Raw genomic sequence first — 114851 nt, 5'->3', positions numbered from 1 at the left:
CGACTGGGAGTGGACCTACCGGACCGACACCGAAGACGTGGTCCACGTACGCCAGCGCAACGTCGTCACGGGGAAGCAGCAGGGCTACACGATCTTCTGGGCCACGCCTGAATCCGGTTGGCAGGAGAGCGAGTCGGCGTTCCAGCGCATCGTCACCGGCTTCCGGCCCGCGCCGACGTCCACCCCGAGCGGTACACCGGAGAGCGCCAAGCCGAGGGTCGATCCGTCGGTCAAGCCGAGCCCCACGCCCAACCTGCCGCGCTACCAACTCATCGGGGTCGCGAGCAACCGGTGCCTCGACATCAGCAATCCCGTCTCGGTCAGCCCGGTTCGGCTGCGGATCTGGGACTGTGGCGCCCGCGGCGACCAGAACCAGAGCTGGAGCTTCCCCTCCGACGGCACGGTCAGGTTGCTGGACAGGTGCATGGAGGTCGCGAACGGTTCCCTGGAGAACGCGGCCGCGATCCAGTGGGCCACCTGCACCGGCAAACCGGCCCAGCTATTCGTCATGAACGCTCAGCAACAGTTGATAAACATCGGCAGCGGCAAGTGCCTCGACGTACAGGACATGGTCAACGACAACGGGGGCGTACTCCAGCAGTTCGCCTGCAACAACGGGGCACTGCACCAGAAGTGGAAGCGGGTCTGACCGAGGCGACGGGTGCCCCTCACGGTGGGGGAGGACCTCCCTCGGCGGGCGTACGTCAGCCGCGCGACCTGTTGCCCCGGGCCCGGTGCGCGGCCACGTTCACCCGGTTGCCGCAGGTCTCGTAGGAGTCCCAGCGTTGCGTCCGGCTTCGCGTCGTGTCGTAGAACACGTGGCGGCACTGTTCGTTGGCGCAGGCACGGATGCGAGACCAGATGTTGTCGCGGACGAGTTCCGCGACGTCGAGAGCGATCCGGCCGATGACCTGGTCGCCGGCCACCTGCTCCAGCCGGGCCTCGCCCCGCGTGGAGAAGACCTGCCGGAAGGTGGCACCGGAGGCATCCGCGGTGAGGTTTGTCCAACCCCGCTCCGCGTGCTCCGGGTCGGCCGCGTCGACGACCGCCATGAGGTCGGCGCGTACCGCGCGGACCTGGTCGAGTTGGCCGGGCGTCAGCGGCACTCCGGCCGGCTGACCGAAGGGCGCGAGCACCTCGGCCGCTGTGGTCGGGTCGTCCAGGGTGTCCGGCAGCGTCGGCGTGGCGTGCGGTCGCGTGTTGAGCAGAGCCACGATCCCCGCAGCGCGGGCAGGCACCTTCGGCTCCTTCTCTCCTGGTGACTCGTGCGTACCCATGGGGCCCAGCGTACGCAGAAATGGTCTAAGTCCCAAAGACCTTTACAGGGGCGGCCACGCCTGCTACAACCGTAAGCGGCAAACTCAAGTAGTCGCTTACAGCGGCCATTCGGCAAGGAGAACGACCCATGAGCCACCTCTTCCTCACCGCCGTCGGCGGCGACCCGACTGAGACCGTGCAGCTCGACCAGAACTCGAACCTGACCGTCGGCGCCCAGGATGTCCTCGTCGCGGTCGACGCCGCCCCGATCAACCCCGCCGACCTGCTCTTCACGCTCGGCTGGTTCGGGGTCTACCCACAGGTCCCGAACGCGCTCGGCGCCGAGGGAACCGGCCGGGTGCTACAGGCTGGCACCGCCGCCGACCCGAACCTGGTCGGGCGTCGGGTGATCATCCTGCCGACCTTCGTCCAGGGCACCTGGGCGGACAAGGTGGTCGTACCGGCGCAGAACGTCGTTGCGGTGACGGAAAAGGCTGATCCTGTGCAACTCGCCATGCTTCCGGTCAACCCGGCCACGGCGTACGCCCTGCTCAACGACTACGCCGACCTGAAGCCCGGCGACTGGATCGGGCTGAACCTGGCCAACTCCGGTGTCGGCCAGTACGTCATCACCCTCGCCAAGCGGCGCGGCATCAAGACCCTCGCCGTCGTCCGTCGCGAGGGGGCCGCCAAGCGGGTACGCGAACTCGGCGCCGACCTCGTCGTCATCGAGGGAGCGGACCTCGGCGACCGGGTGGCCACGGCCCTCGGCGACAACAAGCTCCGCCTGCTGTTCGAGGGCGCGGGCGGCCCGGAGCAGGTCGGTGAACTGATCCGTTCGGTCGAGGCCGGCGGCAGCGTGGTCACCTTCTCCGCGGTCACCGGCCAGTCCCCGGTCGTGCCGCTCGGTGATCTGATCTACCGGGGGATCTCGGTCCGCGCCTTCTTCATCCTCAACTGGATCCGGGACACCCCCCGCCCCGAACTGGAACGGATCTACACCGAGTTGGCCGACCTGGTCGCGGAGGGTGCGATCAGCGCCACGGTGGAGGCGACCTACCCGCTGGACCGGTACCGCGAGGCCCTCGCCCACGCCGGGCAGCAGGAGCGCTCCGGCAAGATCCTCTTCACCCCCGACCGGCAGACCGCCTGACATCACCCACGCCAGCAGACCCGTCCGATCGGATCGACGCCGACGGGCGGGTCTACTGGCGTTCAGCGTTCGAGGACGGCCACGACACCCTGGCCACCGGAGGCGCAGATGGAGATGAGGCCACGGCGGGGGCGCGCAGCCCTGCCACCGGCCGACTCGCGGGCGTCCTCCGCGAGCAGTTTCGCCAGGGTGGCGACGATCCGCCCGCCGGTCGCGGCGAACGGGTGCCCGGTGGCGAGCGAGGAGCCGTTCACGTTCAGCTTCGACCGGTCGATCGTGCCGAGCGGGCCGTCGAGCCCCAACCGCTCCTTGCAGAACTCGGCCGACTCCCAGGCCGCCAGGGTCGCGAGCACCTGCGACGCGAACGCCTCGTGGATCTCGTAGTAGTCGAAGTCGGTCAGGCTCAGCCCGGCGCGGGCGAGCATCCGGGGGACCGCGTACACCGGGGCCATCAGCAGCCCCTCGTCGCCGTGCACGAAGTCGACCGCGGCGACCTCCGAGAAGGTGAGGTATGCCAGCACCGGAAGATGGTGGTCGGCGGCCCACTCCTCGGAGGCGAGCAGCACGGTCGAGGCGCCGTCGGTGAGCGGCGAGGAGTTGCCGGCGGTCATGGTGGCTTCCGCCTGGTCCGCTCCCCGCGTACCGAAGACCGGTCGCAACGCGGCGAGCTTCTCCATCGACGTGTCCGGCCGCAGGTTCTGGTCCCGGGTCAGCCCGAGGTACGGGGTGACCAGGTCGTCGAAGAAGCCACGTTCGTACGCGGCGGCAAGCCGCTGGTGCGAGGCGAGTGCCAGCGCATCCTGGGCGTACCGGTCGATGCCCCACTGGCGGGCGGTGATCGCGGCGTGCTCCCCCATCGACAGTCCGGTGCGCGGTTCGGCGTTACGCGGCGTCTCCGGCAGGAACGGCTGGTGCGGCCGGAGCCGGGCCGCGGCCCGCAGCCGGGCGGTCAGCGTACGGGAGGCATTGATCCTCAACAGGGTGCGGCGGAACTCCTCGTTGACCGCGAGCGGCGCATCCGAGGTGGTGTCCACTCCACCGGCGACACCGGCGTCGATCTGCCCCAGTGCGATCTTGTTGGCGACCAGGATCGCCGCCTCCAGCCCGGTGCCACAGGCTTGCTGGACGTCGTACGCGGGAGTGCGGGGGTCGAGCCGGGAGCCGAGCACCACCTCCCGGGTCAGGTTGAAGTCCCGGGGATGCTTCAGCACCGCCCCGGCGACCACCTCGCCGAGCCGCTTGCCGGCGAGCCCGAATCGGGCCACCAGTCCATTGAGCGCGGTGGTGAGCATGTCCTGGTTGGAGGCATCGGCGTACCGGCCGTTGGAACGGGCGAACGGGATCCGATTGCCCCCGACCACCGCGACGCGACGTACGGTCTCCACGGTCCCGCCTCCTCCTTCAGGGCTTGCGCCTAACCTACTCGCCAGTAGGCTACGCCTATGAGTGACAGGTACGCGAGCTTCGCGAACTCCGGCGCAGGCCGCGCCCTCGTCAAGCGACTCGGCCTGCCCGATCCGCCCCGACTGCGCCGGTACCGCCCCGGCGATCCTCTCCTACCCGGGCCAGTGCTGCTCGACGCGGCCCCGGGTGGACGGCTGCACGAGCCCGTCGCGAAGCTGCTCGCCGCCGCCGGTGTCGCACTCGCCGACCCGACGACGGTGTCTGTGACGGAGCCCTCGACAGGGGCAGGAGCAGCGGCGGGATCCCGCGTACGACCAGCGGCACTGATCTACGACGCCTCCGGGGTCACCGACTCCACCGGACTCCGACCGCTCTACGACTTCTTCCACGCGTACGCCCGCTCCGTCCGCGCCTCGGGGCGGGTGATCGTCCTTGGTACTCCCCCGGAGGCATGCGACGCTCCGCGTGAGGCCACCGCCCAGCGGGCGTTGGAAGGACTGACCCGCAGCATCGGCAAGGAGTTCCGGCGCGGCATCACCGCCCAACTCGTCTACGTGCACCGGGGCGCCGAAACGGCGACCGAATCCACCCTGCGGTTCCTCCTCTCCGGCCGGTCCGCGTACGTCTCCGGACAGGTGATCCGGATCGCCGACCCGGGTCCCGGCGACCACGGCCACCAGGAGCGGATCGACTGGGACCGGCCACTCGCCGGCAAGGTCGCGCTCGTCACCGGTGCCGCCCGGGGAATCGGTACGGCCGTCGCCCAGGTGCTCGCCCGGGACGGCGCGCACGTCGTCGCACTGGACGTACCCGCCGTCGGGGACCTGCTCGCGGACGTGGCGAACGACATCCGGGGCAGCGCCGTACAACTCGACCTGACCGCGCCCGACGCGCCGACCCGCCTCGCCGACCAGCTCGGCGACCGCTATGGCAGGGTCGACATCGTGGTCCACAACGCCGGCATCACCCGCGACCGGACCATCGCCCGGATGGACGCCGCCGGCTGGGACTCGGTGCTCGCGGTGAACCTGTCGAGTCAGGAACGGATCAACGACCTTCTGCTCTACCGTGACCTGATCCCGGCCGGCGGCCGGTTGATCACTGTCTCCTCGATCGCGGGAATCGCCGGCAACCGGGGACAGACCAACTACGCCACGGCGAAGGCCGGCGTGATCGGGCTGGTGCAGTCGATGACCCCGGTCCTCGCCGAGCGCGGCATCACCGTCAACGCGGTCGCGCCCGGTTTCATCGAGACCCGACTGACGGAGCGGATGCCGATCGGGCTGCGTGAGGCCGGCCGCCGGCTGAACAGCTTGGCGCAGGGCGGGCTCCCGGTCGACGTGGCCGAGACCATCGCCTGGTTCGCCGCCCCCACCTCCGCCGGAGTCACCGGCAACATCGTCCGCGTCTGCGGCCAGAGCCTGCTGGGAGCATGATGTCCAACTCCGATGGCTCCGCCACCGGCCGACGGGCCGAGGACGACACGGTCCGGATCCCCGTCCCCACCCCGGACCACAACGCTCGAAGCACCGACCCGGACGAAACAGTCCGACTCACCCTCCCCCCGGCGGACCACAACGCTCGAAACACCGACCCCGACGAAACAGTCCGACTCACCCTCCCCCCGGCGGACGACACCCCCTGGTGGGCCGGGGCGGTCGACGACGCCACGGTCGAGGTGGCCAGCCCGGCGGTGACGGGTGGCGTGGTCGAGCTGAGCCGGGTGCCGGCCACCGGCGCGCTCTACCGGCGGGCGATCGTCGCACTGCTGCCCGGTCGCCGCCGGTCGAGCAAGCCCACTCCGCCCGGGACGACGCCGGCACCGTCCCAGGGGACGCCGACCCTGCCCGCGACGGAGTTACGGCTGCACGGCCTGACCGTCGACCGGGGACACCTGGCCGCGTACGACCGGGTGTGCGGGTTCCGGCTCGCCGACACGCTGCCGGGGACGTACCCGCACGTGCTCGCCTTCCCACTGGCGATGCGGCTGATGACCTCGGCGGAGTTCCCGTTCCCGCTGCTCGGGCTGGTGCACATCGCCAACCGGATCACCCTGCACCGGCCGGTCGACGCGAGCGAACCGTTGGACCTGTCGGTGCGTACCGCCGACCTACGGCCGCACCGACGCGGGCAGCAGTTCGAGGTGCTGGCCACCGCCTCGGTCGGTGGCGAGCCGGTCTGGAGCGGTGTGTCGACGTACCTGCGCAGGGAGCCGGAACCGACGGAGGGTGAGCGGCGCGAGCCGGGTGACCGGCCGGAACCGCCGGCCGCCACCGGCCGCTGGCGGGTCACCCCACGCGTGGGTACGACCTACGCCCGTGTCTCCGGCGACCGGAACCCGATCCACACCTCCCGGATCGGGGCGCGGCTGCTCGGCTACCCGCGCCCGATCGCGCACGGGATGTGGAGCAAGGCCCGTTGCCTGGCAGCACTTGAGGGGCGGCTGCCGGAGGCGTACACCGTGGAGGTGGCGTTCAAGCTGCCGATCCCGTTGCCCGGCACGCTCGCCTTCAGCGCGAGCCCGGCCTGGGACTTCGCGCTGCACGACGTCGACTCCGGTCGCCCGCACCTGACCGGCACCCTCCGCTGACCCACCCACGCCCTACGGGCGTTAGGAAGGGCCCCTTGTTATACAAAAAGCGATAACAAGGGGCCCTTCCTTACGCGGTGGGAGGGTGCCAGGGCCAGGTGGCGTTCATCAGACGGGCGGCGAGCCGTTCGGGATCCTCCGAGGGGTGGTCACTGAGCCAGTCGGCGAGCGATTCGGTGGCACCGACCAGGGCGTACGCCATGACCTCCAGGTCTGTCTCGCGTACCTCGCGGGTGCCCTCGGACGGCACGGGTAGGTTGCGACGCAGGAGTGCGGTGACCACCTCGACCACCCGGGCCCGCATCTCGGCCAGTTCACCGGCGAACGGCTGCTCTCCCCGCGCCTGCCGGTAGAGGACGGTCCAGCCGTCTCGGTGTGCCCCGACGAATCCGAAGAAGGCCCGCAGCCCGCGCCGGAGTTGCTCGTCCGGGGGGAGTTCCGCGTTGACCGCCCCCACGATCGCCTCCATCATCCGGGTGCCCTCGCGGTGCAGGCAGGCGATGAAGAGCGTCTCCTTGGTGCCGAGGTAGGCGTAGACCATCGGCTTCGAGATTCCCGCGTCCTCGGCGATCTCGTCCATGCTGGCGGCGTGGTAGCCACGCTGGGAGAAGACCTTGACGGCCGCGTCGAGCATCTGCTGCTCGCGTACGGCCCGAGGCAGTCGCTTGAAGGTGGGGGTGCTGGCCATCCTTGCGAGCATACCTACTCGTGCGTAAGGTTACGCCCCAGTAACCGCAGTCTCCCTCGGAAGGTGCAACCCATGACCGATTTCGACCCGGCCAAGTTCACGTCCCTGGAACCGAAGCAGTTCGCCCAGCTCGTCAAGTCCACTCCGGACGCCGAGATCGCCGCGCTCATGAAGAGCGACCAGCGGGGCATGATCCTGGACGAGATCTTCAACCGGATGCCGACGCTGTTCCGGGCCGACCGCGCCGGTGCGACGAACACGGTCATCCACTGGAACATCTCCGACCGGGCCGACGGGGGCGTCGACACGTACGAGGTGGTCATCGCCGACGGTGCCTGCACGGTCAACGGCTCCCCCGCCCAGGACCCGAAGCTCGCCCTCACCCTCGGCCCGGTCGAGTTCCTCAAGGTGGTCACCGGTGGCGCCAACCCGGTGATGATGTTCATGACCGGCAAGCTGAAGGCAAAGGGCGACCTGGCCCTGGCATCCAAGATCGCTGACCTGTTCAACATTCCCAAGGCCTGACCAGGATGTCGGGACGGGATCGGGTGCTGGCATGACCGAGTTCTCGCTCGACCTGAACGAGGAACAGCGCGATCTACGCGACTGGGTGCACGGCTTCGCCGAAGAGGTCGTGCGCCCGGCCGCGGCCGAGTGGGACACCCGCGAGGAAACCCCGTGGCCGGTCATCCAGGAAGCGGCCAAGGTCGGGCTCTACGGCTACGAGTTCGTCGCCAACTGCTGGGCCGATCCGACCGGACTGAGCCTGCCGATCGCCAGCGAGGAACTCTTCTGGGGCGACGCCGGCATCGGCCTCGGCATCTTCGGCACCTCCCTCGCCGTCGCCGCCATCTACGGCACCGGCACCCCCGAGCAACTCGTCGAATGGGTGCCCCAGTGTTACGGCTCGGTCGACGTACCCGCGGTCGCCGCGTTCTGCAGCACCGAACCCGAGGCCGGCTCGGACGTCGCCGCGATCCGCACCCGGGCCCGCTACGACGAGGCCACCGACGAGTGGGTCCTGACCGGTCAGAAGGCGTACGCGACCAACGGTGGAATCGCCGGCGTGCACGTGGTGACGGCAACGGTCGAGCCGAGTCTCGGCTCCCGTGGGCAGGCCGCCTTCGTCGTACCGCCGGGAACCGTCGGGCTGCACGCGACCCGCAAGCTACGCAAGCTCGGGCTACGCGCGTCACACACCGCCGACGTCTTCCTCGACGACGTACGGGTGCCCGGCCGCTGTCTGCTCGGCGGTCGGGAACGACTGCGGGAACGACTCGACCGCGCCCGGACCGGTCTACGGTCGAGCGGGCAGGCGGCGATGCGTACCTTCGAGTTGTCCCGGCCGACGGTCGGCGCGCAGGCACTCGGCATCGCCCGCGCCGCGTACGAGTACGCCCTCGACTATGCCCGGGAACGGGTGCAGTTCGGCCGCCCGATCGTGGAACACCAGGCGGTCGCCTTTGCCCTGGCCGACATGCGGATGGAGATCGACGCCGCCCGGCTGCTGGTCTGGCGTGCCGCGTGGATGGGCCGGAACGGCCGCCCCTTCGTGGCCGGCGAGGGCTCGATGGCAAAACTCAAGGCCGGCGAGGTGGCCGTGTCGGTCACCGAAAAGGCGGTGCAGATTCTCGGCGGCGCCGGATTCCTCCGCGATCATCCGGTGGAACGGTGGTATCGCGACGCCAAGATCTACACAATTTTCGAGGGAACGTCGGAGATACAGCGTATGGTCATCGCCCGGGCCATCTCCGGATCGTCGATCCGCTGACCGCCCTCAAATTCCCCAGACTCGTTAGAACGAGGACAGCTAGATGAGCGTCGATCAGCTCCAGGGTCAACAACGGTTCTACGTCCGGCAGCGGCTACGCATGATGGTGAACCAGTACGAGGTGCGCGCGATCGCGCCGGACGGCACCGAAGGCGCACTGCTCGCCTTCGCCCAGCAGAAGCGGATGGCCTTCAAGGAGCAGGTCACCCTCTACACCGACGACACCAAGCAGCAGCCGGTGCTCGGCTTCAAGGCACGGCAGGCGATCGACCTCGGCGCGACGTACGACGTCACCGACGCCACCGGCAACGGCATCGGCCTGTTCCGTAAGGACTTCAAGGCGTCGCTGCTCCGGTCGACCTGGATCGTCGAGCAGCCCGGTCTCGGGCCGGCCCGGGGCCAGGAGCGGAGTCTGCCGGTGGCGCTGCTGCGCCGCTTCGTCGACTCGCTGAGCTGGTTGCCGTACCACTTCGACTTCCTGATCGGCGATCAGCCGGCGTTCTCCGTGGTCAAGAAGTGGGGCCTGCGCGACAAGTACGTGATCGAGGTGCAGAACCCACAGCTCGACCGCCGCCTGGTGGTCGCGATGGCAGTCGGCCTGGACGCGTTGCAGAGCCGCTGACCGCTCAACTTGGCAGAGGCCCGTCCACCCCTTGTTGTGGACGGGCCTCTTGCTCGCCCGTAGGGCGACAGCTCCGGGTAAGCCGAGGGTCGCGACCCCGGATGCCGCAGGGCTCACCCGCCGAGAGGGTGAATCGCATGAGATTCACCAAGAGCCAGACCGTGACCCTCGCGCTCCTGCTCGGTACGACCCTTGCCGTCGGCGGGTCGCCCCCCGCATTCGCGTCCGCTGCGGGGACCGCCGGACATCCGCACGCGACCTGTCCGGCTGGCACCCTCGACGGGTCAGGACTCGAACAGGCGATCGCCGACCACGACCCCGCCGAGGCGACCAGCGCCCAGGTCCGGCTGAGCACACCGGCCGGCTGCTGGACCGGCGCCGCCGGAGTAGCGGACCTCCGCACCGGGGCGCCCGTACCGGCCGACGCCCGGTTCCGGATCGGCAGCGTGACCAAGGTCTTCACGGCGACCGTCGTACTCCAACTCGCCGCCGAGCACCGGGTGGACCTGGACGCACCGGTACGCCGCTACCTGCCCGGCCTGCTGACCGCCGACTACCACCGGCTGACCGTACGTCAGCTTCTGAACCACACCAGCGGACTGCCGAGTCCAACCCTGCCCGACGACATCGAGTGGGCTCTCGACCACCGATACGACCGGTGGACGCCGGAGCAGATCGTCCGGCAGGCGCTACGCAACGAGCCGGTGTTCACCCCGCCGGGCTCGAAGCAGCAGTACACGAACATGGGCTACATCGTGGCCGGCATGTTGATCGAGAAGGTCACCGGAGACTCGTACGCACGGCAGATCCGGGAACGGATCACCAGGCCGCTCGGGTTGCGGGACACCTACGTGCCCGGGAACGACCCGACCATCCGCGGCCCGCACGCCCACGGATACCAGACCGTCACCCGCGACGGGCAGACCACACTCGTCGACGTGACGAACTGGAACCAGTCGATCACCCCGGCCTCCGGCGACATGATCTCCACACTCGCCGACCTGGACCGCTTCACCGGGGCACTGTTCGGCGGGCGTCTGCTCCCGGCCGCCCAACTCGACGAGATGTTCGCCGTGCCCCGGGTGCACGACCTCGACGGCAAGCCGGCGGCGTACAGCGTCGGCCTGACCGCGTTCACGCTCCCCACCGGCGAGGTGCTCTGGGTCAAGAGCGGTTCCCGGTACGGCTACTCCAGCGCGATCGCCAGCAGCCGGGACGGCGCGTTCCGGCTGGCCTTCTCGATCACCTCGACCGACGCCAAGGGTGACGCCCCCACCTCGGTCAGCGAGGCCGTCATCGCCGCCGCCCTCGCCCTGCGCTGAGCCGCCACCGATGTTAGGAAGGGCCCCTTGTTATACAAAAACCGATAACAAGGGGCCCTTCCTTACCGCTGGGCGTGGGTGGCGCGGGTGATGGCGGACTCGATGGCGGCAATGCGGTCGGCAAGCAGGCCGAGGGCGCCGACCGCGCGGCCGACCGCATCGTCGGAGTCACCACCGAGTGCCCGCTCCCGCAGGTACGCGGCCTTCACCTCGGCCCAACGGTGGGACTGCTCGGCGCTGAGTCGGCCCCGCAGTTCGGCGAGTTTGAGCAGGTTCGCCTCGGCCCCGGCGGCCAGGGTCTGCGCCTCGCCGAGGTAGTGGTCGTCGAGGACCCGTTCCAACTCCTCGTCGTTCATCACCGGCACGATCCGCTCGGTCAGCTTGTTCATGTTCCGGTACGAGCCCTGGAGCAGGAACGGCGGCTCGGTACGGGACGCGTCCGCCTGAGCCGCCGAGTTGATGTACGCCCGGTTGTTCGCCAGCACCACCTGCTGCACCCGGATCAGCTTGCGCAGCACGGAGAGGATCTGGTCCAGTTCGACCGCCGCGTACGGGTGGGTGAGCTGGTCCGCCCGTACCGTCTCGTCGCCCCGGGCCAACCGGACCAGCAACTCCAGGTCGCTCCGGTCCCGGCCGGCGAGCGGCGCCAGCACCGGGTTCGACGTGACCGCGTTCTCCAGGTAACTGAGGGCGAAAACCTCGTCCCGCCCGGAGAGCACGTCACCGAGGTTCCACACGTCGGCCCGGTTCGCCAGCATGTCCGGCACCCGGAACCGCCGCCCCGACTCGGTGTACGGGTTGCCGGCCATGCAGACCGCGAACCGCTTGCCGCGCAGGTCGTAGCTGCGGGTACGGCCGTCCCAGACTCCCTCCATCCGGCGCTGCCCGTCGCAGAGGGAGATGAACTTCTGCAAGAACTCGGGTGAGGTGTGCTGGATGTCGTCGAGGTAGAGCAGGACGTTGTTCCCCAGCTCCAGCGCGAACGAGATCTTCTCCACCTCCTGCCGGGCGGTGGCGTTCGGCGCCTCGGCCGGGTCGACCGAGGTGACCGCCGAACCGAGAGCCGGCCCGTTCACCTTGACGAAGACCAGGCCGAGGCGGCTGGCGACGTACTCCATCAGGGTGGTCTTGCCATACCCCGGAGGGGAGATCAGCAGCAGCAGGCCCATCTGGTCAATCCGCTTGGTGTCACCGGTCGCACCGATCTGCCGGGCCAGGTTGTCCCCGATCAGTGGCAGGTAGACCTCGTCCAGCAGCCGGTTGCGGACGAACGAGCTGAGCACCTTCGGCTGGTGCTCGGCGAGTCGCAGCCGGCTCCGCTCGCTCGCCACCAACTCGTTGCGGCGACGCTGGTAGTCCCGGTACGCCGGCACCCGCACCCGACGGAACCGCCCGGTCCGGGCCAGCAGTTCGTCGATCCGCAGCGACAGCCGCCCGTCGACGATCCGGGGATGGGTGGCGAGTAGCCCCGACACCTCGACCGAGAGGGCCGCCGAGGACTCGTGCCGGGGCAGCCCGACACCGCAGAGTTCGATCGCCACCGCCTCCGGCAGGTCGTACGCGTCCAACGGTTGCCCGGTGGCGGCGGACGCCTCCGCCGTACGCAGGAACGAGGCGAGCCAGGCTTCGACGAGCTGGTGCCGGGCGGCGAGGTTGTCGCCGAGTGCCCGCAGGTCGTCGTCGAAATCCTGCACCGATTTCGACTGCGGCCCGCCGAGGGTGCGTCGGAACCGGTCGAGCAGGGCGCGGGCTCCGGAGCCGGTGACAAAACCGAACGGCGCCCGGGACAGCTCCTCGAAGAGGTACTCGGCGGCGAGCGGGGCGACCTCGGCCTGTTCCGACAGGCCGGCGGCGCGCAGGTAGCTGCCGGCCGCGTCGGCCAGCTCCGCCCGGAGTTCCTCGATCGCCGCCGAGGCACCGAACACGGTTCGGGCCCGGGCGAGTGAACCGGCACGTGTGGACCAGCCGGTCCGGGTCGGCTCGTCGACGCCGAAGTTCCAGAAGAGCTGGGCGGCGGCGCGGGCGGCCGGTGCGTAACGGAGCAGGCCGGCGCTGTCGTAGAGGCGCAGCAACGGGTCCAGGATCGCCGCCGCGTCGTGGTCGTGGATGCCGCGTTCGTAACCTTCGTCGTACCGCCCCTCGGCGAAGCGACGGACCAGGTCCGGCAGTTCCGCCCCGCTGACCGCCGCCCGGTGCAGTTCCTCCATGTCGGGTGTGGGGAGACCGGTGCCCGGGTCCGGATCTGCCCTCCGACCGGCTTCGGCGGCGGTGAGGATCGAGCTGGCGAGGTATTCCGCCCGGCTCACCTCGGCGGACTCGGAGACCAGCGACTGCTCCCAGAACGGCTGGGTCTGCTGGAACGTCTCGTCCCGGATCGGCGCCCGGTAGTCGGTGCCGGTGACCGCGACCGCCAACCGGCCGTCCTGCGGCACCAGCGTAACGTCGACCTCCTGTGTGTTGACCGAGAAGCTGTGCCGGCCGAGCCGGATCGTCGCTCCGCCGTCGGTGTAGAGATCCTGCTGGTCACGCAGGGCACGGCCGGCCTCCTGCCGGGCGGCCTTGATCCGTCCGGACAGTTCCTCTGCCCGGACCGGGTCGCCCAACGTACGCAGTTCGTCAACGACCCCGCGCAGTTTCGCCACCATCGGGTCGGAGGCGAAGTACGTGTTGATTTCGTCGAGTGAGCGCAGCCCGGTGAGTCGCCGGTGCACGCTGGTCAAGATCCGTTCTGCGGAGCCGACCAGCCGGTCGGAACGGCGGGCCCGCTCGTCCAGCAGCGCCTGCTTCCGGGCCGAGAACGCCTCGTAGATGTCGGTACGGCGGGTGCCCAGTTCGGCGAGGAAGTCGTCGAACTCGCCGAATCGCGACTCCAGGTTTTCCACCTGTAGAAGCAGCCGGCCCAGTTGTTCGTCGCAGCGTTCGGTCGTGTCAGCGACCGCGAGCGCACCGGTGACCGCCTGCCCGAGCAGGGCGAACTCGGCCGCGAAACCGGCCCGCCCCTCGGCGGTGAGGAGGGCCCCACGCCGGCCGTCCAGGGTGGCCCGGGCCCGGTTGACCGCACCGAGCACCTCACCGATCCGGGCCAGGATCCCGGTCCGTACGGTCGCGTCAGCGATCTCCAGCGAGCCGACCACCTCGGTCACCACCTGGAGTCCCTCGGCCTGCTCGGCGAGGCGGTCGCGCAACGGTGTGGCCTCGGCAACGGTGCCGATCGCGGCGGCGGTGGCCCGCAACCGCTCCACCTCGGCCTGGTAGTCGCCGAACGCGTCGTCGCGTCGCAGGAAGGCGACCACCCGTTGACCGGTGGTGGTGAGTTCGGTCGCGAGTTCGGCGCTGAGCTGGTCGATCCGGGCCAGGTCCACGTAACGCAGGTCGCGGAGGGTGACCAGGTGCCCCTCGGCCTGACGAAGCCCGGCGAGCTGGCGCACCCATTCGTCGGCGGTACGCGGAGCCTCACCGCGTACCTGCCGGACCAGGGCGGCGTTGCGCTGCGCCGCCTCGTCCACCGTGGCGGTGGCGTGCGCGGTCAGCGACTGCACCTTCTCGAACTCGTCCAGCACCTGCTTACCGGTGGCGCGTACCTCGCTCAGCGGCGTGCGCAGGTCACCGAGGTCGGCCTCACCGAGCCAGTGGTAGTGGTCGAAGACCCGGGCGCAGGCGGTGATCAGCGCCTCGAACACGGCGAGGGTCGGCGTCATCTCGTTGACCATGCGGGACACCGACAGGGCGTCCGAGATGCCGCGTACCAGGTCGGCGTTGCCGACCCGCTCCAGCGGGCCGGTGCCGACCGGTTGCCCTGCGGCGTAGCTGTCGGAGAGGTACGGCGTCTGCCAGACCTGCATCGGGTGGACCCGGGTCGGCTCGTCCGAGGTGGCCCGGAAGACGACCAGCGTGCCGTCGTCGAAGAGCGAGTAGCCGTGACACGGGATGGGGGTGGCGACCTCCTTCCGGATCACGTTGTACGGCAACAGCAGGGTCCGGCCGGCGCCTCGGGCATGGAAGACGTAGAGCACGTCCTCGCCGTTGGTCGACCGGATGGTCCGTTCGAACTCCAGTCCGGTGACGTCGGTGTCGAAGGTGCGGCTGATTCCGGTGGCGAGGTAGTAACCGCCGGGGAAGATGATGCCGTGGTCCTCGGGCAGCCGTTGGCATGCCTGCCCGATGCCGTCGAGCCGGACCACCTCCTTGGTCCTGGTGTTGAAGACCAGGTGCCGCCACTGGGTCTCCTTGTACGGCCGCATCCGCAGCAGGATCAGCGGGCCGATCCGGGCGTGCTGGATGTCGGCGTCGGCGAGGCTCTGCAACGGCTCGTCGACCGGTTCCTCGTAGATTCCCTCGCCGGTCTCGGTGTTGTTCTCCACCTTGACGGTGAGCGTGCCGCCGACCGTTTCGACGAAGACCTCGTCGTTGATGGAGATGTGCGGGTGCCGGCCGAGGATGTGGTCGTCCCGGGTGGTTTCGATCCACTCGAAGTCGTGCGAGGGCGGAAAGACGTTGTCCCGCTCGCCCCGGTTGTCCAGGTAGCCGACGGTGCCGTCGGTGCCGACCTGCCAGCGCAGCACCCGGATGTCCTCGGTACGCGGCCCGGTCTGGAAGACCGCCAGCAGCCGGCCGTCGAGCCGCCGGAGCTGCGTCAACCGGGTCTCCCGGTAGTAGCGGTACAACTCGCCGAAGTCCCGCTCGAACTGCGGGTCACGTAGCAGGCCGGCGAGCCGACCCGGGTCGACGTCGTCGAACCGGAACGCGTCGGAGTCCCCCGGGTCCCCGTCGCCGGTGGACTCCACCGCGGCCCTTCCTCGGGCGAAGTGGTGCAGGGAGAAGACGTCGTCGACCGTGGTCTCGGGCTTGAGGCCGATGAAGACGTTGTAACCGAAGAGCATCAGCCCGCCGACCGACACGATGTCCCGGGGCACGCAGTTGTTCCGGGTCCGGATCCGTTCGGTGCCGATCAGCCGCAGTTCGGTGCCGCCGAAGACCTCCAGCCGGCGGGCGTTGAGCCATTCGGCGCGGCGGGCGAGTTCGGCGGCGCGCTCGGCGAGCCGGGCCCGCAGCACCTCGTACGTCCCCGCGTCAACGCCCTGCCGGTCGCCTCCGGTGCCGGTGTCGACGGGGGCAGGGGCGTCGGCGGAACTGGCCGGGGCGGCTGCCGTCGACCCGGTCGGGCCGGCGACGGTCGCCCCGGTCGACGGCTCACTCACCCGTACCCCGTTGCCTGGGGCCGTTCAGCGCGGCGAGCGGTGCGTCGGCCAGTCCGGCCTTCTGCGCCGCCTTGAGCAGGTCCCGCAGCTTGTCCGCATGGGACCCGCCGGCCTGGATCTGCTGCAACAACCAGGCCGAGACGGTGAGGTTCTGTACGTCACCGGTGTTCAGCGAGCCGACCATCCGGGTCAGGTCCTCGGGAAAGCTCGCCTCCCCGTCGAGCCATGGCTTGGCGAGGCTCTGCGCGACCTCCGAGTGTTGGACGAATCCGTCGACGCTCTTGCCGAGGGTGATCGAGTTGACCAACCGGTCGAAGAACATGCTGTCCCCGCCGACGATGTCGATGTTCGCCTGCTCCAGCCCGGCCGCGAGCACCATCGCCTGGGACTCGGCCACCTGGTGCTGGGCCTTGATGCCGGCGAGGCGGAGTTCCTTCTCCGCCTCCAGTCGCAGCCGGAACTCCTCGTGTCCCCGGCTCGCCTCGTCCAGCGCGGCCATCGCCGCCGCCTTCTCGGTGAGACCCTCCGCCTCGCCCTTGAGCTTCTCGCGTACCGCGTCGGCGAGGACCAGGGCCTTTTCGCGTTCGACCAGCGCCTCTGCCCGACCGACCTTCTCGATCACCTCGGCGCCGCGCTCGCGTACCTGGACCTCGGCCAGACCGGCCGCAGCCGCTTCGGCCTGCGCCCCCTCGGCCAACCGGATCTTGGCTCGGGTCTCCAGTTCGGCGGCCTGCTGTCGGGCCTCGGCCAGGACCAGGTTCTCCCGGGCCTTGTGCTTGGCGGCCTGCTCCGAAGCCTCGGCCGCCTTGATGTCCTTGACCAGGGCCTCCTGCGCCTCGGCCTCGGCCTGGATCACCACCGCCTGACGGGTCCGTTCGGCCTCCTCGACCACCCGCAGGCGCTTGATGTTCTCCTCCTGCTCGGCCACGGTCTTGTCCACCGCGATCCGTTCGCGGATGACCTCGGCGATGGCCCGCCGCTCCACCTCGACCTCTTTGTCCTTGGAGATGGTGGAGAGTTCGGTTTCCCGCTGCCGGCCGATCACCTCCAGCATGCGGTCCTTCTCGATCCGCTCGGACTCGATCGCGATGACCCGTTCCCGGTTCTTCTCCGCCACCGCGATCTCGCGGGCCTTGTTCTCCTGCTGGATGCCCAACTGCTCGTCGGTACGGATGTGCGCCGTCTCGGCCCGGAGCCGTTCCTCAGCCCGTACCCGGGAGATTTCCGCGTCCTCCCGCGCCCGGAGCGTCTCGATCTCGCGGTGCTGCTTGAGTTCGGCGTCGGCCTGCCGCCGTTCGAGTTCGAGGATCGCCTCCCGGGCGTCGACGTTCTGCCGGGTGATTTCCTTCTGCTCGTTGCGCTGGAACTCGTTGGTCCGGATGTGCTCGATCGCGGTCAGCTCGGTGATCTTCCGAATGCCCTGGGCGTCAAGGATGTTCGCGGCATCCAGTTTGGACAGCGGCGTCTGCTCCAGGAAGTCGATCGCCGCGTCCTCCAGGCTGTAGCCGTTGAGGTCGGTGCCGATGACCCGGATGATCTGGTCCCGGAACTCGTTTCGCTTCGTGTAGAGGTCCACGAAGTCGAGCTGCTTACCGACCGTCTTGAGCGCCTCGGAGAACTTCGCGTTGAACAGTTCCTGAAGCGTTTCCCGGTCACTGGCGCGTGCCGTACCGATCGCCTGCGCAACCTTGATCACATCTTCGGTGGTCTTGTTGACCCGGACGAAGAACGTGATCCGGATGTCGGCCCGGATGTTGTCCCGGCAGATCAGTCCCTCCTGGCCGGTCCGCTCGATGTCGATCGTCTTGACCGAGATGTCCATGATCTCGGACTTGTGCAGCACCGGGAGCACAACCGCACCGGTGAAGGTCACGTCGACCCGCCGGACCTTCGAAATAATCAGCGCCTTGCCCTGTTCGACCTTCCGGAACAGGCGGCTGACCAGGAAGACGACGCCGATCGCGACGAGAAGCAGGACGGCCAGGAGTACGCCGACCCCGGTGGTGATCACATCCATCAGTGGTCCTTCGGTCCGTGGGGGTGGTAGTCGGGATCTCCGGTGGCGCCGACCGGCAGCACCCAGAAGAACTCACGGTCGGCGTCGTAGTCGTAGATGAGTGCGAGGCTGCCCGCGCCGAGCGCGTCGGCACTGGCCTGCCGGACCTGGATGACGGCCGACGAGCCGTCCGCGGCGGTGACCTCCGCCTGTCCGAAGTCGACACTCACCAGGCCGGTACGGATCACGCAGACCTGACCGACGAAGGCGTTACGGGAGACCGGCGGTTCGGCCTGGAAGAAGTGCCGCAACGGGCGGGCGAGCAGACGGGTGGCGATCCAGGCGGCGCCCAGCGCGACCAGCAGCAGCGCGATCGGGAGCAACACGGCGAGCGCCCCGGACCAACCCGTTCGGTCCAGCAGCACGCTCCCGACCAGGCTGACGAACCAGGCCACCACGATCAGCACCGAGAGCGCCACGGTCGACGGAAGCCCGCCGAGCCCGATCCCGCTCAGGAAACCGGCCCCGTCCCCCGCTTCGGTTTCCGCGTTCTCGTCGATGCCGACCGCCCCGAAGAGCACCAGCGCCCAGTAACCGATGACCACCACCAGCAGAAAACTGAAGAGCGCGGTCGGAAAGCCGAGCGCCACGTCCAGGAACTCACCCATCGAACTCTGCCGACCCCCCTGCACAGCCAACAGCCAACAGCCAACAGCCAACGGCCGACGCGTCACCGCCCCAGAAGGGAGCCAGACATCGATCGGATTCGGTACGACAGGCTGATCATGGCACGGGTTGTCAACGAGGAACGTCCGGTCGTCGCGCCGAACAGGTGGTCCAGACAGGATGATCGGCTAGCTTCGCCCGGCTCGTTCACACCCCGGCGACGTCGTAGACGGTCGCGGTCGCGGTGACGGTCCGGGTATCGACGTACGTCCCGTGCTTCGCGGTGAGCCGGTAGGTGTGGCTCTCGACGCTGCCGGGGACACCCCCACAGGAGAACGTGAAGCTCTCCGTACCGTTCGCGGGGTAGGAGCCGTAGCGACCGGGCCCGTCCACCGCCAGTTCCACCGTCTCCGTCCCGGAGACCTTCCACTCCAGTACCAGCGGCACGGCCTCGACCGGGAACTCCGAGGCACCCTGTGGGCAACTCGGCTTCTGCTTCACCCGGAAGGTCGTGATCCTCACCGGCGAGGCGGCGTCACCGGGGGCAGTGTCACCGGGGGCGGCGGAGGTGGTGCCGGGGCCCCCGGGCGCGTTGCCGGGTTGACCAGCGGGGGTGCCAGTCGGCCCCGGACCCGGCCCGGTCTGGCCGGCCGATGCGGTCGGGACCGGGCCGGTGGCACCGGGGTCGACCGACGCGCTGGTGGAGGGCCCTGCCTGGCCGCTGAGGGCCGACCGGCGGTCCTGTGCGGAACAACCCATCGCAGTCAGCGCCAACACACCCACCAGAGACGGAGCGACAAACCGGGCGACACCACGGCCTACCAGCACTGTGGCTGCTCCGCCGCCGCGCTGCCCGACGTACCAGCCGGCCACGATCCTGTTCATCGGCGCTCCCTGCGGGAATTCGCCCCGGCCGAGCGTCGGCCGGGTGTCGGATCCCAAGGTAAGGAGCGGGCCGGCACGAGCGAATCCCGCTTTCGTGCCGACCCCGACGATCAATCGAAATCCTGGTACGGGGGTGACTACCGGGGCGGCGCGATCCGCCCCTCGATCGCCGCCAACGCGATGTCCCGCCGGTGCTGGGAGCCGTCCAGCTCGATTCCCTCGATCAGGGCGTACGCCGCGTCCCGCGCGACCTCCAGATCGGGGCCGATCGCCGTACCCGCGAGAACCCGGCCTCCGGCGGAGAGCAGGGCACCGTCGCTCTCCCGGCGCGCGGTGCCGGCGTGGATGATGCCGGGCCGGTCGGCGCCGGTGATGACGTCACCGGTGCGCGCCGCCTCCGGGTAGCCGGCCGAGGCCACCACCACCGCTACCCCGGCACCGGCCCGCCAGCGCAGCGGCGGATGCGCGGCGAGCGTGCCGGTGGCAGCCGCGTTCAGCAGCCCGGCCAGCGGCGTCTCCAGCAGCGCGAGTACGACCTGCGTCTCCGGATCACCGAACCGTGCGTTGAACTCGATCACCTTCGGACCCCGACTGGTGATCGCCAGGCCGACGTAGAGCAGGCCGGAGAAGGGTGTACCACGGCGGCGCATCTCGGCCAGGGTGGGCTGAACCACCCGGGCCATCACGTCCTCGACCAGGTCCGGCGACGCCCACGGCAGTGGCGCGTACGCTCCCATGCCGCCGGTGTTCGGACCGGTGTCGCCGTCGCCGACCCGCTTGAAGTCCTGGGCCGGCAGGAGCGGCAGCGCGGCCTCCCCGTCAGTGACCACGAAGAGGGAGACCTCGGGTCCGGCCAGGTATTCCTCGACCACCACCTGCCCGCAGGCGGCGGCGTGTTCGAGGGCGTGTGCCCGGTCCTCGGTCACCACGACGCCCTTGCCGGCGGCCAGCCCGTCGTCCTTCACCACGTACGGCGCACCGAACTCGTCCAGCGCGCGGGCCACCTCACCCGCATCGGTGCAGGTGTACGCCCGCGCGGTGGGTACCGCAGCCGCCATCATGATCTCCTTGGCGAAGGTCTTCGAGCCCTCGATGCGGGCCGCCGCCCCGGAGGGGCCGAAGACCGCGATGCCCTTGGCTCGGACAGCGTCGGCGACCCCGGCGACCAGCGGTGCTTCTGGACCGATCACGACCAGGTCCGCGCCGACCTCCACCGCGAGCGCGGCAACGGCGGCCGGGTCGACCGCGTCGACCTGCCGTAGTTCCGCCACGCTGGCCATGCCCGGGTTGCCCGGGGCGGCGATGAGCTGCTCGACCGAGGGATCAGCGGCCAGCCCGAGCGCGAGCGCATGCTCCCGCCCACCACTGCCGATAAGAAGTACGCGCACGACGTCCGATCCTACGCGCTCCCCCACCTCGCAATGTTGATCATGAAGTTGACGCAGGTTCCACCCGGGTCTCTCGCTTGCCGCCCTGCGACCAACACCCATCCCGCAGCAAGTTGTCCACAGGGAAGGCCAGGGTTATCCACAGGAGGCGGAAGGGTGGCACCGGCACCAGAATGATGCCACCCTGAGCCAGATTGAGCCAAGCTGGGTTGTCCATGGCACCACTGTGTGCCATAGTGGTGCCATGGACCTGAACCCGTATGTCGCCTCTCTCGGCCGTGAACTGTTGACGGCCGTGGAGACCGGCGGTGACAAGGACACCGCGTTGATCGAGCGATTGACCGTGTCGATGGAGTCGGCGGTCCGGCTCGCCATGCTCGAAGCACTGTCGGCCGCCGCCGACGAGATCACCAGGGAACTGGCTCCCGGTTCGGTCCAGGTTCGCCTGCGTGGCCGTGACCCGGAATTCGTCGTGACAGCTCACCAGGTCGAGCAGCCACAGGAAGACACCACCGACCGGGCTGCCGTGCCGGCCGACGATCCCGCGACGGGCTTCGAGGACGGTGCCACGGCGCGCATCAACGTCCGCCTCCCGGAACAGCTCAAGGCCGCGGTCGAGGAAGCGGCCGGCAAGGAGGGCCGGTCGGTCAACGCGTGGCTGGTGCGGGCCGCCTCGAACGCGCTGCGAACCCCGGAGCGCGACCACGGCGCCGACCGGTGCGGCAAGCCCAGTGCACAGCGCTACACCGGCTGGGTGCGTTAGCCGAACCCGGCCCCACTTTCCTTTCACGTCCCCTACCAGCGGGGATGTGCTTCCGACTCATCCTGAGGGGACAACCATGCCTGTTTTCGCCACCCCGGAATCGATCTCCGTCACGATCGACCTCTCCGTCGGCAACGTTCGGCTCATCGCGAGCGACCGCACCGACACCGTGGTCGAGGTACGGCCGAGCGACGAATCCGACGACTCCGACGTGAAGGCCGCGCAGCAGACCCGCGTCGAGTACGCCAACGGCGCGTTGACCGTACGCGGGCCGAAGGCTCGTGCGTTCGACTTCTCCAAGAAGACCAGGTCGGTCGCCGTGGTCGTCGAACTTCCCACCGGCTCGGCGGTGCACGGTGACCTGGCGGTCGGGGACTTCCACAGCACCGGCGTACTGGGCGAGTGCCGGCTCAAGACGTCCGTCGGGCACTTCCGACTCGACCGGACCGGCCCGCTTCACCTGGACGTCTCCGCTGGCCACATCACGGTCGACACGGTCGTCGGCAACGCCGAGGTCGCCACCGGCACTGGTCGTGTCGACATCGGCGACATCGCCGGAACCGCGGTCGTCAAGAACTCCAACGGCAACACCAACCTCGGCACCGTCACCGGCGAACTGCGCGCACGTGCGGCCAACGGCGACATCTCCGTCGACCGGGCCGGCGCCGGGGTGGACGCCAAGACCTCCAACGGAACCATTCGTATCGGCGAGGTCGCGCGTGACTCGGTCGCCCTGCACACCGCGGCGGGTGACCTGGAGATCGGTATCGCCACGGGCACCGCCGCCTGGCTCGACCTGAAAACCGGGCACGGGCGAGTGCACAACGGGCTGGAGGACATCGGTCAAGGACCGGAGAAGTCCGAGGAGACCGTCGAAGTCCGCGCACACACCTCCTTCGGCGACATCACCGTCCGCCGTTCCTGACCCGACCTCTCGAAGGGGCCTCCCATGACCATGCCATCCTCATCGGCGATCACGGCGACCGGACTGCGCAGGTCGTTCGGCGACCACGTCGTGCTCGACGGAATCGACCTGAACGTCCCACGGGGCACCGTCTTCTCGCTGCTCGGCGCGAACGGCGCGGGCAAGACCACCACGGTCAAGATCTTGTCCACACTGATCCGCGCCGACGGGGGCAGCGCGCGAATCGCGGGCCACGACCTGGCTACCGAGCCCGAAGCGGTCCGCGCGGCGATCGGCGTCACCGGCCAGTTCTCCGCAGTCGACAATCTGCTGACCGGCCAGGAGAACCTGGCCCTGATGGCCGATCTGCACCACCTGGGCCGGGCGGCGGGCAGGCGCAGGGTGGCCGAACTGCTCGACCAGTTCGACCTGGTCGAGGCGGCCAGGAAACCGGCCGCGACTTATTCCGGCGGGATGCGCAGGCGGCTCGACCTCGCGATGACCCTGGTCGGCACCCCCCAGGTGATCTTCCTAGACGAGCCGACCACCGGGCTCGACCCGCGCAGCCGCCGTGGCATGTGGCAGATCGTGCGGGAGCTGGTCGCGGGTGGCGTGACCATCTTCCTCACCACGCAGTACCTGGAGGAGGCCGACGAGCTGGCCGACCGGATCGCGGTGCTGGACCACGGCAGGATCGTCGCCGAAGGCACCGCGGACGAGCTCAAGCGCCGCATCCCCGGCGGCCACATCCTGCTGCGGTTCGCCGGGCTCCACGACATCGAGTCCGCCGAGCGCGCCGTTGGCCAGGCATCGCGCGACAGCGACGCGCTCGCCCTGCGGGTGCCGCACGACGGCAGCCTCCGGGCGCTGAAAGCCCTGCTCGACCGGCTCGACGAGAACGCGATCGAGGTCGAATCGCTGAGCATGCACACCCCTGACCTCGACGACGTCTTCCTCGCCCTCACCGGCAACCCCAAGAACGAGAAGGTGGCCACGCGATGAGCACTGTGTCGTACGCACTGACCGACTCGGCGACGATGCTGCGCCGCAACCTGAAACGGATGGTGCGCTATCCGTCCATGACGGTGGCACTCATCGGCATGCCGATCGTCTTCCTGCTGCTGTTCGTCTACGTCTTCGGCGGCACACTCGGCGCCGGGCTCGGCGGCCCCTCCGGCGGACGGGCGGAGTACGTCAACTACGTCACCCCCGCGATCATCCTGATGACGATCACGGCCGCGGTTCAGGGGACCACCATCTCGGTCGCCATGGACATGACGGAGGGCATCGTCGACCGGTTCCGCACGATGGCCATCGCCCGCGTCTCCGTACTCACGGGACACGTCATCGGCAGTCTCGTCCAGACGATGCTCAGCATCACGGTGGTCATCGGTGTGGCACTGCTCATCGGCTTCCGGCCGACGGCAGGTCTCGGCGAGTGGCTCGCCCTCACCGGCGTCCTGGTGATGATGGCCTTCGCCTTCATCTGGCTGTCGGTCGCGTTCGGTCTGGCCAGCAAGACCGTCGAGGCGTCGAGCAACGTCGGCATGCCGCTGATCCTGCTGCCGTTCCTCGGCAGCGGGTTCGTCCCGACCGACTCGATGCCCACCGCGCTGCGCTGGTTCGCCGAGTACCAGCCGTTCACCCCGCTCATCGAAACCATCCGAGGTCTCCTGATGGGCACCCCGATCGGGAACAGCGCTGCCATCGCCGTCGGCTGGTGCGTCGTCATCGCCCTCGGCGGCTACCTCTGGTCGAAGAAGCTCTTCAGCCGCGAGTCCGCCCGATAGATCGGGCGATCCCTGAGCCGAGAAGGGCCGGGGCGACAGAGACGAACAGTGAGATTTACGGTCGACCGACCCGTTGATCATGAAGTTGGCGCACAGGGCTCAGGCCCCGGTCGACAACCAACTTCATGATCAACAAATAAGTCGTCCCGGAAGAACATCTCAGAGCAGCGGGTGGCGGACCACGTTCTCCTCACGGCCAGGGCCGACGCCAACGACGCTGACCCGGGTGCCGCAGAGTTCCTCGATCCGCGCGATGTAGCGGCGCGCGTTCTCCGGCAGCTCAGCCTCCGTACGGGCCTTGGTGATGTCCTCCCACCAGCCGTCGTGCTCCTCGTAGATCGGCTTGGCGTGGTGGAACCCCGTCTGCGTCATCGGCATGTCGTCGAACCGCTCGCCGTCGATCTCGTAACCGACGCAGATCGGCACCTTCGCCAGACCGGTCAGCACGTCGAGCTTGGTGACGACCAGGTCGGTGATGCCGTTGAGCCGGGTCGCGTACCGGGCGACCACCGCGTCGAACCAGCCGGTCCGCCGCTCCCGGCCGGTCGTGGTGCCGTACTCGACACCGACCTTGCGCAGGTGCATGCCGTTCTCGTCGTGCAGCTCGGTCGGGAACGGACCCGACCCCACCCGGGTGGTGTACGCCTTGGTCACACCGATGACCTTCGAGATCGCGGTCGGCGGGATGCCCGCCCCCACGCAGGCCCCACCCGCGGTCGGGTTCGACGAGGTCACGAACGGGTAGGTGCCGTGGTCCATGTCGAGCATGGTCGCCTGGGCGCCTTCCAGCAGCACCGTCTCGCCCCGGTCCAGCGCGTCCCAGAGGATCGACCGGGTCTCCGCGATGTACGGGCGCAGCCGCTTCGCGTACTCCAGGTACTCCTCGGTCACCGCGTCCACGTCCAGCGCCTTGCGGTTGTAGACCTTGAACAGCATCTGGTTCTTCTCGCGCAGCGCGAGTTCCAGCTTCTTGCGCAGAATGCCCGGATCGAGCAGGTCCTGGAGCCGGATCCCCATCCGGGCGACCTTGTCGCCGTACGCCGGGCCGATGCCCCGACCGGTGGTGCCGATCCGGGCCGAGCCGAGGTAGCGCTCGACCACCCGGTCCAGTGCACGGTGATGCGGCATGATCAGGTGCGCGTCGCCGGAGATCCGCAGCCGGGAGACGTCGACGCCCCGCTCGGCCAGACCGTCGATCTCCTCCAGCAGCACCTTGGGGTCCACCACCACCCCGTTACCGATCACGATCATCGCGTTCGGAGAAAGGGCACCGGACGGCATCAGGTGCAACGCGTACTTCTGCCCGTCCGGGGTGATCACGGTGTGCCCGGCGTTGTTACCGCCGGAGTAACGGACGACGTAGTCGACCTGCTCGCCGAGCAGGTCGGTAACCTTTCCTTTGCCCTCGTCGCCCCACTGCGCCCCGATGAGCACGATCGCTGGCATCTCAACCCGCCTTCGAGGGGCTCGGGTGCCAGGTGGCGACCGCGTGGCGAGCCCGAGGTGTCAGATTAACAAGAAGTGACAGCCCCGCCGGTAGTGGCCGGGGAGACAGGCAGGAGGCCACCGCCCGTGTACGACGTGGTGCTACTGACCCTCGGGTCGGGCCGGGACGGTTCCGCCGGCTGCGGCAACGGCGACGGCTGCTGCGGCTCGACCGCCGGCAGTGCCGACGAAAGCTGCACCGACACCCCCCGCGTACCCGTGTTGACCTGTGCGGATGCACTTACCGCCCGGGGCGCCCGGGTGGAGATGATCACCGCCCACTCGGACACGGAGATCGACGAGGTGCTCTCCCGACTGGACGCGTCCGCCCGCCCGGACGGCCTCACCTGGCCGGAACAGGACAGCAAGACCCGCCTGATCATCGCGACGGCGAGTGACGGACAGTTACGCGCAGTGATGCGCAGGATGGTCCGCAGGTACGCCCCACCGCCGAGCAAGCGGCCGGCCGACCTCGCCGGCAACCGGACCGTGCCCGACCTGCCCCCGATCGGCCTGCTCCCGCTCGACCCGACCGGCGCCGGACACGACGGGGCGCCGTCGGACCTGGTCGGGCAGCTCGGACTGCCCCGCGACCCGGCCGAGGTCGCCGCCACGGTCCTCGACGGCCCCGTCCGCCGCCTCGATCTGCTCCGCAACGACGGCGGCTCGGTCACCCTGGACGGGGTGCTGCTCGCACACGCCGACGACGACGGCCGCACGGTCCCGTGGCGGGGCCGGGTCGAGGTGGACGACACGGTGCTGACCAACGGGGACGATCCCGTACTCGCGTGCGCGGTCGGCAACGGTCGCGGATTCGCCCAGCTCGCCACCCTCCCGTTGCTGACCGAGGCCGACCTGGGCAACGGCGTGGTCGAGGTCGCGGTGGCCGTCCCGGTGCTCGCCGGTCCCCGCTGGGGCCGCAAGAAGGTACGCATCGAGGTGCGCCGGGCCCGGGGACGCGCGGTCTCGGTCGTGCCCCGCGACGGCGACCTGCCCTACGTGGACGACGGCGTCAGCGGCAAGCTGGGACGCAAGCGCTCCTGGTGGATCGAGCCCGGCGCGTGGGCGGTCTACGGTCGTTGACCTGGTATGTCGGCCGGCGGCCGGGCTCGGTGCCCGGCCGGAGCCGCCCTACGGGCATATCCTCGGGCGGAGCAGGGGGGAGTGTGCCGTGATGGACGACCAGCCGAACCAGCACTACCGGCCGGGCCCCGGGGCGGCGCCCCGGGACGGCGAGCCGTTCTGGCCGCCGGACGCGATCGTCGCCGATCCGCAGCAGACCGGGTCGGCGGATGGGCACAAGCCTCCGACCGGGCCGGACGACGCCGTGCCAGGGCCCGGTTCGGCGGCGACGCTCGGAGTCGGCTCGGACGTGGCCTGGGGAGGCGTCTCGTTCCCCTCACCCGCCCCGCCTGCGGCACCATCACCGGCACCGGTGACGCCAGCACCGCCGTCAGCACCGGCGGACGCTGACCCGTGGGCCCCTTCCGACATCCCCACCCGGGGTACGGCGAGCGGGCCCGCCAGCCCGCCGGTGCACCTGGACGCCCCCTTCACGCTGGGTCTGTTGGACGACGGCACCGACGGCGGCACGGGAACCACCGCCCCGACCGGGCCCGTCCCCCGGGAGGTACGCGCCACCCCGCCGGAGTCACCCTGGGCGCAGCCACCACAGCGCCCGGCCGCCGAGCACCCGGCCACGACCAGCCATCCGGCCGGTCCGCCGCACCCGACGAACCCCCCTCAGCCCTTCCCTCAGCAGCAGGGGCACCCACACCACCAGGAACAGCCGCGGAGCCAGGGACAGCCACACCCGGGGTACCCGCACCACCAGGGACAGCCGGTGGGGCCGACACCGGGCACCTACGGGCCCTCAACCCAGACGCCCGGCGGAGCGGGATACCCGCCGGCCGCAGGATATGCGCCTGGCGCGGGTCATCCGCCAGCGGTCGACGTACCCGGATATCCACCCGCCCCGCGAATGACGCCGCACCCGCCGGTCGGCCCCCACCAGCCCCGGACCGAGGTCCACCCCGGGGTCGCCCAGGTGCCCCAGCAGCCCTACGGGGAAGCCCCCGGAGTGACCTGGATGCCACCCCCGGGCACCGCTTACCCGGAACCGGCCTGGACGCCCGACGACTCGACACCGACCGCCGAGGAGTTCGCGCGTCGGCGAGCCACCCGGCCCGCGGACCCGATCGCCACCATGGGGGTACGGGCGGCGGTCAACCGGAGCACGCTCGGCCTGGTCCGGCTCTCCCCGAGCCGACACGAACAGGAGATCCGCCAGGACGTCGAGATGGTCCGCCGGAACTTCGGCGGGCTGCGCCAGGTCACGGTGGTCAACCCCAAGGGCGGGGCGGGCAAGACGGTAGCCATCCTGCTGCTCGCGATGACCTTCGGACAGAAGCGCGGCGGATACGTCCTGGCCTGGGACAACAACGAGACCCAGGGCACCCTGGGTATGCGGGCCCAACAGGACTTCCACTCCCGTACCGTCCGGGACATGCTGCGTGACCTGGGGCAGTTCCAGGTCTCCCACGGCCGGGTCGGCGACCTGTCGCAGTACGTCCGCTCCCAGGGGGAGGGCATGTTCGACGTGCTCGCCTCGGACGAGTCGGCCACCGGCGGCGAGATGCTCACCGCGACCGCCTTCGCCGAGATCCGCGAGGTGGTCAGCCGCTTCTACAAGCTGATCTTCGTGGACACCGGAAACAACGTACGGGCCCAGAACTGGCAGGCCGCGATCGACGCCACCGACCAGCTCCTGATCACCATGTCGGCCCGGAACGACTCCGCCGAGACCGCCGCGCGGATGCTCGACCACCTCGAACAGAGCGGCCGGCAGCGGTTGGTACGGCAGGCCGTGACAGTCGTCTCCATGCCGCCGTCACGCAAGGAGATCGACCTACCGGCGATCCAGCGACACTTCGCCGCCCGGACCAGGGCGGTACTGCTGGCCCCGTACGAGCGGTTGATCGACACCGGCGAACCGATCCGGTACGGCCAGCTCTCCGGCGCGAGCCGGGACGCCTGGCTGAAGATCGCGGCAGCGGTCGCCGAAGGGCTGTGACGGTCTCCTCCCCGTTCCGCTCAAAACCGGAACGGGGAGGAGACCGGTCGCACAGGGGGCCGATCAGCTACCGGCGAGGGCGTCGCCCGCCTCGGGGTCACAGTCACGCAGGAACTGGGCACAGCGCGCCGCCTCGTCCGACTCGCCGATCTCGCCGGCCGCCCGGGACAGCACGTGCAGGCAGCGCAGGAAACCCTGGTTCGGGCCGTGCGACCAGGGCACCGGGCCGTGCCCCTTCCAGCCGCTACGGCGCAGCTGGTCCAACCCGCGGTGGTAGCCGGTACGCGCGTACGCGTACGCGGTGACGACCTGGCCCTCGGCGAGGGCCCGGGAAGCCAGGGCCCCCCAGGCCGCGCTGGAGGTCGGGAAACGCGCGGCGACCGAGGCGTACGCCTCGTCGGTGTTGGCCTCGACAGCCTCGGCGAGAGCGGCCTCGGCCGCGTCGTCGCCGGGAAGGAGGGTGGCCGGCGGTTCCGGCAACAGACTCTGCATCGCCCCATTGAACCTGCTGGACCTGGGCAACGGCGAGGCGGGATACCCATCGGGCTGGCTGAAAGGCTGAGGCTTTGCTCACGCGTGCGGCCGGTGCGGGGGATGGCCGACTCGACTACAAATAGAGGTCCGGAGCCTCCCCAGGACCCGGTAACAGAGAGTCCGGTGGCCTCGGCCACCGGACTCTCGCCATACCGGCCTCCGGACGGCGGGTGTGACCGCCGGGCGCGAGAGAGGATGGCGTACGTGCCCACGCCACCCCCGACCCACCTGCTCGGACCGGACGACACCACCGAGCACGAGATCGAGTCCCGCGCCGAACTCGACCGCCACCTGCACACCGGCAGCCTCGCCGGGCTGACCGTGCAGGGACTGCGACTGGATCTCGACCCACCGCCCGACCTCACCACCGTGGAACTGACCAACACGCTCTTCATCGGCTGCCGGTTCGCCTCCCGTCAGGTCGAGGTGGATCTCATCAGCCGCGGCGCCCACCTCCTGCCGCCCTTCGCCGACCTGCCGTACTCGACCCAGCCGCCCCGGCTCTACACCCCGGAGGAACTGGTCGACGGATTCGCCACGGGCGGCTTCGCCGGCATGTTCGACACCCGGGTGTACGAGCACTTCACCGCGCACGGCGGGGCGCTGCCGCCGGTACGCGAGGCACTCGCCCAACGGATGCACGACCACGGCATGGACAACGCGCTCGCCGACGCCACCCGGAGCTGGTTGGCGGTCCACGGCCCCGGCTCGGTGATCGGGGTGATGGGCGGGCACGCCGTACCGCGTGGCAGTGTGCCGTACCGGCTCGCCGCCACGCTCGGCTGGGAGCTGGCGCGGGCGGACCGGCTGGTGGTGACCGGTGGCGGTCCCGGCGTGATGGAGGCGGCGAACCTCGGCGCGTACCTCTCCGCCCGGTCCCCGGAGGAACTGGCCGCCGCCGTCGACCTGCTCGCCGACGCGCCCGACTTCACCGAACACGACCGCTACACCTCGGCGGCGGTACGGGTCCGGACCGAGTTCGGGCCGACACCGGACGGGCCGGGGTCGACCACCCGGCTCGGTGCGTCATCGGACGGTGCCGGTGTCGCGCCGACGCAGCGGGCCGGCGACGGGGCCGTCGTGGCCGACACCGTCGGTTGGGCCCGGCGCGGCGGGCTCTCCATCCCGACCTGGCTCTACGGTCACGAACCGGCGAACCTCTTCGCCGGTCGGATCGCCAAGTACTTCTCGAACGCGATCCGGGAGGACACCCTGCTGCGACTCGCCCGGGGCGGCATCGTCTTCGCCGCCGGTCGGGCCGGCACGGTGCAGGAGGTGTTCCAGGCCGCGACCAAGACCTTCTACGGCACCGACGGGGCCAGCGGAGCGTACGTCTTCCTCGACCGCGCCTTCTGGACCGAGACGCTGCCGGTCGAGTCGCTGCTCCGCCCGCTCTTCACCCTCACCCCGTTCGGTGACCTCACCGGCTCGATCCACGTGACCGACGACGTGCACGAGGCGGTACGGCTGCTCACCGCCGCCTGACGGAAGCCTGACGACTGGCAGACGGGAGACGGCCGGTCCCCGCACAGGGGGACCGGCCGTCGCGCCTGCTGAACGGTGACTACTTGCCGGCGAGGGTGGTGCCGGTGGAGCGGAGGTGCTCGCACGCCTCGACGACGCGCTGGGCGAGGCCGGCCTCGGCCTGCTTGCCCCAGACCCGCGGGTCGTACATCTTCTTGTTGCCGACCTCGCCGTCCACCTTGAGGACTCCGTCGTAGTTGCGGAACATGTGGTCGGCGACCGGACGGCTGAAGGCGTACTGGGTGTCGGTGTCGATGTTCATCTTCACCACGCCGTAGTCGAGCGCCTCCCGGATCTCCTCCAGCAGCGAGCCGGAGCCGCCGTGGAAGACCAGGCTGAGCGGCTTGTCCTTGCCGTACTTCGCGCCGACGGCCTGCTGGATCTCGTTGAGGATCTCCGGGCGCAGCTTCACGTTGCCGGGCTTGTAGACGCCGTGCACGTTGCCGAAGGTCAGCGCCGCCATGTAGCGGCCCTTCTCACCCAGGCCGAGCGCCTCGACCATCTGGAGGCCGTCCGAGACGGTGGTGTAGAGCTTGTCGTCGATCGCGCCCTCGACCCCGTCCTCCTCGCCGCCGACCACACCGACCTCGATCTCCAGTACGACGTGCGCGGCGGCCGCGTCGTCCAGCAGCCCGGAGGCGATCTCCAGGTTCTCCGCGACCGGTACGGCGGAACCGTCCCACATGTGCGACTGGAAGAGCGGGGCCTCGCCACGCGCCACCCGCTCCTTGGAGAGCGCCATCAGCGGGCGGACGAACCCGTCGAGCTTGTTCTTCGGGCAGTGGTCGGTGTGCAGCGCGATGTTGACGCCGTACTTCTTGGCCACCTCGGTGGCGAAGAGGGCGAAGGCGACCGATCCGGTGACCATGTCCTTGATCGACGGACCCGAAAGATATTCGGCGCCACCGGTGGAGACCTGGATGATCCCGTCGCTCTCCGCGTCGGCGAATCCGCGCAGCGCGGCATTGAGGGTCTGCGAGGAGGTCACGTTGATGGCGGGGTAAGCGAACCTGCCCGCCTTGGCGCGGTCCAGCATCTCCGCGTAGACCTCGGGGGAAGCAATGGGCATGGCGAACGCTCCTCACTAACCACTTCGGCCGCTACGGCCGCTGTCTCACGTGTACGCGCCGGACCGCGCTGTCCTTCGCGGGCAGTATCCCGCAGAACACCCCACCGGACACAACCGACCCGGATCGACACCCGTGTGATTCGAGACAGCGCGCTCGGGCCAGTCTGGTACGCCTCACCGGCGGTCAAGTCGATCGGGTACGACCAGGCTGATCAACCAACTGACCACCGCGACCACGATGCCTCCCCAGAAGGCCGCCCCGAAGCCGTTCACGTGGAACGGGAGGTCGAACTCGCCGGCGATCCAGTCGGTGAGCAGGAAGAGCAACGCGTTCACGACCAGCGCGAACAGTCCCAGGGTGAGTATGTAGAACACGCAACCGACCACGTGGATGATCGGCTTCAGCACCATGTTGACGACGCCGAAGATCACCGCCACGACCAGCAGCGTCAGCGCGTTCTCCCCGGCCGACCGACCGGCGACGTCGATCCCCGGCACCAGAAGCGTGGTGACCCAGAGCGCGACCGCCGTGATCACCAACCGGATCAGGTAGCCCACCGGCCCATGGTGTCACCGTCACCGGCCGTCGGGGCACCAAACCGGTCGACTGGGGTCGGTCGGCGCCACCTGCCCGCCGGGTGGGTGGCGGGTCCGCCGGCGGACGGGGGGGGTGTCGGCGTTCTGTTTGCCGGCACGTACCCGGCGGACCGGCGGGCCAACCCGTACGGTGGGAAGCGCACCGCGGACCGGAGGAGGCGACGATGACCCAGCCCGACGATGATTTTGTCCTCGGCGAGGAGTTCGCCCCCGGCGACCATCTCGACCCGGAGGAGCGCGATCCGGAGGCGTCCGCCGAGGACGCCGTCGAGCAGTCGGCGACCGCTGATCCGACCGACGCGGGCGCCGCTTCGGCGACCGACGCCGGGGAACTGCCCCGGGGGCTCGAGGTGGGTGAGTGGGACGCGTTGGAGCAGGCCCGGATCATCGGTCCGGAGGACGACTACCGGTAGCCGCCCGTGCCGCGACGACGCGCGCCCGGTTCAGCCGTTCTTCGGCGCGACCATTTCGGGGTGGGCGACCACGAAGCTCGGCAGTTCTCCGTCGCGGGCCGCGTGCAGCATGTCCAGTGACTCCTCGGTCAACCGCTGGTACGAAACACCGTTGATCTTGACTTCGGCGAAATTGCCCTGGTTCGTCTTGAGTACGACCATGTCGTTCGCGGCGACGCCCTTGAGAGTGAAGAGGAAGTCCACGATCGGCACCCCCTGGGTGTCGAGGATGAACGCCTTGCCGGCGGCGGCGACAACCCGGTTGACCTTGCCGAGGTCGGTGACCACGCCGGCACTCGTCGCCTTGGTGACGATCGCACGGATGAGTTGCTGCTGGTGGCGCTGGCGGTCGTAGTCGGTCTTCGGCAGGCCGTACCGGATCCGGGCGTAGTCAAGCGCGAGTTCCGCCGACATCGACCGGCAGCCGAGTTCGTGCACGACGACCTTTCCGCCCGGTGGCACGTCGAAGACCCGGTGGCTGGCTTCGTCGAACTTGATCGGCACGATCTTGCCGTCACGGTCGTAGGCCAGGTGGATCGAGGACGCACGCTGGTCGACGCACATGTCGACACCGCCCAGCTCTCGAATGACCGACTGGAAGCCCTGGAAGTCGATCAGCGCGGCCCCGTTGAAGGTGAGACCGGTCTGGGCGTGCAGGGTCTTGGCGAGCAATTTGAAACCCCGCGCCCGCTTCTCGAGTTCCGTGCCCTCGCCCCGGTAACCGAATTCGAACGCAGCGTTGATCTTGTCGGTGCCACCCGGATAGTCCGTCTCGGGATTGGCCGGAATCGGCACCCGCCAGTCCCGTGGAATCGAGATCAGATACGCCTGGTCGTGCGTTGCCGGTATATGCACGATCATGATCGTGTCGGCCCGGGCGCCGGCATCCCACCCCGGCCGGACATCGATGCCAGCCAGCAGCAGGTTGAGCGCCCCGTCGATCTTCTTGCCACTGGGCGCGCTGGTCCTTCTCGGCGCACGGGCGTCGTCCGCGAGCAGGGTGGTCTGGGTGATGTTCGAGGTCGCCTTGTCGATCGCCACCCGGGTAACCGCGTAGGCGCCCCCGCTCGTCACGATGAGCAGGCTCCCGGCGACGACCATCAGCTTGGTCCAGAGAGGAGCACGACGCCGACCAGCGCGACCCCGGCGCTTACTCTTCGTGACCGCATCCTCCGTTCCCGATACGCCACCCACACCCGAGTCGCCGCGTTTGTCGCTGCGAGACCGCATCGTCACCGTCCGAATCCCTGTCGCATTGCCTGCAATAGTAAAGACGACCCAGCCCCGGGAAAGGGATGCAGATTTCCGGCAACTTCGTGGATAAGTACGAGAAGACTCTAGTGATCATCCGTTCGGTCAGAAAACCGCGCGCGGGTGGTACGGCCACAAGTGCACGCCACACTCGTCCGCCGCAGTGGCGGTAAGGCGGCCACCGGGGCCGAGCGCCGACGGGCGTACGTATTCGCGGGACGACCCGTGCAACAGTTCGGCACCCGTCAACGTCCCTGGCCAGAGGAGGTGGGCATGGAGAGTACGGATGGTCATGGCTTCGAGGAGTTCGTACGGGCCCGGTCGACGGCCTTGATGCGCTACGGGTACGTACTGACCGGCAACCGGCACGACGCCGCGGACCTGACCCAGGAGGCGTTGGCCCGGCTCGGCTCGTCCTGGTCCCGGCTACGCCGGAAGGACGACCCCGAGGGGTACGTACGCACCACCATGGCCCGGCTGCACATCAGTTGGTGGCGGCTGCGGCGGCGCGAGCGACTCGCCGGTGACGTGCCGGACCAGGCGCACACCGAGCCGGGATTCGCGCACGTCGACGGTGACGGTGGGCTGTGGCAGGCGTTGGCCGCGTTGCCACGGCGCCAACGGGCCGTCCTGGTCCTGCGCTACTACGAGCACCGTACCGACGAGGAAATCGCCGAACGGCTCGGCGTGACCCGGGGAACGGTGCGCAGTCAAGCCCTGCGTGGGCTGGCCAAGTTACGGATGAACTGGCAACCGGAAGGCGCGGCGCGGCAGGAGACGACGGCGGGGAGCGGACGATGACCGACCAACTGGAGAATCACCTCGCTCGTGTCCTGGAAACCGCCGCGCTGACCACGGCACCAACCGAGACGGACTTCGTACCCGAGATCCGACGGCGCCAGCGGCGACGCCGGCAGCGGAGGGCTGTTGTCGCCTCGGCCTGCGCGGTGGCCCTGATCGTGGTCGGCGGCCTGACCACGGTCCGTCTCACCGACGCCGGCCCCCGGCCAGAGCCGGACGACCCGATCACCGTGGCCACCACCTGGTCGGGCGAGCTGCCGGACTTCGCCACGCTCAAGTCACCGGAGCAGGTCTGGCCCCGGGCGGTCCGCAAGCTGCCCGGCAAGTTGCCCAACGGCGACCAGTACACCGTGCTGGCGATCCTGGACCGGGATCGCTACCTGGTGGACACCACGCAATACGCCGCAATCTTAGGCCAATCCGACGTCGTCGCCCAGATCCGCGCCGCGACCAGCCCCGCCGTCTTCGACGTACGGGCCGGCACCGTACGCGGACTCGGCTATCCGTCAACGGCCACCGGTCCGGTCACCTTTCACTCCCTCAGCGGGGTATTCGTGGTCGGAGACGACGCGGTATGGCTGGCCAGCCGAAACCTGTCGCACGAACTCTGGGCGGCGCAGCTCGACGGCGTAACCCCGCCGCGCCTACTGCATGTCCTCAGCAACGCCACCCCGCATATCGACCTGGCTGACGAGAGCATCTACTGGCGGCAGAGTCCGGCCGGCAGCACTCCGGGCGGCATCTACCGAATCCCGGTCGCGGGTGGTGAGGCGGCCCTGGTTCCCGGATCCGAGGCGTTCTACCTGAGTGGACTCTCAACCTGGGTGGACACCCACACCCGGCAGACCCCGGTCAACGGCGAGCCTCCCACGGGTGAGCTCTGGAACCTGGTCACCGGGGAACGCCGGACCTGGGCAAAGAGCCCGACCTTCGACTCCGTCCAGTGTGACCCAGTGCTCTGTCTGGGGAACAAGGCTGGGCAGGGCAGCGCGGTGCAGCGGCTCGACGGAGGTGGCATCCGAACCCTCGGGGACCAGGGCAACCATCCTGGCAGCATCGGAGGATCGATGTCGCCAGCCCTCGACGGTCGTTTCGCGACGGGTACGGTCGCGATCGGTGGACTCAGGTTGCCATACATCTGGGACCGGTTCAGTGGAAAGGCCGCGACCGTCAGGACCACCATCGAATACCCGCCGCAGGACCCGTCTGGACCGAGCCCGAGTCCGAAGGCCGCCTCGTTCCGGTCCCTGCCGTACGCCAAGGGCGGGGTGGTGCAGTGGTCCGACGGGAAGGGTGGCACCTACCTGCTCGACCTGAAGGCCATCCGGTAGGCGATCGACGCCTGGCCGGTCAAGGTGCTCACCTGGGCCGGCCAGGCGGAAATCGGGCGACGCGACACTACTCCGGCTGAGATCCTTTCCACGTGCTACTCACCGTCACCACCACCCACCGGCCCGCCACCGACCTGGGCTACCTGCTGGTCAAGCACCCCGACCGGCAGCACTCGTTCGACGTACCGACGGGCACGGCACACGTCTTCTATCCACAGGCCGACGAGACCCGCTGCACCGCCGTACTGCTGCTCGACGTCGACCCGCTGCGGCTGACCGCCGGGCGGGGCAGGGGCCGTGGCCGGGGTGCCGGCGCCACCCCCGACGGATTCACCCTCGGGCAGTACGTCAACGACCGCCCGTACGCCGCTTCGAGTCTGCTCTCCTCCGCCCTTGCCAAGGTCTTCGGGTCCGCGCTGCGCGGCAGTTCGAAGGACCGTCCCGAGTTGGCGGCGACGGCGATCCCGCTGGAGATCAGTGTGCCGGTGTTGCGTTGCCGGGGCGGTGCCGCGCTGGCCGAGCAGCTTTTCGCCCCGCTGGGCTGGGCGGTGACCGCCGCCGCGATCCCGCTCGACGAGACCCGGCCCGATTGGGGCGACAGCCGGTACGTCGCCCTCACCCTGCGCGGCACGCTCCGCCTGGCGGACGCGCTCAACCACCTTTACGTCCTGCTTCCCGTCCTCGACGACGCCAAGCACTACTGGGTGGCGCCGGACGAGATCGACAAGTTGCTCCGGGCCGGTGAGGGCTGGCTCGGTCAGCATCCGGAGCGGGGGCTGATCACTCGCCGCTACCTGGCCCATCGGCGGGCACTGGCCGGTGCCGCCCTGGCCCGGCTGGCCGAGATCCGGCTGGCCGACGACGCGGCCGAACCGGACACTGTCGACACGACCGGGGAACAGGGCGCGGACGAGGAGGCGCATCTGCCGGTCGGTGCCCGACGCCAGTCCCTGGCGGTACGGCGCCGCGCGGCCGTACTGGCGGCGCTCGCCGAGACCGGCGCGACCCGGGTCCTCGACCTGGGCTGCGGTGCCGGCGCCCTGTTGTCGGACCTGATCCGGGACCGGCGGTACACCGAGATCGTCGGAACCGACGTGTCGCACCGGGCACTGGAGATGGCGCAGCGGCGGCTCCGGTTGGACCGCCTGCCAGAGCGCCAGCGGAACCGGATCAAGCTGTGGCAGTCCGCGCTGACGTACCGCGACGACCGGCTGCGCGGGTACGACGCCGCGGTGCTGATGGAGGTGGTCGAGCATCTCGACCCGCCGCGTCTGCCGGCGCTGGAGGAGGCGGTCTTCGGTCACGCCCAGCCGGCGACAGTGCTGGTGACGACGCCGAACGCGGAGTACAACGTCCGCTACGAGGGGTTGGGGGCCGGTGCGATGCGGCACCACGACCACCGGTTCGAGTGGTCCCGGGGCGAGTTCGCCGACTGGGTCGAGCGGGTCGCGTCCGGGTACGGCTACACCGCGGCGATCAGCGGCGTCGGCGACGACGATCCCGAGGTCGGTGCCCCCACCCAGCTCGCCGTCTTCACCCGCCCCGTCCCCGCCCTCTAGCGCCTCCCATTCGTTAGGAAGGGCCCCTTCCTATACCGAAAGCGATAACAAGGGGCCCTTCCTTACACCGAAGGAAAAACGTGTGAGCACCATCGACATCCCCGAACTGGCGCTGGTCGCGCTGGTCGGCATCTCCGGATCAGGCAAGTCAACGTTCGCCCGCCGGCACTTCGCGCCGACCCAGGTGCTCTCCTCGGACGCGTTCCGGGCGATGGTGGCCGACGACGAGAACGACCAGTCCGCCTCCGCCGAGGCGTTCGACGTACTGCACTACGTGGCGGGCAAGCGACTGCGGGCCGGCCGGTTGACCGTGGTGGACGCGACGAACCTCCAGTCGCACGCCCGCGCCGGGCTGGTCCGGGTGGCCCGCGAACACGACGTGCTGCCGGTCGCGGTCGTGCTCGACGCACCCGAACCCCTCTGCTGGGAACGTACCCAGGCACGGGCCGATCGGACGTTCGGGCGGCAGGTGCTCGGCCGGATGCACCGGGACCTGCGCCGCTCGGTGGGACAGTTGGCCCGGGAGGGGTTCCGGAAGGTGCACGTCCTGCGCGGGGTCGAGGAGATCGACGCCGCGACGATCCGGTACGAGCGGCTCTTCAACGACCGCAAGGAGCTGACCGGACCGTTCGACATCGTCGGCGACGTACACGGGTGCCGGGCCGAACTTGAGGCGCTGCTGACCCGGCTCGGCTGGACGCTGCACCGGGACCCGGACGGGCGACCGGTCGACGCCACGCACCCGGACGGGCGTACCGCTGTCTTCGTCGGTGACCTGGTGGACCGTGGCCCGGACAGTCCCGGTGTGCTCCGCCTGGTGATGGGCATGGTCGCCGCCGGTCACGCGATCTGTGTGCCGGGCAACCACGAGCAGAAGCTGCTGCGCAAGCTGCGCGGGCGCAACGTGCAGGTCACCCACGGGTTGGCCGAGACACTGGCCCAGCTCGAACAGGAGGATGCGGCGTTCGTCGCCGAGGCGTCCACCTTCATCGACGGCCTGGTCAGCCACTACGTGCTCGACGGTGGTCGGCTGGTGGTCGCCCACGCCGGTCTGAAGGAGGAGTACCAGGGCCGCGCGTCGGGGCGGGTACGCGCGTTCGCGCTATTCGGCGAGACCACCGGCGAGACCGACGAGTACGGCCTCCCGGTGCGCTACCCGTGGGCCCGCGACTACCGGGGCTCGGCCATGGTGGTCTACGGGCACACGCCGACCCCCACCCCCGAGTGGATCAACAACACGATCTGCATCGACACCGGTTGCGTCTTCGGTGGCACCCTGACCGCACTGCGCTACCCGGAGCGGGACCTCGTCTCCGTACCAGCGGCGAAGGAGTACTACGCCCCGGCCCGCCCTCTGGTCCCCGTCGGCGCCGACGGACCCGAGCGCCCCGGTGAGGCGCTCGACCTGGGTGACGTCACCGGACGTCGGCACCTCGACTACGGGTACGGCACCCTGACCGTGGACGCCGAGCAGGCTGCCGCCGCGCTGGAGGTGATGAGCCGGTTCGCGGTCGACCCCCGGGCCCTGCCCTGGCTGCCGCCGACCATGGCGCCCTGCTCGACGTCGACGGTCGACGGTTTCCTGGAGCACCCGACGCAGGCGTTCGCCGATTTCCGGTCCGCCGGTGTCGACCGGGTGGTCTGCGAGGAGAAGCACATGGGCTCCCGCGCGGTGGTGCTCGTCTGTGAACGTGCCGAGGACGACCGCTTCGGCCCCGTCGGCGGGGCGGTGTACACCCGTACCGGTCGGCCCTTCTTCGGTGCGCCGTTGGACGCGGCCCTGCTGGCCCGGGTACGGGCGGCAGCCACCCGCGCCGGCCTCTGGGCGGAACTCGGGACCGACTGGCTGCTTCTCGACACCGAACTGCTGCCCTGGTCGGCGAAGGCGAGCGGCCTGATCCGCGAGCAGTACGCCAGCGTCGGCGCGGCAGGTCGGGCGGCCCTGCCTGCGGTGCTCTCCGCGCTGGACCAGGCCGCCGGTCGGGGGGTGCCGGTGGACGAGTTGCGCACCCGGATCGCCCGGCGTCAGGGGGACCTGGACCGGTACACCGACGCCTACCGGGCCTACGTACGCCCGTCGGACGGGCTCGACGGGGTGACGCTCGCCCCGTTCGTGCTGCTTGCCAGCGCGGGTACGACCCACACCGGCCGGGACCACGGTTGGCACCTGGCGTTGGCCGACCGGCTGCACGACGCCGACCCGGAGTTCTTCACCCGGACCCGGCACCGGGTGGTCGACCTGGCGGACGAGGCGGCGGTCGCGGAGGCGACCGACTGGTGGCTGGCGCTGACCTCGGACGGTGGCGAGGGCATGGTGGTGAAGCCGTACGCCGGGCCGGCGGCGACCGACGGGCGGAGGCGGCTGCTCCAGCCCGGGATCAAGTGCCGGGGTCGGGAGTACCTGCGCATCATCTACGGCCCGGAGTACACCGAGCCGGAGCAGTTGGCGCAGCTCCGAAACCGGTCACTCGGGCGGAAGCGGGGCCTGGCGCTGCGTGAACACGGTCTGGGGCTGGCTGCGTTGGACCGGTTGGCGGAGGGTGCCCCGCTGTGGCGGCGGCATGAGCTGGTTTTCGCCATCCTGGCCTGCGAATCCGAGCCGGTGGACCCGCGGCTCTGACAGCGGCCGTACGGTGGTCGGCCCATCTGCGCCGCCAGCGACGTCGGCGGGCGGGGGCCGACCGCCGCCGCCTAGACTGCGGGGGTGCCCGTCACCGGCGGTGGAGGGGTCGTACTCTGCTCGGAATGTCCGCCGCCGTGCGGTAAGTCGCTGCCAGACCGGCAACCTTCGGAGGTCACCCCGTGCCGACGCCCACCACCACGCTGGCCATGGGCCCCGAGTTCCTCGACCCGGAGTGGCTGATTTCCACCTTCGGGTTGCTGGGCATCCTGGCCATCGTCTTCGCCGAGTCCGGGCTTCTGATCGGGTTCTTCCTGCCGGGTGACTCGCTGCTGTTCACCACCGGCCTGCTCACCTCGGACGGGCAGTACATCACCTACCCGATCTGGCTGGTCTGCCTGCTGATCACGATCGCGGCGATCGTGGGTGACCAGGTGGGCTACCTCTTCGGGAGGCGGGTCGGGCCGGCGCTGTTCCGCCGCCCGAACTCCCGGCTGTTCAAGCAGGAGAACCTGCTCAAGGCACACGAGTTCTTCGACAAGTACGGTGCCCGTTCGATCGTGCTGGCTCGGTTTGTGCCGATCGTGCGGACCTTCACCCCGATCGTCGCCGGGGTGAGCAAGATGAACTACCGCACCTTCGTGATCTACAACGTGATCGGCGGCACGCTCTGGGGAACCGGAGTGACCCTGCTCGGCTTCTTCCTCGGCCAGATCGACTTCGTCAAGGCGAACATCGAGATCATTCTGATCGCGATCGTGGTGCTCTCGGTGGTGCCGATCGCGATCGAACTGCTGCGGGCGCGGATGGCGGCCCGCCGGGGCACGACGCCGGCCGAGCAGGCGGCGTTGGACGAGGCCGCCCGGGAGAGCCAGCAGCACCGGCCGTACTGAGATAGCCGGTTACCAATCTGGACTGATTCTCCATTTACGAACGCGTACCGAATGGCTCGTTACACACCTCCGGCCGGCCCCATGAAACATGGGTGCCGGCCGAGGTAGGTAAGTAACCCAGCACGAATCACCGCCCGGTGGTCATAGCGAGTGGTTGCCATTGAAGCCCGCCATGGGCTTCGGGCACACCACATGACGGCCGGTCCGGGTGAGTCGCGTACGCGCTCACTCGAAAAGGCCGTCATCCACCGACGCGGATCCGTCCTGTCGATCCCCACACGAAACAGCCGTCGGACCGCCTGGCGCCACCCGGACGAGGGCGGGCACCAGACGGGCCACTCGCTGAATCAGCGAGCCTTCTTGGTGGCTCGCTTACGGGGCGGAGTCAACAGGTCGGCGATCGTCGCGATCGCCGACGGCACCAGCCGGTAGTACGCCCACACGCCGCGCTTCTCCCGCTCCAGCAAGCCGGCCTCGGTGAGGATACGCAGGTGGTGACTGACCGTCGGCTGGGAGAGACCGAGGGGTGCGGTGAGGTCACACACGCACGCCTCGCCCTCCGGCGCCGACTGGATCAGGCTGAGCAGCCGAAGCCGGGCGGGGTCGGCGAGGGCCTTGAGGACCCCCGCAAGTCGCTCGGCGTCGGCACGTTCGATCGGCTCGCCGGCAAGCGGCGAGATCTGAGGCATAGTCATTTCAGCCAACGCAGTTCCCACGTTTTCCATCCTTCCACCAGCAGCATCGACCCGCCTGCATATCAGCAGATCCGAATCGTCAAACTTTTAGGCCACTAGGCCGAGGTCAGGCAACGTATAGGCCGCTCGGTATGGCAGTCCGGCCGCTCGAACGGCGTCGCCTGCGCCTCGATCAACAATAACCGCAACGCCTACAACCTCGGCCCCAGCCTCTTGCAACGCCTCGACCGCGGTCAGCACGCTGCCGCCCGTCGTCGAAGTATCCTCCACCGCCAGCACCCGACGACCAGCCACCTCTGGGCCCTCGATTCGACGCTGCAGACCATGTGTCTTCTCGGCCTTGCGCACCACAAAGGCGTCCAACCGACGCCCCGCCGCCGAGGCGGCGTGCAGCATCGACACGGCAACCGGGTCGGCACCCAGGGTCAGGCCGCCGACCGCGTCGAAGTCCCAGTCCGCAGTCAGGTCGAGCATTACCCGACCCACCAACGGTGCCGCCGCGTGATGGAGTGTCACGCGACGCAGGTCCACGTACCAGTCCGCCTCGCGACCCGATGACAGCACGACCCGGCCGTGTACTACGGCCAGGTCAGAAATGGATTTACGCAGGTCGTCGTGGTCCCCCATGGCGCCCAAGGGTACTGCTCAAGTCTGAGGGCTGTTGGGTGGACCCGACCAGTCAAAGGTTTCCGGTCGGTAATGATCGTCAAGAATGACGGTGCTCGACTACGCTGCGTATTCGGCCTTGAGCGGGGGCATCCGACACCCCGATGACAGTGGCCGTACCACCGACGGGACCGGGTCCCATCAACAAGATCAACGTTCGTCTCGACCGATTCGGCCGCGGGTGTCGCCGGCGACGGTATGCAGCAGTCCGCGCGGTGCGTGCCGTAAACCGAAGACGGCCGCCTTGTATTTCCAGTCCGGAACGGAGACGAGCTTGCCTTTTCGCAGGTCACGCAAGCCTTCCGCGACCACATCATCGGCCGAGAGCCAGAGCCAGTCGGGCATCTTCGAGGTGTTGATGCCGGCTCGTTGGTGGAACTCGGTCCGGACGTAGCCGGGGCAGAGCACCATCACGCGAACACCGAAGCGACGGGTCGCCTGTCCCACCGACTCACTGAAATTGGTCACCCACGCCTTGCTCGCCGAGTAGGTCGAGCCCGGCATTACCGCTCCGAAGCCGGCAACGGAAGAGACATTTATCACTGCCCCCCTCCGGCGTTCGGTCATCCCCGGCAGTACCGCTTGGGTCAACCGCATCACAGCGTGGACATTCAGCCGTAACAAACGGGCCTCGTCCTCCACCGTCGACTTCAGGAACGACCGGGCCAGGCTGATGCCGGCATTGTTCACCAAAAATTCAATCGGTTCGACCACATCGGCGAGTCGCCGCTCCACAACCTCGCAGCCGGCATCGGTGCTGAGGTCGGCCGGAACCGTGCGTACCGAGACTCCGTGCCGCTCAACGAGTTCAGCCGCGGTCTCGGTCAGCCGCCGCGCATCCCGGGCAACCAACACCAGGTGCTGTCCGTCGGCCGCGAGCCGCCGGGCGAAGGCGGCACCGATGCCCGCGGTCGCCCCCGTCACCAGGGCCCACCCCGGACCGGTACGAGGCTGGGCGGGCACGGCTGGCACTGGCGGGTCCTTACCAGTTCGGCGGCGGGGGTACCGGCGACTGCCCCGTAACCGACGTCCGCCCACGGAAATAGGCGTTCGCCGCGGGAAGCACCAGCAGCGTTGCTACTACAAAGTAACCCACTGCCTGGGTGATCGAAAGCCCCACCGTCAACGGAACCCACCACGACGGGTACGCGTCACCGAGCGCCCCAGCCACCGCCGCCGAAAGTTGCCCGTCCCCGCCGGTGCTCAACGGCACGGACCACTGTGCGACCTGGACCGCCAGCACACAACAGCCGGCGAGCAGCCCCAGCCCACAGACCACCCAGGTGGCGATCCGGACCCCGTTCGCGCCGCGCAGGTTGCCCACGGCCAACCCACCCAGTACGGCCGCCGCCACGACGGCCACCGCCGTACCGATCCCCGCACCGATCCGCACCAGCGAGATCAGCGTGTCCACCTCCGACCGGTCACCGCCGACCTGCGCCGTGGCGGTCCGGAACCGGTCCACGGTTCCGCCGACCGTGGCCAACCCGACCAACGCGTGCACCAGGCCACCGACCGCCATCAGAACGAGCAGCGCGGCGGCGAGCACGACCGCGACCGGGCGACGGGCCGGCGGCACGGGAGCGATCGGCGCGGGCCAACCAGCCGACGGCGGAACCACACCAGCGGGCCACATGTGCACAGGGTCCGACACGAAGATCCCCCCGAGTAGGCGTCGGAATGCAACCTACTCGGGGGGATCCAGGAAAAGCGCCATCGACGGTCGGACGATTCGACGATTCGCCGGCCGGATCGATCGGTCAGCTCGTCGGCGGACCGGAGCGCGGTGGCGAGGACGATCCCGGCTCGTCGTCCGGGTTACCGCTCGGCGGTGCCGGCGGCGGCGGTGTCGCCTCACCCGGCGGCGGGCCGTACTGCTGGGCGGGGTCACCCGGCGTCGGGTACGTCGGCGGCGGACCGTACTGCTGTGGCGGACCGGACTGCGGGTAACCCGCCTGCGGGTACGCCGGGTACGCGGCGCCGGGCACGGGCGGCTCCCAGACCGGCTGCTGCTTCCGGAAGAACTCGTTCGACGGCGGCAGGGCCAGCAGGATCAGCGCCGTCAGCAGGGCGAGGATCGTGATCACGCTCAGCGTCAGGGTCAGCGGGTTGTACCAACCGGGTAGGCGCTCGTCGAGCAGGCGCTGGATCTCGGCCTGGTCCGGGGCGTTGGTGTCGGTCGACGACGGAGCGAGCGCGTTACCGGCCGCGGTCAGCCCGAGGCCGGCGACGGAGCAGCAGAAGAAGAGCCCGCCGAGCACCCAGGTCACGATCCGGGCCGGATTCTTGCCCCGGTTGTTCAGCAACGCGAGCACGACCAGACCGGCGGCGACGACCAGACCCACCACCGCGCCACCGATCAGGCCGGCCGTGCCGGCCGCCGCCCCCGCGTCCGCCATGTCGGTGCCCGCGTACGCCTCGTCGAAGACGTCGTTGAAGGTGTCCAACACCGACAACGACAGCACCAACTGGACCACTTGCAAACCGGCGACCAGGTAGAGCAGGTAACCGGCGATGGTGACAGTGCTCGGACGCGGCCGAGCCACCGGCGCGGCCGATGGATTCAGATCAGACACGGCGCTCCTTCCTTCAGATCGAGGCTCACGGTATCCGTACCCTGCCAGCCCTGCCGACCAAACCGGCGTGTCGCCGCCGCCACGCGCAGGTGGCGGCCCGCTTCGACGACAGACGGGACGTGTACGGCGTTCAGTAGCTGCGCCACTCCGCGCGGGCGTACTCCAGCACCCGGGGGTGGAGCAGCGTGGAGGGCGGCAGCTCCTGTCGGCGCCGGTCGCGGGGGAAGTTCGCGGCCAACCGCAGGGTCTCCGCGTCGAGGAACCGCAACGGCGGCACGTCGGCCGCCAGCCCCAGCCTCGGCGCGACCGGGCCTGCCGACGCGAGGACAAAACCCCAGTCGCCGAAGGAGGGGACGTCCACGTGGTACGGCGTGGTGGCGAACCCGGCGGCCCGGATCGACGCCTCGATACACCAGTACGACTTCGGCGCGAAGTAGGGCGAGCCCGCCTGCACCACCACCCGACCGTCGTCGGCCAGCACGGCGCGCACCAGCGCGTAGAACTCGATCGAGTAGAGCTTCGCGGTCGCGGTCTCGTCCGGGTCGGGCAGGTCGACGACGATCGCGTCGAACCGCTCCCGCTCCGTACGCAACCACTGGAACGCGTCGGTGTTGACCATCCGTACCCGTGGGTCGTCGAACGAGTCGTGGTTGAGCGTACGGAGCTGCGGCTCGGTCCGGGCCAGCCGGATCACCGCCGGATCGAGTTCGACCACGGTCACCGACCCGACGTCGGGATAACGGAGCAGTTCCCGTACGGCCAGCCCGTCACCACCACCGAGGACCAGCACCGAGCGACGGGCACCGCTCAGCACCGGGTGCACCAGCGCCTCGTGATAGCGGTACTCGTCGACCGAGCTGAACTGGAGGTCACCGTTGAGATAGAGCCGCAGGTCGGTGACGCCCTGCGAGACGAGCGGAACCGACCGGGTGAGCACGATCTCCTGGTACGCGCTGCGTTCGGCGTGCACCACCGGGTCCCGGAAGAGCTGTTGCCGGGCGGTCACCTCGAAGTCGTACGCGGTCAGGTACGCGTACCCGAGGATGAGCCCGACCACCACGGACCCGGCGGTGAGCCCTACCCGGGCCCGACGACTCAACTCGCGCCGGAAGACGGTGAAGACCAGCGCGAGCCCGGCAAGCGCGTTCACCACCCCGACCACGAGCACTCCCCGGAGCTGACCGAAGACCGGCATCAGCAGGAACGGGAAGGCCAGACCACCGAGGAGCGCACCGACGTAGTCGGCGGCGAAGAGGTCCGCCACCGCACTCCCGGCCGCCTGCGCCCGAATCCGTTGCAGCAGCACCATCAGCAGCGGAATCTCCGCCCCGATCAGCAGTCCGAGTAGGAGGGCGGTGGCGACCAGGGCCGGGGCGTAGAGGTCGAGCCAGGCGAACGCCGCGTAGAGGCCGAGCACCGAGAGCCCACCGAAGAGGGCGAGGGCCAGTTCGACGGCGGCGAACGCCACGGCGGCCCGGGACTGCAACGGCTTCGCGGCGAGCGCGCCGACCCCCATGGCGAAGACCATCACGCCGAGCACGATCGACGCCTGCCCGACCGTGTCGCCGATCAGGTAACTGCCGAACGCCACCAGCGCCAGCTCGTAGACCAGGCCGCAGGCGGCGCAGACGAAGACCGCCGCGAGCACCGCCGTACGAGCGGCCCGCCACCGGGTCGGCGACGCCGTCGCGGCGGCGGTGGCTTCGGTCGTGCCTTCGCCGGTCGTGCCTACGGTGCCGGTCATGGCCTCGGCGCCGGTCATGGCTTCGGCACCGATCGTCGCTCGGCGCGGGCAGCGGCGGCGCGGGCCGCCGGCACCTGGTGCCGGCGTTCGAACCAGCCGACGGTCAGCAGGATCACGGTGATCCCGAAGAGGCCACCGGCACCGATGAGGTATCCCCAGCGGTCACGCCAGAAGTCGTTGCCCGGATCGGGGAGCGGCGTCAGTGCCGGCGCCGCTGTCGGCTCCGTCCGCGCCGGTACGGCCGGTGCCGCTCCCGCCTCCGCGACCAGCAGCGGGAGGAAGACGGCGGCCCGACAGACGGCCCAACCGGGGTCGTCGACGAAGGTGTCGGGCGACAGCCCCAGGTGGGTCAGCCCGGTCTCGAAGTCGATGCCCGGAAAGTCGCCCGAACTGGTCACCCAGAAGGAGGCGTGGTCGTTGCTCTCGCTGCTCTCCGAGGTGTAGGTGACGTCGGCGACGACCTTCACCCAGCGCCGGCAACGCGCCGGATCGCTCTCCACGTCGACGCCGTCGCCGAGGCTCGAACCCACGCTCACTCTCGGCAGCAGTCCACCCTGGAGGTCCCAGCCGTAGCAGACCCCCTGTGCCCGGTAGGCGTCGTCGAGCAGCACGACGGTGTCCGCCCGCTCGGCCGCTTCGGGCGGGGGTACGGCCGTACCCCCGCCACCGTCGCCACCGGGCCATGTCGCGACAACGAAGACGATCACGATGGCGCTGACCAGTAACCCCACCGCCCAGAAGGCGACGACCTTGGCCCGACGGGCGGCCTGTCTGTCCCGGGCGAGGCGACCGGTGCCGCCCCCGCGTCGGTCGACGCCCCGTTTCGCCGTCGTGCCCGTGCGCCCTTCGGGCGACTGATCCGGGCCCGGCCCTGACTCGACCGCCATCAGCTGATCGCGGCGGCGATAACGGCCCCCGTGGCGACGTGCACCACTGCGGAGACCCAGACCGCCGGGTGGGGTTCCGGGTCGACCAGGATCTCCCCCAGCCGCCCCGGGGTGACCAGGTCGAGCAGGAGGAACGCGCCGGCCATGATGACCAACCCGACCAGGCCGTACGCGGCGCTGCCGACCAGCCCGGCGACGAGATCGTCGTCGCTGGCGACGATGGCCGTCGTCACGATGATGCCGACCCCGGCCAGGTTCGAGGTGAGCAGCAGCGCCGCGTTGCGGTTGCGGTCGGCCCAGATCAGCTCGTGCAGCCGGCCGGGCGTGGCCATGTCCACCAGGAGGTAACCGATGCCCATCAGCACCACACCGACGACGCCGTAGGCGAGGGTGGCCACCAGATCGGTGGCGAGGGTCGTCAACATGAGGCTCCCAAGGGGTGAGGAGAGATCTGGTACGCGGGTCTACTTGCCGGCACCCGGGCCACCGCCGCGTACGGTCACGCCCCGCCCCCAGCCCCAGGCGTTGCCGACGGTGCCGTGGTAGCGCGGGTAGGCGGTCCGGAGCCCTTCGAGCAGGATCAGCGAGCCGCCGGCCAGCGGCAGGATCACCACCGAGTCGTCGTCGTAGCGCAGGTAGACCCCGCTGCCGTCGACGTACTGGTCAGCCGGCTTCCAGGCGCTGGTGACCTCCTCGGCCACCTCACTCGGTGGCTTGTCGGAGCGGTACGCCGTGGCCTGCGACGCGATGTCACGGGCCGCCGTACGGGAGTAGTGGTCCTCGACGTAGCCACGCGGAGAGAAGCTGCCGTAGAACATCGCGAAACCGGCGAGCACCGCGCCGAGCAGCGCGAACGCCGTTCCGACGAAGAACCATCTGCGGTACGTCATGCCGCCCCCACCACCGTCTCGGTCTCGACCAGTTCGCCGCTCTGCGGGTACGCGTGCCAGGTGCGCCAACCGATCTCGCCCGGTCCGGTCGGGCGCCCCGTGGGGATACCGGAGCGGTGCAGCCGCAACGCGGTGATCGCCTCCGGTCCGCCGGGGAAGACCCCGATCAGCGCGTACGGGTCCTCGGCGAGTTCCCGCCGCAGCGCGGCCGTACGGGCCGACATCATCGCCGGGTCGAGTCGCAGCACCCGGGCGGTGAACCGGTAACCGGTCGCCGGGTCGGCCAGCACCGCCGGCAGTTCGGGGCGCCGACCGGGCAGGCAGGCAACCGTCTCGACGAGCGTCGGTGTCACCGCGTCCCCGTCGCACCGGAGCACCACCTGGTGCGAGGCGCCGAGCAGGCGCAGCAGCAGCCGTACGCCGGCGCGGTCCGGGTGGGCCAGGTCGAGCACGTGCAGCGCCGGCAACTCCGGTGAACCCAGTGCGAGGCTCAACTCGGCGGCGGTGGTGTCCGCGTAGGGGGTGTCGAGGGTGACGAGCATGCTCAGCCGGCCCGCCCGGTCGGCTTCCCATCGGGCCCGGCCGGCGCCTGCCGGTAGATCAGCACCTCGGCGCGGGTGAGCAACTCGCCCCGGGACATCTCCCAGTCCGCGTCGCCGCCGTAGGCGCTGAACGAGAGGCGGACACCGCCACCGTCCAGGTAGTCGTGATACAGCACCGTGCCGCTGGGCTTGAGTCCGGTGGTGCCGACGGCGGTGTAGCTGGCCTCGCCCGACTCGTCGAGGGTGTAGTGCTGGCCGTCGTACTCGATCCGGGTCGTGCCCGGCAGCAACTGCTCGTCCGGGTTCGGAAGCGTCGTCCAGAAGACCAGTTCCAGGTCGGGGTCCTCCTCGACCGAGAGCCAGAGCTTCGCACCGCGCGCGTCGTCGAGCAGGTGCTCGCTCCAGCCCCAGCTCCCCTCTGTGAAGCGCAGGGTCCCACGTACGCCGTACGACGTGCCCCTGATCTCCACCACGTCGCCCGGCCGCAGTTGGCGGGGGTCGCCGCGCAGCGCGTCGGCGTCGTCGTCGGCCACACGGAACGGATCACGCTCGGCAGGGTGGGCGGCCTGTTTCCGTCGGGACCGCAGGGCGAGCACCGCCACCACCACGCCGGCCACCGCGATCACGCACCCGATCGCCGCCACCAGGTACGCCGTCGCCCCGTTCACCGAACCCGCCTCTCTCGAACTGCTGCGGGCGCCGACGGTAACAACCGCGCGCACGCGCCATAGCTCGGTCGAGCCGACCAGCAGCCGTTCATCGTGATCTCACCCGGTACTCACCCGGCTGCCGGTGTGGGCGGGTCGCCCGGTGACCCGTCCGTCCTCTCCGGTGTGGAAGAAGCCCCGGGCGGCGGGTAACCCGGCGGCGGAAACCCTGCCGGCACATGTCCCAAGCCCGGTGTCGGGTAGCCCGGCATCCCGTATCCCATCGGCGCGTAGCCCACGGGTGGCGGATAGCCGTAGCCGGGCCAGTACGTCGGAAAGTGCTGGCGGGCGGAGAAGTAACGGTTCGCCGATGGCAGCAACAGCAGCACCGCCGCGCCGACGGCCAGCGCCACGGCGAGCAGAACCAGCACCGGGGAGACGAGCGCAATCGTGTCCCAGATCGGATCCTGGTCGCTGTAGAGCTGGTCGTAGAACTCGGATTCGCCAAAGTCCGGGCCAGCCGGAGAGTCCGGGTCAGCCGGAAAATCGGGGTCAGCCGGAAAGTCCGGGTCTGCGGGTGGCACGCCGAACATCGGATCCGCCAGTCCACCGAAGAGGAACAGCGGGAGAATCGCCGCCACCGCACCCTGGCCGGAACAGCAGAGCAGCATCAGGCCGACCGGGATCAGGGCGAAGATCCGGGCCACGTTCCGTCCCCGCAGCAACGGTGGTACGCAGACCGCCAGCCAGACCACCAGCAGCAGCACCACCGCACAGGGGATCAGCGTCGTCACGAGGTTGCCCATCCGCTCGCCGGTCACCTCCTCCGGTACGGCGTCGGTCAGCGCGGCGATCCGCTCGATCCGGTTGTCGTACGAGATCGCGTACCCCACCTGGAGCGCGATGTCGACCAGCAGCGCCGCACCGGCCGCCAGGAGCAGCCAGCCCGCGACGGTCACCCCGGACGGGCGTCCGGCCAAGGGGACGGCGGGGAACGGAAGGAAACCCGGCGGTGGCGGTCCGGCAGGCGGGCACGTCGATGCGTCGCTCACCGCCGTGAGGTTAGTGATCAGGAGCAACCGGCGACAGTACGCGATCAGCCAGTCGGTGCCGCCGTACGGATCGACGCGTAAGGATCAGGGGTGGTGGAGCTGTGCGGTGGCGTATTCGCCAAGGGTGGTCCGGTTCATCAGGCAGCCGGTGCAGGTGGTGAACTCGGCCGACTCCTCGGTGAGCGACTCCCAGGCGGCACGGGCCGCGGCCGGGTCGAAGCGGTTGAGCAGGCTCGCCGCGTACACCTTGCCGGCGGCCGAACCGTTCGCGAGCAGCCAGGAGATCTGCGAGCGCACCTCGTCCACCTTGCTGGGCAGCGCCACCTCCAGAGCGTGGTACGCCTCCGTCGGGGGCAGGACCTGGCCGGCGAATCCCACCCCGCCGAAGGCCACCACCTCGGCGACGCGGAGTTCGTGCACCGCCTCGGCGATGGCGTCGCTGGGTTCCGTCGACTGGGCCATGTTCCGATTGTGCCCCAATCGGGGCCTTACGAACCCGAATCCCGGTGGTTGCCCACCGCCCTGTGCGACGGTGCAACCACCGGGATCCTGGCTGGTCAGCCTGCGGAGACCGCCAACGCGTCCTTGCTCTCGGCCAGGTCGACCCGGACCACGTCGCCGTCGCGGATGTCGCCGGCGAGCAGGGACCGGGCGAGCCGGTCGCCGATCGCCGACTGGACGAGTCGACGCAGCGGGCGGGCGCCGTAGATCGGGTCGTACCCGTGGTCGGCCAGCCAGTCGCGGGCCGGGTCGCTGACGACCAGGGCGAGCCGCCGGTCGGCCAGCCGCCGACGCAGCCGGTCGAGCTGAATATCCACGATGGACCTCAGGTCGGCGCCGGTCAGGGCCGCGAAGACCACGATGTCGTCGAGCCGGTTGAGGAATTCCGGCTTGAAATGGGTACGGACCATCGCGAGCACCGCGTCGCGACGCTGCTCCTCGGAGAGGGTCAGGTCGGTGATCTGCCCCGAGCCGAGGTTGGAGGTGAGGATCAGGATCGCGTTGCGGAAGTCGACCGTACGCCCCTGCCCGTCGGTGAGGCGGCCGTCGTCGAGCACCTGGAGCAGCACGTCGAAGACGTCCGGGTGGGCCTTCTCCACCTCGTCCAGCAACACCACCGAGTACGGCCGGCGGCGCACCGCCTCGGTGAGCTGACCGCCCTCCTCGTACCCGACGTAGCCGGGCGGGGCACCGACCAACCGGGCCACCGAGTGCTTCTCGGCGTACTCGCTCATGTCGATGCGTACCATGGCCCGCTCGTCGTCGAAGAGGAACTCGGCCAGGGCCTTGCCCAACTCCGTCTTGCCGACCCCGGTGGGGCCGAGGAAGAGGAAGCTGCCGGTGGGCCGGTCTGGGTCGGCGACGCCGGCGCGGGCCCGACGGACCGCGTCGGCGACGGCGGCGACCGCTTGGGGCTGTCCGACCACCCGGGCACCGAGTGAGTCCTCCATCCGCAGCAGCTTGGCCGTCTCGCCTTCGAGGAGCCGCCCGGCCGGAATGCCGGTCCAGGAAGCGACCACGGCGGCGATGTCGTCGGCGCCGACCTCCTCCTTGAGCATCGCCCCGGTGGCCTGGACGACGGCGAGTTCGGCCTCCGCCTTGGCCAGTTCGCCCTGCATGGTGGGGATGCGGCCGTACCGCAGCTCGGCGGCGCGCTCCAACTCACCGTCGCGTTCGGCCCGTTCGGCCTCGCCACCGAGTCGTTCCAGTTCCTCCTTCGCGGTGGAGAGGCGGGTGATGTGCTCCTTCTCCTGCCGCCACCGGTCGCTGAGCGCGGTGAGCTGCTCGCGCTTGTCGGCCAGTTCCTTGCGCAGCCGCGTCAGGCGCTCGGCCGAGGCGGCGTCCGGCTCCTTGGCCAGCGCCATCTCCTCGATCTCCAGCCGCCGTACCGCCCGCTCGATCTCGTCCACCTCGACCGGACGGGAGTCGATCTCCATCCGGAGCCGGGAGGCGGACTCGTCGACCAGATCGATCGCCTTGTCCGGCAGAAAGCGTTCGGTGATGTACCGGTCGGAGAGGGTGGCGGCGGCGACCAGTGCGGCGTCGGTGATCCGTACGCCGTGGTGCACCTCGTAGCGCTCCTTGAGCCCACGGAGGATGCCGATGGTGTCCTCGACGGTCGGCTCGCCGACCAGCACCGGCTGGAACCGCCGCTCCAGTGCCGGGTCCTTCTCGATGTGCTCGCGGTATTCGTCCAGGGTGGTGGCGCCGACCATGCGCAGTTCGCCCCGGGCGAGCATCGGCTTGAGCATGTTGCCCGCGTCCATCGAGCCCTCGCCCTTACCGGCGCCGACCACGGTGTGCAGCTCGTCGAGGAAGGTGATCACCTGGCCGTCGGAGCCCTTGATCTCCTCCAGCACCGACTTGAGGCGTTCCTCGAACTGCCCCCGGTACTGCGCCCCGGCGACCATCGCGCCCAGGTCGAGCGAGACCAGCTTCTTGTTCCGCAACGACTCCGGTACGTCACCGGCGACGATGCGCTGGGCCAGTCCCTCGACGATCGCGGTCTTGCCGACCCCGGGTTCACCGATCAGGACCGGGTTGTTCTTGGTACGCCGGGAGAGCACCTGGATCACCCGACGGATCTCCGAGTCGCGCCCGATCACCGGGTCGATCTTGCCGGCGCGGGCGCTGGCGGTCAGGTCGACGCCGTACTTCTCCAGGGCCTGGTAGGTCTGCTCCGGGTCGGCGCTGGTCACCCGGCGGTCGCCGCCGCGTACGGCGGGGAAGGCCGCGACCAGGTCCTCCTCGGTGGCACCGGCGGTCTTGAGGGCCTGTGCCACCACCCCACCCACCCGGGCCAGGCCGGCGAGCAGGTGTTCGGTGGAGGTGTATTCGTCGCCCAGGGGTCGGGCGATCTGCTCGGCCGCACCGATCGCGTTGGCGAACTCGCGGGAGAGACTGGGTTCGGCGACGCTGGCACCGCGCGCGGCGGGCAGGTTCTCCACCGCCCGGGCTGCCGCCCGGCGGATCTCCACCGCGTTGGCGCCGACGGCGCGCAGCAGGCCACCGGCGGTGGAACCACCGGTGTCCAGCAGTGACAACAGCAGGTGCCACGGTTCGACGGTTGCGTGTCCGCGCTGGTTGGCGATGGCCACCGCTCCGGTGATGACTTCGCGGCTCTTCGTGGTGAGGCGTTCGGCGTTCATGGGCTCCCCTGATCGGCGTGTCCACTGGTGACGACACAACCAGAGTTGAGTCTATTCCGCTCAACTCTACGCTGTGACGCCGATCACTTCTCATGCCGTACCACCGGACCGACACCGCCCCTGATCAGCACGCCGATGCTCCTCGGGCAGCGTGAGCCGGCACACGGTACCGTTGCGCCCGTGCGAGTACGCGTAGAACAGACCGCCCTCCCCGGGATCGGCGTGCGTCACGACATGGTGACCACGTCCGGCCGCCGGTTAGGTGTGGTCACCCACCGCAATGGCCGACGTGACCTGGTCTTCTACGACCGGGACGACCCCGATGCCTGCACCGCGGACATCCCGCTGACCGACGACGAGGCGGAGGCACTGGCCGACATCCTCGGCGCCTCGCTGATGCTGGGTCAGCTCTCCGGACTGCGGCAGCAGGCCGCCGGCCTGCTCACCGAGCAAATCTCCATTCCGGCGGGGTCACCGTTTGTCGGGCGTCGACTGGGCGACACCAAGGCTCGCACCCGGACCAGCGCCTCGATCGTGGCAGTGCTGCGCGAGCGTGAGGTCATCGCCTCCCCGGACCCCTCGTTCCGCTTCGAAGCCGGCGACGTGGTGGTCGTGGTCGGGACCCGCAAGGGCCTCGACGGCGTCACCGCGATCCTCGCCGACGGCGATCCGGACGGCTGAGCGAATGCACGATCAGACCGTCCTGCTCATCGAAGTCGGCGCACTGCTGCTCGGGCTCGGCCTGCTCGGTCGACTCAGCCGGCGGATCGGTCTCTCTCCGATTCCGCTCTACCTCCTGGCCGGCCTGGCCTTCGGCCACGGCGGCATCGTGCCCCTCTCGGCCAGCGAGGAGTTCTTCGCCGTCGGCGCCGAGATCGGCGTGATCCTGCTGCTGGTCATGCTGGGGTTGGAATACACCGCCAGCGAACTCGTCGGCAACCTGCGTGCCGCCGCTCCAGCCGGACTGATCGACGGGCTGCTCAACGCGCTGCCCGGGGCGGCCTTCGCGCTCCTGCTCGGTTGGGGCTGGCTCGCCGCCGTGGTGCTCGCCGGCATCACCTGGGTCTCCTCGTCCGGCGTGATCGCCAAGGTCCTGGCCGACCTCGGCCGGCTCGGTAACCGGGAAACCCCGGTGATCCTGTCGATCCTGGTGATCGAAGACCTCGCGATGGCGCTCTACCTGCCGCTGGTCACCGCGCTGCTGGCCGGGATCGGGCTGCTCGGCGGCGCCCAGGCGCTGGTTATCGCGGTCGCCACCGTCGTCGTGGTGCTGGTGGTGGCAATCCGGTACGGGCACATCATCTCGCGCATGTTCGCGCCCCAGGATCCGGAGGCGCTGCTGCTCGGCGTACTCGGGTTGACCCTGCTGGTGGCCGGACTCGCGGCCGGGCTGAAGGTTTCGGCGGCAGTCGGCGCGTTCCTCGTCGGCATCGCGCTCTCCGGGCCGGTGGCCCACCACGCGACCCAACTGCTCTCACCGCTGCGGGACCTCTTCGCCGCCGTCTTCTTCGTCTTCTTCGGACTCGCCACCGATCCGGCCGACATGCCACCGGTGCTGCTCCCGGCCCTGGGCCTGGCGATCGTGACGATGGGCACCAAGGTGCTCACCGGCTACCTGGCCGCCCGCCGGGTCGGGATCGCCCTACCGGGTCGCTGGCGTACGGGGCTCGCACTGGTGCCACGCGGCGAGTTCTCGATCGTCATCGCCGGACTGGCGGTCACCTCGGCCGGTGTGGCGATCGAACCGCAGTTGGCCCCGCTCGCGACGGCGTACGTCCTGATCACCGTGGTCACCGGACCGATGCTGGCCCGGTTGCCGGACATGCGCTGGTTCAAGGACTGGCTGCGCCGCAAGGCACAGTCGGCGGCGATGAATCCGGCACCCGTTACGGACTGAATCATCCCAGCACGGGGGACTCTGCGTACTTTCGACGTAACGGCTTGATGAAATGGCACGTCAGGGTTCTTCCCCAGATCGGCGGCGGCACGCTACCGTGTCGCCGCAGCAGGTTGGTGGTGTGCACGGGATGCTGCGGATGTCCCGTGCTCGCGAGCGGAAGGTCGCCGGGTGAGCGTGCAAGAGACCGCGTTCCAAGGCTTCTCCAACCCGGTCGACCCGACTCCGGCCGAGTTGCGCGCCTGGGCCTACCAACCGGACTCGGTGCCGCTGCAATCCATGCCACAGGACTGGGACCTGCTGGTCTCCGGTGACCGGCTCATCACCACCCTCTTCGAGCTGGCGATGGACCGTTCCTGCCCGGCCCGCCGGTTCGCGCTGCACTGCCTCTACATCTACGCCGCCGACGGCATCCGGACCAAGTTCCGGGCCCACCCGAAGCGGCGACTGCGCAAGCTCGTCGAACAGGCCGAGCAGAACGGCGACGAACCGATGCAGGTGTGGGCGCACAACAGTCGCGTGCTGCTGGCCAGGCCGGAACTCTTCAACTACCACGAGTGGTGCGAGGGTGGCCTGGTCCGCCAGGGCCGCCGCCTCGGCTGAGAGCAGCACACACGACAACGCCCGCACCAATCTCGGTCGACTTCCGCCACCGGGCGCCGGTCACATCCATCGATCCCGAGCTGGGTGCCCCACCGGACTCCCGCGTCCTCTGCGAACGGTTCCTCGGCTGGGTGCCCGTACGACGCCACGGGTAGCGAGCGTCAGCTTGGACGTACCACGACCTGGGCCGGGGTCTTCGCCCCGAACAGCACCGCCGCGATGTCACTGAGCGTCTGGCCGCCGAGCTTCAGGGAGTCCTGGCCAGCGGGCATGTCGTACATCATCGCGAGAACGTAGCGCTGGTCCGGACCGACGAACCCGACCGAACTGGTGAGCCAATGATCCTTGCCGTTGTCGGTCTCGACCGACCAGCCGTTCTTGTTGCCCGGCTGCTGGTTGGCACCGGCGGCCCACACTCCCCAGTGCTGGATCGAGTCGGTGTCCCGCATCGCACCGACCAGGTACGACCGATCCTCCGGGTCGAGCGTCTTCAGCACGTACGACATCAGCGCCGCCAGGTCGGTCGGGGTGCACTTCATGAACCCCCAGTAGCGGGAGGACCCGGCGAAGGCGAGTTTCGACATCCCGTACCGGCTGGTGAACCGTCCGACCATCGCGTCCCGGCCGAACTTCTTCCAGATCGCGTCCGCCGCCTCGTCCGACGAGAACGCCAGCATGTCGGCGACCTTCTTCCGATCGTCGTCGGTGAGCGTCACCTCGCCCGAACGAGCGCGTTCCAGCACGCTGGTGACCATGGCGAGCTTGATGGTCGACCCGGTCCAGTAGCGGTGGTCGGTCGGACCGGTCCGCCACACGGCACCGGTCTTCCGGTCCCGCAGTTCGATCCCGAGCGATCCCGGCTTCTTCTTCACCAGGTCAGTGACGGTGGTGAACCGCTTCTGCCAGGTGCAGTCCCACCCGTTGGCGGGACGGCAACCGGCCGAACCCGTGGCGGACGCTCCCGTCGTTCCGGGGGCCGCGCCCATCCCGTCCCCCGGAGCCGGTACGGGGCTGGGAACTCCAGACGTACCGCCCGGGGAAACCCACCCGCCAACATCACCGCCAACGACCTCACCGCCGCCGCCACCACAGCCTGCGACCGACAACACCGCCAGCATCAGGCCGACCATGACTGTCAGGCTCCGGCGTGACCATCCCGCCCGGCGGTCCGCCACCCGCCGGCTGTCCGGCCGGTGGAACCCGCCCCGCGTCCGGACATCGAATCGCACGATCACACCGACGACCTTACGGATCATCCTTCGGGCAGGTCCGGCCGCCTCCCGCTGACCCGGTCCGGATCGGGACCCCCCGTGAATCCCGACCCGGACCGGCAGTCCCAAACTAGGCCAACGCCCCGCATCCCGGGCGGGAATGCGGGGCGTTCAGGTCTTTCGGTCGGATGCTTCACGGGCGACGCCTCACGAGCGGCGCGGGCGCCAGACGACGAGGGCTGTCGACACCTGGTTGGTCGGCACCAGATCGCGGCGGGGGAACGGACCGGCGGCAGCCGCCGCCTCCAGCTCCGCGACCCGGCGGTACGCGTGCTCCAGCTCGCTCTCGATCTGCTCCATCCGCTGCTGCAACTCGTCGACGAGCTGCTCCAGCCCGATGATCCGCTTGATGCCGGCGAGGTTCACCCCGTCGTCCTGGCTGAGCCGCTGCACCTCACGGAGGAGGGCGACGTCACGGGCGCTGTAACGCCGCCCGCCACCGGCCGCCCGACCCGGCTGGACCAGGCCCATCCGGTCGTACTGGCGAAGGGTCTGTGGGTGCATCCCCGCCATCCGGGCCGCTACCGAAATCATCAGCACCTTGGCATCGGACGACTGCTCGACCGAGATGATGATCTCTTCAGGCATCGCCACTCACCTCCGCTTCCGTCACCACTAACTAACCCGACGCACCCGAGCGTCAAGATGTTCCCGCGCAGCCGGCGAACTCTGCTTGGCGAACATCTCCAGTGCCTCGCGCGCCTCCGGGGAGAGCTGCGACGGCACCACCACCTCCACGGTCACCAACAGGTCGCCCTGCTGGCCATCGCGGCGGACCACTCCCTTGCCCCGCGCACGCAGAATCCGGCCGCTGGGCGTACCGGGCGGCACCCGCAGGGTCACCGCTCCGTCCATGGTCGGCAACCGCAGGTCGGTGCCGAGCGCCGCCTCGGCGAAGGTGATCGGCACGGTCAGGGTCAGGTCGTCGCCGCTGCGCCCGAAGAGGTCGTCGCCACGAACCTTGACCAGGACGTACAGGTCGCCGGCCAAGCCGCCGCGCTCGCCCGGTTCACCCCGGCCGGCGAGCCGGATCCGCTGGCCGTCCGCGACCCCGGCGGGGAACCGTACGTTGAGCGTGCGGGTCTTGGTCACCCCGCCGGTGCCCAGGCACTCCGGGCACTTCTCCTCCACCACCGTGCCGACGCCCTGGCACTCGCGGCACGGCTCGGAGAAGCTGAACGAGCCCTGGTTGCGGGTGACCACGCCGGCTCCGTGACACTGCGGGCAGGCACGCGGCTGGGTGCCGGGCTTGGCGCCGTCACCGTGGCAGGTGTCGCAGACACCCGGCGCCCGCAGGGTGAGCGGCAGGGTCACCCCGCGTACGGCGTCGTTGAAGTCGAGCGCCACCTCGGCCTCGACGTCACGCCCGCGTGCCGGGCCACGGGCACCGGGGGCGGCGCCGCCGCCCCCGGAGAAGATCGAGCTGAACAGGTCGGAGAAACCGGCACCGCCGAACCGACGATCACCGGCACCGCCGGCCTGACCGGCGTTGCCGAACAGGTCGGAAACGTCGAACGGGTAACCGCCCGGACCGGGCTGACCACCCGCGCGGGCATTGCGCCGGAACGCGCCCGAGCCGAAGAGCGACCGCATCTCGTCGTACTCGCGACGCTTCCGCTCGTCGGAAAGGACGTGGTACGCCTCGGAAACGGCCTTGAACCGCTCCTCCGCCTTCGGGTCTCCCGGGTTGTGGTCCGGGTGGGACTCCCGGGCCAGCTTCCGGTACACCTTCTTGATCTCGTCAGAGGAGGCGGACTTGCCCACACCCAGTACGGCGTAGAAGTCCTTCTCCAGCCAGTCCTTGGAACTCATCAGTCGTCCACCCCCTCCCTGATGTCGTGATCGGGGCGTACCTCACCCGCCGTGTAGCGGCTCCGGCACGCCCCGATCATGACAGTCGATTTCAACTACTCCGGATCCGCGACGGCCACGAGCGCGGGCCGCAGCAGCCGTTCGCCGAGCTGGTATCCCCGGCGCATCACATCGACGCAGGTGGGCTCGGTGACCTCGGCCGAGGTCTGGTGCGCCACCGCCTCGTGCCGGGTCGGGTCGAACGGGTCGCCCTTCTCCCCGAACGCAGTCAGGCCGAACCGGGTCAACGCCCCGTTGAGCTGATCGGCGACGGAGCCGAACGGTCCGACCAGGTCGCCGTGCTCACGTGCCCGGTCCAGGTCGTCCAGTACGGGCAGCAGCGCCGTCAGCACCGAACCCATGGTCTGTTCGGCCGCCACTCCCCGGTCCCGGTCGACCCGCTTGCGGTAGTTGGCGTACTCCGCCGAGACCCGCTGGAGATCCTTGGTCCGCTCGTCCAGCTCGGCCCGGAGCGCCTCCAGTTCGGCGCCGAGCGGGCTCGCCTCGACGGGGGCCCCGCTCACCGGCTTGGCCGGCGAGTCCACCACGGCTCCCTCGGGGCCGGTCGGTTGGTCGAGCTTCGGGCCACGGGCCTTGCCGTCGGCGAGTTCGACCTCGACCTCGGCTTCCTCGACCAGCTCGTCCAGGATCGGGGTGTCCGACTGTTCCGACTCGTCCGTCGACTCGTCGTCACCGGTCGGGTCGTCCAGATCGGCCTCGTCGGCCGGTTCCCCGGCGTCGACGGGGCCGGGCTCGTCGGCGGTTACGCCGGCTGCCGGGCCGCTGTCACCGTCGGGCTGGGTGATCTTCCGATTGTTCCGGATGACGACCCGCTCGGCGGCCTGCTCCTCACCCGGGCCGGAGCCACCCGGCGCCGACCCGGTGGTCTCCGGGTCGGCGGCTTGTGGCTTCTCCGTCATGGCTTCTCCTCGCTCCGCTCGGCCGCGCCACGATCCATCGGACCGTGCACGCCGATTCCCTTGCGCTGTTCGGCCACGCGACTACCTCGAACCGGACGGAGTCGAAGGCAGCCCCGGTCCCGGCCGCCCGCTGGCGACCGGGCCGGTGTGGTGGCGACGGGTCACTTCTTGTCGTCCTCGTCGACGATCTCCGCGTCCACCACGTCGTCGGCACCGCCGGCCGGCTTGCCGGTCGCGCCGGCACCGGTCGCACCAGCACCAGCACCAGCACCCGCGGCGCCCGGCTGCTCACCCTGCTCCGCCTGCTGCGAGTAGAGCAGCGAGCCTGCCTGCTGGGAGACCGTGGCCAGCTTCTCGTGCGCCGACTTGATCGCCTCAAGGTCGTTGCCGCCGAGGGCGCTACGCAGGTCGCCGAGGGCCTCGCTGATCTGGTCGCGGGACTCCGCCGGCAGCTTGTCGCCGCTTTCGGCCAGGAACTTCTCGGTCTGCCACTGGAGCTGCTCGGCGACGTTGCGGGTCTCCGCCTCTTCGCGACGACGCTTGTCGTCGTCGGCGTGGTCCTGCGCGTCGCGCATCATCCGCTCGATGTCGTCCTTCGGCAGCGCCGAGCCGCCGGTGATCGTCATCGACTGCTCCTTGCCGGTGCCCAGGTCCTTGGCGTTGACGTGGACGATGCCGTTGGCGTCGATGTCGAAGGTGACCTCGACCTGCGGCACCCCGCGCGGTGCCGGCGGCAGCCCGGTCAGCTCGAAGGTGCCGAGCTTCTTGTTGTACGCCGCGATCTCACGCTCGCCCTGGAAGACCTGGATCAGCACCGACGGCTGGTTGTCGTCGGCCGTGGTGAAGACCTCGGAACGCTTGGTCGGGATGGCGGTGTTGCGCTCGATCAGCTTGGTGAAGATGCCGCCCTTGGTCTCGATGCCCAGGCTGAGCGGGGTCACGTCGAGCAGCAGGATGTCCTTGACCTCGCCCTTGAGCACACCGGCCTGGAGCGCCGCGCCGACCGCGACGACCTCGTCCGGGTTGACGCCCTTGTTCGGGTCCCGGCCGATGAGCTGCTTGACCAGCTCGGAGACGGCCGGCATCCGGGTCGAGCCACCGACCAGGATCACGTGATCGACGTCGGAGACCTTGATCCCGGCGTCCTTGATCGCCTGCTCGAACGGGCCCTTGCAGCGGTCCAGCAGGTCCTGCGTCATGCGCTGGAACTCGGCCCGGGTGAGCGTCGCGTCCAGGTGCAGCGGGGCCGAGGGGGCACCGTCGCTGCCCGCCGGACCGGCAGTGATGTACGGCAGGTTGATGCTGGTCGTGGTGGCCGCGGACAGCTCGATTTTGGCCTTCTCGGCCGCCTCGCGCAGGCGCTGCATCGCCATCTTGTCCTGGGCCAGGTCGACGCCGTGCTGGCCACGGAAGGTCTTGACCAGGTGGTCGATGATCCGCTCGTCCCAGTCGTCGCCGCCCAGGTGGTTGTCACCACTGGTCGACTTGACTTCGATCACGCCATCGCCGAGCTCCAGCAGCGACACGTCGAAGGTGCCGCCACCAAGGTCGAAGACCAGGACGGTCTGCTCCTTGGAGCCCTTGTCGAGTCCGTAGGCGAGCGCCGCCGCGGTCGGCTCGTTCACGATCCGCAGTACGTTGAAGCCGGCGATCTCGCCAGCTTCCTTGGTCGCCTGCCGCTGCCCGTCGTTGAAGTACGCCGGAACGGTGATCACCGCGTCAGTGATCCGCTCACCGAGGTACGCCTCCGCGTCCCGCTTGAGCTTCATCAGCGTCCGCGCGGAGATCTCCTGCGGGGTGTACTTCTTGCCGTCGATGTCTACCGACCAGTTGGTGCCGACCTCCCGCTTGACCGACCGGATGGTCCGGTCCGGGTTGGTCACCGCCTGACGCTTGGCGACCTCACCGACGAGAACCTCGCCGTTGCGGGCGAACGCGACGATCGAAGGAGTCGTCCGCGAGCCCTCGGCGTTGGCGATGACGGTTGGCTCACCGCCTTCGAGAACGCTGACGCAGGAGTTCGTCGTGCCGAGGTCGATGCCGACCGCACGTGCCATCTTCGCTTCCTCGCTTCGTTACTAGGCAGGTGACGGGCACCGCCCGCAGCACACCCACCGCAAGTTGAGTGGACCGGACTCAATAGTGCCACGATCATGCTGGGCGTCAAGTCGGAGTTGAGTCACATCGACGCAACCCGACCGTTCGGCCCTCCCGCCGGGCCGGAACGTTGACCGCCCGACACCGGTACGGGTCGGGCGCGGAGGGCGAGTGTTGTCTGTCTTGCATACATCAGGCAGGCTTTACCCGTGACGAGGCACGGCGATCCGGCAAGCGGTCCCGGCGTGCCTACCATTGTGGTGAAACCTCCCACAATATCCGAATCTTTCTCGGCGGATGCCGACGAGAGCCGGCCCACCTCCCCGCCGACCTCCCCTCCCGGAAGGCCAGACCTCCGGTCCATGCTGCTCGATCTCCGCTCGGCGATCAGCGACACCGCGTACCCGCTGGTCCTGCCCTCGGCGGAGGAGGCCCGGCAGACCGGTGCGGCGGTCACCGCGCAACTCGACGACTACCTGCTGCCCCGGCTCGCCCGGCTCGACGCCCCACTGCTCGTGGTCGTCGGCGGCTCCACCGGTGCCGGCAAGTCGACCCTGGTCAACAGCCTGGTCCAGGCCCGGGTCAGCGCCACCGGCGTGCTCCGGCCGACCACCCGGGCACCGGTGCTGGTCTGCCACCCGAGCGACCTGGCCTGGTTCCGCCAGGGCGAACTGCTCCCCGGCCTCACCCGGACCAGCGACGCGAGCGACGACCCCGGCACCCTGCAACTGATCGCCGCCCCAGCCCTCGCCCCCGGCCTGGCCTTCCTCGACGCACCGGACATCGACTCCGTCGTCGACGCGAACCGGGCACTCGCCACCCAACTTCTCGCCGCAGCGGATTTGTGGCTCTTCGTGACGACCGCCGCCCGCTACGCCGACGCCGTCCCGTGGGAACTGCTCCGTACCGCGCGCCTGCGGGGCACGGTCATCGCCCTGGTCCTGGACCGGGTGCCACGCGAAGCCGCCGACGAGATCGCCGACCACCTCGCGGAGATGCTCGCCGCACAGGAACTCGGCGCCGCGCCGCTCTTCGTACTCCCGGAGACCCAGGTCGACGGGCAGGGCCTGCTACCGGAGCGGTACACGGAACCGTTGCGCTCCTGGTTCGGGCGGCTCGCCGCCGACGCCGACGCCCGGTCCGCGGTGGTCCGCCAGACCCTCGACGGCGCGCTGACCGCGCTGCGGACCTCGGTCGACCGGCTGGCCGACGCCGCCGACGACCAGGCCGCCACCGCCGAAGACCTCGGCGAACGAGCCAGCGCCGCCTACCGGGGCGGCCGGCGTACGGTCGAGCACGGGCTCCAGGACGGGCGCCTGCTCCGTGGTGAGGTACTCAACCGCTGGCAGGAGTTCGTCGGCACCGGAGAGCTGTTCCGCACCCTGGAGGCGCGGGTCGGGCAACTGCGCGACCGCGTCGTCGCCGCGGTGACCGGACGCCCGGCCCCCGGCCGTCAACTCCAGAGCGCCATCGAGTCGCAGCTCGTACAACTGCTGCGCGGAGTCGCCGCCGAGGCGGCCGAGACGGCGTACCTGGGCTGGCAGACCCACCCGTCCGGAGCCGCCCTGCTCACCCCGGAGCTGGCCCGTCCCGGTGCCGACCTTCCCGAACGGGCCGAGCGGCTGATCCGGGACTGGCAGCGGGGAGTGCTCGACCTCGTCCGCACCGAGGCCGGCGGCAAACGATTCGTCGCCCGGACCGCCGCGTACGCGGTCAACGCCATGGGTCTCGCGGTGATGGTCGCGGTCTTCGCCTCGACCGCGTTCATCCCCACCGGCCTGGAGGTGGCGACCGCTGGCGGCACCACCGTCGCCGCCCAGAAGGTGCTCGAAGCGATCTTCGGCGACCAGGCGATCCGTACCCTCGCCACCCGCGCCCGGCAGGACCTACTGGTCCTCGTCGACCGGCTGCTCGACGAGGAGTTGGAGCGTTACCTGGCCCCACTCGCCACGGTCGAGGTCGGCGCCGAACCCGGCATCCGGCTGCGCGAAGCGGGCGACGCGGTCGAACGCGCCCGCGCCGCCACCGCCCTCACCACCACCGGCAACCCGACAGCTCCGGAGGGCGCGCGGTGAGCAATCTCGCCGGCAAGGTACGCGACGCGCTGCACGGCGGCCGGCTGATCGACGCGGACCGGCTGCTGAACCGCCTGGAGGCGGTGGAACGGTTCCGTCGCGCGGTCGACGGGCTGCTGCCGGAAAAGCGCCTCGGCGCCGCACACACGCTCGTCGAACGCGCGGAGGCCCGGCTCGCGCTCTCCCGGGACCACACCGTCGTCGCCCTCGCCGGGGCCACCGGCAGCGGCAAGTCGAGCCTCTTCAACGCGCTCGCCCGCTGGGAGATGTCCCCGGTCGGCGTCCGGCGGCCGACCACCGGCGTCACCCACGCCTGCGTCTGGGGACCGTTGGCCGAGGCGTCCAAGCTGCTCGACTGGGTCGGCGTCCTGCCCCGCCACCGGTTCGTCCGGGAGAGCGCCCTCGACGGCGACGACGAACTCGCCCTGCACGGGCTGGTCCTGCTCGACCTGCCCGACTTCGACTCGGTACAGCGTTCGCACCGGTCGGAGGTGGACCGGCTGCTCGGTCTGGTCGACCTCGTGGTCTGGGTGGTCGACCCGCAGAAGTACGCCGACCGGGTGGTTCACGCCAGCTACCTGCGCGACTTCGACCGCCACCAGGACGTCACCGTCGTGGTGCTGAACCAGGCGGACCGACTCCCCCCGGCCGAGGTGCCCCGGGTCGTCGCCGACCTGCGCCGGATCCTCGCCGCCGACCAACTCGACCAGGTGCCGGTGCTGGCCACCTCGACCCTGAACCAGTCCGGCATCGCCGACCTGCGAGCCACGCTGGAACGTACGGTCAGCGAGCGGCAGGCGGCACTGAGTCGGCTCTCCGCCGACGTGGACGTGGTCGTCGGTGACCTGGCCGCCCTGGTGGGCCCACCGGCCGGGGAGAACGACGTCGACCGGCGGACCATCCGGCGGCTCACCGAGGCCCTCGCCGGATCGGCCGGGGTGCCGGCGGTGGCGGAGGCGACCCGCTCGGCGTACGTGCACCGGGCATCCGGGGCGACCGGTTGGCCGGTGGTACGCGGCTGGCGGAAACTGCGACCCGACCCGCTGCGACGGCTACACCTGCCCGGCGCCGACGCCACGCCCCGGGACGAACAGGATCGACCGAACCCGGTCCCGGTCACCTCGCTGCCCGATCCGACCGCCGCCCAGCGGGCCGCCGTCGGCCTCGCCGTACGGGCCATCTCCGACCAGGCCGGCTCCGCGCTCCCGACCCCGTGGACGGCGGCGGTCGCCGCTGCCGCCCGGTCCCGCCTCGGTGACCTGCCGGACGCGCTCGACCGCGCGGTGGCCGGCACGGACCTCGGCCTGGAACGGCGTCCGCTCTGGTGGCGGCTGGTCGGCGGAGTGCAGTGGCTGGCCATCCTGGCCGCGTTGGGCGGTCTCGGCTGGCTGACCCTCGGCTACGCCCTGCGGGCACTGGGCCTGCCGGCGCTGGACTACCCGGCCGTCGGGTCGGCGCCGGTGCCGACCCTGATGCTGCTCGGCGGGCTGCTACTCGGTCTGGTCGTCGCGCTACTGGTCAAGCCGATCATCGGCTGGGCGGCGCGGCGGGCCGGTGGCCGGGCGGAGGAGCGGCTGCACGCCGCCGTCGGCGAGGTCGGCCGGGAGCTTGTCGTCATCCCCGTACGTGAGGTGCTGCGCCGGTACGCCCAGGCCCGTGAGGCACTGGCCCTGGCCACCACCGGCCGTTGACCGGGACCGGGCGACCCCGTGGGCCGGACCGGCCGGCGCGACAGCACCCGCTGACCCGCTGGGCGGTTCCGCTGGTCCGGGCCGGGCTGATCCTGCTCGGGCTGCTGCACCTCTCCTGGGGCCTGCCGGCCGTACTCGCGCCGCGCTGGTTCTTCGACCACTTTCCGGGCCTCGGGCAGACCTGGACCGCCGCGTACCCGCCGTACAACGCCCACCTGATGACCGACGTCGGAGCGGCGTTCCTGACCCTGGGCGGGCTACTACTCACCGCCGCCTGGCTCGCCGACCGGCGGGTGACCCGGGTGGTGCTCGGCGGGGTCCTGTTCTTCTCCACCGCGCACCTGATCTTCCACCTGTCCCACCACGGGACGCTGACCGGCGGCGGACTGGTCGCGAGCCTCGTCTCGCTCGCTCTGGGCGTACTCGCGCCGAGCGCGCTGCTGATGCTCACCAGGTGGCCCCGGGCGTAGGGTCGAACCCATGGCGACGCCTCAAACCCCCTACGACGCGGTGCTGCACGCTGCCCGCGACGTAACCAAGCTGGACTGCGCGCTCGACGCCGAAATGCTCGGCACGGCACTTCTGGGCAGCATCTACGCGATCGCCGACGAGGACCGCAGCGGGGCCGTACGCGAATTCGTGGGCGGTTTCCTGGCCGCGACCTCGCGCCGCCGCACCGCAGCCGCGATCACCATCCGGAACGTCTTCGCCACCCTGGTCCCGGACGCCGAGGGCGCCGCCTCGGTCAAGCGGGGCGCCACCGCGCCGCCGTGGTCCGAGCAGTTGGGCCGGGTGCGGCTCACCGGCAGCTACGCATACGGCGACGTGTACGGCGACCAAACGTCCTACCTGGCCACCTTCGCGTACGACGACGGCGAGGCGGGCGGGCCGGAGCACGCGGTGGTGGCCCTGGTCGACCACAACATCGGCATCGCCAAGGACGTCTTCGTCGGCGGCCCGGCCGAGCGGATTCTCGGACAGGTGCGCGAGATGTGCACCGAGGACGAGCTGACCTGGTTCCGCGAGGAGGACCCGCGCCGGCTCCGTCAGGAGGTGGCACGCTTTCTGGAGGTCACCGACGGACTCGGAGACCTGCCGGCGGAGGGTTCGCTCGCCACCGACCGGGCCCTGGTCGGCGCCCGGTTGGCACTGTTGCCGGCGGCTGCCCTGACGGTGGTGCCGGACGAGCCCGAGCCGCTCACGGCGGAGCAGCGCACCACGCTCGTACGGGCCTTCCTCGACTCGCCGGAGGCGGCCCGGTTCGGGCTGCCGGACGTACCCGAAGCCGACCTGGCCTCCCTGCACTTCTGCCTCAGCCTGGTACTGGACCACTCGGCGACCTTCCCGGACGCCGATCCGATGCGCTGGAGTCCGGCGGTTGCCGGTCTCTTCCTGCTCGACTGGGTGCACCGCCGCGCCGTGTTGGACATGGACGACGCGGCGATGCTCCCGCGCGCGGTACGCGCCTGGGCCGCGTACGCGTCCCGCCAGCGCGGCCTTCCGCCGTCGGCCGCGATCCAGACCGACCAGGCGATCGAGGAGATGGTGCCGGAGTTCGTCCGGCTCTACCGCACCGGGGAGCGGCGCAGCCCGGCGACGGCCGCGGTGGCGCAGCTCCTCGCCGACGGGATCGACCCGGAGGACCCGGACGCGTTGGACGCCTGGATCGAGGCGAACCGGCAACGGTTGGGTGAGGAGCCCGCCTGACCGCCGCGCTGGTTCTGGACGTCGCGTACGGGGGCGGCTTGCGGGCCGCCCCCGTACCAGCGTGATGGTGCCTAGCTCTCGTACTCGTGGTCGTGCAGGCCGCCGCCTCCGCCGGCCGGGGCGGTGGAGCCGCTGGCCGGTCCGCTGGCCGGCACGTTCAGGCTCCGGGTGTCGAAGGCGTACGTGATCACGGCGTGCGCGACCGCGTCGGACATCTCGTCGATCGCCCGCTTGCTCACGTTGCGGATGGTGTCGCATGCCTGGTGGTAGCAGGGGTCGTACGCCTGCCCCGCGGTCCCGCCGTAGACCGCCGCCTCGGCCTCGGTCTTGATCAGTTCAGCCCCGGTGAAGAGGCCACCGGAGGGGATGTCGACGCCGGCCGCGATGAACGGGCCGTAGTCGCTGCGGCCGGAGAACGGCGTTTCGGCCGAGGCCAGCCCCTGCGAGGCGAAATAGTTGTGGAAGAGGGCCTCGATCGCGCCCGAGCCGGGCGGTCCGACCGCCGAGCCGGTTCCCGGCGGGAAGGCCGAGTTGTCGCCGTCGTAAACGAACCGTACGTAGTTCGTCGAGCCGATCATGTCGAAGTTGAGGTAGAGCGCGATCTTGTCCCGCTCGGCCTGTGGCAGGTTGGCGATGTAGTACGTCGAGCCGACCAGGTTGGCCTCCTCGGCGCCCCAGAGCGCGAACCGGACCTTGTTCTTCGGGTGCGTCCGGCGCATCTGTTCGGCGATCTCCAGCAGGGCGCCACTGCCGCTGCCGTTGTCGTTGATGCCCGGCCCCTCGGGCACCGAGTCGAGGTGGGCGCCGGCCATCACGACGTTGTTCGGGTTGCCCCAGCGTGACTCGGCGAAGATGTTCTCGGTGGTGGCCATCCCCCGGTAGGTGTCGGTGTGTACCCGCAGGGTGAGCCCGGCGGGAACCTGGGCGACGAGTTCCTGACCGAGGGCCTGGCTGACCCCGACGGCACCGAAGTCGGCGGTGAAGGTGTTGCCGAGGGTGCCGGCCAGACCCCCGGGAACGTTGTTGTACATGACGATCGCGGCCGCCCCCGCCGCCGCTGCGGTGGTTGCCTTCTGCCCGAACGGGCAGGTGCCCCGGCTGACCACGACGATCGTGCCGACGTTCGCCGGGCCGTAGTCGGCCGCGACGCAACCGAGCGGGTCGCCGGCCGGCACACTGGCCGTCGCGGTGACATCGACGCTGCCGGAGTAACTCATGATCCGGTGTTCCAGATCGCCCGGCGCTGGCGAGATCCGCTCCAGTTCGGAGGGACTGTTGATGAGGAAGGTCTGGAAGTCGAACGCCTGCCGGGTCACCCGGTACCCGGCCTTGCGGAACACCTTCTCGGCGTAGTCGACCGACTTGTCGTAACCCGCACTACCGGAGGCCCGGTTGCCCGCGTTGCGGTCACTGATCTTCTGGAGTTCCTTCAGATGGTGCAGGACACCGTTCGCGGTGACCGCCTTGCGTAGCTGCCAGGAGCGCAACGCCCCGGAGCCATGGGTGGCCTGGGCGGGCGGCGCCGCGACCACCACCCCCACCACCAGCACGGTGCACGCGGCCAGCAGACGACGTGGCCAGGTACGACGGGATTGACCCACACTGCCCTCCTGTTCGAGCGGTTCCGAGGTACCCCGGAAGGGATCGACGAAGGTCAGCATAGTGAGACGTCACTGTGACGTGATCGGCCGTTACGGCAGGGTGACGACTCGGGGTGGGGCGGTCGCCACCGTACGGGCAGACGGGGTGGGGGCGGATCGAGGCGCCGGAATGCGTCCCACGGTGGGGTCCGGTGCCGGCGACGGGGTGGGGATGGGCAGTGTCGACCCCGGTGGTGGCGGCACACTCTCCGTCGGTTCGGCGGACGCGGTGGGTTCGGCCGTACCGCTGGCGGTCGGTTCCGGGGTGATGCTTTCGGTCGGTCCGGGTCCAGGGGAGACACTCGCCGTGGGGACGGGCGTGCCGGTCGGGTCCGGGGTGGGGCTGGCCGTCGGGTCGGGACCGGGAGTGGTGGTCGTCGGGTCCGGGCTGGGTCCGTCGGTCGGGTCCGGGGTCGGGCCGACGGTGGGGTCGGGGCCGACGGTGGGGTCGGGCGTTCCGGTCCCGGGGGTGGGATTCGAGGCGGTCGGCTCAGGATCGGGGCCGGGCGCGGTCGGTTCGGGGGTCGGGGTGGGGGCCGGTACCGGTGGGCGGGTCGGAGGTGGCACCGGCTGCGGCGGGTGGCCGGGCTCGGGGCGGGCCGGTCGGTTGGGGCCGGGACCGCGCGGCCCCGGACCGGCGGGGTCCGTTGGATGCCGCTGCACCGACGGGGTGAGCCAGACCTCGGCGCTCGGCGGTGCGTCCGCCGGAAGGGCGGTCGGCGGCAACGGCACGAGCACGATCGGCCCTTGCGACGGCGGGGCGATGAACGGCGTGGTGCCCGAGGGCGTGTTCCCGCCGACGGTCGCCGAACCGGCACTTATCGCGGCAATGATCGGCATGGACGAGGTGCTGGCGAGAAGTGTGACGATGAACAGGTAGCGCCGGGTGGGTCCGGCAAGCCCCTCCGCGCGGTGGGCGCCGGCCCGGCGACGGGCCGGGCTGGCGCTGGACCGCCGGTGACGTGGCGGCAGCGAAGGTACGGGATCGGTGCCGTGACGTGACACGGTCGACCTCCTCGTCCTGACCTGCTGCGACTGCGAACCAACCGATGCGACCGCGAATGTGAGTACGGCCACGGCCCGCCCGAAGTCGTGACAACCTCGGCCGCGCCGCCCCCGCGATGTCATGCCGACGCTCCGACCCTGGTAGTCGTACGCCTGACGCCGGCACCGGCGACATCGAGGTCATGCGACATCACCGGCGCCGACGTACGCGGCGTCAACCGGGCGGGGCGGTGGGGAAGTTCTCCCTACCGCATCGGTAGCACCGCCACATACAGTGACGTAGTAACGCTTTGTTGGCTAGCCCCCTACAGCGTGTCAATTCACGATGTTTCGCGGCGACCCTCCCGATAGTCACAAATAGGACAGGTATTCACGATCCCGACACCTGTCGATCACTGGTCGAGGCCGACCTGTGGGCGCGCTCACCACCTCTGCAAATATGGACCTGACGGCAACGCGGCCAAGGTCTCCCGCGCACCCCTGCGGCAGGCGCGGCTCGGCGCCGGCAACTCCCGAACCTGGTTCGGCCAGAATCCGGTTCACGCCGCGCGGCAACCCCCACCGGGGCTAGGCGTGGCGGCCACACCCGGACCGGCAGGAGCCGGGCGGGCGCACGAGCTGCGCGGTCGGGAAACCCCCGAGGCCGACGCACACACGACAGGGAGAGACGGATGGCGAGAGGCGACGGCGGGGCCACGACCCGCGGCAAGCGGGCCGCACCCAGGACACAAAAGCGTGAGGCGACCGGCACGGGCGATCCGAACCTCGTACAGCTACTCACCCCCGAGGGTGAGCGGATCGACTCGGCGACCGGTCCGGACGGAACCGAGTACCGGGCGGACTTCAGCGACGAGGAGTACCGCGGGCTCTACCGCGACCTCGTCCTGGTACGCAAGCTGGACGCCGAGGCGACCGCGCTGCAGCGGCAGGGCGAACTCGGCATCTGGGCCAGCCTGCTCGGCCAGGAGGCCGCCCAGGTCGGTTCGGGTCGGGCACTGCGACCGCAGGACATGGCCTTCCCGACCTACCGCGAGCACGGCGTGCTCTACTGCCGGGGAATCGACCCGATCATGCCGCTGGGCCTGTTCCGCGGCGTGGACCAGGGCGGCTGGGACCCCAACGAGTTCAAGTTCAACATGTACACGATCGTCATCGGGGCGCAGACCCTGCACGCGACCGGCTACGCCATGGGCATCACCATGGACGGCAAGACCGGTGGCGACGAGGGCGAAGCGGTCATCGCGTACTTCGGTGACGGTGCGACCTCCCAGGGGGACGTGAACGAGGCTTTTGTCTGGGCGGGGGTGTTCAACTCGCCGATCGTCTTCTTCTGCCAGAACAACCAGTACGCGATCTCGGAGCCGCTTGAGCGCCAGACTCGGGTTCCGCTCTACCAGCGCGCCGGTGGGTTCGGTTTCCCGGGCGTACGGGTCGACGGCAACGACGTGCTGGCCTCGTACGCGGTCACGCGTCACGCGCTGGACAACGCGCGCAACGGGCAGGGCCCGACGCTGATCGAGGCGTACACGTACCGGATGGGGGCGCACACCACCACCGACGACCCGACCCGTTACCGGATCGCCAGTGAGGTCGAGGCATGGCGGGCGAAGGACCCGCTGGCCCGGGTCAAGGCGTTCCTCGAAAAGCAGCAGATCGGTGACGAGTCGTTCTTCGCCGAGATCGACGAGCAGGCCAAGCAGGAGGCCCTGCACCTGCGCGAACGGGTGCTGGCGATGCCGGACCCGGAACCGTCGACGATCTTCGACCACGTCTACGCCCACGGCTCCCCGCTGCTCGACGCGGAACGTGAGCAGGCAGCCCGGTACCTGGAGTCGTTCGAAGGGAGTGCGCACTGATGGCCACCGAAACCCTCACCCTGGGCAAGGCACTCAACCTCGGCCTGCGGCGCGCACTGGAGCAGGACCCCAAGGTCATCATCATGGGCGAGGACGTCGGCAAGCTCGGCGGCGTCTTCCGGATCACCGACGGGTTGCAGAAGGACTTCGGCGAGAACCGGATCATCGACACCCCGCTCGCCGAGTCCGGCATCATCGGCACCGCGATCGGGCTGGCCATCCGGGGCTACCGGCCGATCTGCGAGATCCAGTTCGACGGCTTCGTCTACCCGGCGTACGACCAGATCGTGTCGCAGGTGGCGAAGATGCACTACCGGTCGCAGGGCAAGCTGAAGCTGCCCATCGTGATCCGCATCCCGTACGGCGGCGGCATCGGCGCGGTGGAGCACCACTCCGAGTCGCCGGAGGCGTACTTCTCCCACACCGCCGGTCTCAAGGTCGTGAGCTGCGCCTCCCCCCAGGACGCGTACGCGATGATCCAGCAGGCGGTGACGTCGGACGACCCGATCGTCTTCCTGGAGCCGAAGCGGCGCTACTACGAGAAGGGCCCGGTCGACATCGACGCCCCGCTCGCCGACGCGTACCCGCTGCACGCCACCCGGCTGGTCCGGGCCGGTCGGGACGCGACCGTGCTGGCGTACGGGCCGATGGTCCGAACCGCGCTGGACGCGGCGACCGCCGCCGAGGAGGACGGGCGGGACCTGGAGGTCTTCGACCTGCGTTCGCTCTCCCCGCTGGACCTGCGCCCGGTCTACGACTCGGTACGCCGCACCGGCCGCTGCGTCGTGGTGCACGAGGCACCGGGCAACCTGGGCCTCGGCGCCGAACTGGCGGCCCGGATCACCGAGGAGTGCTTCTACTCCCTGGAGGCCCCGGTGCTGCGGGTGACCGGCTACGACACCCCGTACCCGGCTGCCCGGGTCGAGGAGGAGTATCTGCCGAACCTCGACCGGGTGCTCGACGGCGTCGACCGCACCTTCGGATGGTGAGCTAATGCCACGGATCGAACAGTTCAACCTGCCCGACCTGGGTGAGGGACTGACCGAGGGCGAAATCCTCAAGTGGCTGGTCTCGGTCGGCGACACGATCGAGCTGAACCAGCCGATCGTCGAGGTCGAGACCGCGAAGGCGGCGGTGGAGATCCCGGCGAAGTGGGGTGGCGTCGTACACGCCATCTTCGAGGCCGAGGGTGCCGTGGTCGAGGTCGGCGCCCCGATCATCCAGATCGACACCCAGCCGGGCGCCGGTCCGATCGGGCCGGACGACATGGCCAACGGCGCTCTGCCCACCCCGTCGGCGGAGTCGCTGGCCGCGGTCGAGATCGCCCCGGCCGAGGGCTCGGTCGAGCCCGGCCTGATCGGTGGACCGGCCCCGGGTGGCCGTACCGCCGTGCTGGTCGGCTACGGACCGAAGACCACCACCGCGAAGCGCCGCCCTCGCAAGTCGACCGGCGCGGCCACCGAGCCGGCGACCCCGGTCGCGGCAGCCCCGGCCCCGGCCCCGGTCGTCGCGGCGGCGGCCGTGACGGCTCCGGCGCAGCGGGTGCAGACGCCACCGGCCCGCCCGGCGACGGTGCTCGCCGGGGGCGGGACGGTGCTGGCCAAGCCGCCGGTGCGCAAGCTCGCCCGGGACCTGGGCGTCGACCTGCGGACCCTCACCGGCTCGGGACCACTCGGCTCGATCACCCGGGACGACGTACAACTGGCTGCGGCCGGTGCCACGGCGGCGGCCGAGCCGGTGGCCGTGACCGCGACCGGCTCGGCCGCCGCGGCCTTCGGGCCCGACCGGGAGCAGCGGATCCCGGTCAAGGGGGTGCGGAAGCTGACCGCGGCGAACATGGTCGCGTCGGCGTTCAGCGCACCGCACGTCACCGAGTTCCTGACCGTCGACGTGACCCGCTCGATGAAGGCGATCGAGCGGCTACGGACCGTGCCGGAGTGGCGGGAGGTGCGGATCTCCCCGCTGCTGCTGGTCGCGAAGGCGGTGCTGCTGGCGGTTCGCCGCCACCCGATGGTGAACTCGACCTGGGCCGGCGACGAGATCGTGGTCAAGGAGTACGTGAACCTCGGCATCGCGGCGGCGACCGAGCGTGGGCTGATCGTGCCGAACATCAAGGACGCCGGCCGACTCTCGCTGCGGGAGCTGGCGGACGCGATGACCGGGCTGGTGCAGACCGCCAAGGCGGGTCGTACGGCACCGGCGGACATGTCCGGCGGCACCTTCACGATCACGAACGTGGGGGTCTTCGGGGTCGACACGGGTACGCCGATCCTGCCGCCCGGTGAGTCGGCGATCCTCGCCCTCGGGACCATCCGGGAGACGCCCTGGGTACACAAGGGCAAGATCAAAGTACGTCAGGTGACCACGCTCGGCCTCTCCTTCGACCACCGGATCATCGATGGCGAGCTGGGGTCGAAGTTCCTGCGGGACATCGGCGCGTTCCTGGCCGACCCGGAGGCGACCCTGCTCGCCTGGACCTGATCACCGTCTGACCTGGTCCCGGTGGGCGGCTGAGGTCGACCACCGGGACGTCAAGTTGACTGGCCGGTGTGCCTGGGGTGAACCCCGGGTACACCGGCCACATCATTTGATCGACATAATCCTTCTGTTCAGGGCTCCCCCGGCCTTCGATTGTTCGGCCAGTGGCACAGCTCACCTAACAATCGTTGGCGGCCCGTGTTTCGGTGCGGTTAAATAGACCTCGTAAGCGGCAGTGCCGCCGAGCCTTAGGGGGGCTAACGCCATGACCATGATCGACAAATTCCGCAGTCGCCGGGACGCAGCACGCCGCGCACGCGCAATCGAGCGCGCGCTCCGTTCCGCCAACTCGCCGGCCGTTCGCGACGAGATCCTCACGATCGCGCAGCGCTACTACGGCTGACACCCACAGACCTTCTCCTCCTTCCTCCAGATCGATGACCCGCCCGTTCACCCGGGCGGGTCATCGGCGTTTCACAGCCAGTCATCGGGTCGCGCGGCATCGAGACCGGGATTCCTCCCCGAGCACGACGACCGGTACGGTTGGGCTCGGTCGTCAGCAGACCGAGCCGGACCGGGAGTTCGAGGAGATCTCAACTCAACGCCCGTCCGGCGCCCGGGTCTCGACGGCTGGCGCTGCCCGGGCGTCACCGGCCGAGACCGGTTACCGTGCGGGAAGCTTGCACGGCCGATCCGGCCGGCGACGCCGGCCCCACGCCGGGACGTCCGGACGGCATCGGCACGGCCGACATGTCATGGAGGAGACGCGCGCATGACGTCCGAGGACCTGCGGCATCCCGGCCAGGAGCCGGATCAGGCTGCGCCGGGGCCAGCTGGACCAGCGCCGCAGGGCAGCCACGAAACACACCCCCCGCAGCGACACCCGGCTACCCCTGGATACGACAACAGCTGGGCGCCGCCACCCGCACCGCCCGGAGCACCGGCCGCGTCCGCCTCCTGGGGCGCGGAACCCGGAGCAGGTCAGCCCCAACCGGGCAACCCCTGGGGTGCGCCGGGCAACCCGCCCGCCCCCCAGACCGACTCCGGCGCCGGATGGGGTGGGCCGGTCAGCGCGTCCGCGAGCGTACGGCCGGCGCCGACTCCCCCGCCGCTGCCTCCCGAGGTCGCCGGCGCACAGCCGTGGGGCGCCGCCGAGGCGTGGGGCGTGTCCGAGTCGACCCCGCCGACCGAACAACCCGCCACCGGCGGCAACCCGAGCGGGACGTACGGCACACCCGCCGGGTCCGCCCCGGGTGGGCTGCCGCAGCGGGACCGTGGAGGGTTCGGCGCCGACGGTTTCCCCGGTGAGGGGTTCCCGCCCGAGCAGGGCAGCGAGCCCCGGCCGGGCTGGGCCGAGTCCTCCCAGCCCGCGCCTCAGTCCGCTCCGGCCCCGGCCGCGACGCCGATCTACCAGCCGGCACCGGGTCCCGGCATCTCGCCCTCCGGCGCGGTGCCGCTGCCGCCGCAGGAGGCACGGGTCCCCGGCGCCAGCCTCGCCGCTTCCCCGCCGTCGGACTTCGCCCCGCCGCCCGACTACACCACCCCCGCCGAATACGCCACGTCCAGCGGCTGGGCCCCGCCCAGCAGCCGTCCGGCACCCGCGGGCTTCCCTCCGGCATCGGACTTCCCGCCGCCGACCGACTGGGCCGCCCCGTCCGGCTTCCCGCCCGCGGACGACTTCCCGGCCCCGCCGGCACAGCCGTCAAACCCGGATCCCACCGGCCCGTCGTCCAACCCCGGTTTCCCGGGTCAGTCCGCCAGCGGCGGCTTCCCGGGCCAGCCAGCCAGCGCTAACTTCCCCGGCCAGCCAGTCAGCGGCGGCTTCCCGGGCCGCGCGGAGGTTCCGGTTCCCGACTACCCGGACGCCCCCGCGCAGATCGACTTCCCGCCGTCTCCCGGCTATCCCCGGCAGCTCAACTACGACCAGCCCGCCTACACCAGCGACCCGGTTCCGGCCAGCAACCCCTTCCCGACGTCGGGTGGTGGCTACGGCGGCTCCGACCCATCCGGCGAAGCGGATCGCGGCAACACCACGGAACACGGCGGCTCCGGCTACGGTCAGCCCCCGAGCCCGGCGCAGTCCTGGGGGCCGGAGAGCTACGGCGCACCCGCACCGGCCGAGTCCGTGGCGGCGCAGTCAGCCGCCCCGGTGGTGCCGCAACCGCGTACGTCGACCGAATCGGCGGTATCCGGCCGGGTCATGATGCCCCGTCCGGAACAGCCGGAACAGGTCGTACCGGACGAACAGGTTGCCCAGCGGGCGAGCGCCACCGTCTCGGCCAGTGCCACCGCCAGTGCCTCCGTACCGCTCGCCAGTCGGGTCATGCCCCCGACGGACCAGGCCGTCCGGTCGTCGGGCATGTCGGTGCCGCAACCGAGGGTGTACGGCCGGCCGGTCGACACCGACGCGTCCGAGCAATCCGAGTCGGACTCGCAGCCCCCAGCGGCCGAGCCCGCCGCCCAGCGCGGGGCCACGTACGGCGCCCCCGCCGCCTACCAGGAGCAGACCAGCTTCCCGGAGCAGCAGGAGCGGGCCGAACCGGCAGTTCGCCGTGGCCCCACCATGTACGGCGGACCAGCCGCCCAGCCCAGCGGTGACGAGGTTGCCGAGCGTCCGGTCTCGCCGGCGAGCGCCCCGCCGGCCACCGGCGCCGCCCGGGTGAGCCCGCCTCCGGGGTCTTCGGGCTTCGAGGGCTTCGACGCTCCGCAGCAGCCCGGATTCGATGCTCCGCAGCAGCCAGGTTTCCCGCCGCAGCAGCCCGGATTCGCCCCGCAGCAGTCCGGGTTCGACGCTCCGCAGCAGCCCGGATTCGAGGCACCCCAGGCGGGCTTCGACGCACAACCGTCGGCGTTCGACGGGCCTCCGTCCGGCTTCGACCCGGCACCACCCGCGTACGGCGCCGCTCCTGCCGGGTTCGCTTCCGCAGCGGGCGGATTCGAGGCGCCGTCGACCAGCTACGACAACCCGACCCGGGGATTCGACGCCCAGCCGGCCGGCGGCGGCCAGCCGTACCCCGGCGCGGGCGGCGCGGCTCCCTTCGGTGACCTCCTCGGCGAAACTCCCGGCGCTATGCCGGGCAGCCCGGCCGGCCCCTCCAGCCCGGCCCCGTACGGCCAGCCGAGCCAGAGCGGTGCCGCCCAGTACGGGCAACCGGCGGCGTACGGCAACTCCGGCATGGGCGGATTCGGTGGCCCGACCGGGGTGGCGCCGGCGGTACCGGCACCCGCACTCCCCCCGATGCCCGCCACCACCAGCACCGCTTCCTGGCCCGTCGCCGGATCGTCGGGCGAGGCGTCCCAGAACCGGTTCGACGCGTTCAAGCCGGACGCGGAGGAGAAGACCGAGCAGCCTCCGACGCCCCAGGTACGCAACGGTCGCGTACTGATCATGGTGCTGGCGGCGGCGGTGCTCCTGCTCGCCATCCCACTCGGCACCCTCTGGATGATCGGCCGGGGCGGGAGCGAGGCGCCGTTCAACCCGGCGATCGGGGAGTGCGTCAAGCAGTCCGGGGACGGGGCCGTCGGTGTGGCCTGCACCGAGCCGGGAGCGTTCAGCGTGGTCTCGAAGGTGGCGACCGAGCCCGAGTGCGCGGACCAGTCCCTGCCGAAGGTCATCATCCCGGCCGAAGATGGCAAGAAGCAGGTGCTCTGCCTACGGCCCGCCAGCGGCGGCTGAGTTTCCGCTCATCGCAGACGAACGGGTGGCCTTCCTGAACGCGGAGGGCCACCCGTTCGCTGTCACCACAGGGCCCGCTCCGGTGTGAGGTCCGCTACTGCGGCGGGCACGCGTTGCCCCCGCCACAGATCGAGGCTCGCGGTTGGCCCGTGAGGGGCGGATCCGGGCGGGGAGCACCGCCGTTTCCGGGACCGCCGGGCTACCGGCGCCGGACGTTGCGGCAGGATGGTGACCATGGCTGAGATGCGTACGTCCCGGGTCCGTGCCCCCGAGTTGCGGGGTCGTGGATGGCTCAACACCGGGGACAAGTCCTACTCGATCAAGGACTTCCGCGGTCGAATCGTCCTGCTCGACTTCTGGACCTTCTGCTGCATCAACTGCCTGCACGTACTCGACGAGCTGCGCCCGCTGGAGGAGAAGTACGGCGACGTACTCGTGGTCGTCGGGGTGCACTCGCCGAAGTTCGAGCACGAACGGGACGCGGACGCCCTCGCCGCCGCTGTCGAGCGGTACGGCGTGCACCACCCGGTGCTCGACGACCCGGAACTGCACACCTGGCAGCAGTACGCGGCCAAGGCATGGCCCACGCTCTCGGTGGTGGATCCCGAGGGTTACGTGGTCGCGATGATGGCCGGCGAGGGGCACGCCGAGGGGCTTGAACGGCTGATCGACGAGCTGATCGCCACCCACGAGGCGAAGGGCACGCTGCACCGGGGCGACGGCCCGTACGTGCCGCCGGCGGAACCCGCGACCGCGCTGCGCTTCCCGGGCAAGGCCGTGGTGCTCGAATCTGGCAATCTTCTCGTCTCGGACTCGGCTCGCCACTCGATCGTCGAGCTGGCCCCCGACGGCGAGACGCTCCTGCGCCGCATCGGCTCCGGCGACCGGGGTCGGCTCGACGGCGCGCCCGGCGAGGCCCGCTTCTCCGAACCGCAGGGAATCTGCGTGCTGCCACCGCACGTGGCCGAGACCGCCGGCTACGACCTGGTGGTCGCGGACACGGTCAACCACCTGCTGCGCGGCGTACGGCTGGAGACCGGCGAGGTACGCACCATTGCCGGCAGTGGCCGGCAGTGGCGCTCGACCGTCGACGACCACGCGCACGACGCCCTCTCCGTCGACCTCTCCTCCCCCTGGGACCTCGCCTGGTACGACGACAAGATCGTCATCGCCATGGCCGGCATCCACCAGCTCTGGTGGTTCGACCCGATCAAGCGGACCGCCGGCATGTACGCCGGCACCACCGTCGAGGCGCTCAAGGACGGGCCGATCGCCGAGGTCTGGATGGCGCAGCCGTCGGGGCTGTCGGTCTCGGCCGACGGGCGGCGGCTCTGGATCGCGGACAGCGAGACCAGCGCCCTGCGCTACGTCGAGGACGCGGTGATGCACACCTCGGTCGGACAGGGACTCTTCGACTTCGGTCACGTCGACGGACCGGCCGACCAGGCACTGTTGCAGCATCCGCTGGGGGTGTGCGCGCTACCGGACGGATCGGTGCTGATCGCGGACACGTACAACGGCGCGGTGCGCCGGTTCGACCCGACGAGTGGGCAGGTGAGCACGGTCGCGGACGAGTTGGCGGAACCGAGCGACCTGGTGCTCACCGCCGACGGCGACGTACTCGTGGTCGAGTCGGCGGCACATCGGCTGACCCGGTTGGCCCCCGGCGCGCTCTCGGCCGCGGGTGCGACCACGGTCAACGGGGAACGGCACCGGACCGAGCGCCCCCCGACCGACCTGGCCGGCGGTACGGTCACTCTGGACGTCATCTTCACGCCGGCGCCGGGGCAGAAGCTGGACGAGTCGTTCGGTCCGTCGACCCGGGTGGTGGTCTCGGCCTCCCCGCCGGAGCTGCTGCTCGACGGCGCCGGGGTGAGCACCGACCTGTCCCGGGAACTCGTGCTCAACCCGGAGGTGCCGGCCGGGGTGCTCCAGATCACCGCGCAGGCGGCTACCTGCGACGCCGAGGCGGAACACGCGGCGTGTCACCTGACCCGGCAGGACTGGGGCGTACCGCTGCGGATCACCTCCGACGGCGCGACGCGCCTCCCCCTCATCCTCCGCGGCCTCGACTGAGGTCCCGCCGCACCGGTGTCCCGCCGCACCGACGTTAGGAAGGGCCCCTTCCTCTACAAAATGCGATAACAAGGGGCCCCTCCTTTCACCGGAACGGAGTGAGGGTGACGCCGGCGGCGAGGAGGGCGGCTCGTACCTGCCGGGCCATGGTGACCGCGCCCGGGGTGTCGCCGTGCAGACAGATCGACTCCACCGGGCACGGGACGACACTGCCGTCCACCGCCACCACGACCTGTTCCAGAGCCATCCGTACGGCCCGTTCGACCACCTGGGCTGCGGCGGTGACCAGGGCACCGGAGGCGGTACGCGGAACCAGCGTGCCGTCCGCCTGGTAACCCCGGTCGGCGAAGCCCTCGGCGACGGGGCGGAGCCCGGCCTCACGGGCCAGCTCGGCGAGCATCGAACCGGGCAGGCAGAGTACGGGCAGCGTGGCGTCGTACTCGGAGACGGCGGCGACCACCGCAGCCGCCTGGGTGTGGTCGACGGTGGCAACGTTGTAGAGCGCGCCGTGCGGTTTGACGTACCGCAGGTTGGTGCCGGCGACCCGGCAGAACGCGTCGAGCGCGCCGAGCTGGTAGATCACCTCGTCGCGGAGTTCGGCGAAGGCGTAGTCGATCCGCCGCCGGCCGAATCCGGCGAGGTCCCGGTAGCCGACCTGGGCGCCGACGGCGACACCCCGTTCGGCGGCGGCGAGACATACCCGACGCATGGTGGCGGGGTCGCCCGCGTGGCCGCCGCAGGCGACGTTCGCCGATGTCACCACGTCGAGCAGGGCCTCGTCGTCGCCAAGTTGCCAGATCGCGAACCCCTCGCCGAGATCGGCGTTCAGGTCCACCGAGGAGGCCGACGGGGTGGCGGGCGCCGGCGAGGAGGCCGACCTACGGTCGGGCGATCGGTCCAGCAACGGGTCCATGGAATCGCACGATAGTCCCGGGACGGGCCTGTGCGAGCGGCACCACGTTGTCGAGGACGGCGATCACCGGGTAGCCGCCGGTGGTCGGGTGGTCGGCCAGGAAAATCAACGGCTGTCCATCGGCGGGCACCTGCACCGCGCCGAGGACCACGCCCTCGCTGGGTAGTTCGCCGGTGACCGCGCGGGGCAGGGCCGCGCCGGCGAGGCGGGCGCCGACCCGGTTACTCATCGAACCGATCGTGTACGCCGTGCCGAGCAGTGTGCCTACCGCCTCGGGGGTGAACCAGTCCTGCCGGGGCCCGAACCGCACCCGCAGGTCGAGTTCGGCCGGTGGCGGCACGTGGGGCAGGAAGTCCACCGGTGCCGGCCCGGCGGTGACCGGTCCGACGGGCAGGGTGTCGCCGTCCACGAGGGGTGCCGGTCCCAGCCCGGAGAGGGTGTCGGTGGCGCGGCTGCCGAGCACCGGCTCGACCGTGATCCCGCCGGCGACCGCGAGGTAGGTGCGTACGCCCTGGCGGGCCGCCCCGAGTTCGACGACCGCGCCGGCCGGTACGGCAACCGGCCCGCCGGTGTCCACCGCTCGACCGCCGACCCGCAGTACGGCTGGGGCGCCGGTGACCGCGACGGTGCCGGCCCGGTGTAGCCGTACGGTGCAGCCGGTCATCGTGGTCTCCAACGCGGCGGCGGACTCGGGGTTGCCGACCAGTCGGTTAGCGAGTCGCAGCGCGTACGGGTCCAGCGCCCCGGAGCGGGGTACGCCGAGGTGTGCCCAGCCCGGGCGGCCGAGGTCCTGCACGGTGGTGAGGCTGCCCGCTCGCAGCACCTCGACCCTCTGCCCCGCGTCATGTTGCCCGCTCACGCCGGCACCAGCCGGACGCGGGTGCCGGGTACGAGCCGGGCGGGCGGCTCGCGGTGTACGTCGAAGAGGCGCATCCCGGTCCGCCCGACGAGCCGCCAGCCGCCCGGCGACGCGCTCGGGTAGATCCCGGCGTACGGCCCGGCGAGCGCCACCGCCCCGGCCGGTACCCGAGGTCTGGGGCTGGGCAGCCGGGGCACCGCCCAACCGTCGGGGAATCCGTCCAGGTAGGCGAATCCGGGAGCGAAGCCGCAGAAGGCGACCCGCAGTTCGGTGCCGCTGATCCGCGCGACCGCCGTGTCGATGTCGACCTGCCAGAGTTCCGCTACGGCGGGCAGGTCCTCGCCGTCGTACACGGTGGGCACCTCCAGGTAGTCGCCGTCCCGGTAGTCGGCGGCCGGTCGCGGCGTCCAGCCGGCCACCAGCTCGCCCGCCTCACCTGCGTCGGGTACGCCGTCGACCAGCACCGTACGGGCGGCCGGCACGATGTCGACGGCGACCAGTTCGCCGGCCTCCCGCCGCCGCCACAGTTCGGCCCGCCAGGTCTCCACCTCGGCGCTGTCCGCGCATTCGAGCAGCAGTGCGCGGGTGCCGACCGGTCGGATCCACATCCGGCTATTTTGCCCGAGGGGGAGGGGGAAACCAGCGGCTCGGACGTGATCCAATCCACTACTCATAGGTAACCTACGCTGCCGTAGCCTGGTGCGGTGACCACCTCGGCCTCGCCCCGGATCAAACCGGTCGACATCGGTAAGCCCCGCATGCGGGGCTGGCTGCACACGTACGCGTTCTTCGTCGCGCTCGCCTGCGGGGTCGTGCTCTGCTCGCTCGCCGCCACCCGCTCCGGGTGGGCGCCGCTGGTGAGCTGCGCCATCTACAGCGTCACCGTCTGTGGGCTCTTCGGCACCAGCGCGCTCTATCACCGTCGAGTCTGGACGGAACGTGGCTTCCAGGTGATGCGCCGACTCGACCACTCGATGATTTTCGTCTTCATCGCCGGCACGTACACGCCGTTCTGCGTACTGCTGCTGCCGACCCGGAGCGCGACCATCCTGCTCTCGATCGTCTGGACGGGTGCGCTGGCCGGGGTGGCGGTCAAGCTGGTCTGGCCGCACGCGCCGCGCTGGGTCTCCGCCCCGCTCTACCTCGGCCTCGGCTGGGTCGCCGTGGCGGTGCTGCCCGACATCCTGCGGTACGGCGGAGTCACCGCGCTGGTGCTGATGCTCGCGGGCGGGGTGGCGTACAGCGTGGGGGCCGTCTTCTACGCGTTACGCCGACCGAACCCGTGGCCCACCGTCTTCGGTCACCACGAGTTCTTCCATGCCTGCACGTTGATCGCGGCGATCTGCCACCACGTGGCGATCTACTTTGCCCTCTTCGCCTGACCGGCGCGTTCCGGCTCGGCGCGTTCCGGCTCGGCGCGTTCCGGCTCGGCGGGCGCGTTCCGGCTCGGCGGGCGCGTTCCGGCTCGGCGGGCGCGTTCCAGCTCGGGAGGGTTGCGGCGACCCGCTACGCGCGCCACATGAGTAGCCGGCACGGACCGCGTGGGGGACGGTCCGCGCCGGCTACGAGGGGTGGGTCGGGGCCAGATCCTGTCGATCCGTCCCAGGGCCCAAACTCAGACAGGATGTCCCGGGCGCCGCACCTCGCGGTACTCCTCGACCACCTGGTCGTCGCGCACCGCCGGAACGACCCGGGTGTCCTGGACCGGGGTCGAGACAACCGTACGTCGCCGGCCGCGCCAGAGCCAGGCGGTCATGGCCAGTCCGACCACGCCGGCGAGCATCAGCACCCAGCCGACGACGCTGAGATCGAGCCAACCGAGCTCGACGTCCACCGCGAACGCGAAGATCGCGCCGATCGCGATGAGGAAAATACTTCCACCGATACCCACTTTGTCGCCCTCCTTGGCTATCCACTGCCTTGGTCAGCCGCCGCGGCCACTTTGTGAGGTTGCGGCACAGAAGGACTTACCCACGCGCTTCATCGCCCAATCAGAACTTCCGCACACTTCCGGCCTGCCCGCACGCCGGGCGAGGAGGCGCCGGACCGCAAGGCCACCAACCAGCACAGCTATAAAGGTCATGACGACGACCAGCGGAGCGAGGAGGCGCCGGACCGCAAGGCCACCAACCAGCACAGCTATAAAGGTCATGACGACGACCAGCGGAGCGAGGAGGCGCCGGACCGCAAGGCCGCCAACCAGCACAGCTATAAAGGTCATGACGACGACGAGCGGAGCGAGGAGGCGCCATGACCAAGCGTGTGGTGCTGTTGCGGCACGCCAAGGCGGAACGGCCGGCCCGGATCACGGATTTCGAGCGCCCGCTCACCGCCCGGGGGTACGCGGACGCGGGTGCGGCGGGGGCCTGGCTCGCGAACGCCGGTCACCTGCCCTCGGTGGTGATTTGTTCACCGGCGAAGCGGACCCGCCAGACCTGGCACGGGGTGGCCCTGGGAATGGCCGAGACCCCGGTCGGCAGGGCCGGGGTCGAGGTCCAGGTGGGCGGCGGTCCGGTGGTGAGCTACGAGCCTGGGGTGTACGACGGTGACGCGTCGGAGCTGCTCGACCTGATCCGGGCGGTCGATCCGCAGATGGGGGTGGTGCTACTGATCGGCCACAATCCGAGCATCTCCGGCCTTTCACAGCTCCTGGACCCGGTGCGCGCCGATCCGGACGGGCTGCGTACCAGTGGGATCGCCGTTCACCGGCTGTCGGTCGAGACGTGGACGGAGATCGGACCGGGGCGCGCACCGCTCGACAGCACGCACACCGCACGAAGCTGACGACCGCGTTGAACGCCCAAGCGGGAGTTTTCCACCGGAGAGGTGGGGCGGGCCGCCAGGGTCAGGAGGGCGGGGCCTGCGGAGGTGGCGGATCCGGTGGCGGTGGCATCATCGAGGTCGGATGCGACAACCGGTTCTCTTCCACGATGAGGGTACGAGCCTTCTTCTTGCTGGTCTGCCAGTACCAGAGCGTGGTCAACAGGACGGCCAGGCCGGCGAGCATGAACACCCAGCCGACCGCGCGTAGGTCCAGCCACCAGATGTTCGCCCTGATGGCGAACGTCATGATGGCTCCCAGTGCGATCAGAAATATGCCGCTACCGACGCCCATGTGCGCTGCACTCCCCCTGTGCGATGCTCGTGGGCTAACCTGACAAATCCCAACAAACTGCTGGTCGTGCCGCCTCCACCATAACGCGATGGCCGACGAGCAGTCTTGCTCGTCGGCCATCGTCGTGCCGGTGCCACCCCTACCGGGTGAGGGCTACCACCCTGCTCAGAACGCGTCCTCCGGCAGGTCCATCACGTCAAGGTTTGTCGATTCGACGATGCGCCGGTCGGCACCGATCCGTGGCAGCACCTCGTGCGCGAAGAACCGGGCCGCGGCGACCTTGCCGGTGTAGAAGGACTTGTCCGCGTCCGACACCTCGCCGGCGAGCGCCCGCAGGGCCACCTCCGCCTGCCGCTGCAACAGCCACCCGACGACCAGGTCGCCGACGGCCAGCAGCAACCGGCGACTGTTGAGCCCGGCCCTGTAGAGAGCCCGGGGCTCACCCGCCTGTGCCTCACCCAGCCAACCGGTCATGGTGGCGAGGATCGTCTGCACCTCGGTCAGTGCCCGCCCCAGCGCCAGCCGTTCCTCCTTGAGCTGGCCGTTGCCGCCCTCGGCGGTGATGAACTCCTGGATCTCGGAGGCCACCACCATCAGCGCCCGACCGTTGTCCTTCACGATCTTCCGGAAGAAGAGATCCAGACTCTGGATCGCGGTGGTGCCCTCGTACAGGGTGTCGATCTTCGCGTCTCGGACGTACTGCTCCAGCGGATAGTCCTGGAGGAAACCCGAACCACCGAAGGTCTGTAGCGACTCGTGCCCGAGCATTTCGTACGCCCGCTCCGAACCACAGCCCTTGACCAGCGGAAGCAGCAGGTCGTTGACCCGCTTCGCCTGCTTCACGCCCGCCTCGTCACCGGCGGTCTCGGCGAGCTTGACCTTGTCCTGCCAACTGGCGGTGTAACAGACCAGGGCGCGCAGCCCTTCCGCGTACGACTTCTGTAGCAGCAGCGACCGACGGACGTCCGGGTGGTGGGTGATGGTGACCCGGGGTGCGTTGCGGTCGGTGGCGAGCAGGTCGGCACCCTGGGCCCGGTTCTTGGCGTACTCCAGTGCGTTGAGGTAGCCGGTGGAGAGGGTGGCGATCGCCTTGGTGCCCACCATCATCCGGGCGTACTCGATGATCAGGAACATCTGGCGGATGCCGTCGTGTACGTCTCCGAGGAGCCAGCCCTTGGCCGGTACGCCGTGCTCGCCGAAGGTCAGCTCACAGGTGTTGGAGACCTTGATCCCCATCTTGTGCTCGACGTTGGTGGCGAAGACGCCGTTGCGCTCGCCGAGCGCGCCCGTCTCCTCGTCGAAGTGGAACTTGGGCACGATGAAGAGGGAGAGGCCCTTGGTGCCCGGGCCACCCGCGCCCTCGACGCCGACTGGCCGGGCCAGCACATAGTGGACAATGTTGTCGGTGAGGTCGTGTTCGCCGGAGGTGATGAAGCGCTTGACCCCCTCCAGGTGCCACGAGCCGTCCGGCTGCGGGATCGCCCTGGTCCGTCCGGCGCCGACGTCCGAGCCGGCGTCCGGCTCGGTCAGCACCATCGAGGAGCCCCACTGCTTCTCGATGAAGAGCTTTGCCCAGGAGCGCTGCCGCTCGGTGCCCTCGACATAGAGGGTGTGCGCGAAGGAGGGGCCGGAGGCGTACATCCAGATCGGCGCGTTCGAGCCGAGGATCAACTCGGCCAGCGACCACCAGAGCGCGCGGGGCGCGTTGCTGCCGTCGAGTTCGGCCGGGAGGTCCATCCGCCAGAACTCGGAGTCCATCAGGGACTGGTAGGACTTCTTGAAGGCGGCGGGGAGCGGTGCCGTGTGGGTGGCCGGGTCGAAGACCGGCGGATTGCGGTCACTTTCGACGTAGCTCGCGGCGAGATCCTCGCGAGCCAGCCGACCGACCTCGGCGAGGATGCTGCGGGCCGTGTCGACGTCGAAATCGGTGTACGGCTCCTGGCCGAATGCCTGATCCGCACCGAAGACCTCGAAGAGGTTGAACTCCAGGTCCCGGATGTTGCTCTTGTAGTGGGTCATGTGCACGGCCCCGCTTCCGAACGTGTTACCGGCCAGTAACCACGACTGTATTACTCACGGGTAGGCCGGACAAGTTAATCGCAGAAGTGACGGCGGACACATTGCCGACAGAGTGCGCCAAAGCACGCGACGACCCACCCGACAACCGGCGAACAGCCCGGATCAGCCGTCCGAGGCGCCGACTTCCCAGCTCGGTACGGGAACGGTGGTGACCGGACGCGGTCCGGCGTACTCCATCAGAACCAGGGCGATGTCGTCGTCCAGCCGGCCGTGCACCCACTCGACCAGCGCGGTCTCCAACGAGGCAAGCCCGTCCGCGACCGTCCCGTGCCCGAGCAACTGCCAGGCCCGGTCCACGGTCGGGAAGAACTCGCCCTCCCTGCGTGCCTCGCCGAGACCGTCGGTGAAGAGCAGCAGCCGATCGCCCGGTTCGAGCCGCTCGACCCGGGGCCGGACCACCGGCATGAAACCCAGCGGCGGGGCCGGCGACGGCGGCTCCAGCGGGATCACCTGGCCCCGCCGCAGCAGCAGCGGGGCAGGGTGACCACAGTTGACGATGGTGAGGGTGCCGCCCCGCTCCTCGACCAGCGCGGCGGTGACAAAGTCCTCGTCACCGACGCTGCGGGCCACCGCCCGGTCCAGGTCGGCGACGATCGCCCGCAGGTCGGCGCGCTCGTACGCGACGTGCCGGTAGGAACCGAGCACGATGCTGGCGAGCCGGACCGCGTCGAGCCCCTTGCCGCGTACGTCGCCGATCAGCATCCGTACGCCGTAGGGCGTGTCGATCACCTCGTACAGGTCACCGCCGATCTCGGCGGCGGCGGTCGAGGAGATGTAGCGGGCGGCGACGGCGAGCGAGCCGACCTGTGGCCCGAGCGGACGGAGGACGGCCTGCTGTGCCACGGCTGCCAGCTTCGACAACTCGGCGATCTGCTCAGCCTGCCGCTGGCGCACCGCTGCCACCGCCGCCGCGACTCCGATGAAGAGCGCCACCCCGCCGACGTTGACCACGTTGCCCAACTCGACGTTCTTCGCACTCAGGGTGAACGCCGCCCCGATGCCCGTCGCCGCCGTACCCACACCGAGCACCACCCGCCAGGAGGCGAACGCGGCGGCGAGGAACGGCGCCGCGACCAGCAGTCCGATATGGTCGGCCCGGCTACCGTCGGCCAGCTCGATCGCGGAGACGAGTGCGAGCAGCACAAGGGCCGCGCCGAGACCGGCGCGGGAACCAGAACTCAGCGGGCGGCGGCCCGTCGGCAAGAATTGCATGGGTACGCGGAACAGCATGCCTGATCGACGGGCACTGTTGAACGAAGTTGGCCCCTCGTCTGAGTGGGTTCTGTCCACCTGGCCGGTGCCTCGCCGGGGCGGCAACACTACGCACCGATCAGGTTGCTGGTCAGCACCGTGCACCGCCGCGCCCGGCCGCGCCCTCGCCGCCCGCTCCGGTCACCCGAGAATCTCGTACCGCACGGTGATCGCACCGAGGTCGGTGGAGGCGATCGCCTCGAACGCGGCCCGGGACAGGTCGAGGCAGCGGCCGTCGACGTACGGGCCACGGTCGTTGATCCGTACCACCACCGACTTGCCGTTGGCCGGGTTGATCACCCGTACCCGGGTGTTGAAGGCGAGCGTCAGGTGCGCGGCGGTGAGCGAGCTCGGGTCGAAGTTCTCCCCGTTCGCGGTCAACTGTCCCTGGTCGTAGAAGGAGGCTCCGCAGCTACCGGTGCCGACGACGGGGGTCGTCGCCGGCTTCGGCTTCTTGGTCACGCTCGGCTTCGGGCTGGCGGCCCGGGTGTTGCCACGCGAGGCGCGGGCCGGGGTCCGGGTCGCCTGCGGGCTGACCGAGGGCGACGCGGTTGCCGAGGGGGCCAGCGTCGGCAGCTCGGTCGCCGGGCTGCTCGGCGCGAGGGTCGGTACGGCGGCGTCGGCCACCGGGGCGGTGGACGTCACGGGACTGCTGGCGAGGTGGATGCCCCCGATGGTGCCGCCGACGGCGAGCGCCACGCCCAGCGCGACGCTGGCGGTGAGGCCGGCAGGCGACTTGAATGTACGAACCAGGGGGTGCTTCTCCGTCACCGACCTGTCCTTCCCGTAGACGACAACGTGAAGGTCGGAAGGTAGCGAGAGGAGCACTTCGGAAGTCAACGTGATCATGCTCTTTTGCCCGCATTTGCGGTAAAACGTGTAGCCGATCGGCCGACCTGCCCTGGGCCGGTCGTGCCCCTACCGCAGGATGGCACAGATGCCCGCTGAGCTGAGCAAACGGCTCGCCGACCAGTTCCGCTGGATCGATCCCGGACCGGCCAGCACCCACCTGGTCAGCGACATGTCCGGCTGGTGGCGCGACCCGGAAATACTCGCAGAAATCGGACCAGCGCTCGCCGCCCTGTTCCGACCCGAGAATCCCACCCTCGTGATCGCCCCCGAGGTGACCGGGCTGATGCTCGGCCCGCTGGTGGCGACCGCACTCGGCATCGGCTTCCTACCCGCCTACAAGAACACCGGCGACCGGCGGATCGCCGAGCCGACCACCTGGGCCACCACACCGACGGACTACCGTGGTCGGCGACTCGCCCTCGGCGTACGCGACCGGCACCTCGGACCGGAGGACCGCGTGCTGGTGGTCGACGACTGGGTTGCCAGCGGCGCCCAGGTACGGGCCCTCTACCAGGTGATCACCGCCCGGGGCGGCACCCCGCTCGGCACCGCCGCCATCGTCGCCGACTGCCCACTGGAACTCGCCCGCGAACTGCGCGTACGGAGCCTGCTCGACGGGCGCGACCTCGGCCCGTGAAGGCGTGCCCGAACGTCGGCCACGCACTTGACGTCAACCCTGGTTCAACCGCAACGGCGACGAACACGTGGTCAAACTCGCCGACGCGGTGGCCGACGTCTACGCGGGTACGGGCGACCGGACAGCTCTCGCCGCCGCCGTCTACGCCGCCCAACTCATCTGAGTTCGAAAGCGTCTCGGACCAACCGGGAGAGGACCGGCCTAACGCAGCTTGGGCAGCAGGTCGGTCGCCACCTCTTCGAGCACCGCCTCGTCCCCGGCGTACCAGCTCGACTCGCGGGGCCAATGGGTGATCACGTCGGTGAAGCCGAGCTCGGCGGCCCGGCCGACCGCGTCGGCGAAGAACGCGGCACTGGAGAGCGAGAAGACCGGTGCGGCGTCGAGCGACAGGTAGCGGTCCAGCGTGGACGGATCACGACCGGCCGCCTCCAACGTACGGTCGAGCTGTCCGCTGAGTTCGGTGACCGTACGCCACCAGGCCGCCATGTCGTCCCCACCGAGGCCGGTGGTGACCCAGCCCTGACCGAAACGCGCGACCAGCCTCATCGCACGCGGCCCGTTCGCGGCGACGACGAACGGCACCCGGGGCGTCTGCACGCAGCCCGGGTTGTTCCGCGCGTCGACCGAGGTGAACCACTCGCCCCGCCAGTCGACCCGGTCCTGGCGCAGGATCAGGTCGAGCAGTTCGGTGAACTCGCTGAACCGGTCCACCCGCTGCCGGGGCGGCAACGTCTCGCCACCGAGCACCGCCGAGTCGAACCCGATCCCGCCGGAGCCCAGACCGAGCAGCACGCGACCGTCGGAGATGTCGTCCAGCGCGGTGACCTCGCGGGCGAAATGCACCGGATGCCGGAAGTTTGGGGAGGCGACCAGGGTGCCGAGCTTGATCCGGTCGGTGACCATGGCCGCCGCGGTGAGCGTCGGCACGGAGTCGAACCACGGCCCGTCCACCAGGTCACGCCAGCCGAGATGGTCGTACGTCCAGGCGTGGTCGAAACCCCACGCCTCGGCCTGGCGCCACCGGCGCTTCGACTCGGACCACCGCTGGTCCTGGAGGATCACGATACCCACGCGCATGATCGGAAGCCTACGTCGTCGTTCCGACCGGGGCGGCCCGCCGCCGCTGGGCCCACCACCTGCGGATATCTACACCACCTCAGACCGGATGACACGGGTGCAAGTACGCGCATAGCGGGCGGATCGGCGCCCGGACCGGTAGCGTCGGTCGGGTGATCGCCCATGACCGGCGCCCGCGCGGTCCGCAGACCGCCGACAAGCCAGTGACCGGCTGCCCGACCAGCGACCCGGCCGGCGACCCCGCACCCCGGGGTGGAGACCCCGCACCCCGACCCCGGGTACGACGGGACAACACCGAGCGGTACCAGTGGGAGAAGAACCGGGTGCTGCTCGACGAGGCGGGGCGACGGTCAACCGGCGGCACCGAGCACGACACCGGCCTGGAAACCACTGACCTGCGCTTCCACAGCGAATACGACCCGATCGAGGCCGACGAAGACCTGGCCGCCGCCCTCGGTCTGCGCATCGGCACACCGCTGCTGCGCCGGATCTACTGGACCACCTCGCGCCAACGCGGCGCCGCCCTCTCGGTTTCGCACTCCTACCTGCCGTACGAACTCGCCGCGACGAACCCGGCGCTGCTCGACCCCGCCAACGAACCCTGGCCCGGCGGCACGCAACACCAACTCTTCACCCTCGGCATCGAACTCGACCGGATCGTCGACGAGGTACGCGCCCGACCCCCGTCCCGCGACGAGGCCGACCTGCTCGACCTCGCCCCCGGCGACCCCGTCCTGGCAGTACGCAAAACCTCGATCGACACCGACGGCCGAGTGGTCGAGGTCGCCGACGTCGTCTTCGCCGGCGACCGGACCGAACTCGCCTACTCGACCCCGTTGGCGAGGTGGCAGCGGTGACCCGGGTCGTCTCGGTCATCACCCCGGTGCACTGGCCCAGCCTCGGCTACCTTGCCGGGGCGTACGAGTCCCTGGTCGGGCAGGAGATGCCGGACGGGTGGGACTGGCAGTGGCTGGTCCAGGAGGACGGGCAGGACGCGCTCCTGGCCGACCAGATCCCCGAGTTGGATCCTCGGATCAGTCCCGGCAGCGGCCGACCCGGCGGTCCGGGCGTCGCCCGTACCCTCGCCCTGTCCCGGGCCGAAGGGGAACTGATCAAGGTGCTCGACGCCGACGACCAGCTCACACCCGGCGCGCTCGCCCGGGACATCGCGGTGTTGACCGGTGAACCGGGTGTCGGCTGGACCACCGCCGGTGTGCTCGACCTACTCCCCGACGGCTCCACCGAGGAGTGGTCACAGGACCCGCCCGAAGGGCTGATCAACCTGGGGGCCGTGCTCGCCTACTGGCAGGCGAACGACTACGGGCTGCCGGTGCACCCGGCGACGCTCTGCATCCGTACGGAACTGCTGCTCGCCCTCGGCGGCTGGATGGCACTCCCCGCCTCCGAGGACACCGGCCTGCTGCTCGCCGCCAACACCATCAGCCCCGGTTGGTTCATCGCCGAACCCGGCCTGCTCTACCGGAAGTGGCCCGGCCAGATGACCAGCCAGGCCACCCACCGCGAACCAGCCGAACACACCGCCCGGATGCGGGTCGTCGAGGCCCGCGCCCACGCCATCCGCGACCTGCTCACCTGACCCGCCGCTCTTCGAGGGCTCGTCAGCGGAACTCGTGTACGACCTCGATCGGGCCGACGATGTGTCGGTTGAACTCGTCCAGTTCCTCGGCGGGCACCCAGAGTTCGAGGATGCTCTCGCCACCGACCCGGCGTACGGGATAGCGGGTCAGGAACTCCGCCTCGACGTGGAACCGGGTGACGTACCCGACGCCGGAACTCGGGACGTTCCAGTCCCGGGCGATCAGGATCGCGTACTCCTCGTTCAGGACGGGATAGAAGATCGGCTGGTCCGCCAGGCGGGGTGGCCAGGAGCGCCAACCCGATTCCCGTACGAGTTCCAGCTCCTCCGGCCCGGTCGGACGCCACAACTCCGTCGTCGCCGCCCGGTTGCCGTCCATCGTGGACGCTCCCTCAGTCAATCGGGTCGCCTCGCTTGTCACGCTTGCGCTTTGTCACGTCCTGAACCAGTCCCGCCGCCCCGACGGCGAAGACGAAGGCCACCACCACCAGGCTCAGGAGCCACCAGCCTCCGGCACTGATGGCCCAGACGCCACCGATTACCGAAGCCGCTATGAGGACGAGCGCCAGGGTGACCCCGTACGGATCACGCCGGTGATGCCGTGCTGCCTCGATCTCGTCCAAGGTGGCGATCACCTGTCGTTCGAGCCGCTGCCGGATCACACCGTCCGGCACCTTGTTCAGTAACTCGATGTCCTCTTTGAGGATCCTGCGGTCCTGCCGACCGCCCAGGAACGGGACTGCTGCACTGAGAACACCGAGCGCGGCGACAGCGATCTGCGCAACAAGGTCAAGATTCACGCGGTGGAGGCTACAACGCCTCCCAGACGTGTGGCTCCTGGTAGATGTGCTCGCCCCGGAAGTACCAGTCGGCGAGTTCCCACAGGCGATCGACGCACGCGTCGTAGTAACTGTCGGGCATGGGTCGCGGAAAGTCGGGGTGCGAGGTGTGGTCGCGTACCCACGTCGACAGGTGGAAGTAGCCCTCGGCGAGCCAACGGTCGAGCTGGTCCCTGTCCGCGTACTCCATCGCCACGGATCGCATCGCCTGCTCCAGGCGGGTGAACGCCTGGCAGTCCCATCGACGCTCGGCATAGAGCGCGAGCATGAAAGTGCCGTCCTCACTGGCGAACTCGCGACGCAACACCTCAAGTGCCTCCACGCACCGATCCTCGCAGGCGTCCCTAGGGGCTTTGTCGAGACTCTCAGGGCGTGAGCCGTGGGTGAACCCCATCTACTGTGTCGACGTGGAGATCTTGTCGTTCGATGTCTCGGCGGGGCGACCAGCGGAGCCCTACGGCAGCGTCGGTGTGACGGCCCAGGCACTGTTTCGCGGGGAGGCGGTCGCCGTCACCGTGCTGTACGTGGCAGCGGGTGGTGAGGTCGGCCGCCATCCCGCGCCGGTGGACCAGCTCATGGTGATTACGGCAGGACATGGGGTCGTACAGGCGGGTGGTGGTGACTGGGAAAACGTCAATGCCGGCAGGCGGTGGTGTGGCTCGCAGGTGAGGAGCACACCACCAGGGCGAATGCCGACATCACTGCTCTGGTGATCGAGATGCCGACCATGCCACGCAAGCAGTAGACGTGGTGGACCCGGACGTTGACGCCCCGTAACCGGTCCGACCTACTGCTCCTCAGCTGCCGGCCGGAGGCGGTTCCACTGCGGGTCGAAGCAAATCAGGCCACGCTCGGCCGCCATCCGCACCGCGCCCGCCGACACCTCCTCGCACATGCTGTATCGCATGGCGAAGTAGACGATCGGACCCGAAGCGTTGCCAATCAGTGGACCGTCGGACCACGGGCTCACATCATCGTCGTCCTCGGTCATATCTATCCAACGGTCAAGCAGAGCCTCGACGTAGGCACGGATACGCGGAGTCGGCGGGACACCTTCATCCACTCCGATGTACTTCCGGTAGATCCGCTCGAAGGCGGCAGCGCCCGCAGCGTCGTCGGCCGGTTGCTCGCCCTCCCAAACAGCAAGGTCGTAGGTCACGCGGGCAGTGTGCCGGTCCGAACCGACACTTTTGGTCACCGGCAATCCGGGAGGCTCGGTCGCAAGTCAGCTCTGGCGCTTGGACTGGCGAGGCAACCGAAGGCCCAGACTCGACGGCCGCCAGCGCTGGCGGCTTCCGGACCATTGCAACATCGGCCTGGTCGGACAATGCCACCAAAGCAGAGACATGTGAATTTCCCTGCTGGGTGGATGGGTCGCTGATCGGCCTGGACGAGATCATGTGTGCAGTTGGCCGCAGGGAGTCTCTGCACTAGGGGTTGTTCGAGGCGGAGTTCAACGGCGACGTCCGGGGCCGACTACGCGACGATCAGGACCGCGTTCGCACAGATGGTGACGGTGTCTCACGTCCAGCCAAAGCCGCTAGCCACAGATCGTTTGCTCGACACGCCACGCTTGGACCCTAGACAGGCCGCCTGTGGCGTGAGGTGCGGAATCGGGAACGTTGAAGGCCCTGGTTGGGACTCGCGTCCTGGCCAGGGCCTTTGCATTGGAGCGGGTGACGGGAATCGAACCCGCACTGTCAGCTTGGGAAGCTGATGTTCTGCCATTGAACTACACCCGCGAGCGGAGCCCACTGTACCTGGTCTGCCTCCTGAGCGCATCAACGTACCCCGGGCGGCGGTGCCGGGGGCGCCCGTGTGGCTGAGGCAGATTGATGGGGACCACGCCGGTCTGCGTAGTTTGCCTGGAGTGTCCCAGCAGGTAACGTCCGCCACATCGGCAACTTGCGGCGCGTGTGCGAGGCGTCGCTTTTCGTGTGACGAAGAGGTGGGGTCATGGGTTTGCACCGCATCCGGAAGTCAATGCGCTCGGCCGGCGTGGCGTCCGCTGCTCTCGTACTGCTGCTCGGGCCCACGGTGGTGGTGGCGAACCCCGCGCTGGCGAAACCGGCGGCGGCAGGCGCGACGGCTCCGTCGGCGGGATGTGTCGAGCCGGCGGACGCGGGCTCGGCCGCCAGGGCGAGACCCGGTACGCCCGGTAGGCACGACCCCAACGAGTTGACGGCGGCCGAGGCGGCGCAGCGCAACCGCGACCTGGACGCCGCGTACGCGAAGCGGGTCGGGGTCGCGCCGTTCAGCGCCACCCCGAGGAAGATCACGATCCCGGTGGTGGTGCACGTGATCAGCCGGGACCGTACCCGGGAGGGTGGAAACATCCCGCGCGCGATGATCGATGCCCAGCTCAAGGTGCTGAACGCGGCGTTCGACGGGGCGGACGGTGGAGCGGTCACGCCCTTCAAGTTCAAACTCAAAAAGCTCAACCGGGTGGTCAACCCGGCCTGGTATCCGATCGTGGCGGAGAGCCCGGCGGAGACGCAGATGAAAAAGTCGCTGCGGACCGGCGGCCCCGGAACACTCAACCTCTATCTGGGGGCACTCACCGACGACCTGCTCGGCTGGGCGACGTTTCCGCAGAAGCAGGTGACCACGTACGACGGGGTCGTGGTGCTTTCAGAGTCGCTGCCTGGCGGCTACATGAAGCCCTACGACGAGGGCGACACCGGCACCCACGAGGTTGGCCACTGGCTGAACCTCTTCCACACGTTCCAGGGCGGGTGCACGGGTGAAGGCGACGCGGTAGCGGACACCCCGGCGGAGGCGGAGCCAGCGTTCGGCTGCCCGACCGGGCGGGACTCGTGTGTGAGCAAGTCCGGGCTCGACCCGATCCACAACTTCATGAACTACACGGTCGACGCCTGCATGGACCGGTTCACGGTCGGACAGGTGAACCGCATGGTCAAGGCTTGGCAGGCGTACCGCGCCTGATGTACTGCCCGCACGACGAGGGCCGGCCGCTTCCCGAGGAGCCGGCCCTCGTCGTGTGTCTGGGGTCCCTCGACGAGAGTCCGTTCACTCAGGAGGCCCAGATCACCGGTTCTGGGGCGACGGCCACCACTCGGGGCTCCCGGGTGAAGCGTTGGTCGACCGCGTTCGCCGTCGACGCGGACCGCAATTCGGTGGGGTTGACGTGCCGGCGGGCTCGGCGTCCGCGCCGGCCGGCGGGTGCCCGGGCCGCGGTCGGGTCGAGCCACACCTGAACTCCCGGCCGGTCATCGCCCCGCCCGCCGTACGCGAGTGGGATCGCACCGGTCCGGCCGTGCTCGGCGAGCATCGCCGCCTCGACGGTGAACTCGAAGAGCCGCCAGTCCACCCGAGGCTCGGCGCGCACCGTGTCGGCGAGCCGGGCGATCGTCGCCGGGTCGGTGACCAGCTTGGCACGACCGGCCACGTATGCCTCGTCGTCGCTCTCCTCGGGCGGGAACGAGTGCAGCGCGTAGCGGCCGTCACGTTCCAGGTCGCGCCGCTTGGGCGAGTCGACGACGAAGCAGAACAGCCCTTCGTCGTTGATCACCGGCGACACCGGGTGCACGCGGGGACCGCCATCGGCGCGGACGGTGGCGAGGTAGCCGAGACCCGGCCCGTACTGCTGCAGGAGGTTGCGGATCGCGTCGGCGAGACGCGGGGCGTCGGCGGCGAATTCGGACCAGGATGCCATGGGGAGATCCTATCGAACACGTGTTCGAGACGGGTAGTGCGACACGCGCTCGACGCGCCGAATCGTCGCCCACCTGCCGCTCCGCAGCGACGCGACGAGTCACTCCGGGTCCGGGCGCGGCCGAGTTGATCTCGCCCGGTCGCTAAGGTGGCTGGATGCTGCTCTCCGACCGTGACCTGGTCACCGAGATCAAGGCGGGCACTCTGGGGCTGGAGCCCTTCGAGCCGGCACTGGTGCAACCGTCGAGCATCGACGTACGGCTGGACCGGCTCTTCCGGGTGTTCAACAACCATCTCTACACCCACATCGACCCGGCCAGCCAACAGGATGACCTGACCTCGGTCGTGGACGTGCCCGACGGCGAGCCGTTCGTGCTGCACCCGGGCGAGTTCGTACTCGCATCCACGCTCGAAGTGATCTCGCTTGGCGACCAGCTCGCCGGCCGCCTGGAGGGCAAGTCGAGCCTGGGGCGGCTGGGTCTGCTCACCCACTCGACCGCCGGCTTCATCGACCCCGGCTTCTCCGGCCACGTCACGCTGGAACTCTCCAACGTGGCCAACCTGCCGATCACGCTCTGGCCCGGCATGAAGATCGGCCAGCTCTGCATCTTCCGGCTCTCGTCGCCAGCCGAGCACCCCTACGGTTCCGCCGTGTACGGGTCCCGCTACCAGGGCCAACGCGGCCCTACCCCCAGCCGCTCCTGGCAGCGCTGGCAGACCTGGCCCACCCGCTGACCCTCCCTCCGCGATCTGGGGCAGGTCCGCGCTGACGGAGAGATCCGTCAACACGGGCCTGCCCTACTAGATCGTCGAGCAGGGAACCCCCGGGGAGGGGGAGGTCAGGCGGTGGGGCGGCCGAGGCTGTGGACGGTGGCGGTGTCGAGGCGCTTCATCTTCACCGGCTCACCGGCCTGTGAGGCGTGCACCACCCAGCCGTCGCCGACGTACATCCCGACGTGGTGCAGGTCGGCGTAGTAGAAGACCAGATCGCCGGGGCGCAGTTCGGCTTGCTTGACGTACGCGGTGGCCCGACGCTGGGCGGCGGCGTTGTGCGGCAGGGTCACCCCTGCCTTGGCCCAGGCGGCGAGCATCAGCCCGGAGCAGTCGTAGGTGTTCGGGCCGGCGGCACCCCAGACGTACATCTTGCCGATCTGGGCGCAGGCGAACGTGACCGCGATGCCGGACGGACCGCCGGGATAACTCGACGGGCAGGGGGCTGGGCGGAGCGTTCCGCCGCCACCGTTGCCGTAGACCTTCAGGCGCAGCTTCTGCAACCGGTCGATCTCGGCGTCGATCTGCTTCTTCTTCGCGGCCAGGTCCGCCTCGGTCCGGGTGAGCTGCGCGACCAGGGTGTCCAGTGGCGCCTTCTGGGCGGCGAGTTGCTCCTTGAGGTCGACCACCGCCTGGACATCGTGCTGCTGCCGGCGGGCGAACTGGTCGAGGATGGTGAGCTGGTCGGCGAGCATGGTCGGTGAGTCCGTGGTCAGGATGGCGTTGATCGCGGAGGCGTTGTCCCCCTTGTACGCCCGAACGGCCATGTTGCTGACCTTGCCCATAGCCTGGTCGATCTGGAGTTGTAACGGCAGCATCCGCTTGGCCAGCGTGTCCGCCTGCTTTTTCTTGACGGCCAGATCCTGACGGGTTGCGTTGGCCTTCTCGATGGTCGGTTCGAGTTGGTTCCACGCCGCGTCGATCTGCTTTTCGATGTCGGTGACCGACGGTTCGGCGTGGGCCGCGGTGGCGCCGAGCAGAACGGCGACGACACCGGCGATCGCGGCGAGTACGGCGGTACGGATGGGCCAACGGGTACGCGACCGGGTCATGTCCGGGTCGACCGGAGTCGACCGGAGGGACCTCGGCCGCGGGGCATGGCTAGCCACCGGGGTGGGCGCTCCTTCTTCCGGAACCGCCTACCGGGTTAGCTGACGGGTTCGGGCGGGAAGAGTGCGCCCTACCGCGAATATTCGCGGATTCACCCCGAGGTGTTGGTTCCCCGGTTCGTCGAAAACGATTCGGCGGGCCGAGCCGGTGCCACCCGGGTTGGGTGATCAGGTGCCGTCTCGGCGATCTCCCACAGTAGGAACGCGGTTATGCGAGTGCAACCCGTGGCTGGAGTGAAACCGTTCCGTATATCGGACAATTACTCAGGGTGTGTCACCGTCGACAAGGGACAGGCCCCTTGCTAACGGCGTCACCGTCAACAAGGGGCCTGTCCCCACAAACTCGGGCAATTGCTGTTACTCAGCCGGGTCGACGGAACCCCGCGACCGGCATAACGTCAATCTTCGTCATCTTTACCGGCTGACCGGATTGCGGTGCGTGCACCATTAATCCGTTACCGACGTACATGCCGACGTGGTGCAGATCACCGTAGAAGAAGACGAGGTCGCCGGCGCGGGCGTTTGCCCGACTGATCACCTGGCCCTCGTTCCACTGGGCACCCGTGTAGTGGGTGAGCTTCACTCCAGCCTTGCTCCAGGCGTACTGGGTGAGTCCGGAACAGTCGAAGTTGTTCGGCCCGGTCGCGCCCCAGACGTACATCTTGCCGATCTGGGCGCAGGCGGTCCTGACCGCAGTGCCGGCGGGGCCACCCGGGTACGTCGCCGGGCACGGCCCGATCCGCAACGCACCACCGGAACTGCTCGACCCGTACGCGGTCAGCCGCAGCCTCTCCAGCCGGTTGATCTCGGTGTCGATCGACTTCTGCTTCGCGGCGAGCTCGGTGTCCTGCTTCTTCTGTTGCGCGACCAGCTCGTCCAGCTTGCGCTTCTCGACGTCGTACTTCTCCTTGGCGGCGGTGACGTCAGCGATCTGCTCCTGCTGCTCCCGGGCCAGGTGGTCCAGGATCGTGAGCTGATCGGCGAGTTCCGTCGGCGTACCGCTGGTGAGCAGCGCGTTCAGGTCCGACGACGGGCCGCTCTTGTAGTAGCGCGAGGCGAGGTCGCCCACCCGGTCGAGCGCCAGGTCGGCGTGGAGGGCCAACGGCTGGATCTTCTTCTGCAGGTCGGCCGACTTCTTCTGATTCGCCAGAAGTTGGCTGTGCACCTTGTTGTACTGCTCGATGGTCGGTTCGAGCTGAACCCACTGAGCGTCGATCTGCTTCTCGATCTCCTCAACCGAGGGGGCAGCCTGCGCCTGCGTCGTCGGCAGCAATCCGCCCAGGATCACTGCCGCAAGGGCGAGCATGTGGTACGCCCGGCGGCGGCTACCGCCACGCGGTTGCTCATGCATCATCGAATGGCGATGGGAGGGCACGCGTGCCACCGGCACCGACTCCTTCGATACCGACCACCGGGTGCCGCCCGAGGGGATTTGGGCGGCCGACGTCCCACAGCGGTCGGTGCACCACATTAGGGAAGGATCGGGCGCGAATCAAGGGCGGCGGAAGAATACTGCTCGCTGTATTCAGACCGGCGCAATCGGTTGCGACACAACGGCTTCGGAAGACCAGCCAACGACTGCGATCAATACGTCATCGAGTGTCACCACACCGAGCGGGATACGTCCGTCACTCACCAGCACCATATGACGACGCTCCCGACGCATCGACAACAATAGGTCGGCGAGCGTACGGTCCGGCGGCACCACCGCGAGCGGCCGGAGCACCTCGGCCGGGACCGGCGCACGACGCGCCGCCCCGGCGTACCCGAGCACATCCTTGACGTGCACGAAACCGAGCACCCGCCGACTGCTCCGCTGTACCACCGGAAAACGCGACCGTCCCGTCCGCGTCGCCAGCACCTCCAGCGACGCCGGTGACACGTCCTCGGCGACCGTGGTCACCGCCGACCACGGTCGCAACGCGTCGGCGGCGGTACGCCGGCTCAGCGCGAGCGCACCGGTGATCCTGGCGTGCTGCACCGGAGCCAACAGCCCCTCGGTACGGGCCTGCGCCACCAGCCCCGCCAACTCCTCTGCGGTGAAGACCGTCTTCACCGCGTCCGCCGTCTCGATCGCCCACAGCCGCAGCACCTGCCGCGACGCCCACTTCATTGCCAGCAGCAACGGCTTCGTCACCAGGCAGAAGGCCAGCATCGCCGGGCCGAGCCAGAGCGCCGACCGCTCCGGACCGGCGAGGGTGATGTTCTTCGGCACCATCTCACCGACCACCGTGTGCAGGAAGACCACCACACCGAGGGCGAGGACGAACGCCAGCGGATGTACGGCCGCCGCCGGCACCCCCACCGAGTGGAACGGTTCCTCCATCAGATGCGCCAGGGCCGGCTCGGCGATCGCACCGAGGCCCAGCGAGCAGATGGTGATGCCGAGTTGCGCCCCGGCGATCATCAAGGGGATCTGGTTCATCGCCGAGAGGGCGAAACGGGCCTGTTTTGTCACCGCCGCCATCGGCTCGATCACCGTACGGCGCGAGGCGATCAACGCGAACTCGCTGCCCACGAAGAAACCGTTGCCGAGCAGGAGTGCCAGCGCGATCAGCAAATCCGTCACACCGACCACCCCGTACGACGGCCTCTCACGGCGTCTCACCCGGCTCCGACGGACGGAGCACCCGAACCTGCTCGATCCGGTGCCGGTCCACCTCGACCACGGTGAACTCGTACCCCTGCTCCAGCACCGTCTCCCCGGCGACCGGGATGTGCCCCAGGCGGGCCAGCAGGAAACCGGCCAGGGTCTCGTACGGGCCGTCGGGCAACCGGAAGCCGACCTGCTCGACCAGCTCGTCGGCGCGGAGCACGCCGTCGGTCAGGACCGCGCGCTCACCCCCGGGAGCGGTCAGTTCGAGCCGTGCGTCCTCCAGCGCCACCGCCGGGTCGAACTCGTCGGCGATCTCCCCGACCAGCTCCTCCACCAGGTCCTCGACGGTGACCACACCGTCGGTGCCGCCGTACTCGTCGACGACGATGGCCAGGTCGGCGTCGGCCGCCCGCAACGCCGCGAGCACGTTGTCCAGATCGAGGCTCTCCGGTACGTACACCGGCTCCCGGGCCACGGATGCCACCGTCGTGGCAGCCCTGCGGTCCAGCGGTACGCCGAGCGCGTCCGACACCCCGGCCACGCCGGTGACCAGGTCGAGCGTCTCCTCGTACACCGGAAAGCGAGTCCGTCCGGTGCGCTGCGCCAGGGCGAGCAGCTCGGCCACGGAGGCACCCGCCCGCAGTGCGACCACGTCGACCCGGGGGGTCATCGCCTCGGCCGCCCGCTTGCCGCCGAACCGGATGGTCCGGCGCAACAGCATCGCCGTCTCCGGCGACAGCGCCCCGGCCCGTGCCGAGATGGCGGCGAGTAGTCCCAGTTCCTCGGCCGATCGGGCGCTGGCGAGTTCCTCCTGCGGTTCCACCCCGAGCCTGCGGACCAGCCAGTTGGCGGAGTTGTTCAGCGCCCGGATCAGCCACTTGAAGACAATGCTGAACGTACGCATCGGGCCGGCGGTGGCGAGCGCCGCCGGCAGCGGCCGGGCCAGGGCGGCGTTTTTCGGCACCAGCTCCCCGAAGAGCATCGACAGGAGCGTGGCCAGCACCAACGCCAGGAGCGGGGTGACCAGCCCGGTGGGTTCCCCGATGACCGGTCGGAGCAGCGGACCGAAGAGCTTGGCCAGCGCCGGCTCGGCGAGGTAGCCGGTCAGCAGAGCGGTGATGGTGATGCCGAGTTGCGCGCCGGAGAGCTGGAAGGAGAGCTCCCGCAGCGCCTTGCGGACCGTACCGGCGCGACGGTCTCCGGCGGCGGCACGCTGGTCGATCCCGGCCCGGTCGACCGTCACGAGGGCGAATTCAGCCACCACGAAGAAGGCGTTGCCGGCGGTCAACAGCACGAAGGCGACCAGCGGCAGGAGGGTGGTCAGGAGTGCACTCTCGATGATCGGCTCACCTCGGCGCCGATTGTTCCACGACTATGCGCGCCGGCACGAGTACCGATTCACCGGACGGATTTGTTTTGTCAACCGCCGATTCACACGATCAACGGACGGCCGGTGGCCGGCGGACCGCCCCGCCCGGGGTCAGCTCGCGGTGCCGGCCGGTTCCGGCTGGCCCTGCGTGGTCGGCTTGACCGAGCGGAGCAGGACCGTGGCGACGTCGACGACCTCGACCTGTTCGGCCACGCCCTTGCCGTTCACCCCGTCGCTGATCATCGTGGTGCAGAACGGGCAGCCGACCGCGATGGTCTTCGCCCCGGTCGAGATCGCCTCCTCGACCCGCTCCACGTTGATCCGCTTACCGATCCGCTCCTCCATCCACATTCGGGCGCCACCGGCGCCGCAGCAGAAGGAGCGCTCGCTGTTACGCGGCATCTCGGTCAGTCCGTCGGCCGCCGCCGCCCCGAGTACCTCGCGCGGCGGCGTGAAGACCCGGTTGTGCCGACCGAGGTAGCACGGGTCGTGGTAGGTGATGCCGCCGTCGATCGGCGTGACCGGGGTGAGCTTGCCGGTGGCGACCAGGTGTGCCAGCAACTGGGTGTGGTGCACCACCTCGAACTGGCCACCAAGTTCGCCGTACTCGTTGCCGAGCGTGTTGAAGCAGTGCGGACAGCTCGCCACGATCTTGCGCTTGGCGGGTTCCCGGTCGCCGAACGCCTCGTTCAACGTTTCGACGTTCTGCTGCGCCAGCATCTGGAAGACGAACTCGTTGCCGATCCGTCGGGCCGGGTCACCGGTGCAGGTCTCACCCTCGCCCAGGATGGCGAAATTGACGCCGGCCTCGTGCAGCAGTGTGGCGACCGCCCGGGTGGTCTTCTTGGCCCGGTCCTCGAACGCCCCGGCGCAGCCGACCCAGAAGAGGTACTCGAAGTCCTCGGTCTCGCCGACCCGGGGTACCTCGAAGTCGAGCCCCTTGGTCCAGTCTTCCCGGGTGTTCGGCGGCGCGCCCCACGGGTTGCCCTTGTTCTCCAGGTTGCGCAGCATCACGCCCGCCTCGGACGGGAAGCTCGACTCGATCAGCACCTGGTACCGGCGCATGTCGACGATGTGGTCCACGTGCTCGATGTCGACCGGGCACTGCTCGACGCAGGCGCCACAGGTGGTGCAGGACCAGAGCACGTCCGGGTCGATCACCCCGCCCTCCTCGGCGCCGCCGATCAGTGGGCGGTTCCCCTCGGCGAGCGAGAGCACGTCCAGGTGGGCGAGCTGCGCCTGGGTCGCCTTCTCCTCACCGGTCAGGTCCTTGCCCCCGCCGGCCAGCAGGTACGGCGCCTTCGCGTACGCGTGGTCCCGCAGGCTGAGGATGAGCAGCTTCGGCGAGAGCGGCTTGCCGGTGTTCCAGGCCGGGCACTGCGACTGGCACCGTCCGCACTCCGTGCAGGTGCTGAAGTCCAGCAGGCCCTTCCAGGTGAACTGCTCGACCTGGGCGACGCCGAACTGGTCGGACTCCGGGTCTGCCTCCTCGAAGTCGAGGGGCTTGCCGGCGCTCATCATGGGCCGGAGCGCACCGAGCCCGGAACCGGCCCGGCCCGGGTCGCGCTTGAAGTAGATGTTGAAGAACGCCGCGAACCGGTGCCAGGCCACGCCCATGGTCACGTTGAGCGCGATGACGATCACCCAGGTCATCGAAATGGCGATCTTCACCAGGGCGGTGACGCTGGTGCCGGCGGACCAGTCCGGCAGGACCGCGCCGACGGCGTGGCTGACCGGGGTCGCCCAGGCCGGGAACTCGAAGTGGTCGGTGGCGACCTTGAAGCCCCGGATGAGGAACCCGCAGACCAGGACCGCCAGCACCACGGCCTCGACGAAGTAGCCCTGCCACATGGTGGAGCCGGTGAAGCGCGAGCGACGGTTCGGGTTGCCGGGACGGTTCGCCAACCGGATTCCGATCAGCACCAGGATCCCGGCCGTACCGAGCACTCCGATGATCTCGGTGGCGAGGCCGTACACCAGCCAGTGCCCGATCACCGGCAGGCCGCCGGTCGGGCTGACCACCTCGAAGTACGCCTCAAGCACGAGCAGCGAGAGCACGATGAAGGCGACCATCACGAACCAGTGCGCGGCGCCGACCACGCTCCAGCGCAGCATCCGGGTGTGCCCGAGGGTCTCGGTCAACATCGTCCGGGTACGCAGGGCCGGGTCACCCGTACGGGTCGGATCGGGTTGCCCCGCCCGGATCACCGACACCATCCGCAGCACCGCGCGCACCGCGAGCACCACCGCGACGGCGGTGACGGCGGCGGCGACAGCCGTGGTGACGATCTGGACGCTGCCCATGCCCTGGCCTCCCGGTCTGCGACGTGTCAGGCGACTGGTCGACCGCAGGGGTGCGATCGTGCCTGCAGCCTACGCGCTATGTTACCCACTAGTAACGTCGGATTCTCCGTGGCCGGCTGCGCCGCGTACGGACACCCTAGGCCGCGCCACTGGACGCACCTTCCGCCGGTCAGCCCCCGGATACGCCAAAGCCGGCGCCCGCGGAACGGAGCCGGCGCCGGCAGACCATGCTGGTCGACCCGAACGGGTCGACCAGCATGGGACGACGTACGAGATCAGTGGCGGATCAGACGGGTGATCAACGCCAGCGGGAGAGCAGGGCCAACGACCCCACCATGCCTCCGAAGCCGATCGCGAGGTTCCAGTAACCCCAGGTGGCAACCGGGTACTCGGTCTCGGAAAGGTAGTAGACCACCAGCCACGCGATACCGAAGACGATCAGGCTGACCGCGGTGATCGGCAACCAGACCGGGCTAGGCTTGCGCGTCGCCGCCGTGCCCGAGGGGCGGACATCGGTCGGTGGGGTGTACACCTTCTTCTTACGGACCTGCGACTTCGGCACGGCGCTCCTCCTGAGGGGTGGCGATCCTCGTCCGGCCTGACAACCGGACGCAGGGGCGACGGTCCATGGCCAATAATGTTCGACAGCTAGCGTAGTCGCGATGACCCGATCAGGCCACGAACGGGGCCAACCGGTTGCTCCCGGTGAACGGATCCGGCTACCGGGTGGGACGGGAAGCCCACAGTACGAGAGACCGACATGATCGGGAGGGCGGACTCGGTGGAGTACACAACGGGTGGAACCTCCTGGGGCAAGGTGCTCCGCCGGGCGGTTGTGGGCCTGCTGCCCCGCCGTTCCGGGCAGCGACGGCCCGGCTGGTCGGCGGCTGTGCCGTTGATCGCACTCGCCGCGGGCCTGCTCTTCACCACTTCGGCAACCACCGCGGCGGGTACCTCGCTGCGGGAGGACCGCCGCCCCGAACTCGCCCAGCTCATGAAGGACCGCCGCGACCAGGTTGTCGCGAGCGAGAAACAGGCCGCCGCCCTCCGTGCCCAGGTGGAGAAGCAGACCGAATCGCTCGCCAGCTCCGACGCACCGGTCGCCGCCCAGCGCGACCGGGCCGCCAGCAACCGTCAGGCCGCCGGGTTCACCGCACTCGCCGGGCCAGGTCTCGTGGTCGAACTCAACGACGCTCCCCGGCTGGGCGACGGCGGACGTCCCGACAACGCCAGCAACGACGATCTCGTGGTCCACCAGGGCGATGTGCAGGCGGTTGTCAACGCTCTCTGGGCCGGCGGCGCCGAAGCCCTGTCCATCATGAATGTCCGCGTGCTCGCCACCAGCGCGGTACGCTGCGTAGGAAACACCCTGTTACTTCACGGGCGGGTATATTCCCCGCCTTTCAAGATCACCGCAATCGGTGACCCCGCCGCCTTGCAGCGGGCCCTCGCCGCTTCCGAGGGCGTCCAGTTGTTCAGGGACGCCGTGGACCACTTCCAACTCGGATACCAGGAGACAGTGGAGTCGAGCGTGACCGTTCCGGCCTTCGAGGGGTCAACGGGGCTACGTAGCGCCCGGGTGCCGGGGTGAGTTCCGTGAGTGGCGACCGGCACGATGATCAAAACGGACGACACCGCGCCCCGGACGCCAACGACCAGACCATGGTGATTCCACGAGTCACCGGGCCTGGGGCCGTACCGTCGGCACCGGCGACCAATGCCCCGGCCACCACGCCCCGAGCCACACCTACCGCCGCGACTCCCGCGCCGTCGGCGACACCCGCCGCGTCACCCGCACCCACAGCTCCGCTGGCCCCCGCCGCGACCCCGCGACCCAGCGTCGAGTTCCTGATCAGTCCACCGTCCAACGGTCACGGCCCCGCCGGACCGGCTCAGGCCACCGCCGGGCCGGCGGGGCGCCTCGGTGGTACGCGAGCCACGACGCCTCCCACGACGCCGACGCCGGCACCGCCGAGCCCATGGGCACCAACCGGCCCTCCGACGCCCGCCGTCGACCCCACGGCAGCGGCACGGGCACGGGGACCATGGCCCGGCACGGTCGGTCCGACCGGCTTCCCGCTGAACGGACCACCCCGGGCCGCGAAGCCGACGGTCGCCGTACCGGGCTTTCCGCCCGCCGCGTCGGCACCGGAGCAGACCCAGCCCATCCCGGCCACCACGCCGGGGCCAACGGGGCCACGTCCCTCCGCTCCCGGATACACGATGCAGGCGTCGGAACGTACCCAGCTCATCCCGAAGCTGACCGGCACGCCCCCGGTGGCGACCGGGCCGACCGGGACAGGTTCACCACCGGCGAAGGCCAGCACACCGGAGGGCACGGGTGCCGCCACCACCGGAACTCAGGCGAACGGAGCGGTACGCCCCCCGGCGGCCACCCCCCAGCCGGGGCAGCCGACGCACGCCGAGAACTCGACCATGCTCATCCCGGCGGTGCCGGCACACGATCCGTCATCCACCGCGCTGCTCCCCACCATGACGCCGCGCAAGACCCAGCCCGACCAGCACGTCACGGCGATGTTGCCGACCGTACCCGCCGGTAACCCGACCGACCGGAGCCCGGCGGCCGGCGACGGTCCGGCCGGCGGCGACCAGGCCGGACCCGACGGCGAGACCCGGCCACGCCGGGGCGAGCGGGTCGTCAAGCTTCGCCCGGAACGCACCGGAGAGGGCTACAAGAGCGTCTACTCGGAGCTGACCCGGCCCACCATCGGATCGCGCATCCGCACCGGCCTCCGGTTCAGCGGCGAACTGATGATCACGTTCGGCTTGATCATCCTGCTCTTCGCCGGCTATGAGATCTGGGGCAAGTCGGTCATCGTCAACGCCCACCAGAGCACCCTGAGCCAGGAACTCGAACAGGCATGGGCGAACGAACCCGGCCCCGATCCGACCGTCGCCCCGAGCACCGGGCCGAGCGCGCCGGCCGGAGTCGCTCCGCCGAAGGCGCCAGCCGACGGCAAACCGATGGCATCGCTCTACATCCCCAAGCTCGACAAGAGCTGGGTGGTGGTGGAGGGCGTCACCCAGAAGGACATCCGGTACGCCCCCGGGCACTACCCGAAAACCGCCCTCCCCGGGCAGATCGGGAACTTCTCGGTCGCCGGTCACCGCAACAAGGCCACCTTCTGGCGTTTGGACGAACTGCACGACGGCGACGTGATCGTGGTCGAGTCCAAGACCGACTGGTATGTCTACAAGGTCACCGACAACGTGATCGTCAAGCCCAGCCAGGTCGAGGTCGTCGCGGCGGTACCCGGCAACCCCAGGGCCAAGGCGACCAAGGCGATGCTCACCCTGACCACGTGCAACCCCAAGTTCGACAACTACGAGCGGTTGATCATCCACGCCGAGCTGGCGCGTAAACAACCGAAGTCGTCCGGGCAGCCGGACGAACTGAAGGGCTGAGCCGTGTACGCGTGGATCTGGCGGCGGCTACCATTTGGCCTGGTCGGCAAGCTGATCGGCTCCGTCCTGCTCATCTCGGCATCGGTCGCCCTGCTCTGGTACCTGGTCTTCCCCTGGGCCGAGCCACTGCTGCCCTTCGACGACGTGCAGGTCACCCAGGAAGACGGTGGCGGTCCGAACGGCGTCGATTCCGGCGACGCCGTCGACTCCGGTGACGACTCCAGCGTCGGGGGCGACCCGGCGGCGGACGACCACTCGGTGCCGTACGACACCGACGAGAACAACACCCCTCCTCCTAGCCCTGACAGGTAACCCGATGCGCGTCCTCGTGATCGACAACTACGACTCCTTCGTCTTCAACCTGGTCCAGTACCTGGGCCAGCTCGGTGTCGACTGCGAGGTACGTCGGAACGACGAGATCGAGCTGGCCGAGATCGGCAGGTTGGGCGTCGCCGGGGTGCTGCTCTCCCCGGGACCGGGTGCGCCCGAGCGAGCCGGCATCTGCCTCGACGTGATCCGTGAGTACGCCGGCCAGCTACCGATCTTCGGGGTCTGCCTCGGCCACCAGGCCATTGGTGTCGCCTTCGGGGCGACCGTCACGAGGGCGCCGGAGCTGCTGCACGGCAAGACGTCGCAGGTGCAGCACAAGTCGGTGGGGGTCCTGGCCGGCCTGCCCCACCCGTTCACCGCGACCCGCTACCACTCGCTGGCCGTACTGCCGGAGACGCTGCCGGACGAGATCGAGGTGACCGGCTGGACCGAGTCCGGCGTGGTGATGGCGATGCGCCACCGCACCCTGCCGATCGAGGGCGTCCAGTTCCACCCGGAGTCGGTGCTGACCGAGGGCGGTCACCTGATGCTCGCCAACTGGCTCGCCGCCTGCGGTCACCAGGAGGCGCTGGAGCTTGCGCCGGCGCTCGCCGCCGAGGTGGACGTACGCCGCCGCTCCGCCTTCGTCACCGTCTAGGTCCCGCTCAGTCGCGCCGGCTGGCACCCGACCCGCCGGGGTGTCGGCCGGGCCGGGGTGCCAGCGTTGTCTCCTAGCGGACGCCAGTCTTGGTCGGCCGAGTGCTCGGCGTGGGGTTGCCGGGGGCGATCGGTGCACCTCCGCCGCCGCCGGCTCCCGCCCCGCCAGTGGGCGTGGGGGTGCCGGTCGGGTTCGTCGGGTTCGTGCTTGGTTGTTCCTGACGGGCAACGGTGACGGTGAGAATGATCTGGGTACCGGGCTTGCGCTTCTGGCCTTCCGGGATGCTCTGCCGCTCCACCCGGCCGGCGTCCTGCGGCGCCACCTTCGAGCCGTTGGAAATCCGCACCTCGAAGCCGAGGTTGTCGAGCCGGTCGGTGGCATCCTCCACGGAGTCGCCGACAACGTCCGGCACCTCCTTCAGGTTGCCGGTGGCGACCTCCACCTCGACCTCGGAGCCCTTCGGCGCCTTGGCTCCGGAACCCGGGGTGACCTTCAGCACGGTGCCGACGGCCTTGTCGCTCTCCACGTCCTTGCGCTTGGGCACCAGGCCCGCCGCAACGAGCTGAGGCGCCACGTTGTCGTACGGGCTGTTGACCAGCGCCGGCGGCACGGTCACCGACTCGCGTCCGCCGCAGAGTTGGAGGGTGACCAGGGCGTTCGGCGCCACGGTGGCGTCGGCGGCCGGCTGCTGGCTGGTCACCGTGTCCTTCTCACAGGTGTCGTTGAAGACCGGCTCACCCGTGACGGTCCGCAGCCCCTGCTGGCGGAGTGCGGCGGAGGCCGCCGCCTCCGACTGCCCGACCACGCCCTGCACCTTGACCGTCGACGTCCCGGGGTCCTGCTTGTTCAGCAGCAGGCCGGCGACGAGTGCGATCACCGCGAGCACGCCGAGCCCGCTGAGGGTGGCGAGCACCCAGGCGGAGGCGCGGCGCCGACCGGGGTCGCCGACCCGGGCCGGTGCAGGCCGCTGGCCACCCGCACCCGGGCGTACGACGCCGGCCGGCGGAAGGGCGGTGGTCTCGTCGTCGCGCATCACCGGGGTGGCCATCACCGGTCGGCCGGCCGCGGCCCGGAGCAGGTCGGCCCGCATCTCAGCGGCGCTCTGGTAACGGTTGAGCGGGTTCTTGGAGAGCGCCTTGAGCACGATCGCGTCGATCGGCGGCGTGACGTCCCGGTTGATGTCGCTCGGCGCCGGCGGGTCCTCCCGGACGTGCTGGTACGCCACGCTCACCGGGCTGTCGCCCACGAACGGGGGGTGTCCGCAGAGCAGTTCGAAGATCACGCAGCCGGCCGCGTAGACGTCCGAGCGGGCGTCCACCGGCTCGCCCCGGGCCTGCTCCGGGGAGAGGTACTGGGCGGTGCCGATGACCGCGCTGGTCTGGGTCATCGTGGTGGCACCGCTGGCCAGGGCCCGGGCGATACCGAAGTCCATGACCTTGACCTGACCGTTCAAGGTCAACATCACGTTACCGGGCTTGATGTCCCGGTGGATGATCCCGTGCCGGTGGCTGAACTCCAGCGCGGCGCAGATGTCGGCGGAGATCTCCAGGGCGCGGCGGGGCATCAGCCGACCCTCGGCCGCGAGCACCTCCTTGAGGGTGCGCCCGTTGACGAACTCCATGACAATGAACGGCAGTGTCTCGCCGGTCGGCGCGATCTCCTCGCCGGTGTCGTAGACAGCGACGATGGCCGGATGGTTGAGGGATGCGGCGTTCTGCGCCTCGCGGCGGAACCGCATCTGGAAGGTCGCATCCCGGGCCAGATCGGTACGAAGCATCTTGATCGCGACGTCCCGGCCGAGCCGGAGGTCGCGCCCTCGGTGCACCTCGGCCATGCCGCCGTAGCCGAGCAGCTCGCCGACCTGATACCTGCCACCCAGCAGGCGGGCCTGCGCAGTCATCGCGTCTGTCGTCCTTCGCTCGTCTGGGTCATCCGGGCGCCATACACGTCCCGCTCTATCCGACGGTACGGCGCGTACTGCGAATCGTCGCGTTCGTTGACTCTCTGCAAGCTAGACGTCACTGCCCGCAGGCTGTTGTTGCTGGCGGGATTGTTCTTCGTCATCCAATAGGAAATCACGCCGGAACAGATCAGCACCACGAGCCCCAACACCACCGCCAGCGCCACCATCAACGACCGGTTGGCTGGCGACTGCGAGGGTCGGGCGACCGAGGCCGGGGCCATCGGCTGCCCGTAACCGGTCGTCTGTGGCGGCCGGGGAGCCGGAACAGCGGCGGCACCCCGGTGGTAACTCCCGGTCTGCGACGGTGTGGCCGGCGAGCCGACCGGTCGTGGCGGCACCGAGGCGGCACCGGCGGGCGGATAGGGGGCGCCCACCCGGGTGCCCCCCAGGGCCGACGACGGCAGACCTGGCGCACCCGAGGTGGGCCCGGCAGCCGGTGAGGCCGGCTGGATCGAGGGCGGCACCGAGCCGGGGTGGCCGGCCGACCGACCCGGTTGCACAGGGTTGGGGGGCACGGGGTGCCCAACGGCCCGGTTCGGCTGGGCGGGTGCCGGATGGGCCGGTGGGCGCATCGGTTGCGCCGGAGTGGCTGCCTGCCGGGCGACCGCCGCCAGGGTCGCGGCCGTCGGCCACCTGGCCGCCGGGTCCTTCGCCATCGACCGTTCGACAATCGCCCGTACGGCTGGCGGAATGTCCGCGGGCAGCGGTCGGGGTGCGTCCCGTACGTGCTGCATCGCGATGTCGAGCGGGTTCTCCCCCTCGAACGGCCGCCGGCCGGAGAGGCACTGGTAGGCCACCACACCGAGCGCGTAGACGTCCGAGGCGGGCGACGCGGTTCCCCCGGTGGCCTGCTCGGGTGAGATGTACGAAGCGGTGCCGAGCACCGAGCCCGCCGCGGTGAGCTGTCCGACCATCGCCGACCGGGCGATACCGAAGTCGGTGAGCACCAGCGTGCCGTTCGGTCGGACCAGCAGGTTGCCCGGCTTGACGTCGCGGTGAACGATGCCCTTCTCGTGGGCGGCGTGCAGGGCGTCGGCGGCCTGCGCCATCAGCGCCATGGTGCGCGCCGGGGTGAGCCGGCCGACCCGTCCCAGGGTCGTCGAGAGCGCGTCGCCCTCGACGTACTCCATCACCAGGAAGGCGATCTGCTGGTCGCTGCCGTAGTCGTAGACGTCCACCACGCCGGGGTGGTTGATCGTCGCCATGGTCCGGGCCTCGCCCCGGAACCGTTCGGCGAATCCCGGCTCGTCGAGGAGCGCGGGCAGCAGGATCTTGACCGCGACGGTACGTCCGAGCACCTCGTCCGTGCCGCGCCAGACGTCGCCCATGCCGCCGCCGGCGATCCGCTCGTCGAGGCGGTAGCGGTTACCGAGCAGGACCCCGGGGCTCAGCATTACTTGCCACCCCCGTCCTGAATGACCGCCCGCATGATCTGACCGGCGATCCGGGTGGCCTCGCCGCTGCCACCGCTGCCGGCGGCCTCCAGGAAGACCGCCACGGCGGAGATCGGCTTGCCGTCCTTCATCACGAACCCGATGAACCAGCCGTGGTCCTTGGTGTTCGAGTCGACCTGGGCGGTGCCGGTCTTGCCGCCGACCTGGTAGCCACTGATCTTGGCCGCCGTGCCGGTGCCGTTCTGGACCACGTTGACCATCATGTCGCGCAGGGCGGCGGCGACCGGCTCGCTCACCGGCTGGCGCAGCTCACGCGGGTCCGCGGTGTAGTAGTCGGTGGTCCGGTCCGGCCCCAGCAACTGCTGCACCAGGTACGGCCGCATCTGGCTGCCGTTGTTCGCCACCGCAGCAGCGATCAAGGCCCCTTCCAGCGGTGTCATTCGTACGTTGTTCTGCCCGATCGCCGACTGGGCCAGCGCCGCCGGGTCGTCCCCACCGTCGGGGTTCTTGATGTCGCCGGTCTCGCTGGTCGCCGTGGGAAGGCCGTTCTCGTCGAGCCGACCAACGGTGAGGTCCTCGTCCCCGAAACCGAACGCCCGCGCCTTCGCCTTGATCGTTTCCGCGCCGAGCTTGACCGCGAGCTGGGCAAAGCCGGTGTTGCAGGATTCGGTGAGCGCGTCCTCCAGCGTCACCTCCGCCTCCGGGCAGATGCTCGCGGCGGCGTTGCGGATCGGAGTGCCCGAGGTCGGCGCGGTGTAGCTCGACCCGGCCGGGATCTTGG

General features: G+C 69.9%; 102 protein-coding genes, 1 tRNA gene, 1 pseudogene and 1 riboswitch (2 of these 105 only partly in view). Of the genes and pseudogenes, 46 read left to right on the top strand and 58 right to left on the bottom strand.

From position 1 onward, the window contains the following. A protein-coding gene (locus ACIBF5_RS04425; RefSeq protein ID WP_396808000.1) for a protein kinase crosses the window boundary here: on the top strand, positions 1 to 649 show its 3' end. The gene continues 1619 nt to the left of window position 1, outside the view; the window shows 649 of its 2268 coding nt (coding positions 1620-2268); its start codon lies off the left edge, out of view; the stop codon is at positions 647 to 649. A 55-nt stretch (positions 650 to 704) separates the two neighbouring features. On the opposite strand, the gene ACIBF5_RS04420 is transcribed toward ACIBF5_RS04425, so the two are convergent. Beyond that, positions 705 to 1277 (bottom strand): CGNR zinc finger domain-containing protein, encoded by a 573-nt coding sequence (locus tag ACIBF5_RS04420; protein ID WP_396807998.1) that lies wholly within the window; start codon positions 1275 to 1277, stop codon positions 705 to 707. A 128-nt stretch (positions 1278 to 1405) separates the two neighbouring features. Here ACIBF5_RS04420 and ACIBF5_RS04415 point away from each other — a divergent pair, with 128 nt between their 5' ends. After that, positions 1406 to 2410 carry a zinc-dependent alcohol dehydrogenase family protein gene (locus ACIBF5_RS04415; RefSeq protein WP_396807996.1) on the top strand — a complete coding sequence of 335 codons (1005 nt, stop codon included), beginning with the start codon at positions 1406 to 1408 and terminating at the stop codon, positions 2408 to 2410. Between the two features lie 62 nt (positions 2411 to 2472). Here ACIBF5_RS04415 and ACIBF5_RS04410 read toward each other — a convergent pair whose 3' ends face one another. After that, complete coding sequence (locus tag ACIBF5_RS04410) at positions 2473 to 3795, bottom strand: acetyl-CoA C-acetyltransferase (RefSeq protein WP_396807994.1); 1323 nt, start codon at positions 3793 to 3795, stop codon at positions 2473 to 2475. Between the two features lie 57 nt (positions 3796 to 3852). Here ACIBF5_RS04410 and ACIBF5_RS04405 point away from each other — a divergent pair, with 57 nt between their 5' ends. Beyond that, positions 3853 to 5250: a 3-oxoacyl-ACP reductase gene (locus ACIBF5_RS04405; protein WP_396807993.1), complete on the top strand. Its 1398-nt coding sequence runs from the start codon at positions 3853 to 3855 to the stop codon at positions 5248 to 5250. Continuing rightward, positions 5250 to 6404 carry a MaoC/PaaZ C-terminal domain-containing protein gene (locus tag ACIBF5_RS04400; protein ID WP_396807991.1) on the top strand — a complete coding sequence of 385 codons (1155 nt, stop codon included), beginning with the start codon at positions 5250 to 5252 and terminating at the stop codon, positions 6402 to 6404. The genes ACIBF5_RS04405 and ACIBF5_RS04400 overlap by 1 nt, the downstream gene beginning before the upstream one ends. Positions 6405 to 6474: 70 nt before the next feature. On the opposite strand, the gene ACIBF5_RS04395 is transcribed toward ACIBF5_RS04400, so the two are convergent. Next, entirely contained in the window at positions 6475 to 7092 is a 618-nt protein-coding gene (locus tag ACIBF5_RS04395) for a TetR/AcrR family transcriptional regulator (protein ID WP_396807989.1), read from the bottom strand. 72 nt (positions 7093 to 7164) lie between these two features. On the opposite strand from ACIBF5_RS04395, the gene ACIBF5_RS04390 reads away from it, so the two are divergent. From ACIBF5_RS04390 to ACIBF5_RS04375, 4 genes are all read left to right on the top strand, one after another. Beyond that, entirely contained in the window at positions 7165 to 7617 is a 453-nt protein-coding gene (locus ACIBF5_RS04390) for an SCP2 sterol-binding domain-containing protein (protein WP_396807988.1), read from the top strand. Positions 7618 to 7648: 31 nt separating this feature from the next. Next, positions 7649 to 8863 carry an acyl-CoA dehydrogenase family protein gene (locus tag ACIBF5_RS04385; RefSeq protein ID WP_396807986.1) on the top strand — a complete coding sequence of 405 codons (1215 nt, stop codon included), beginning with the start codon at positions 7649 to 7651 and terminating at the stop codon, positions 8861 to 8863. A 43-nt stretch (positions 8864 to 8906) separates the two neighbouring features. After that, positions 8907 to 9485, top strand: a complete 579-nt coding sequence (locus ACIBF5_RS04380; RefSeq protein WP_396807984.1) for a hypothetical protein — start codon at positions 8907 to 8909, stop codon at positions 9483 to 9485. 137 nt (positions 9486 to 9622) lie between these two features. After that, the gene (locus tag ACIBF5_RS04375; RefSeq protein ID WP_396807982.1) at positions 9623 to 10807 is read left to right on the top strand and encodes a serine hydrolase domain-containing protein; all 1185 of its coding nucleotides are present in this window, start codon (positions 9623 to 9625) and stop codon (positions 10805 to 10807) included. Positions 10808 to 10869: 62 nt separating this feature from the next. Here ACIBF5_RS04375 and ACIBF5_RS04370 read toward each other — a convergent pair whose 3' ends face one another. The 5 genes from ACIBF5_RS04370 to purD all read right to left on the bottom strand — a co-directional run bounded on the left by ACIBF5_RS04370 (position 10870) and on the right by purD (position 20940). Next, a complete protein-coding gene (locus ACIBF5_RS04370) occupies positions 10870 to 16005 on the bottom strand; it encodes a DNA repair ATPase (RefSeq protein WP_396807980.1) in 5136 nt (1711 codons plus the stop codon). Next, positions 15998 to 18022: a flotillin family protein gene (locus ACIBF5_RS04365; RefSeq protein ID WP_396807978.1), complete on the bottom strand. Its 2025-nt coding sequence runs from the start codon at positions 18020 to 18022 to the stop codon at positions 15998 to 16000. Before ACIBF5_RS04365 ends, ACIBF5_RS04370 begins: the two co-directional genes overlap by 8 nt. Continuing rightward, positions 18022 to 18669, bottom strand: a complete 648-nt coding sequence (locus tag ACIBF5_RS04360; RefSeq protein ID WP_396807976.1) for a hypothetical protein — start codon at positions 18667 to 18669, stop codon at positions 18022 to 18024. The genes ACIBF5_RS04365 and ACIBF5_RS04360 overlap by 1 nt, the downstream gene beginning before the upstream one ends. 205 nt (positions 18670 to 18874) lie before the next feature. Next, on the bottom strand, positions 18875 to 19552 hold the full coding sequence (locus ACIBF5_RS04355; protein ID WP_396807974.1) for a hypothetical protein: 678 nt from the start codon (positions 19550 to 19552) through the stop codon (positions 18875 to 18877). A gap of 137 nt (positions 19553 to 19689) precedes the next feature. Continuing rightward, the gene (gene purD / locus ACIBF5_RS04350) at positions 19690 to 20940 is read right to left on the bottom strand and encodes a phosphoribosylamine--glycine ligase (protein ID WP_396807972.1); all 1251 of its coding nucleotides are present in this window, start codon (positions 20938 to 20940) and stop codon (positions 19690 to 19692) included. Positions 20941 to 21184: 244 nt separating this feature from the next. Between purD and ACIBF5_RS04345 the strand changes: the two genes are divergently transcribed. The 4 genes from ACIBF5_RS04345 to ACIBF5_RS04330 all read left to right on the top strand — a co-directional run bounded on the left by ACIBF5_RS04345 (position 21185) and on the right by ACIBF5_RS04330 (position 24397). Further along, the gene (locus tag ACIBF5_RS04345; RefSeq protein ID WP_396807970.1) at positions 21185 to 21703 is read left to right on the top strand and encodes a ribbon-helix-helix protein, CopG family; all 519 of its coding nucleotides are present in this window, start codon (positions 21185 to 21187) and stop codon (positions 21701 to 21703) included. Positions 21704 to 21779: 76 nt separating this feature from the next. After that, a complete protein-coding gene (locus ACIBF5_RS04340) occupies positions 21780 to 22628 on the top strand; it encodes a DUF4097 family beta strand repeat-containing protein (RefSeq protein ID WP_396807968.1) in 849 nt (282 codons plus the stop codon). 24 nt (positions 22629 to 22652) lie between these two features. Further along, a complete protein-coding gene (locus ACIBF5_RS04335; RefSeq protein ID WP_396807966.1) occupies positions 22653 to 23609 on the top strand; it encodes an ATP-binding cassette domain-containing protein in 957 nt (318 codons plus the stop codon). Continuing rightward, complete coding sequence (locus ACIBF5_RS04330) at positions 23606 to 24397, top strand: ABC transporter permease (RefSeq protein ID WP_396807965.1); 792 nt, start codon at positions 23606 to 23608, stop codon at positions 24395 to 24397. Before ACIBF5_RS04335 ends, ACIBF5_RS04330 begins: the two co-directional genes overlap by 4 nt. Positions 24398 to 24556: 159 nt before the next feature. Here ACIBF5_RS04330 and ACIBF5_RS04325 read toward each other — a convergent pair whose 3' ends face one another. Next, positions 24557 to 25843 carry an adenylosuccinate synthase gene (locus ACIBF5_RS04325; protein WP_396807963.1) on the bottom strand — a complete coding sequence of 429 codons (1287 nt, stop codon included), beginning with the start codon at positions 25841 to 25843 and terminating at the stop codon, positions 24557 to 24559. 126 nt (positions 25844 to 25969) lie between these two features. Here ACIBF5_RS04325 and ACIBF5_RS04320 point away from each other — a divergent pair, with 126 nt between their 5' ends. Beyond that, a complete protein-coding gene (locus tag ACIBF5_RS04320; protein ID WP_396807961.1) occupies positions 25970 to 26965 on the top strand; it encodes a hypothetical protein in 996 nt (331 codons plus the stop codon). Positions 26966 to 27056: 91 nt separating this feature from the next. Continuing rightward, positions 27057 to 28955, top strand: coding sequence for a chromosome partitioning protein (locus ACIBF5_RS04315; RefSeq protein WP_396807959.1), 1899 nt, complete (start codon positions 27057 to 27059; stop codon positions 28953 to 28955). A gap of 63 nt (positions 28956 to 29018) precedes the next feature. On the opposite strand, the gene ACIBF5_RS04310 is transcribed toward ACIBF5_RS04315, so the two are convergent. Further along, complete coding sequence (locus ACIBF5_RS04310) at positions 29019 to 29447, bottom strand: DUF3151 domain-containing protein (RefSeq protein WP_396807957.1); 429 nt, start codon at positions 29445 to 29447, stop codon at positions 29019 to 29021. A gap of 246 nt (positions 29448 to 29693) precedes the next feature. Between ACIBF5_RS04310 and ACIBF5_RS04305 the strand changes: the two genes are divergently transcribed. Then, positions 29694 to 30974 carry an LOG family protein gene (locus ACIBF5_RS04305; protein ID WP_396807955.1) on the top strand — a complete coding sequence of 427 codons (1281 nt, stop codon included), beginning with the start codon at positions 29694 to 29696 and terminating at the stop codon, positions 30972 to 30974. A gap of 79 nt (positions 30975 to 31053) precedes the next feature. On the opposite strand, the gene fbaA is transcribed toward ACIBF5_RS04305, so the two are convergent. Both fbaA and ACIBF5_RS04295 read right to left on the bottom strand, forming a co-directional pair. Then, complete coding sequence (gene fbaA / locus ACIBF5_RS04300) at positions 31054 to 32082, bottom strand: class II fructose-bisphosphate aldolase (protein ID WP_396807953.1); 1029 nt, start codon at positions 32080 to 32082, stop codon at positions 31054 to 31056. 174 nt (positions 32083 to 32256) lie between these two features. Then, positions 32257 to 32640: a phage holin family protein gene (locus ACIBF5_RS04295; RefSeq protein WP_396807951.1), complete on the bottom strand. Its 384-nt coding sequence runs from the start codon at positions 32638 to 32640 to the stop codon at positions 32257 to 32259. 203 nt (positions 32641 to 32843) lie between these two features. Here ACIBF5_RS04295 and ACIBF5_RS04290 point away from each other — a divergent pair, with 203 nt between their 5' ends. Continuing rightward, positions 32844 to 33092 (top strand): hypothetical protein, encoded by a 249-nt coding sequence (locus ACIBF5_RS04290; RefSeq protein WP_396807949.1) that lies wholly within the window; start codon positions 32844 to 32846, stop codon positions 33090 to 33092. Between the two features lie 30 nt (positions 33093 to 33122). Here the strand turns inward: ACIBF5_RS04290 and ACIBF5_RS04285 are convergent, their stop codons facing one another. Then, entirely contained in the window at positions 33123 to 34232 is a 1110-nt protein-coding gene (locus ACIBF5_RS04285; RefSeq protein WP_396807947.1) for an LCP family protein, read from the bottom strand. Between the two features lie 423 nt (positions 34233 to 34655). Between ACIBF5_RS04285 and ACIBF5_RS04280 the strand changes: the two genes are divergently transcribed. From ACIBF5_RS04280 to ACIBF5_RS04260, 5 genes are all read left to right on the top strand, one after another. Further along, positions 34656 to 35183 carry a SigE family RNA polymerase sigma factor gene (locus ACIBF5_RS04280; RefSeq protein ID WP_396807945.1) on the top strand — a complete coding sequence of 176 codons (528 nt, stop codon included), beginning with the start codon at positions 34656 to 34658 and terminating at the stop codon, positions 35181 to 35183. Then, the gene (locus ACIBF5_RS04275; RefSeq protein ID WP_396807943.1) at positions 35180 to 36514 is read left to right on the top strand and encodes a hypothetical protein; all 1335 of its coding nucleotides are present in this window, start codon (positions 35180 to 35182) and stop codon (positions 36512 to 36514) included. Before ACIBF5_RS04280 ends, ACIBF5_RS04275 begins: the two co-directional genes overlap by 4 nt. 92 nt (positions 36515 to 36606) lie before the next feature. After that, on the top strand, positions 36607 to 38073 hold the full coding sequence (locus tag ACIBF5_RS04270; RefSeq protein ID WP_396807942.1) for a 3' terminal RNA ribose 2'-O-methyltransferase Hen1: 1467 nt from the start codon (positions 36607 to 36609) through the stop codon (positions 38071 to 38073). Positions 38074 to 38155: 82 nt separating this feature from the next. After that, positions 38156 to 40693, top strand: coding sequence for a polynucleotide kinase-phosphatase (locus ACIBF5_RS04265; RefSeq protein WP_396807940.1), 2538 nt, complete (start codon positions 38156 to 38158; stop codon positions 40691 to 40693). A gap of 182 nt (positions 40694 to 40875) precedes the next feature. Further along, on the top strand, positions 40876 to 41586 hold the full coding sequence (locus ACIBF5_RS04260) for a DedA family protein (RefSeq protein WP_396807938.1): 711 nt from the start codon (positions 40876 to 40878) through the stop codon (positions 41584 to 41586). Positions 41587 to 41933: 347 nt separating this feature from the next. Here ACIBF5_RS04260 and ACIBF5_RS04255 read toward each other — a convergent pair whose 3' ends face one another. The 14 genes from ACIBF5_RS04255 to clpB form a co-directional block, all read right to left on the bottom strand. Further along, positions 41934 to 42311 carry a helix-turn-helix transcriptional regulator gene (locus ACIBF5_RS04255; protein WP_091081602.1) on the bottom strand — a complete coding sequence of 126 codons (378 nt, stop codon included), beginning with the start codon at positions 42309 to 42311 and terminating at the stop codon, positions 41934 to 41936. Between the two features lie 57 nt (positions 42312 to 42368). Further along, positions 42369 to 42908, bottom strand: coding sequence for an orotate phosphoribosyltransferase (gene pyrE, locus ACIBF5_RS04250; protein ID WP_396807936.1), 540 nt, complete (start codon positions 42906 to 42908; stop codon positions 42369 to 42371). 189 nt (positions 42909 to 43097) lie between these two features. Further along, positions 43098 to 43910 carry an SDR family NAD(P)-dependent oxidoreductase gene (locus tag ACIBF5_RS04245; protein WP_396808284.1) on the bottom strand — a complete coding sequence of 271 codons (813 nt, stop codon included), beginning with the start codon at positions 43908 to 43910 and terminating at the stop codon, positions 43098 to 43100. 19 nt (positions 43911 to 43929) lie between these two features. Next, positions 43930 to 44583: a hypothetical protein gene (locus ACIBF5_RS04240; RefSeq protein WP_396807934.1), complete on the bottom strand. Its 654-nt coding sequence runs from the start codon at positions 44581 to 44583 to the stop codon at positions 43930 to 43932. Positions 44584 to 44707: 124 nt separating this feature from the next. Beyond that, entirely contained in the window at positions 44708 to 45523 is an 816-nt protein-coding gene (locus ACIBF5_RS04235; RefSeq protein ID WP_396807932.1) for a hypothetical protein, read from the bottom strand. Between the two features lie 130 nt (positions 45524 to 45653). Beyond that, positions 45654 to 47267 (bottom strand): polyamine aminopropyltransferase, encoded by a 1614-nt coding sequence (locus ACIBF5_RS04230; RefSeq protein ID WP_396808282.1) that lies wholly within the window; start codon positions 47265 to 47267, stop codon positions 45654 to 45656. A 14-nt stretch (positions 47268 to 47281) separates the two neighbouring features. Further along, the gene (locus ACIBF5_RS04225; RefSeq protein ID WP_396807930.1) at positions 47282 to 48154 is read right to left on the bottom strand and encodes a hypothetical protein; all 873 of its coding nucleotides are present in this window, start codon (positions 48152 to 48154) and stop codon (positions 47282 to 47284) included. Continuing rightward, positions 48154 to 48579 (bottom strand): DUF350 domain-containing protein, encoded by a 426-nt coding sequence (locus tag ACIBF5_RS04220; protein ID WP_396807928.1) that lies wholly within the window; start codon positions 48577 to 48579, stop codon positions 48154 to 48156. Before ACIBF5_RS04220 ends, ACIBF5_RS04225 begins: the two co-directional genes overlap by 1 nt. A 39-nt stretch (positions 48580 to 48618) precedes the next feature. Continuing rightward, positions 48619 to 49044, bottom strand: a complete 426-nt coding sequence (locus ACIBF5_RS04215; RefSeq protein ID WP_396807926.1) for a DUF4247 domain-containing protein — start codon at positions 49042 to 49044, stop codon at positions 48619 to 48621. After that, a complete protein-coding gene (locus tag ACIBF5_RS04210) occupies positions 49041 to 49586 on the bottom strand; it encodes a DUF2617 family protein (RefSeq protein WP_396807924.1) in 546 nt (181 codons plus the stop codon). Before ACIBF5_RS04210 ends, ACIBF5_RS04215 begins: the two co-directional genes overlap by 4 nt. 2 nt (positions 49587 to 49588) lie before the next feature. Further along, complete coding sequence (locus ACIBF5_RS04205; RefSeq protein WP_396807922.1) at positions 49589 to 50254, bottom strand: DUF4178 domain-containing protein; 666 nt, start codon at positions 50252 to 50254, stop codon at positions 49589 to 49591. A 110-nt stretch (positions 50255 to 50364) separates the two neighbouring features. After that, positions 50365 to 51285: a hypothetical protein gene (locus ACIBF5_RS04200; RefSeq protein WP_396807920.1), complete on the bottom strand. Its 921-nt coding sequence runs from the start codon at positions 51283 to 51285 to the stop codon at positions 50365 to 50367. An 84-nt stretch (positions 51286 to 51369) separates the two neighbouring features. Further along, a complete protein-coding gene (locus ACIBF5_RS04195) occupies positions 51370 to 51747 on the bottom strand; it encodes a hypothetical protein (protein ID WP_396807918.1) in 378 nt (125 codons plus the stop codon). Between the two features lie 95 nt (positions 51748 to 51842). After that, a complete protein-coding gene (gene clpB, locus ACIBF5_RS04190; protein WP_396807916.1) occupies positions 51843 to 54434 on the bottom strand; it encodes an ATP-dependent chaperone ClpB in 2592 nt (863 codons plus the stop codon). Positions 54435 to 54614: 180 nt separating this feature from the next. Between clpB and ACIBF5_RS04185 the strand changes: the two genes are divergently transcribed. The 3 genes from ACIBF5_RS04185 to ACIBF5_RS04175 all read left to right on the top strand — a co-directional run bounded on the left by ACIBF5_RS04185 (position 54615) and on the right by ACIBF5_RS04175 (position 56934). Continuing rightward, the gene (locus ACIBF5_RS04185) at positions 54615 to 55115 is read left to right on the top strand and encodes a cation:proton antiporter regulatory subunit (protein ID WP_396807915.1); all 501 of its coding nucleotides are present in this window, start codon (positions 54615 to 54617) and stop codon (positions 55113 to 55115) included. Between the two features lie 4 nt (positions 55116 to 55119). Further along, a complete protein-coding gene (locus ACIBF5_RS04180) occupies positions 55120 to 56331 on the top strand; it encodes a cation:proton antiporter (protein ID WP_396807913.1) in 1212 nt (403 codons plus the stop codon). A gap of 171 nt (positions 56332 to 56502) precedes the next feature. Continuing rightward, positions 56503 to 56934, top strand: coding sequence for a hypothetical protein (locus ACIBF5_RS04175; protein WP_396807911.1), 432 nt, complete (start codon positions 56503 to 56505; stop codon positions 56932 to 56934). Between the two features lie 161 nt (positions 56935 to 57095). Here ACIBF5_RS04175 and ACIBF5_RS04170 read toward each other — a convergent pair whose 3' ends face one another. The 5 genes from ACIBF5_RS04170 to dnaK form a co-directional block, all read right to left on the bottom strand. Then, entirely contained in the window at positions 57096 to 57920 is an 825-nt protein-coding gene (locus ACIBF5_RS04170) for a hypothetical protein (RefSeq protein ID WP_396807909.1), read from the bottom strand. Positions 57921 to 58352: 432 nt separating this feature from the next. Further along, on the bottom strand, positions 58353 to 58793 hold the full coding sequence (locus ACIBF5_RS04165) for a heat shock protein transcriptional repressor HspR (protein ID WP_396807908.1): 441 nt from the start codon (positions 58791 to 58793) through the stop codon (positions 58353 to 58355). 27 nt (positions 58794 to 58820) lie between these two features. Continuing rightward, positions 58821 to 60017 (bottom strand): molecular chaperone DnaJ, encoded by a 1197-nt coding sequence (gene dnaJ / locus ACIBF5_RS04160; protein ID WP_396807906.1) that lies wholly within the window; start codon positions 60015 to 60017, stop codon positions 58821 to 58823. A 95-nt stretch (positions 60018 to 60112) separates the two neighbouring features. Then, the gene (gene grpE / locus ACIBF5_RS04155) at positions 60113 to 60976 is read right to left on the bottom strand and encodes a nucleotide exchange factor GrpE (RefSeq protein WP_396807904.1); all 864 of its coding nucleotides are present in this window, start codon (positions 60974 to 60976) and stop codon (positions 60113 to 60115) included. 161 nt (positions 60977 to 61137) lie between these two features. Then, positions 61138 to 63033, bottom strand: a complete 1896-nt coding sequence (gene dnaK, locus ACIBF5_RS04150; RefSeq protein ID WP_396807902.1) for a molecular chaperone DnaK — start codon at positions 63031 to 63033, stop codon at positions 61138 to 61140. A 402-nt stretch (positions 63034 to 63435) separates the two neighbouring features. Between dnaK and ACIBF5_RS04145 the strand changes: the two genes are divergently transcribed. Genes ACIBF5_RS04145 through ACIBF5_RS04130 form a run of 4 tightly spaced genes read left to right on the top strand, consistent with a single transcriptional unit; the run spans position 63436 to position 68546 of the window. After that, complete coding sequence (locus ACIBF5_RS04145; RefSeq protein ID WP_396807900.1) at positions 63436 to 65148, top strand: ABC transporter; 1713 nt, start codon at positions 63436 to 63438, stop codon at positions 65146 to 65148. Beyond that, the gene (locus ACIBF5_RS04140; RefSeq protein ID WP_396807898.1) at positions 65145 to 66839 is read left to right on the top strand and encodes a GTPase; all 1695 of its coding nucleotides are present in this window, start codon (positions 65145 to 65147) and stop codon (positions 66837 to 66839) included. The genes ACIBF5_RS04145 and ACIBF5_RS04140 overlap by 4 nt, the downstream gene beginning before the upstream one ends. Beyond that, positions 66836 to 67309 carry a hypothetical protein gene (locus tag ACIBF5_RS04135; RefSeq protein ID WP_396807896.1) on the top strand — a complete coding sequence of 158 codons (474 nt, stop codon included), beginning with the start codon at positions 66836 to 66838 and terminating at the stop codon, positions 67307 to 67309. The genes ACIBF5_RS04140 and ACIBF5_RS04135 overlap by 4 nt, the downstream gene beginning before the upstream one ends. A 10-nt stretch (positions 67310 to 67319) precedes the next feature. Continuing rightward, positions 67320 to 68546 carry a hypothetical protein gene (locus tag ACIBF5_RS04130; RefSeq protein ID WP_396807894.1) on the top strand — a complete coding sequence of 409 codons (1227 nt, stop codon included), beginning with the start codon at positions 67320 to 67322 and terminating at the stop codon, positions 68544 to 68546. A gap of 71 nt (positions 68547 to 68617) precedes the next feature. Here ACIBF5_RS04130 and ACIBF5_RS04125 read toward each other — a convergent pair whose 3' ends face one another. Both ACIBF5_RS04125 and ACIBF5_RS04120 read right to left on the bottom strand, forming a co-directional pair. Continuing rightward, positions 68618 to 70147 (bottom strand): M28 family metallopeptidase, encoded by a 1530-nt coding sequence (locus ACIBF5_RS04125; protein ID WP_396807892.1) that lies wholly within the window; start codon positions 70145 to 70147, stop codon positions 68618 to 68620. Between the two features lie 90 nt (positions 70148 to 70237). Further along, on the bottom strand, positions 70238 to 71191 hold the full coding sequence (locus ACIBF5_RS04120; protein WP_396807890.1) for a hypothetical protein: 954 nt from the start codon (positions 71189 to 71191) through the stop codon (positions 70238 to 70240). A gap of 671 nt (positions 71192 to 71862) precedes the next feature. Here ACIBF5_RS04120 and pdhA point away from each other — a divergent pair. From pdhA to ACIBF5_RS04090, 6 genes are all read left to right on the top strand, one after another. Beyond that, complete coding sequence (gene pdhA / locus ACIBF5_RS04115; protein ID WP_396807888.1) at positions 71863 to 73047, top strand: pyruvate dehydrogenase (acetyl-transferring) E1 component subunit alpha; 1185 nt, start codon at positions 71863 to 71865, stop codon at positions 73045 to 73047. Beyond that, entirely contained in the window at positions 73047 to 74036 is a 990-nt protein-coding gene (locus tag ACIBF5_RS04110; RefSeq protein WP_396807887.1) for an alpha-ketoacid dehydrogenase subunit beta, read from the top strand. Before pdhA ends, ACIBF5_RS04110 begins: the two co-directional genes overlap by 1 nt. 4 nt (positions 74037 to 74040) lie before the next feature. Continuing rightward, positions 74041 to 75528: a dihydrolipoamide acetyltransferase family protein gene (locus ACIBF5_RS04105; RefSeq protein ID WP_396807886.1), complete on the top strand. Its 1488-nt coding sequence runs from the start codon at positions 74041 to 74043 to the stop codon at positions 75526 to 75528. A 262-nt stretch (positions 75529 to 75790) separates the two neighbouring features. Beyond that, positions 75791 to 75928, top strand: a complete 138-nt coding sequence (locus ACIBF5_RS04100; RefSeq protein ID WP_170208606.1) for a hypothetical protein — start codon at positions 75791 to 75793, stop codon at positions 75926 to 75928. 369 nt (positions 75929 to 76297) lie between these two features. Beyond that, positions 76298 to 79201 (top strand): hypothetical protein, encoded by a 2904-nt coding sequence (locus ACIBF5_RS04095; RefSeq protein WP_396807884.1) that lies wholly within the window; start codon positions 76298 to 76300, stop codon positions 79199 to 79201. 243 nt (positions 79202 to 79444) lie between these two features. Then, the gene (locus ACIBF5_RS04090; RefSeq protein ID WP_396808280.1) at positions 79445 to 81277 is read left to right on the top strand and encodes an NHL domain-containing thioredoxin family protein; all 1833 of its coding nucleotides are present in this window, start codon (positions 79445 to 79447) and stop codon (positions 81275 to 81277) included. A gap of 85 nt (positions 81278 to 81362) precedes the next feature. On the opposite strand, the gene ACIBF5_RS04085 is transcribed toward ACIBF5_RS04090, so the two are convergent. The 3 genes from ACIBF5_RS04085 to ACIBF5_RS04075 are packed head-to-tail and all read right to left on the bottom strand — an operon-like array spanning position 81363 to position 83657. Further along, positions 81363 to 82112, bottom strand: a complete 750-nt coding sequence (locus ACIBF5_RS04085) for a LamB/YcsF family protein (protein WP_396808279.1) — start codon at positions 82110 to 82112, stop codon at positions 81363 to 81365. Positions 82113 to 82155: 43 nt separating this feature from the next. Continuing rightward, a complete protein-coding gene (locus ACIBF5_RS04080) occupies positions 82156 to 83049 on the bottom strand; it encodes a biotin-dependent carboxyltransferase family protein (RefSeq protein WP_396807882.1) in 894 nt (297 codons plus the stop codon). Next, positions 83046 to 83657 (bottom strand): allophanate hydrolase subunit 1, encoded by a 612-nt coding sequence (locus ACIBF5_RS04075; RefSeq protein WP_396807880.1) that lies wholly within the window; start codon positions 83655 to 83657, stop codon positions 83046 to 83048. The genes ACIBF5_RS04080 and ACIBF5_RS04075 overlap by 4 nt, the downstream gene beginning before the upstream one ends. Before the next feature lie 96 nt (positions 83658 to 83753). Between ACIBF5_RS04075 and ACIBF5_RS04070 the strand changes: the two genes are divergently transcribed. Continuing rightward, positions 83754 to 84431 carry a hemolysin III family protein gene (locus ACIBF5_RS04070; RefSeq protein WP_396807878.1) on the top strand — a complete coding sequence of 226 codons (678 nt, stop codon included), beginning with the start codon at positions 83754 to 83756 and terminating at the stop codon, positions 84429 to 84431. 233 nt (positions 84432 to 84664) lie between these two features. Here ACIBF5_RS04070 and ACIBF5_RS04065 read toward each other — a convergent pair whose 3' ends face one another. Next, positions 84665 to 84940: a DUF6458 family protein gene (locus ACIBF5_RS04065; protein ID WP_396807876.1), complete on the bottom strand. Its 276-nt coding sequence runs from the start codon at positions 84938 to 84940 to the stop codon at positions 84665 to 84667. Positions 84941 to 85299: 359 nt separating this feature from the next. Between ACIBF5_RS04065 and ACIBF5_RS04060 the strand changes: the two genes are divergently transcribed. After that, positions 85300 to 85833 carry a SixA phosphatase family protein gene (locus tag ACIBF5_RS04060; RefSeq protein WP_396807874.1) on the top strand — a complete coding sequence of 178 codons (534 nt, stop codon included), beginning with the start codon at positions 85300 to 85302 and terminating at the stop codon, positions 85831 to 85833. A gap of 61 nt (positions 85834 to 85894) precedes the next feature. Here the strand turns inward: ACIBF5_RS04060 and ACIBF5_RS04055 are convergent, their stop codons facing one another. From ACIBF5_RS04055 to ACIBF5_RS04040, 4 genes are all read right to left on the bottom strand, one after another. Further along, the gene (locus tag ACIBF5_RS04055; RefSeq protein ID WP_396807872.1) at positions 85895 to 86164 is read right to left on the bottom strand and encodes a DUF6458 family protein; all 270 of its coding nucleotides are present in this window, start codon (positions 86162 to 86164) and stop codon (positions 85895 to 85897) included. A 165-nt stretch (positions 86165 to 86329) separates the two neighbouring features. Beyond that, positions 86330 to 88183 (bottom strand): acyl-CoA dehydrogenase, encoded by a 1854-nt coding sequence (locus tag ACIBF5_RS04050; RefSeq protein WP_396807870.1) that lies wholly within the window; start codon positions 88181 to 88183, stop codon positions 86330 to 86332. 162 nt (positions 88184 to 88345) lie between these two features. Next, a complete protein-coding gene (locus ACIBF5_RS04045; protein WP_396807868.1) occupies positions 88346 to 89473 on the bottom strand; it encodes a PP2C family protein-serine/threonine phosphatase in 1128 nt (375 codons plus the stop codon). Positions 89474 to 89635: 162 nt separating this feature from the next. Beyond that, a complete protein-coding gene (locus ACIBF5_RS04040) occupies positions 89636 to 90265 on the bottom strand; it encodes a septal ring lytic transglycosylase RlpA family protein (protein ID WP_396807866.1) in 630 nt (209 codons plus the stop codon). 166 nt (positions 90266 to 90431) lie between these two features. Here ACIBF5_RS04040 and ACIBF5_RS04035 point away from each other — a divergent pair, with 166 nt between their 5' ends. After that, positions 90432 to 90983: a phosphoribosyltransferase gene (locus ACIBF5_RS04035; RefSeq protein ID WP_396807865.1), complete on the top strand. Its 552-nt coding sequence runs from the start codon at positions 90432 to 90434 to the stop codon at positions 90981 to 90983. Between the two features lie 201 nt (positions 90984 to 91184). On the opposite strand, the gene ACIBF5_RS04030 is transcribed toward ACIBF5_RS04035, so the two are convergent. Beyond that, on the bottom strand, positions 91185 to 92060 hold the full coding sequence (locus tag ACIBF5_RS04030; protein WP_396807864.1) for an LLM class flavin-dependent oxidoreductase: 876 nt from the start codon (positions 92058 to 92060) through the stop codon (positions 91185 to 91187). Between the two features lie 152 nt (positions 92061 to 92212). Between ACIBF5_RS04030 and ACIBF5_RS04025 the strand changes: the two genes are divergently transcribed. Together ACIBF5_RS04025 and ACIBF5_RS04020 are read left to right on the top strand one after the other, a co-directional pair. Then, positions 92213 to 92917, top strand: coding sequence for a UTRA domain-containing protein (locus ACIBF5_RS04025; RefSeq protein ID WP_396807862.1), 705 nt, complete (start codon positions 92213 to 92215; stop codon positions 92915 to 92917). Further along, the gene (locus ACIBF5_RS04020) at positions 92914 to 93657 is read left to right on the top strand and encodes a glycosyltransferase (RefSeq protein WP_396807860.1); all 744 of its coding nucleotides are present in this window, start codon (positions 92914 to 92916) and stop codon (positions 93655 to 93657) included. Before ACIBF5_RS04025 ends, ACIBF5_RS04020 begins: the two co-directional genes overlap by 4 nt. A 22-nt stretch (positions 93658 to 93679) precedes the next feature. Here ACIBF5_RS04020 and ACIBF5_RS04015 read toward each other — a convergent pair whose 3' ends face one another. From ACIBF5_RS04015 to ACIBF5_RS04005, 3 genes are read right to left on the bottom strand one after another with little or no spacing between them, the layout of a single operon-like run. After that, entirely contained in the window at positions 93680 to 94036 is a 357-nt protein-coding gene (locus ACIBF5_RS04015; protein ID WP_396807858.1) for a hypothetical protein, read from the bottom strand. Positions 94037 to 94049: 13 nt separating this feature from the next. Further along, positions 94050 to 94457, bottom strand: a complete 408-nt coding sequence (locus tag ACIBF5_RS04010) for a hypothetical protein (RefSeq protein ID WP_396807856.1) — start codon at positions 94455 to 94457, stop codon at positions 94050 to 94052. A gap of 10 nt (positions 94458 to 94467) precedes the next feature. Continuing rightward, entirely contained in the window at positions 94468 to 94818 is a 351-nt protein-coding gene (locus ACIBF5_RS04005) for a hypothetical protein (RefSeq protein ID WP_396807854.1), read from the bottom strand. Positions 94819 to 94903: 85 nt separating this feature from the next. Here ACIBF5_RS04005 and ACIBF5_RS04000 point away from each other — a divergent pair, with 85 nt between their 5' ends. Beyond that, positions 94904 to 95209 carry a hypothetical protein gene (locus ACIBF5_RS04000; protein ID WP_396807852.1) on the top strand — a complete coding sequence of 102 codons (306 nt, stop codon included), beginning with the start codon at positions 94904 to 94906 and terminating at the stop codon, positions 95207 to 95209. Positions 95210 to 95283: 74 nt separating this feature from the next. On the opposite strand, the gene ACIBF5_RS03995 is transcribed toward ACIBF5_RS04000, so the two are convergent. After that, positions 95284 to 95655 carry a hypothetical protein gene (locus tag ACIBF5_RS03995; protein ID WP_396807850.1) on the bottom strand — a complete coding sequence of 124 codons (372 nt, stop codon included), beginning with the start codon at positions 95653 to 95655 and terminating at the stop codon, positions 95284 to 95286. A gap of 509 nt (positions 95656 to 96164) precedes the next feature. Then, positions 96165 to 96238: transfer RNA gene (locus ACIBF5_RS03990), tRNA-Gly, on the bottom strand. A gap of 214 nt (positions 96239 to 96452) precedes the next feature. Between ACIBF5_RS03990 and ACIBF5_RS03985 the strand changes: the two genes are divergently transcribed. Then, a complete protein-coding gene (locus ACIBF5_RS03985) occupies positions 96453 to 97442 on the top strand; it encodes a zinc metalloprotease (RefSeq protein WP_396807848.1) in 990 nt (329 codons plus the stop codon). 208 nt (positions 97443 to 97650) lie between these two features. Here ACIBF5_RS03985 and ACIBF5_RS03980 read toward each other — a convergent pair. Then, positions 97651 to 98172 (bottom strand): annotated as a pseudogene (locus ACIBF5_RS03980) (pyridoxamine 5'-phosphate oxidase family protein); the annotation flags it as partial. Positions 98173 to 98327: 155 nt separating this feature from the next. On the opposite strand from ACIBF5_RS03980, the gene dcd reads away from it, so the two are divergent. Then, positions 98328 to 98906 (top strand): dCTP deaminase, encoded by a 579-nt coding sequence (gene dcd / locus ACIBF5_RS03975; RefSeq protein ID WP_121157677.1) that lies wholly within the window; start codon positions 98328 to 98330, stop codon positions 98904 to 98906. Positions 98907 to 99010: 104 nt separating this feature from the next. Here dcd and ACIBF5_RS03970 read toward each other — a convergent pair whose 3' ends face one another. From ACIBF5_RS03970 to ACIBF5_RS03945, 6 genes are all read right to left on the bottom strand, one after another. Further along, a complete protein-coding gene (locus tag ACIBF5_RS03970) occupies positions 99011 to 99994 on the bottom strand; it encodes an NlpC/P60 family protein (RefSeq protein WP_396807846.1) in 984 nt (327 codons plus the stop codon). Between the two features lie 69 nt (positions 99995 to 100063). Continuing rightward, a riboswitch (cyclic di-AMP (ydaO/yuaA leader) is annotated at positions 100064 to 100199 on the bottom strand. Positions 100200 to 100412: 213 nt separating this feature from the next. Continuing rightward, complete coding sequence (locus ACIBF5_RS03965; RefSeq protein ID WP_396807844.1) at positions 100413 to 101405, bottom strand: NlpC/P60 family protein; 993 nt, start codon at positions 101403 to 101405, stop codon at positions 100413 to 100415. Positions 101406 to 101576: 171 nt separating this feature from the next. After that, positions 101577 to 102620, bottom strand: a complete 1044-nt coding sequence (locus tag ACIBF5_RS03960) for a hemolysin family protein (RefSeq protein WP_396807842.1) — start codon at positions 102618 to 102620, stop codon at positions 101577 to 101579. 25 nt (positions 102621 to 102645) lie between these two features. Next, positions 102646 to 103959, bottom strand: a complete 1314-nt coding sequence (locus ACIBF5_RS03955; RefSeq protein ID WP_396808277.1) for a hemolysin family protein — start codon at positions 103957 to 103959, stop codon at positions 102646 to 102648. Between the two features lie 168 nt (positions 103960 to 104127). Then, complete coding sequence (locus ACIBF5_RS03950) at positions 104128 to 106320, bottom strand: (Fe-S)-binding protein (protein ID WP_396807840.1); 2193 nt, start codon at positions 106318 to 106320, stop codon at positions 104128 to 104130. 298 nt (positions 106321 to 106618) lie between these two features. Then, entirely contained in the window at positions 106619 to 106882 is a 264-nt protein-coding gene (locus tag ACIBF5_RS03945; RefSeq protein ID WP_396807838.1) for a cell division protein CrgA, read from the bottom strand. Positions 106883 to 107101: 219 nt separating this feature from the next. Between ACIBF5_RS03945 and ACIBF5_RS03940 the strand changes: the two genes are divergently transcribed. From ACIBF5_RS03940 to ACIBF5_RS03925, 4 genes are all read left to right on the top strand, one after another. Beyond that, positions 107102 to 107911, top strand: a complete 810-nt coding sequence (locus ACIBF5_RS03940) for a DUF881 domain-containing protein (RefSeq protein ID WP_396807836.1) — start codon at positions 107102 to 107104, stop codon at positions 107909 to 107911. Positions 107912 to 107982: 71 nt separating this feature from the next. Then, positions 107983 to 109746, top strand: a complete 1764-nt coding sequence (locus ACIBF5_RS03935; RefSeq protein ID WP_396807834.1) for a class E sortase — start codon at positions 107983 to 107985, stop codon at positions 109744 to 109746. 3 nt (positions 109747 to 109749) lie between these two features. Next, on the top strand, positions 109750 to 110058 hold the full coding sequence (locus ACIBF5_RS03930; protein WP_396807832.1) for a hypothetical protein: 309 nt from the start codon (positions 109750 to 109752) through the stop codon (positions 110056 to 110058). Between the two features lie 4 nt (positions 110059 to 110062). Continuing rightward, positions 110063 to 110713: an aminodeoxychorismate/anthranilate synthase component II gene (locus ACIBF5_RS03925; protein WP_396807830.1), complete on the top strand. Its 651-nt coding sequence runs from the start codon at positions 110063 to 110065 to the stop codon at positions 110711 to 110713. Between the two features lie 73 nt (positions 110714 to 110786). On the opposite strand, the gene pknB is transcribed toward ACIBF5_RS03925, so the two are convergent. The 3 genes in view from pknB to ACIBF5_RS03910 are tightly spaced (each overlapping or abutting the next) and all read right to left on the bottom strand, a layout consistent with a single transcriptional unit that may run on beyond the window. Continuing rightward, complete coding sequence (gene pknB / locus ACIBF5_RS03920; protein WP_396807828.1) at positions 110787 to 112613, bottom strand: Stk1 family PASTA domain-containing Ser/Thr kinase; 1827 nt, start codon at positions 112611 to 112613, stop codon at positions 110787 to 110789. After that, entirely contained in the window at positions 112610 to 114070 is a 1461-nt protein-coding gene (locus ACIBF5_RS03915; protein WP_396807826.1) for a protein kinase, read from the bottom strand. Before ACIBF5_RS03915 ends, pknB begins: the two co-directional genes overlap by 4 nt. Further along, positions 114070 to 114851, bottom strand: the 3' portion of a protein-coding gene (locus ACIBF5_RS03910; protein WP_396807824.1) for a peptidoglycan D,D-transpeptidase FtsI family protein. 721 nt of this gene lie beyond the right edge of the window; the window shows 782 of its 1503 coding nt (coding positions 722-1503); its start codon lies off the right edge, out of view; it ends in the stop codon at positions 114070 to 114072. The genes ACIBF5_RS03915 and ACIBF5_RS03910 overlap by 1 nt, the downstream gene beginning before the upstream one ends.

Origin of the sequence: Micromonospora sp. NPDC050417, from assembly GCF_044458865.1 — a bacterium.
Taxonomy (GTDB): Bacteria; Actinomycetota; Actinomycetes; order Mycobacteriales; family Micromonosporaceae; genus Micromonospora_G.
The sequence above is the reverse complement of the archived record's forward strand: the minus strand, read 5'-3'. Positions and strand labels throughout refer to the sequence as shown.

What these genes read in the sequence shown, in the direction of transcription:
- ACIBF5_RS04090 (WP_396808280.1), top strand. Translation starts at nt 79,445, where the DNA reads ATGCGTACGTCCCGGGTCCGTGCCCCCGAGTTGCGGGGTCGTGGATGG.
- ACIBF5_RS04275 (WP_396807943.1), top strand. Translation starts at nt 35,180, where the DNA reads ATGACCGACCAACTGGAGAATCACCTCGCTCGTGTCCTGGAAACCGCC.
- ACIBF5_RS04050 (WP_396807870.1), bottom strand. Translation starts at nt 88,183, where the DNA reads ATGACCCACTACAAGAGCAACATCCGGGACCTGGAGTTCAACCTCTTC.
- ACIBF5_RS04045 (WP_396807868.1), bottom strand. Translation starts at nt 89,473, where the DNA reads ATGCTGTTCCGCGTACCCATGCAATTCTTGCCGACGGGCCGCCGCCCG.
- ACIBF5_RS03925 (WP_396807830.1), top strand. Translation starts at nt 110,063, where the DNA reads ATGCGCGTCCTCGTGATCGACAACTACGACTCCTTCGTCTTCAACCTG.
- ACIBF5_RS04400 (WP_396807991.1), top strand. Translation starts at nt 5,250, where the DNA reads ATGTCCAACTCCGATGGCTCCGCCACCGGCCGACGGGCCGAGGACGAC.
- ACIBF5_RS03970 (WP_396807846.1), bottom strand. Translation starts at nt 99,994, where the DNA reads ATGACCCGGTCGCGTACCCGTTGGCCCATCCGTACCGCCGTACTCGCC.
- ACIBF5_RS04255 (WP_091081602.1), bottom strand. Translation starts at nt 42,311, where the DNA reads ATGGAAAACGTGGGAACTGCGTTGGCTGAAATGACTATGCCTCAGATC.
- ACIBF5_RS04230 (WP_396808282.1), bottom strand. Translation starts at nt 47,267, where the DNA reads ATGACCGGCACCGTAGGCACGACCGGCGAAGGCACGACCGAAGCCACC.
- ACIBF5_RS04110 (WP_396807887.1), top strand. Translation starts at nt 73,047, where the DNA reads ATGGCCACCGAAACCCTCACCCTGGGCAAGGCACTCAACCTCGGCCTG.
- pknB (WP_396807828.1), bottom strand. Translation starts at nt 112,613, where the DNA reads ATGACTGCGCAGGCCCGCCTGCTGGGTGGCAGGTATCAGGTCGGCGAG.
- dcd (WP_121157677.1), top strand. Translation starts at nt 98,328, where the DNA reads ATGCTGCTCTCCGACCGTGACCTGGTCACCGAGATCAAGGCGGGCACT.
- ACIBF5_RS04340 (WP_396807968.1), top strand. Translation starts at nt 21,780, where the DNA reads ATGCCTGTTTTCGCCACCCCGGAATCGATCTCCGTCACGATCGACCTC.
- ACIBF5_RS04030 (WP_396807864.1), bottom strand. Translation starts at nt 92,060, where the DNA reads ATGCGCGTGGGTATCGTGATCCTCCAGGACCAGCGGTGGTCCGAGTCG.
- ACIBF5_RS04210 (WP_396807924.1), bottom strand. Translation starts at nt 49,586, where the DNA reads ATGCTCGTCACCCTCGACACCCCCTACGCGGACACCACCGCCGCCGAG.
- fbaA (WP_396807953.1), bottom strand. Translation starts at nt 32,082, where the DNA reads ATGCCCATTGCTTCCCCCGAGGTCTACGCGGAGATGCTGGACCGCGCC.
- ACIBF5_RS04220 (WP_396807928.1), bottom strand. Translation starts at nt 48,579, where the DNA reads ATGTTGACGACCCTCGCCACCGATCTGGTGGCCACCCTCGCCTACGGC.
- ACIBF5_RS04405 (WP_396807993.1), top strand. Translation starts at nt 3,853, where the DNA reads ATGAGTGACAGGTACGCGAGCTTCGCGAACTCCGGCGCAGGCCGCGCC.
- clpB (WP_396807916.1), bottom strand. Translation starts at nt 54,434, where the DNA reads ATGAACGCCGAACGCCTCACCACGAAGAGCCGCGAAGTCATCACCGGA.
- ACIBF5_RS04145 (WP_396807900.1), top strand. Translation starts at nt 63,436, where the DNA reads ATGCTGCTCGATCTCCGCTCGGCGATCAGCGACACCGCGTACCCGCTG.
- ACIBF5_RS04035 (WP_396807865.1), top strand. Translation starts at nt 90,432, where the DNA reads ATGCCCGCTGAGCTGAGCAAACGGCTCGCCGACCAGTTCCGCTGGATC.
- dnaJ (WP_396807906.1), bottom strand. Translation starts at nt 60,017, where the DNA reads ATGAGTTCCAAGGACTGGCTGGAGAAGGACTTCTACGCCGTACTGGGT.
- ACIBF5_RS03950 (WP_396807840.1), bottom strand. Translation starts at nt 106,320, where the DNA reads ATGGGCAGCGTCCAGATCGTCACCACGGCTGTCGCCGCCGCCGTCACC.
- ACIBF5_RS04380 (WP_396807984.1), top strand. Translation starts at nt 8,907, where the DNA reads ATGAGCGTCGATCAGCTCCAGGGTCAACAACGGTTCTACGTCCGGCAG.
- ACIBF5_RS04355 (WP_396807974.1), bottom strand. Translation starts at nt 19,552, where the DNA reads ATGAACAGGATCGTGGCCGGCTGGTACGTCGGGCAGCGCGGCGGCGGA.
- ACIBF5_RS04315 (WP_396807959.1), top strand. Translation starts at nt 27,057, where the DNA reads ATGGACGACCAGCCGAACCAGCACTACCGGCCGGGCCCCGGGGCGGCG.
- ACIBF5_RS04180 (WP_396807913.1), top strand. Translation starts at nt 55,120, where the DNA reads ATGCACGATCAGACCGTCCTGCTCATCGAAGTCGGCGCACTGCTGCTC.
- ACIBF5_RS04170 (WP_396807909.1), bottom strand. Translation starts at nt 57,920, where the DNA reads ATGGGCGCGGCCCCCGGAACGACGGGAGCGTCCGCCACGGGTTCGGCC.
- ACIBF5_RS04060 (WP_396807874.1), top strand. Translation starts at nt 85,300, where the DNA reads ATGACCAAGCGTGTGGTGCTGTTGCGGCACGCCAAGGCGGAACGGCCG.
- ACIBF5_RS04395 (WP_396807989.1), bottom strand. Translation starts at nt 7,092, where the DNA reads ATGGCCAGCACCCCCACCTTCAAGCGACTGCCTCGGGCCGTACGCGAG.
- dnaK (WP_396807902.1), bottom strand. Translation starts at nt 63,033, where the DNA reads ATGGCACGTGCGGTCGGCATCGACCTCGGCACGACGAACTCCTGCGTC.
- ACIBF5_RS04285 (WP_396807947.1), bottom strand. Translation starts at nt 34,232, where the DNA reads ATGGTCGTCGCCGGGAGCCTGCTCATCGTGACGAGCGGGGGCGCCTAC.
- ACIBF5_RS04215 (WP_396807926.1), bottom strand. Translation starts at nt 49,044, where the DNA reads ATGACGTACCGCAGATGGTTCTTCGTCGGAACGGCGTTCGCGCTGCTC.
- ACIBF5_RS03965 (WP_396807844.1), bottom strand. Translation starts at nt 101,405, where the DNA reads ATGATGCATGAGCAACCGCGTGGCGGTAGCCGCCGCCGGGCGTACCAC.
- ACIBF5_RS04055 (WP_396807872.1), bottom strand. Translation starts at nt 86,164, where the DNA reads ATGGGCGTCGGTAGCGGCATATTTCTGATCGCACTGGGAGCCATCATG.
- ACIBF5_RS04075 (WP_396807880.1), bottom strand. Translation starts at nt 83,657, where the DNA reads ATGTGGATCCGACCGGTCGGCACCCGCGCACTGCTGCTCGAATGCGCG.
- ACIBF5_RS04240 (WP_396807934.1), bottom strand. Translation starts at nt 44,583, where the DNA reads ATGTGGCCCGCTGGTGTGGTTCCGCCGTCGGCTGGTTGGCCCGCGCCG.
- ACIBF5_RS04105 (WP_396807886.1), top strand. Translation starts at nt 74,041, where the DNA reads ATGCCACGGATCGAACAGTTCAACCTGCCCGACCTGGGTGAGGGACTG.
- ACIBF5_RS04345 (WP_396807970.1), top strand. Translation starts at nt 21,185, where the DNA reads ATGGACCTGAACCCGTATGTCGCCTCTCTCGGCCGTGAACTGTTGACG.
- ACIBF5_RS03985 (WP_396807848.1), top strand. Translation starts at nt 96,453, where the DNA reads ATGGGTTTGCACCGCATCCGGAAGTCAATGCGCTCGGCCGGCGTGGCG.
- ACIBF5_RS04415 (WP_396807996.1), top strand. Translation starts at nt 1,406, where the DNA reads ATGAGCCACCTCTTCCTCACCGCCGTCGGCGGCGACCCGACTGAGACC.
- pdhA (WP_396807888.1), top strand. Translation starts at nt 71,863, where the DNA reads ATGGCGAGAGGCGACGGCGGGGCCACGACCCGCGGCAAGCGGGCCGCA.
- ACIBF5_RS04360 (WP_396807976.1), bottom strand. Translation starts at nt 18,669, where the DNA reads ATGGGTGAGTTCCTGGACGTGGCGCTCGGCTTTCCGACCGCGCTCTTC.
- ACIBF5_RS04385 (WP_396807986.1), top strand. Translation starts at nt 7,649, where the DNA reads ATGACCGAGTTCTCGCTCGACCTGAACGAGGAACAGCGCGATCTACGC.
- ACIBF5_RS04330 (WP_396807965.1), top strand. Translation starts at nt 23,606, where the DNA reads ATGAGCACTGTGTCGTACGCACTGACCGACTCGGCGACGATGCTGCGC.
- ACIBF5_RS04225 (WP_396807930.1), bottom strand. Translation starts at nt 48,154, where the DNA reads ATGGCGGTCGAGTCAGGGCCGGGCCCGGATCAGTCGCCCGAAGGGCGC.
- ACIBF5_RS04280 (WP_396807945.1), top strand. Translation starts at nt 34,656, where the DNA reads ATGGAGAGTACGGATGGTCATGGCTTCGAGGAGTTCGTACGGGCCCGG.
- ACIBF5_RS04335 (WP_396807966.1), top strand. Translation starts at nt 22,653, where the DNA reads ATGACCATGCCATCCTCATCGGCGATCACGGCGACCGGACTGCGCAGG.
- ACIBF5_RS04290 (WP_396807949.1), top strand. Translation starts at nt 32,844, where the DNA reads ATGACCCAGCCCGACGATGATTTTGTCCTCGGCGAGGAGTTCGCCCCC.
- ACIBF5_RS04195 (WP_396807918.1), bottom strand. Translation starts at nt 51,747, where the DNA reads ATGGCCCAGTCGACGGAACCCAGCGACGCCATCGCCGAGGCGGTGCAC.
- ACIBF5_RS04420 (WP_396807998.1), bottom strand. Translation starts at nt 1,277, where the DNA reads ATGGGTACGCACGAGTCACCAGGAGAGAAGGAGCCGAAGGTGCCTGCC.
- ACIBF5_RS04375 (WP_396807982.1), top strand. Translation starts at nt 9,623, where the DNA reads ATGAGATTCACCAAGAGCCAGACCGTGACCCTCGCGCTCCTGCTCGGT.
- ACIBF5_RS04095 (WP_396807884.1), top strand. Translation starts at nt 76,298, where the DNA reads ATGACGTCCGAGGACCTGCGGCATCCCGGCCAGGAGCCGGATCAGGCT.
- ACIBF5_RS04390 (WP_396807988.1), top strand. Translation starts at nt 7,165, where the DNA reads ATGACCGATTTCGACCCGGCCAAGTTCACGTCCCTGGAACCGAAGCAG.
- ACIBF5_RS04130 (WP_396807894.1), top strand. Translation starts at nt 67,320, where the DNA reads ATGGCGACGCCTCAAACCCCCTACGACGCGGTGCTGCACGCTGCCCGC.
- ACIBF5_RS03935 (WP_396807834.1), top strand. Translation starts at nt 107,983, where the DNA reads ATGGTGATTCCACGAGTCACCGGGCCTGGGGCCGTACCGTCGGCACCG.
- ACIBF5_RS03915 (WP_396807826.1), bottom strand. Translation starts at nt 114,070, where the DNA reads ATGCTGAGCCCCGGGGTCCTGCTCGGTAACCGCTACCGCCTCGACGAG.
- ACIBF5_RS04100 (WP_170208606.1), top strand. Translation starts at nt 75,791, where the DNA reads ATGACCATGATCGACAAATTCCGCAGTCGCCGGGACGCAGCACGCCGC.
- ACIBF5_RS04325 (WP_396807963.1), bottom strand. Translation starts at nt 25,843, where the DNA reads ATGCCAGCGATCGTGCTCATCGGGGCGCAGTGGGGCGACGAGGGCAAA.
- ACIBF5_RS04365 (WP_396807978.1), bottom strand. Translation starts at nt 18,022, where the DNA reads ATGGATGTGATCACCACCGGGGTCGGCGTACTCCTGGCCGTCCTGCTT.
- grpE (WP_396807904.1), bottom strand. Translation starts at nt 60,976, where the DNA reads ATGACGGAGAAGCCACAAGCCGCCGACCCGGAGACCACCGGGTCGGCG.
- pyrE (WP_396807936.1), bottom strand. Translation starts at nt 42,908, where the DNA reads ATGGGGGACCACGACGACCTGCGTAAATCCATTTCTGACCTGGCCGTA.
- ACIBF5_RS04310 (WP_396807957.1), bottom strand. Translation starts at nt 29,447, where the DNA reads ATGCAGAGTCTGTTGCCGGAACCGCCGGCCACCCTCCTTCCCGGCGAC.
- ACIBF5_RS04165 (WP_396807908.1), bottom strand. Translation starts at nt 58,793, where the DNA reads ATGCCTGAAGAGATCATCATCTCGGTCGAGCAGTCGTCCGATGCCAAG.
- ACIBF5_RS04015 (WP_396807858.1), bottom strand. Translation starts at nt 94,036, where the DNA reads ATGGACGGCAACCGGGCGGCGACGACGGAGTTGTGGCGTCCGACCGGG.